Source organism: Chryseobacterium sp. ISL-6 (assembly GCF_018613715.1).
GTDB lineage: Bacteria > Bacteroidota > Bacteroidia > Flavobacteriales > Weeksellaceae > Chryseobacterium > Chryseobacterium paludis.
Genome location: NZ_JAGGPT010000013.1, coordinates 1 through 115,343, shown reverse-complemented (window position 1 = coordinate 115,343; position 115,343 = coordinate 1). Strand labels below are relative to the sequence as shown.

Here is a 115,343-nt window from a genome sequence, read left to right as displayed (position 1 = left end):
CAGGAAACTAATAACAATATAAAAGAAAACCTTGAAAACAGTTGTTATAAAGAATATAATCTGATAGATCACCAGAAAGGAGTTATTCAGAAAGTGTATAAAATAAATGAGAATATAGAAAAAGTGATAAAAAAATTAGGTTGCGAAGTTGATTTTCAATCTGATCATTTAGTGCTAACACTAATTTCTCAATAAAAAATATACAAAGCTTTATGGAAATTATCATGTATAGATTAAAATTTTCCATAATGTCTTTTTTACCGATAAACGTATAAAAGTGAATTATTTAATAATAATATAATATATCTTTTAATTTTTAACGGTATTTTTTTGTTGATATTCGATGCTTTTTATGATTTTTTCATAAAAGGCTCTTTCTGTGTGTAAATAATTCACTACATAAAATCACAAATTTTAAGTATTTTTTCACAAAAGCATAAGCTATCTTTCTATCTACATTTGCGGCAAATTCTAAAAATTAATAATTATTAATACAAGAAAACCGTTTTAAATTATGAAGAAATGTATCTTAGCTTCTTTTGCTCTATTAGGATTTGCAGCATTACAAGCTCAACAAAATGTAACACTCAATGTGAGATTGAAACCTATTCAAACTCTTGTGGTGAACAATGCTCAGAAAATCGTTAACCTTGACTATGTGACCAAGGATGACTATGTAAATGGAGTTTCTTCTGTGAATGCAGACCATTTAAGTATCTACAGTACCGGAGGATTTCAGGTAAAAGTAAAAAGTGCCAATGCAGCTTTACAAAATGGAGCTAAAAATATTCAGGCCAATACCGTACAGATCAAAGCAAGTGCAGGATCTGAAGCTGTAAATGGAGCGCAATATGCACAGAATATACAATTATCTGCCACTGAAACTACCTTGGTTACTTCTCCCAACGGAGGTGTAGATAAAAAAATCAGTATTGAGTATAAAGGTGCTGGAGCTAATGCTTACCTGGATAATTATATTGCTGGTCAGGCTCCTACAGTCTATACTACTGAATTAACGTATACTATTATTTCCCAATAAAATATTAAAATACTGTTAAAAAGATAAGGTGTTACAGGCTTTTGTTGCACTTTATCTTTTTCTGTCATATGAAGTATTTGTAATGAAAAAACTGTTTTTTCTCTCTTTATCCCTAACCTGTTGTTTACTTTCCCAAGGATATGCACAGACAGGAATTTCTGTTTCTCCACCCAGGCTGTATTTTGAATCAGATTTAGGCAATAGTAATACTCAAAAAATAACGGTTACCAATGTAAGTGCAAAAAATGCTCTGGATCTTGCTATAAGTTTAGGTGATTGGGAGTACGATGATAAAGGGGAAAATATGATGTACGGGGCAAACACACGTCCAATATCCTGTGCCGGCTGGGCATCTGTAAAAAAAGAAGATACTTACTTTACACTGGCTCCCGGAGAGAAAAAAGATATTGATGTTACCCTTACGGCTCCAACTACCCTGGTGGACAAGTTATCTGCTCATTCATCTGTTTTGTTTGTAAGTCAAATGAATCCCGTGGATGATGTAGACAATAAAGGAGCTAATATAAAAGTGAGTATACGCTCAGGAATCAAGCTTTTTCACAAATTACCTTTAGCAAAAAGTAAGAAAATTGAAATTCAGAATCTGGTGTATGAAAAATCTAAAAATATACTCGGTCTGTTTTTTGAAAATCAGGGAGATATTTGGGTAGATGGAAAGGTATATACAGATCTTGTCAATGTACAAAACGGAAAAAAAATCTCTGTTGATCCGATTGTCTTTTACACAATGCCCGGAAATAAAAGAGAAATGACTATTCAACTTCCGTCAGCACTTGAAAAAGGGAAGTATACTGCTTCTGTAATGATAGATTATGGAGATACTAACAATCTTGAATTAGGAGAATTAAGCTTCACCTATGAATAATAAAAAATTCCATTATCTGTTATTATTGATTTCCCTGAATTGTTTTTCGCAGGTTACGTACAGTTCCTGGGTCAATAGTTATTTACAGATCAATTCTTACAGTGGCAATACCAATCCTGATGCTTATACTTTTACTCTGGCAGGTAATGGTAAAATCAATATTCCCCATTGGAGATTATCTATGAGGTTGAAGCAGCCTATCACTTCCAATGATGGTAAGTATATGATGCCCGCTAACAAAATTTCTTTTCAGCCGGTCAACTCTTCGGGACAAGCTTATCCTGATCCGGTACCTACAATTCCTCAGATAGGAATGCCCCTTAATGTATTTCTTCAGGAAGGGCAAGAAGTCTTTTTGATTCCACAGTCGAATGCCTCATTAAACAATCAGCCTGCCCAGCCTAACGGTTATTATAACCTTCAGATAAAATACAGCTTGAATGTTATGGGTGGAGCTTATTTAGGTAACTATCCTTCATGGATCACTTTTATTGCACCTGTTCAATTTACGGCATACGATCAGTATAACAATATCATTGGCAAAATGGATCATAATTTCCAGTTTCAGATCGGTACCCTTTCCGGGAGTCCCACTGAAGTTCCGGAACTTTCTTTAAAGTTTTCCGCCAATGCAGTCAATGGTTCACTGGAATTTAAAAGTATAGAAGACTATATAAAAGGGGTTAGTGTTACGTATTCTAATGCCTTAATTGTAAGCAGTAATACCAATTATCAGATTAAACTAAAATCTCTTCAGGGTCAGTTTAATTCTCCAAAAGGAAATAGCATTCCTTTGGAAACCGTAAAAATGACCTTGTCTCCGGTATCAGATAATAAAGGAAATGTGTATCCTGTTTTATTAAGTGCTTCTCCACAACTTATTGCTACCGGAAGCTCTACTAAAGGCTCCAATGTTTATTACGATATCAAATATTCCACAAATGCGGGTGATGAAAGGTTTATTAATGCCAGAACGGAAGAATATTCGACTACACTTCAATACGAGATAATTCCTCAATAACCTATGCTGTACGATCTCTTCAAAAAAGTACTTTTTATTTTTTTGATATCTGCTTTTGTTTTTATCCCCGCGCAAAACAGCGCAGGGATCAGTTTGGATATCCGCAACGAATCCAGAGCAGATAAAGGAAATATTGTAGATCTTACTTTAGTTTTGAAAAATGAAGGGAACCATTCTTTTAAGGGAAAAATTGAAATTAATACACCATCCGGTTTCAGAAGTATTTCAGGAAACAAAATTGAAGTGGCTATGAATTCCGGTGACAATCTGTTTTTACCTGTAAAAATATTGGTGAATAACAATGCCGGTGCTGGAGAATCTCAAATTATTTTTAAGCTTACGGACTCACAAAATACGATCGTTGTACAAAAACAGATAGCTTATACGATCGCTGAAAACAATGCGATGCGGATATCCGCAGAAGTTCCTGTGGTTTACATGAACAACACTAACGATTCTATTGAAGTAAGAGCGAGAGTTTCCAATCTGGGGAATAAAAAACAGAATGTTAGTGTCGTTTTTAAAATTCCGGAAATTTCTCAGGGAAGTGTTTTCATAGAAAAAACGGGAAATATAGGGGTTCAAAAAGACTCTGTGTTTGTATTTCGCTTTTTGCCTTCTAAAATATTGATGCGGAGTTCCCAGTTTACAGTTAATATTGCAGGCTTCAGGGAACCGGATAAAGAAATATTCGGAAATGCATCGGTTTCAGTTCAGAATATATCTTCGACCCAGCGTTACCAGAATATACAATCTGATATGTTTTCAAATTTCACTACGAACAGCATCACCGCAAGTTACAGACATGTCGGTGAAAATCTTGATATGTACCAGTTAATGGGATCAGGGGGATTTAACCTTCCATCAGGATACATTTTTATCAGAGGGAATATCTACACGATGAATAACCAAAGTGATCCTATTATCAATAATACCTACATTTCTTATCACCAGGAAAATAATGAATTTACCTTGGGAAATATAAGTAAATTACTGGAACTTTCCCTATTTGGAAGGGGAGCAGAATATGCTTTTACGTCCTCAGATAAAAACAAGAAAATTGAAGTTGGTTTTATTGACCAAAGTTTTAGCCTGATAGAAAGAAATTCATTTTTAAAAAATGGTTATGGCTTTTATGCTAAAGGAATCCTTGGTGCACAGAACGCATCCCATAGTATTTCGGGAACCTATATTTTTAGGAATGATCCTTATGATAAAGCGAAGCATAATTTGTTGGGAACCGATATACAGTATGCCTTTGGTAAGGACTGGAAAATGAATTCCAAAATATACAGTGGGCTCAGCGTTTACGAAGGGATCAATGTGACAAAACCTTCATTAGCTTTGGAATCTCAATATTCAGGAATGATAAAAAAAGTAAATCTGAATGGGAATTATTTTTACAGTACAGATTATTATCCTGGAAACCGGAGGGGTATGCTCCAGATTCAACAAAACTTTTCCACGAATATTTTTAAAGATCACTATGTTTATGCTAATATAACCATAGCCAACTTTTCCCCTAAATTCTATTTTTACAATAATACTTTGAAGTCTGATAACATAAGATTGGATACCGGGATCAACTTTCCTAAAAAAGGTGATTTTGGGTTAGGTATCGGATATCAATATCAGGAAGAAAGTTCCAATACCTATAACAATTTTTTTAATGTACCCGGAAACCAAGAGTCAAAACAGCTGAAAGCACAAAGGCTTACAGAGTATATCACATGGTCTAGCCCCAATAAAAAGCATTCTTCTGTCATAGGAATAGAAACAGGGCTTGTTAATTACCCTAATATTATTCATCCTGAATATCAGATGAAAATCAGTGGGAATTATAATTATAAATGGCTGAATTTAAGTTGCATTTATCAGTATGGAAGTTATTTTCTTTCTGAATATGCTTTTTCAAAAATGGTAAATACAAATAATTCTTATGAAAAACTTTCCCTTTCTGCTTTCGTCAATAAGAGTTTTTTTAGTGAAAAAGTAAATTTAACTTCAGGAATCTCGTATACCAACGATGTCTTATACGGAAAATCACCTTCCGGTTTTATAAACCTTAAATATTCGAAAGAACGTTACGGCATCTATCTTAATTCTTCATGGTTTAATTATTCTTCAAACAGTTTCAATAATAATCTTCTGACAGTTGAAGTTGGTGTTAGTTTAAATTTTCAGACTACTGCGCTTGATCCAGGTAAAAAAGGGGAGATAAAAGCTTTTGTATATTATGATCATAACAATAACAACCTCTATGATGAAGGAGATAAAGAGGCAAAAGATTATTTGATTATGCTTAATAATACTTCCTTCAGGACGAATAAGGAAGGAAATATTGTTTACAAATCGATTCCATTTGGAAAATATACCTTAAAACAGATTATCCAACAAGGCTGGTATTATGATGAAGCAGAATTTGAAGTCAGTAAACACCATCACTTTTTAGAAATTCCGCTTCATCAAAACGGAACTTCCAGAGGAAAAGTAATCTACGAGTTTGACACAAAAACAGCAATGGAATTCAATCCTAAAATTGGAGGGATCATTTTTAATATTTACCGTAATGATCAGTTCTTACAGCGTGTTATTACCGATGACAATGGGGAATTTGTATCCTTTTTAGAATCGGGTAATTACAAAATGGAGCTTAATGTGAATTCATTACCTGTGAATACTTACTGTGAGCGTATAAGCTCGGATTTTAAAGTGGAAGTAGGAAAAATAATCAATCTTGAACCGTTTATTATTAAAGTAAAAGAGAAAAACATTCGCGTTAAGAAGTTGGTAACTAAATGTCTGTCAGAAAAGTGATTATTGCTCGAGAAAGTAATTGAGCTACAATATCAGCAGAAATTTTAAAATAATCTTTTACAAAATATTATCTTTGTCCATAGTAAACAGTTAAAATGATGAAAAAAATAATATTTCTGGTTTCTGCGGTTCTTATATTAAACTCTTGCGTGGTATCTACTGCGGCCAAAGTAGTAAAAGGAGCTGTAAATGTAAGCTATAAAGCAGTAAAGGGAACTGTAAATGGAATTAGCTGGGCAGTAAGCAAAGCAAAAGGGAAAATTGATGAAGACCGTATAGATGGTACCTGGAAGGTGGTAGGAGCTTACCGTGGTTCTTTTGAAGATTTTACAAAAGATCAGAATCCTGAAAGTTCATTTACTTCAGACTGTGTCGACAGTTTCGATCAGATTATTTTTAAAGCTAAAAGATCAAAATTTAAACCGGTACATTGCAGTTCTGATAAGGATGAGGATTGGGTAAAATATTCAATGGAGTTTGGAAAAAACCCTATAACAAAAGAAAAGGAAAACTATATAGAATATAATTCCAATAATTATCTTTCGGTTATTGATGTTAATAATAAAACAATGGTTCTGGAGGGAAATCTGATGCCTAAACTGGCATTTTCAGGGGCTAAATTATATCTTTTAGAAAAAGTAAAATAGAGCTCTGTCTGATATGAAAAATAGTGGTTTGTTATCTGCAAAAGGAATTTTTATTGCAGCTTTTCTTTCTTTAAATACAGTATTTTACGCTCAGAAAACAGAAGATATTTCAACGATTTCCGAAAAAACATTAACCAGTATTCTTGATAAAAACAGGGCGTACTATTCTCAGGGTAAAGTAGCTGATTATATTCCTGAATTGGGAAAAATGGATGCCAAAGCAATTGCGTTCTCAGTGGTTGATAAAAATGGTAAAGTACTTAATAGTGGTGATGTAAGCAAGAAATTTACCATGCAGAGTATTTCAAAGATCATTGCCTTAATGATTGCTGTGAATGAAAGAGGAGAAGCGAATGTTTTTGATAAAATAGGATACTTCGGATCTGAACAGCCTTTTAATCATTTTTCAAACCTTGAAACAACAGGTAAACCACTTAATCCAATGATGAATGCGGGAGCCATTCGGACGACTTCTTTAATTTCAGGAGAAGGCGAAAAGCCATTTCTTAAAGTGTTGGATTTGGTAAGATATATAACCAAAAATCAGGCAATTGATTACAGCAGATCTGTTTTTGAATCCGAAAAGTCTACTGGAAATCGTAACCGAGGTATGTTTTATCTGATGAAAAATAACGGATTGATTTCTGGAAATGAAGATCAGCTGGATAATTACTTCAAGCAGTGTTCCATTGAACTGACAGCTGAAGATCTTGCTAAAATAGGCTACTTCTTTGCTAATGAATGTACCAGGTTTGATGGAGATTCTAAATATAAAAATAAAGAAACCGCAAGATTGATAGAATCACAAATGCTTACTGCCGGAATGTATGAATTCAGCGGTGAATATTCCCGAACTGTGGGTCTCCCGAGTAAGTCTGGTGTTGGAGGTGGCATTACAGTAAGTGTTCCCGGTAAAATGGGGATTGGTGTTTTTAGTCCGGCTTTAGATCAACACGGAAATTCATTAGCGGGCTATCACATGATCCTAGACTTTGTGAAAGCATATGATTTAAGTATATTTTAAAAATATTTTAGCCAATAGGTGCTAGTTATGGGTTGTACCGATTTTATTTTTAATGCAAAGAAGAAGTTTGGTAACGCTTATTTAAGATCGCAAAGATTTTAAACACTAAGCTATTTTAAGCACCAGAATGCCGCATAAAAGATCACATCAGTTTATCAAAAATCTTTGAATTTTTATATCTACAAGCTTAATAAGCGAAGCCATCTTTGCTAGCTTAAATAAAACAGTAGAATCACAAAAACTTTGTGTTTAAAAAAGTCCTTTCTTTTAAAATATTGTTTTTCATTAGCCCGGGATTTTGATGTAAATCCAATTTACCTGTTTTCTATTTCAAGAATCTTTTTTCCGTCTTCTCCCAAGTAATGAATAATTAGTTTCTCATATATTTTTTGTCCTTCATCTACATTAGTAAATATGAGAATTCCCTTTCCGGAATTGGGCAGTAAAAAAGCAATGCATCGTGTACCGGGATCAGATCCGCTGTGCGATAAGGCATAGTTACCATTTCCTAAATCATACATTGCAAAGCCTAATCCGAAATAAAGATCGCCCTTTACTTTTACCTGTTTTTTGACCATTTCCTGAAAAATTTCAGGTTTCAGGCTTTTACCTTTCATCACACTAATCAGGAAATTTCCATAGTCTTCTACAGTAGTATGAAGGTCATCTGCAGCATTAGCTGTTTCCCTTTTTTCTGTTGGATAAGGCTGTCCTTCTTTATTATAGCCAATGGCGAATCTTGACTCATTGATATTTTGATCCCAAATGTAATTGGTGTCATTCATTTTGAGAGGTTGGAAAATCAATTCCTGAGCGAGTTGATCCAAAGATTTTTGAAATTTTTTTTCAAGTGCTTTTCTTAGGTATTCAAAGCCTTCTCCCGAATATTGACATTTTGTACCGGGATCAAACTGAAAATTCAGTTTTTTATCAGTGTTCATCCATCTCCAGTTTGGGAAACCTGTCTGGTGGCTCAGAATTATTCGGGTGGTCAGTTTTTTATGTCTTGGATCATTTGCAAGATCTGGATCTACCCAGTACTGATCAAGGGGTTCGTCCAGTTTCCATTTTCCCAGGCTTATCAGACGTAATGCAACCATTGCTGTTACTGGTTTGGTGAGTGAAGCTACATTAAAATAGGTGTTATTGGGTGCTGAAATACCTTTTTTTATCTCACCAAAGACCTTTACCTCTTTTAGTTTGCCGTCCTCAATAATACCTAATCCCAGAGTTGGAATTTTATTTTCTTTTAGCCAATTTTCGATGGACGGGTCATTACTAAAGATCATTTCATCATTATTTGTAGTTTTTTTCTCTGATTGTGCATAGATATTATTGATGGAAACAACTAATAATAAAAAGATGTATTGGATATACTTTGTCATTGCTAAATTTTTGACAAAGATTATATTTTTATATATTTTCGCTTTAAAAATGAGCCCGACAAAAACCCGACAAAGTCCTGACAGGAATTATATCATATTGAATTTCAGTTTATAGTAAAGTTTTTTATATCTGTCAATTTCTGCAGCATTTCTAAGAATAATAAATACATTGGAAAGAACTATTGCGATCATAATGATCAATGTAAACTGTCTCCCCAATTTTAAAAAGATTCCCAACATAAATACAATCGGAGCGAATACGGTCCATAGAATCTGAACAGAAATGATTTGTTTGGCGATACTGTTTCTTTGCTTCATGGTGAACATGAGTATCAGTGGAACCAATACATTAATTGGTGGTACTACAATAAACAGAAGTGATGAAAGGTTGATTATTTTTATCAGGGAATAATTGATGTCAGGTTGTTCTTCTTTTAATTCTGTATTTACATCATCTTTTTCAATGATGACCTCTGTATCCTGTAATAAATCTTCCCGTATCTCTAATGCTTTTGCCAGTGCTCTTAGTGTGTGTCCTTTTGGTTCGGTTCCGGACTCTATTCGCTGAATAGTACGTACAGAAATTCTTGATTTTTCTGATAACTCTTCCTGTGTCAGATTTTTATTTTCTCTAAGGGCCTTTAATTTAGACATAGCGCTGGTTATTCTACTGAGGTATTTTTTAGTTGATTTTCGAGGGCTAATTTACATTTTTTTCAATAGTAAAAACAGAATCAGCAGCACGGGAAAAATATAAATATAAAAATTGATTCACATGAATAAAATAAATGTAATTTTATTCAAATGATTCATATCAAACTTTTATTAATTATTTAATTATCATTTTTTTATGAATCTACACCAATCAATATTTTTATGGAAAGTACTTCAATCTCTAAACCCGAGACCAGAAAGAATGTTGCTCTTTATCTGGGCTTAACTTTACTTTTTTGTCTGCCTGTTTATTATATGTGCATCCGTACCGGAAAACTCGGCGGTGGAGCCGTATCTTATGCTACAATAGTTATGTGGTGTCCTGCTATAGCAGCATTGCTTACCTGTCGTTTAAGAGGAATTCCTATTTCCTCATTGGGTTGGAAGTGGGGACTTACGAAATATCAGCTCTTAGCTTATTGTATTCCCCTTTTATATGCTCTTGTTCCTTACCTGGTTATCTGGATCAGTGGAGCCGGTGGTTTTTATAATCATGAATTTGTAGCAGAAATAGGTAAAGGAATGGGATGGGACCTACCGGATGGGATGGTCATTGTCCTTTATGTTTTACTGATGAGCAGCTTTGGGATGGTTCGCTCTGTAGGTTCTGCTTTAGGTGAGGAAATTGGATGGCGTGGTTTTCTGACACCACAATTGGCTAAGATCAATTCATATACCGGTACCTCATTGTGGATGGGAGTGGTATGGTCTCTTTACCATTATCCACTTCTTCTTTTTTCAAACTACAATACAGGTGGTCCTAAATGGTTGGCCCTTACCAGTTTTACAGTAATGATCTTTGCCTGTTGTTTCATCTTTACATGGTTCCGGTTAAAGTCCGGAAGCCTCTGGACTGCAGCGATCCTTCATGCCAGTCATAATCTCTTTATACAGTCAATATTTACACCACTTACAGTAGATAAAGGGCATACGAATTATTATATGGATGAATTTGGTATAGCGGTACCTATTGCAACGGTCATCGTTGCCTATTATTTCTGGCGAAGAAGAAAAGAGTTGCCGGAACAAAGGAATGAAACCCCTGTATCACAAACCACCATTACGACTTAAGACCATCAAGGATTTTATCGGATTTTTCCTTAATCCATAATAAAAATAAACAGCGCTCTGTGATGGAGCGCTGTTTCTCATAGAAGGGTAAAAAGCATTATCTTCCTAGCAATCTATATATTGGTCCTCCTATTTTTCTTGCAAAATAGGTAAGTGATCCTCTTGTGCGTGTTGCTCCCATAATAGCATTTTGAAGGGCTAATTCAAACTCTTCATCAGTTATGGAATCTCTTCCAGCAGCTATGGTTGCTATATTTTTTGCAATAAGTTCATCAATGTCCGAATGTCCCTCCCTTAAAAATTGTGAATAGAATAATCCAAAAGGAGAAAGATGGGCCCGGGCATCATCTTGTCTCTGATTCCTTAGACCATTAATTTGTCTGAATGTGTCAAGATGCTGTTCGATATTGTTGCCTGCATTATTGTCCATACCGTGAATTCCACCTCCTGTCAAAAAAGCAGCACTGTTATCTGCAAGAAGAACATAACGCTTATACCGTTGGTAAAAATCATAAATGGTAGAGGGAATGATAGTTGCCGCTGCAGTACCACCAATGGTGGCAATCCATCCCCATAAGGATGTTGGCAAATAAGCAGTGGCTGTTTCTAAAAGTTGTTTGTAATTTGGCATATGGTTATATTTTTTAATAATGATCTGTAGTATAGGATCTAACTTTTTAAATGATAGACTTGTATCACAAATTTCAAATTAAAATTTTTGGTATTACACAGGGTAAACATCCATTTTTGGAAATTGGGGGTTTACCCTTATTTTAAAAATGAAAAAGAATATGAATCATTTTTTTGAAAGAAATTTAAACAAAAAAAGTGAGCCTATTGGCTCACCTTCAAAGTATAAATGATATAATTGAAAAGGATTTTTAATTCTAAAAGCTAAGACCTGGCCACTTGCTGAGAATAGCATCGGAAGGAGAGACAAAGGCCTGATCTCCGGAAACTGTTGACCCACCAAGTATGCCTACCAATAGAGAACCATTTGTTGTAAAGACAGCTGATCCGGAATCTCCTGAATTGGAAAAACGTCCTGATCTCCCTCTTACCATGGTCAGATTGGTGGCAATTACCTCTGTTCCATCAAAATTGTCAAGTCTTAGTGACGTTGTGATGCTTGTAATATCTCCTGTGGTAACTTCTGTAGTAATCCCACTTTTATAAACTTCTTCACCGATGATAGATGCGTTGATTACTGCAAACCCTCCAATCACATTTCCTATGCCATACACTTTTCCTATAGTAGCATTTCTAAACCATCCTTTTCTTGCAATGGCACAGTCTAGCCATGCGCTGATGGTTGATGAGCCTCTTTGAAAAGAAACATTTTCGTGATAATAGCTCTTTAAAGCAGCACAATCATGGCAGTAGTCTAAAGTGGTTTCCCATTTTGACTGTTGACATACATCGGCATCCAATTTTGTGGTAGTACCTACCAGTACATGGGCACAGGTCATCATATAAGGATTGTCATCATTCTTTTTATTGACCATTACCCCTAAAGTTCCATTACCTCTTATTTCTCTTCCACCATGCATGAGTGCACCATTGGCTGAAATGCTGATTCCTCCGATCAATGGATCGGTCTTCTCATTACGGGTAGCTTCGATGACGGGATTAGGTTCAGCTAAAGTATTAGGTTGAACATCAAGCTCAATAACATCTGTCGGATATCCTGAAATGGTGGCCGGAATCGGGTTCGATACTTTTGTTAGCGGAAGTTTCTTTTTTACACCAAAAGTATAGCTCAATTGATGGGTAAGTTCATCATTAACGGTTTTCAGGGAAACGCCAACAGAAGTTATTTCAGGTCTTTTGAAGTATTCCTCAATAAGGTCAGGTAGTTTTGCAGCCATTACATCATGTAATGCCAGCTCTTCGTTACTTAGTTTCATGATTTTGGTTTTTAATTGGGTTGGTTGATGGGATGATATGACCAGTATCAAAATTCGGAACAGCTTTTTTGATGCTGTCCCGAATTTTAATGATCTTCACTAAAAGTGAGTGTTAGTTCAGTTTGATCGTTCCTGATGAAGGAGCCCCACCACCTGATGGAGGCGGACCACCGGCTGAAGCCTGATCAGCTAACATACGGTATTGTGATGTTCCTTTTTCAGTGCTGATAGATCCTGAAACGGTATATAAATAAAGGTCTCCAGAAACAGAATAATCATTCGCAGAATTATTAACATAGAAGTCAATTTTTACTGATGACATGTTTTTTGCCTTTTCAAGGAATGCATTCATTAAAGTAGTGATCTGCGCTTCAGTAAGGCCTTTAGATTTCATTGAATCCTTTGTTTTTTCATAAGAAGCAGAAGCACCACCACCGCCAAAGAACCAGGTCCAAACGGATAGGTTGGCACTGGCCGATGTTTTCTCATATTCTTTAACTTCTTCTTGGTAAGATGCTTCCAGCATACCCAGTGCCAGGTTATTAAGATCTTTTACATCCTGACTTGATAAAGCAGATATCTGAAGCGTTGCTGTGATTCTTCCTTCAGTGTGTGCAGGAATGGTATAGGAAAGTCCTGTAAGCTGTCCCTGTCCTGATACTTCGATTGAATACGATTCTTTTGCTTCTCCTTTTAGATCTGAAACAATAGGTTCAAAAGGGTCGCTGAAACCCACTCCGGTTTTGATAATTTCAATAGTGTCCATGGTTTTGTTTTTTTGGTTAATTGTTATTCTTTTATGAAAAGGCTTTTTTGACTTGGCCTGTGTTTTACTCTGATTGAACAATTCAAAGTAACAAACAAAAAGAAGTGAATTTTAGAGTAGAAATAACCAAATAAGATGGTCCGTAGAAATACTTATGAATTATAATTATCTGAATATTAATTATTTGAATTTAATATTATGCTGCCGGGAATTTCCTTTTTGAATTCCAGTTCTGCTGCATACTGAAGGGTGATTTTTATAGACAGCATACCTCTGGAGACTGTTTTTCTATAGTTATATTATACTTGTAGTATAGGCATTTTTCAGAATTATATGATAAAAGGAAAGACGTAAAGTTGTAAAATTAATTTAAGGATTAATTTTTGTAGGTAAGGTCATTGATGAGCTTCTGAACTCCGAAGCATTGGTTCCGGAATACATTTTAAAAAACCGACTAAAATGAGCCGAGCTTTCAAATCCAAGTTCATAGGCAATTTCTTTTACCGATTTATCCGAATAATGGAGATAACGTTTCGCCTCTAAAATAATTCTGCTTTGTATTAATTTTGATGGAGCAGGTTGTTTTAGAATAGCAAAAATATTACTCAGTGTTTTTGGAGATTTATTGAGTGCAGCTGCATAGAAATTAACACCATGTTCATTCTTAAAGTTTCCCTCAAGAACCAACATGAATTTTCTTACAATATCCATTTTTTCATCAGGAAACTGCTGATAGCTCTCACATTGCTGTTTCGCGATACGTGTTGTTTTAATGATAAGCTGTTTAAGTAGTGTTCGCAGCATTTCTCCCTGAAAATTATCACTTGACTTCCATTCATCATGAAATAATTTTTCAAGCTGGATCATTGCCTTTTTCTCTACTGTACCCAGTTTAATAAACATTGGGTGCTGTATTCCATAAAATAGAAAACCAACGCATCCAACTTCCGTATCATGGTCTACAATGCAATAAAATTCGCGATTAAACTGCCATGCGATAAGTTGATCCGGATGTTCAAAAACAAAATGAAGACTGGCAACTAATGGTAATATAGAAGCTTCGGGCATGGTATACTCGATTTCATCTATGGTTACCGTTTTCGCTTCACCTTTATTGTACACAAAAGTATTTATCGGAACCGGTATGCCATTCCGTAATCCAATCCCTTTTAGATCCTCATTGTTTATATGCATGATAAAACGGGCGAGGGTTGATTTTTCTTCGTATTTCCGGATCATTTTTTTCCTTTGGTAAATTATTTAAACTGTCATACCGATGACTTAAAATTAACTATTTTTTTGCGATCGCCTGTTGTCCCAGTTCAATCAGATTTTTACCGTCTACATATCCTATCTGCTTTAATGCCATCTTACCATCTGGTTTAAAGAAAATCAAGGAAGGGTAGGAGTTGATCATCCATTCTTTAGCAAGCGGAATGCCTTCTCCTTTTTCCATATCTACGGTATAATTAATGAAGTTCTTATTAAAATATGCTGCAGCGGTTTTATCTTTAAAGGTTGTTGACTTTAATAATTTACAGGGACCACACCAACTCGTGTAGGCATCGACAAAGATATATTTGCCACTTTTCATTGCCTCAGCAGTTACTTCCTTCCAGCTGCTGTTTTTGAAACTGATTTCCTCTTTTTGTATCATGTTTTTAGCTGCTTTTTGTTGTGCCTGAACATGCAATGAAGTGAGCATCAGAAAGAATAATGAAGCAACTATGCCGGTTGTTTTTATTTGTCGTATTGGATTTTTCATCTGAATTAAATTTTTACAATTTATTAGGAGAAAATTGGACACTTTTTGAATGTCCAATTGTTAGGTATCTTTTATTAATAATCAGTTTCGTTTACTGAAGATTTACCTTTATTATATTTGAAATAGCAGGCAATGTGGTAAATGCATTTGGGTTTGGAACCTCTTGTATAGGTTTACTTTCCGTTAATGGCGTACCTGCTAAATTAAATTGAGTGATTCCGGCACCGGGAAACTGATTAAGTGCTGTTCCGTTATCGTATAGAGCGATTGAAGATGAAATATCTCCTTTCTGAGTTGCATCTATACCACTTCCTTTTGTTGCAAAAAACCAGTCATTGGAGAAACCATACATGGTGGCAATGGCAATTTTATCACCAGGTGTTACATTAAGCTGTTGGGAAACTTTACCTCCGGACTGGCCTGCAATTTTTGGTAGTAATACCGTAGAACCTGCTGCCGGAAGAACATAAACCTGTTTAACTCCCTGAACTTTCTTTAAATATTCCGCTAATATACTGGCATCTCCTTTTTGAGCCAGTTCTTTTAATCCCTGTCCTTTGTCATTTTCTCCGGTTTTATAAATCGGGTTATCGATTCCATTGTAAACGACCACTAATATTGGAGAAAGTGGAGTGAAAATTCCTGTTTGTCCTTTGATATAATTTCCCAGATCCATAGGGTCACCGGCTTCAGCAATTTTGGTTAAACCGTTAACAGAAGGACTTCCTTTTTTATAAAGAGGCGCTGGATTAAGAAGATTTCCACCTGCAATATATGAAATAGCCCATACTCCCGGACTGAAGGGGGTTGGATTGGAGGTATTACCCGATGTATTGGTAATGGTTATTGTAGGGATCGATTCTTAAAGACTTGAAAGAGTAATTGTTGTTGCCAATAATATAATCTGTTTTATTATCGATGCTGTTACTTTTTAAATGATCTAAGTTCTGACTGTCTTTATGGAGGATAAATTCGAGAAATGCTTTCTCAGCATTTTGTTTAAGTTTTATGGTATTGGCTTCTGTCTTAGGTGTTGAATTTATTTTACCAAGATCATAATTGATTAAAAAATCAACCTCTTTTCTGAATTTTTCCAGTTCCTTAACCTGGCCGAATGAATAGGAGCTCAGCAATAGCGCTCCAAGAAATAAAGACTTAAGTTTCATGTTTTAGTTTTTCAATAAGGTTCTAAATATATTAAAATTATGGAACTATTACTTTAAATAAAAAAGAAACCCGAAGGCTTCTCTTTATATTTTAATTGCTTAAAACAGGAATCAAATGTTCCCAATTCAGCTGTCTTGCATAGTCGAGTGCTGTTTTTCCGTTCTTGGCTTTTGCATTCTTATCAGCACCGGCTTCCAGTAAGATTTTTATTGAAGTTAAATTTCCAGCAATTGTTTCTCTGTGAAGAAGTGTAAATCCATTTTCGTCTGCATAATTCATCTCATCAGGATAATCTTTTAAAAACTGGACAAAATTTTCCTTGGAGTTTCTACTCATTGGATGTTCGATGAGGTTTTCGGGTTGTTCTTTCTGCCCATGAACGATTTCAATGTCGTTATAATCTCCAAAATCCAGTCCCCATGCTTTGTCATGTTCTTTTCTTTCTGAAACTGACATATCAGAACGCATCTTCTGAATGGTAAAACCACCATAAGCTTTTGGTAAAGGTTCTGCTGAAGATGAGAAAAGTTTGGAGAGACCTTTGGGTTTTGGGGTCATTGGGGTCATGGCAAAAAGCCAGTCACTGATTTCATTTAAAGGGACATCCACATAATCACCGACTTCTATATTGGTAAGGTCATTGGGTTGGTTGATCAAGATTCCTTTTACACGATCACCATCGAAATCAATTTCATTAAGCCACATATGTTCTACGATTGGCTCATCAGAATCTGGGTTTTCCTGAGAAAAAGCAGCTTTTACACAAGAAACATTAAGTCCCGGAATAATTCTGTTATACTCCCAGGATTGTTCTCTCCAGAAGTATTTAAAAGTTTCCTGAGCCTTTTTATAGGCTTCAATCATTTTCGGATCGCTTCCGTCTGCAAAAAAAACGGTACTGTTTTCCATTGTATCTAAAATATTTTGTGATTAAGGTTAAAAGAAAGAATCGGAATAAGTTGCTGAAAAGCATTACAAACACTTATAAAGCCGAACTATTTAATGGACTAAAATACGAAAAATAGTACTTGATGGTTTGGGATTTATGATAAAATTTTCTTAAAAAACGAGACTAGATGTAGTTTTATATTGAGCAATGTTAATAAATATTTGGCAAAGCTGGTGTAAGAAATTTTTAAAATACCTAAAATTGCACATTGAAATCTGAAGGTTAAATAAAAGGAGAAAAGTTAAATGGGAATAGTAAAGAAGTTGTTTTTTTTAATGTTGATTGGTGCTTCAAGTTTAATCTTATCACAGACTAAAGCGAAAGTAATAGGTGTCAAAGATGGAGACACTATTTTGGTTCTTGACCAAAATAATAATCAAACCACATTACGCCTTGCAGAAGTAGATTGTCCCGAGAAAGGACAGCCATTTGGAAAAAATGCCAAGCAGTTCACGAGTGATCTTGTTTATGGTAAACAAATCCAATATTACAAAACCAATTCTGACCGATATGGTAGAATAATAGCTAAAGTGTATTTTAATAATGACCAGTATCTCTCTGAAAAAATTATAAAAGAAGGTTTTGGATGGTGGTATTATCAATATTCTGATAACCAGAATTTAGGGGTATTAGAATCTAAAGCAAGATCTCTTAAATTAGGACTTTGGTCGGGTAGTGGAACTGTTTCACCTTGGGAATGGAGAAAAGCAAAAAGAGCAGCTTATCAAGAGAGAAAAGCAAAAGCTAAACTATCATCAATCTCGTTAAAGGAAATTTCAAAGTAAATTGACTGATTTCAATTTTAAGTTGTCTTACTAAAGAATGTTTTTTGAAGGTTAAACATCCTTTATAAAGTCTTCATACTCATAATAAAATCTTTCGAAACCATCCATTTTTTCAACAAAAAATTCGAAAATATCACTCCAGGTGTTTTTATTAAAGATGGAAACGTTATGTTTTTCGATCCAGATTTTACTGATCACTTTTCCGTTATCTAAAGTGAAATATTCATCTTTATTGAACTCGCCTACATAATCTTTAAGAATGTCCTCCAAAGACCATATCTTCTCATAATACGCGTTCCTAAAGATTTCATCCTTCATTTCAATATCCAGAGAAACTTCAGCTTTTTTATTATCTGCATTAAATTTAAATGCAAAGTCTTTCACTTTTGTATCATATAACATCCATTTTCTTGGAAACGACTTACCAAAAGCCGTCCAAAACTCCTTCTTTAGCTGCTGTGCTTCTTGTTTACTGAACATAAAACAAACTTAATGAATTATAAGGAAAAGTGCAAAAGTATAGATATTGAAATCGCAGGATAAGTAATTTAATCCATTTACCTAAATCGGGGGAGATAGTGTATAAATGATTAGAATTATGGGAGTAGAAGTCTTTATTAATGTAACTTAGTACAAGATACATAGTGTCGCTTGTGGTTAAGTAGAGCTTATTACACAATTGAAACTATTTTCTTAAATTTGCTGTAATGTTGTCAAAAAAATCTCAATATGCTTTTAAGGCACTTTCATATCTTGTAGAAAAAAGAAATGAAGGGCCTACGCTTATTTCCGAAATCGCAGAACATAAGAAAATTCCGCTGAAATTTTTGGAAAATATTCTGCTTGAACTAAAAAAATCAAGCATCCTTGATAGTAAGAAAGGAAAGGGTGGTGGATATTTCTTTAAAGAAAACCCTGCCAATGTGACGCTTGCTAAAATTATCCGTTTAGTGAACGGACCTATTGCTATGCTTCCCTGTGTAAGTTTAAATTTCTATGAAAAATGTGATGACTGCAATGAAGATCACTGTGGTCTACACGATGTACTTATCGAAGTTCGGGATGCCTCACTTAGGATCCTTGAAGAAAAAACATTAATGGATTTGATCGACTGATCTGATCCTTTTTTTTGAATTATTAGTCTACATTTTTGGTAGGATAATTATTTTGTTTGATATTTGCAAGACGCCAAATGAACAGACTATGATTCCAAAAAATGATGCAGATGCATTAAAAAAGCTTTCAGGAGAGGATAGTATAAAGATTGTCTCTAAATTGCCATATAGATTTATCTTTTCAGAATCCATGGACGGAAATTGGAACCTTATAAAATTAATGATTGTATAAGATGGTAATTTCAAGAAAAGTCCAGGTAAGGCTGAATGTGCTGCTGATTACTATTGCAGTATTGTTTATTGTAATTTTCTCAATGTATAATTTAGGATATCTAGACGAACTCCTGAATATCTTAGCCAAAGACAATTATATTTTTTACTGGATGCTTTTAGTAGGTGTTTTTGCAGAAATTGTAGCTGGATCTATGGGAATGGGTTATGGCGTAATATGTACAACAACACTGCTATTTCTGAATATTCCGCCCCATATTGTAAGTGCAAGTATTCATTCTGCGGAAAGCTTTACGACGGCTGCAGGAAGTATAAGTCATATCAAACTGAAAAATGTAAGTAAAAGTTTAGTTAAGAAATTAGCCATTCCTGCGGTAATAGGAGCGGTTATCGGTGCTTTGTCTCTGACTTATCTGGGCGAGTATTATTCTAAGATTACCAAAACCATCATTGCTTTTTATACTTTGTATCTTGGTATTCAAATTCTTTCCAATGCTTTTAAGCCCAAACAGAATAGAGCTTTAAAAAGGAAAACAAATCTTACGAGATTAGGCCTGATCGGAGGTTTTATTGATTCTTTTGCTGGTGGAGGATGGGGACCGCTAGTAACGGGGACTCTAATTAAAAATGCTTTTACACCAAGGTTTGCAGTAGGAAGTTCAACGGTTGCCAAATTCATTTTAACTATTACCGCAGCAGTTACCTTCTTTTTTACACTGGGAATTCAACACTGGAATATTATTCTGGGACTTTTAATGGGTGGGATTGTAACGGCTCCTTTTTCAGCGATGCTTACAGCGAAGCTGCCTGTAAAAAAGATGTTTTTGTTTATCGGAAGTTTAGTCATTGTGATGAGTTTAATTACTATTTATAAATCCATTTTCAAATAAACATCTGATTGTTGTGGAAAAATAAAGGCCTTAAAAATACATTCGGTTTTGAAAATATTTTACTTTTACACGATAATAAATAGAGTATGAATTTACATATCGTTGCGCTTTTTAAGTTTCATGAAAACTACTTAATGGAAGCGGTGGAATTATTTCAGAATTTAGTAAGGGAAACAAGAAAAGAAGAGGGCTGCCTGCAGTATGATCTTATTGAAGATAAGGATAATAAAGGAACCTTTTTTATGATTGAATTATGGGAAACGGTAGAACACCATAATAATCATGTAGGTCAGGATCACCTTCTAAATTTTCGTACCGATACTTCCAGGATGATGGAAAGTTCAACTGAGGTATATAAAGGATTTAAGATCTACTAAGAAACTTAATTTTAAAAGGCTGCTTACAGTGGTAGGCAGCCTTTTATTAGAAAAAATAGAAAGTATTAGAATTTAAAAGTTTTATTTTACAATTAACTTTTTGGTTTCGGTGTTTCCACCATAAGTTATTTTTACCAGATAAGTTCCGGAAGTAAGTGTTGATAAATTCAGGTCTTGCTTATAGAAACCGGTTTGATTGGTTAATTCAGCTTTGTAAACTTGCTTCCCTGAAAGATCATATACTTCAACATTTCCTTTGTTGTTTGCTTTTTCTTTTACATCAAACAAAATTGTTACTTTTTTATCAGATGCTGTAGGATTCGGATAAATTCCAAAAGAAGCTTTTGTGCCTACTTCTTTAATTCCTAAAGTAGAGGTAATGTTTTTGTATTTGAAGTACATATTACCTGAAGTGGCACCACCATTAGATGTAAAGTACATTCTGTAATAATCAGCCCCTTGTTTTACATAGTAGACAACATCATTATAAATTCCTGAGGTAGGTTTCCATGAATGACCAATTGCAGTAATATTACTGGAAAAAGCATTGGATGCAGGAATAGTAGATGTGGCAGTTGCCTGTGTTTCTGGTTTTACCTTTGCTACGGAAATTGTTGGACTTTGAATAGCTCCTGACATTCTGTACTTCATTGTTTGTGGGTTTCCCTGTGGGTCAACATAAGGATAATCAGTCCAATATCTTGTAAACATCAGATCCCAATTAGCCTTTGATGGTTCAAGGTTGGCTACTTTATCTCCTGTAGCGAAAGAAAAGTAATTAAAATAAGCATCATCCGTTCCATTGGCTATAGTTTTTGTTTGGGTAGCATCCCAAGATGTTCCATTCCATTTTGAATATTTAAAAGTATATCCACCAAAATAATCAGTAATCATGAATTTCACATACGTATTTGTGGTCACATATTTTAAAACGAAAACCACTTTTCCATCAATATGATGTGTTCCGCCATTATAATCACCCCATCCATACATTGCAGTTCCCTGTTCAAATGCCCCTTCCTGAAGAGAAGTAGTTTGGTCAGGATTATACAAAGGAGCCCCCCAGGAAGCAATATTGATAATATTGATATTATCCCAATCTGCAGGTACGGCAGAAGCCTGATATACTTCTACGTTTTGAGCATCATTGATTCTGGTTCCAAAACTCATGCTTGAATTTCTGAAAAAAGCAACATCCCAGGTGTCTGCTGGTTGTGATACAATATTATTGGCACTAAAATCAAAAAACACACGATTTTGGTAATTTGCTCCTGTTGTTAAATTAACCGTAGTATATCCATTTGCATCTGTTTGTGCCAATACTGTCTGTTGAACACCGAATGCAAACATTGAAGCCAAAAGTAGTTTTGTTCTCATCTCCTTAATTATTATTTAGAATTATTCTACAAAAGTATGCTTTTATTTTTAATGAGTCTAAATAAAAACATGATTTTTTTCTTGTTTGACCAATTAATCACACAATTTTATCTGTGTTGATCGATATTTAGAGATGCTTTTAAATGAAAAAAGGGCGGCTTTATAAAAGCCGCCCTTAATAAAAACGTAAGGTAATATCTAATAAATCTTACTTTTTAATAAATTTTGATTTCGTTACTGAACCTTCAGCGGTTTCAATAGCGATATAGTAAATACCAGTTTGAAGTTTACTGATATCAAATCTTTGGTTATTTAGTTTTCCTTCAGCTAATTTTTGTCCAGTCGCAGAATAAATCTGAATATTCTTCGGATCTTTTTTAGATACAAATTGTAAAGCGGTGTTTTCTGAGTTTACAGCAAACTTGATAGTGTTTGTTGATTTTACATTATTAGAAGTGCCAAGTGATCCTGCAGCAGTTAATACAACATTATCTAAACGTAATGCCTGGTGTACCATACTTGCAGAAAATTTAAATGCTATATACTGATAAGTTGAAGTAGGAACATTTACAGTTGTAGTTGTTGCTGTAGAGCTGCTTAATGCTATGGCATTTCCAATAGGAGTAAATGTTGACATATCTGTTGGACTTGCCACTAATCCAATTTGAAGAGTTCCAGTTCCTCCTGGTACACCTCCAATTCTTAACGTACTTACTGATAAAGTCTGACCAACGGTTGGTGCTACAATTTGTGGTGAAATTAAGTAAAACGGTACGTTTGGAGAAAATAGTGAATATGCCTGAATATATTTATCAGCTGTCCCTTCAACAGTTAAAATAGGGTCTGAAGCAGGATCCACAACATTAATTTTTGTAGTCCAGTTGTTTTGTGGTAATGACCCTGTACCTACAGTAGCAAACGAATCAAAGTTTTCATTGATAGATGCTAATTGAGCATTAGCTGTAATAGCGGAAAACATAAAAGCTCCAAAAAGTAGTTTTAGTTTCATAACATTATTTTTATTTAGAATTATTCGACAAAAGTAATAAATTATTTTTAACTGTTCTAAATAAAGCATTATATTTGTCGAAAATTTTGCGTCTATGAAGAAGAAGGTGCTTTCTATACTCTCATTATCCACTGTCTTGTGGATGAATGCACAGGAAAAAGATTCTCTAAATCAAAAACAGATAGAAGAAGTTGTCGTTACGGGACAATATAGACAACAATCAATTAATAAATCCATTTATAAAGTTGAAGTGATCAATGAACAACAGATTAAAAATATGGCGGCTACCAATGTTGCCGATGTTTTAAATCAAAGTTTGAACGTTCTGATTGTTTCTGATCGTAATTCAGGAAACTCAACAGCGAGTCTTATGGGACTTGGCGGAGAATATACTAAAGTTCTTATAGATAATATTCCTGTTGTGGGAGATATTGGTCTTGGGAATAATATAGATCTTACGAAATTGAACATTAATAATGTTGAACGTATTGAGATTGTAAGAGGATCAATGGGCGTAGACTATGGAAGTAATGCTGTTGCAGGCGTAATTAATATTATTACCAAGAAGAACAGTCAGAAAAAGTTGACTTTAAATGCTTCGGTACAGGAAGAAACTGTTGGTAAAGAGTATGACTGGTATAAAAAAGGAGAAGGAAGACATATCCAAACTTTAAATGTAGGATATAATATTGATGAGCATTGGTATGTTGGCGCTAATATAAATCGTAATGATTTTCAGGGATTCAAAGGGAGTCAGGAGGGGTATAAATACTTTGAACAAGATAAAAAAAGAGGCTATTTGTGGCAGCCAAAAGATGTTTTAAATGTTGATGGAATATTGAGATATAGTAAAAATAAGACTTCAATTTTCTACAAATTTGGTTTTTTAAATGAAAAATTAAATTACTATAATCCTACTGTTCAGGAATATTTTTATGATGTAGAAAATATGACATATGCCGGAGTAGATAGAGACTATAAAACGACACGATATCTAAATCAGCTTAATGTACAGACTAAATTGGGAAGCATAAATTATACAGGTGATTTCTCTTATCAAACACAGGATAGAAAATACAGAGATTACACTTATGATATTCCTAACAGAAAGCTGGCTAAAAGTAAAGACGAGTATCAATCTTATAATAAGTCAGATGTTTTTTATTCCAGAGGTGTATTTAGTAATTTTTTAGATAGTAAAAAAATTGATTTCCAATTAGGATATGAATTAGATCATACCTCAGGTTATGCTGGTAATATCGCAGGAGATTTTGGTGGTACGGATAACATCAAAAGAAAAATATTTAATTATGCTAATTTCATGTCTGTTGAATGGAATGCAACAGATTGGTTATCACTTCGTCCGGGCTATCGTTTAGCCTTAAGTGATAAGTTTAATACTTTACATAATTACTCTTTAACTGCAAGAGCAAAAATCACTGAAAATGACAATATTAGATTGGTGGTTGGTAGTGCAAACAGATTTCCAAATTTTGATGAACTATATACTTTTAGAGTAGATAGTAATCATGATATTCGTGGAAATGAAGATCTAATTCCGGAAGAAGGTATAACGGCCTCTTTAAATGCAGGAAAAAGAATAAAAACATCTTCTGGTTGGGATCTTAACTTGGGAGCAAGTGCAACTTATATGAAAGTAAAAGACAGAATAGAACTTGCTTTAATCAATCCACAACCACTAAAATATAAATACATCAATATAAACAATTTCCGTTCTTATATTTTTGAAGCTAATTTCCGGGCTCAAAAAGGACCGTTCTCGTTTGCTGCAAATGGAACTTATTATGGAATTTCAAAAGAATTAAGTGAAGGTGGTGTTACCTCACCAGATGATTTTTTTGGAACTTTTGAAGCTAATGTAGCTGCAAACTATACTGTACCAAAGTTTAATACGACTTTGTCCTTATTCTATAAATATACTGGAAAATCACAAATGTTTGTTTTAGTATCTCCAGATCTAAAAACATCTCATTACGAAATTGGAGAACGTGGAGATTTCAACATGATGAACTTTATTGTTACCCAACCTTTCTTTAAAAATCATTTTGAAGTGAGCTTAGGGGTTAAAAATATTTTTGATGTATCCTCTGTAAGAGATACCACTATACCTGGAAATGCTCATGAGTCAGCAGACCCAAATTCGAATCTTTTTTATGGCAGAAGTTACTTTGCAAGAGTAGGCTATAATTTTTAAAATTAAAAAAATGAAAAAATTACTATTGTATCTTTTAATAGGTGGATCGTTTATTTCACAATCTTGTATTAATGACAATGAAGATCCGGTACCATATACTGCTTCGCAAGGAGTAACCGTTGATGCACGTGTTGGTGGCCCAACGGAACCCAATCAAGTGTGGATCGATTTAAGTAATGTAGATCTTCAGGGCCAACCCAGCCAAGTACTTACGACCAGAACCGACTGGGATCTTGCATTTTATTCTGGATCTGAATTTAAAGTTGTATTAAATTCTTCAATTATTATGGCTGCTTCAAAAATTCCTAATGCCACAGATATTAATGCTGTTAATTCATTAAGTGTAGCGTCATTACAAGGCCTAGTACAAGTTGCAAATTTCAAACCGGAGAATACGATATATATTGATGATGTAAAAGGAGATTTTCCAAATGGTTATACTGCAATTGGAGAAGTAAAAGCAACTGAATCTGAAAACGGAATTTACCTTATTAATATGGGTAAAGAGGTTTATCAAGGAAGTGTTGCCGTAGGATCAGTAGCGAATGGTGGAGATGATAGAGGCTGGATGAAGTTCCAAGTGATAAGAGAAGGTGCTGCTTATAGAATAAAATATGGTGATCTAAATGCAACAGGTTCTCAGATTAAAACGGCAATAATCAATAAGAACGCTGCTTACAATTATAATTTTTTCAGTTTAAAGAATAATCAGGAAGTTTCAATTCAACCTGAGAAAAATAAATGGGATCTTTGTTTTACTGTATTTACGAATATAATTGAAGGAGCTGGAAGTTATGTATATGCAGATTTTGTAACAACAAATAATATGGGGAATGTTGGAGCTTATGAAGTGCATGTCTCTTCAGGATCTACAATTGAAGCATTTAATAACTTTGATATTTCAAAAGTGGATAATACAAAATTTGTTCATAATGATCAACGGGTAATCGGGTCAAATTGGAGAGAAGTAGGACCTTCAGGATATCAGGTAAAGGGTGATGTATTCTATGTAATTAAGGATGCCGCCGGAACTTATTATAAGTTAAGATTTACTAGACTTACGAGTGCAGAAGGTGTACGAGGAAATCCTAAATTCCAATACAAAGTTTTATAATAAATCAAATAATAGTATATCATGAAAAAAATAATTTTAGTGGCATCCGTACTTTTAGCGGTGTACTCTTGTAAAAAAGAAGGGGCTAAACAAGAAAACGGAACAGAAACGGTTTCATCCGAAACACCAAAAAGTAATAATAAAATTGTAACCTTAAACGGTGGAATTACAGAAATTGTAAGTGCTTTAGGGCATGAAAAAGAAATCGTAGGAACTGACGTTACAAGTACTTATCCGGAAACTTTGAAAGCGACAGCTAAAGATCTGGGACACGTAAGATCAATGACTATTGAGCCTATTATGGCTGTAAACCCGACATTGATATTAGCTTCTGATAAAGATATTAACCCTGAATTACTGGGGAAAATCAAATCTTCAGGAATAAAAGCTGAGGTTTTCAAACAGGAATATTCAGTTGAAGGAACTAAAAAATTAATCGAACAGGTTGCAAAAGCAATTGGAAATACAGATTATCAGAAATTAAATGATAAAATAGATGCTGATCTGAAGCAGGTACAGCCGATTGCTAAAAAACCTAAAGTATTGTTCATCTATGCGAGAGGAAATATGTTGATGGTTTCAGGTACAAAAACGCCAATGGATGCGTTGATCAATCTTGCTGGCGGACAAAATGCAGTAAGTGAATTTGAAGATTTCAAACCATTGACTCCGGAAGCAGTTGTAAAGGCTAACCCGGATGTACTGTTCTTCTTCTCATCAGGCTTACAAGGAGCAGGAGGAAATGAAGGTGCTCTTAAAATGCCGGGTGTTTCTCAGACGAATGCGGGTAAAAATAAGAAGATCATCGCTATGGATGGAGGCTTGGTATCAGGTTTCGGACCAAGATTAGGAGAGGCTGCAGTTGGATTAAACAAACTATTAATTGAAAGCACAAAGTAAATTATACTTTTATTTAACTTTAAGTACCATACTGCTTGTTATTATAGCAGTATGGTCACTTAATACTGGGGTTTATGATTTTAGCGGGGCTTCTCCGTATAAAATTTTATGGCAGGTAATAAAAGGAGATGAGGGTTTATCATTAAGTGATAAATATGTAGTATGGGATGTTCGTGCTGCAAGAATTATTATGGCCATTTTAATTGGCAGTATGCTGGCTGTTTCAGGAACGGGATTGCAGGGACTTTTTAAAAATCCATTGGCAACAGGGGATTTAATTGGATTGACTTCAGGGGCAACACTACTTGCTGCAATTGCTATTGTTTTAGGTGGATATTTCAAACAGTATCTTCCTGAAGTTGTACAATTTTCCTTAGTAGGTATTTCTGCTTTTATAGGAGCTTTTCTATCTATGATGTTGGTATACAGGATTTCTTCAAGCGGTGGAAAAACGAATGTGGTCATGATGCTGCTTACAGGGGTTGCTATCACTGCGATTGGTTTTTCAATCACTGGTTTTTTGATCTATATTTCAAAAGATGAACAGTTGAGAGATTTAACGTTCTGGAATTTAGGGAGTTTAGCTGCAGCAACCTGGACGAAAAATATTGTTTTAGTGACTGTTTTGATTATTTCTTATGTCATTTTGATACCGAAAGGAAAAGCGCTAAATGCGATGATGTTAGGTGAGAAAGATGCTCAGCATTTAGGAATTAATGTTGAAAAATTAAAAAAGCAGATCATTATCATTGTAGCATTGATGGTTGGAACCTCAGTGGCATTTTCAGGAACGATAGGTTTTGTGGGTCTTATTGTACCTTACATTTTAAGGCTTTTATTCAAATCGAATTACGCTTTTATCCTTCCTTTGTCTGCAGTTTGTGGAAGTATTCTGCTATTAACGGCTGATACTTTCAGCAGAAGCATTGTGCAGCCTTCAGAATTACCGATTGGTATTCTCACGGCACTAATGGGCGGACCTATTTTTATAGCTATTTTAATTAAATTTAAAAAATCACTGTAATGATAAAAGCACATCAAATCAGCTATAAACATAAAGAATTTCATATTCTGGATGGAGTAGATGTATCATTGGGATATGGTGAGTTTTTAGCTATTGTAGGACCAAATGGAGCTGGGAAATCAAGTTTACTTAGTGTTCTTGCAAATGAAGTAAAGTCTGGAAAACAAAAGGTTTTATTTAAAGATAAATCGATCAGTGAATGGAATGTAGGAGAATTATCCAAACATAAGGCTAAATTTTCTCAACATAACAGCAATGATATTCCTTTGGATGTAAAAGATGTTGTCATGATGGGAAGGTATCCTTATTTTGATGCACAGCCGAGAAAAGAAGATCTTGAAGCGATGAATAATATGATGTATGAAACGGATGTATATCATTTAAAAGACAGAGAATATAATACACTATCGGGAGGAGAAAAACAACGGGTACATCTTTCACGGGTATTGGCACAATTACAAAATGAGATCGCTCATAAATTACTGTTTTTGGATGAACCTCTGAATAACCTCGATGTTAAACATCAATATAAAGCGTTAGAAATTATAAAGAAATTCACTACAAAAGCAAACAGTGCCATCGTAGTTTTACATGATTTGAACTTAGCGGCTCAATATGCCGATAAAATATTATTAATGAAATCAGGACGTGTTTCAGCTTATGGGACGCCGGAAGAAGTTTTTACTGCTGAGAATATCAGCAATGCATATAACTTCCCATGTACCATTTGTGATCACCCCTTAACGAATAACCCAATGATCATTTTTGGATAACCATGGAAAAAGATGAACTAAAAATCCTCGCTCAAAATCTTGCCAACCCACAGGGAGAAAAAGGGATCGAGATTGGTGAAATGATGAATGCTACGAACATTAGCATGACTTCGGAAAGCATCAGAACATTACTGATAGAAGATGACGAATGCATTCTGGAAATTGGACACGGGAATGCGGGACACCTGAAAACTATATTGGATAAAGCAAAAAATATCCGCTATACAGGGATCGATATTTCTGAAACAATGCATAATGAAGCCAAAAAAATAAATAAGGAATTTGAAATACAGGCTGATTTTGTATTATATGAAGGAAAGAAACTTCCCTTTCAAGATAAAACATTTGACAAGATATTTACAGTCAATACCGTTTATTTTTGGGAAGAGCCTGTTGCATTTTTAAATGAAATTTACAGAGTCTTGAAAAGTAACGGAACATTTGTACTGACTTTTGGACAACGTGATTTCATGGAAAAGTTACCATTTACACAGTACAATTTTAACCTGTACAGTAACGAAGAAATGGAAGAGGTGGTTTCTAAAAGTCATTTTAAGAGAATGAAGATTTCGGAAAAAGAGGAAGAGATAGCAAGTAAAACAGGAAACGAAAAAATAACAAGAATTTATACAGTTTTAACCATAAAAAAATAAAATAAATAAAAATGAGCACATTAGTTAACGAACTGAAAGAAAAGTGGGACGCTCTAAAAGCAGAAAATCCACATTTAAGAATAAGAAATGCTGCTTTACAATTAGGTGTAAGCGAAGCTGATTTATTAGTAACTAATATCGGTGATGGGGTAACCATTCTAAAACCAGAATTTCAAAATATTTTAACTGAGGTTGAACAATTAGGTAAGGTAATGGCTCTTACCCGTAATGACGAGTGTGTTCATGAGAGAAAAGGGATTTACCTTAATGGAGACTTCAGCAGCCCTCATGCACAGCTTTTTGTAGGTGAAGATATCGATCTTAGAATCTTCCTTAACTCTTGGAAATTTGCTTTTGCAGTAGTAGAAGGAGATAAAAAAAGTCTTCAGTTCTTCGGAAAAGACGGATTGGCTCTTCATAAGATCTACCTTACAAAAGACAGTAATGCAGAAGCATTCGATACCATTGTTGAAAAGAATAAAGCTGAAGATCAGAATGAAGTTTTCACTTTCGAAGCAATTGCACCAAAACCAGCTGAAAAACCTGATTCTGAAATTGATGCTGAAGGTTTCAAAAAAGCATGGACTGAGCTAAAAGATACCCATGAGTTCTTCATGATGACAAGAAAATTTGGTGTTAGCAGAACGCAGGCTCTAAGATTAGCTCCCGAAGGATTTGCTAAAAAAATCGATAATGCTAAAGTAGTCAACATTCTTGAAGATGCTTCTGAAAAGAATGTTCCAATCATGGTTTTTGTAGGAAATAGAGGTATTATCCAAATCCATACTGGAAACATTAAAAAAACACTTTGGCACCAACAATGGTTCAATGTAATGGATCCTGATTTCAATTTACATTTGGACGTAACTAAAATTGATGAAGCATGGATCGTTAAAAAACCAACCGAAGACGGAGAAGTAACAGCTATTGAAGTTTTCAATAAAGAAGGAGACTTCATCGTTCAGTTCTTTGGAAAAAGAAAACCTGGAATTCCTGAACTACAAGAGTGGAAAGACCTTGTAGCAGAATTGGAAAAATAATAGTTAGATGATTTGATTTAGACCGTTTTGTTTTTTGTAATTCAAAGCGGTCTTTTTATTTTTACATGATAATAGGATAAATGCAAATTAGCCATTCACTGTTTCACAGTTTTACAAAAAACGGGAGCAATGGTGAAAATTAATCAGTGTTTAAAAATTTAAAAGAATAACAATGAAGAATATATTCATCGCAATATTAATGATGGGTTTTGGTTTTACAAATGCCCAAAATTTTAAAGCTTATCAATTTTATGATCAAAAAGGAAAGGAAATAGACACAGATAAATTAGTAAAAGAATTGGCTAATTACGATGTTATTTTCTTTGGTGAAAATCATAATAGCTCTATCAACCATTGGCTTCAATTGAAATTGACAGAAGCTTTGTATGAAAAGAAAAACGGAAAGATTACTTTAGGAGCTGAAATGTTTGAAAGAGATAATCAAGAGCAGTTGAATAATTATTTAAGCGGAAAATTCGATACCAAAACATTGAAGGATTCTGCCCGTTTATGGAATAATTATGCAACGGACTATAAACCGTTAGTTGATTTTGCAAAAGATAAAAAACTGAATTTCATTGGTACAAATATTCCTCGAAGATATGCTTCTCAAACTGCAAAAGAGGGGTTGGAGTCTTTAAATAAGCTTACGGCAAAAGAGAAAACTTATATTGCTCAATTGCCCATTAAAGTAACCCTGGATACACCTGGATATCCTGAAATGAAAAAAATGATGGGTGATCATGCGGAAGGAACAAAAGTAATGAACTTTATTTCAGCCCAGGCAACCAAGGATGCGACAATGGCGGAATCTATCCTGAAAAATATTCAGTCGGGAAAGACTTTTATTCATTACAACGGAAATTATCACAGTAAAGAATTTGGTGGAACGTATTGGTATATCAAACAAAAGAATCCCAATCTTAAAATGGCAGTGATCTCTGTTTTTGAATCTGAGAACCCAGAATTGAAAGTTCCGGAAAAAGAATATATCCCAACAGACTTTAATCTGATCATCCCAGCTGATATGACAAAGACTTTTTAATTCAATATCTGAGATATCTTGGTTATAATACAAGTATTTGACTATTTTAGGGAATCTGTAAAATGTAAAAAGTATTCATGTAAAATGATGTTGAAAGTCAACGTAGAAATTGTATACTTTTTGATAAAAAATAATATATTAGGATAATCTTGAATACATTTTACGTTAATACATCAATACAATTAAAAATGATAAAACTATCTTTTCTGTTACTTTGTTTCATGAGTTGGGCCCATGCTCAAAAATTGACATCGAATGAACTTTCAATTATCAACCAGGGTGATATTAGTTCGGCATTACCAATTTATCAGACTACAGATTCTAATCAGCATAAAATATTACTAAGTCTTTCTGCAGAAATTGACCCTGTTGATCCGAATACGGCTATATTAGTTAGTAGGATGAAGAAGTCTCTTTTGGCCACAGATGGAGGAGTAGGAATTGCAGCACCACAGGTTGGCATCAACAGGAAAATAATCTGGGTTGAACGTTTTGATAAGAAAGACAATCCATTGGAATATTTTATTAATCCCGTGATCCTTTGGAGATCTGATCTTCAGAATCTTGGACCTGAAGGGGATTTGTCTATTCCTGAATTCAGAGATCAGTTTTATAGAAGCAAGGTGATTCAGTTAGAATATGTCGACCTGAAAGGGCAGAAGTATTCAGAGATTGTGGAAGGTTTTACAGCAGTTATTTTCCAGCATGAAATAGACCACCTTTTTGGAATCTTAATTTCTGATAAAAAGGAAAAAGAAAAGAATAATTCTTATTTGAAAGTGGATGCTTTTCAAAAAGAGAAATAAACAAAAACGGTTATCCAAATTGGATAACCGTTTTTTTATTTTTCAATTTTACTTAAAATCTTGTTGATCGAATTTTTAAGTTCCAATAGATCTTCGGGCTGGACATTTATTTTTTTCAGGATCTTATCGGGAACGCCACACGCATTCTCCTTCAGTATTTTCCCTTTTTCCGTTAAAAATACCTGTACCACTCTTTCATCTTCTTTTTTACGGTTTCTGGAAATAAATCCTTTCGTTTCCAATCTTTTAAGTAGCGGTGTCAACGTACCACTATCAAGAAGCAACTTTTCACCAATATGGGTAACAGGAAGACCATCTTGCTCCCAAAGCACCATCATCACCAGATATTGAGGATAGGTAATGTCCAGTTCATCAAGAAATGGACGGTATAATCCGGTAATCTCCTTTGCAATAGCATATAGAGGAAAGCAAATCTGATTTTCGAGTTTTAGGTTTTCTGAATTTTCCATGATCTTTTAAATAAGCGTGAAAAGTTAGGATATATTATTTTTTAATGATGAATTCTTCCATCGGAACACGAACTTTCTTCATGGAAGATAACCAGTCTTTTTCTTCATCCCTGTATCCCAGGTATAAAAGGCTTACACTTTTTAAACCTAATTCTTTAAGTCCAAGGATCTCATCTACTACTTCATTACTGAAACCTTCTGCCGGTGTACTGTCTATTTTTAATTCTGCAGCCTGTGCTAAAGCCATACCTAAAGAAATATAGGTCTGACGGGCAGTATGAAGAAAATGTTGTTCCGGAGTTTGAGCCCCATAGATCTCTTTTAATTTATCCGTATAACTGTTGAAACGGCCTTTTGGTAAATCTCTTACTTCGGTATGGTAATCATAAACCTGATCTATTTTTTCGTTGGAATAATTATCCCATGCAGCAAATACCAGGACATGCGAAGAATCTCTCATCACCTCTGGATTTAATGCTCCCTTTACCATCTTCTCTTTTAATTCCTGATTTTCTACCACAACAATGCGGAAAGGCTGTAATCCTGATGAAGTGGGAGCCAATCTGGCTGCTTCTAAAATTGTATTTAAATCTTTTTCTGATACTTTTCTTGACGGATCATATGCTTTTACTGCATGTCTCCAGTTTAGATCTTCTATTAACGACATTTTTCTATTTTTTCTTTAATTAAAATATTTAATAGCTAATTTATGGTATTAAATAACGGGACAAAGTTACAAATAAATTGAATTGCACACAATATAATTTTAAGTAATGTATTTTAGATAAAATCAATAATTATGAAACTCCACAAGTTTCGGATTTCAAAAGACAGTCTGTATTCTAATCTTTGCTGTAGAATTTTAAACAAAATATCATGCAAAGATTTAAAGACAAATTCGCCTTAGTAACAGGCGGAACAAATGGAATGGGCTATGCAGTGGCTCAACAGTTTATTGACGAAGGTGGAAGAGCCATCATTACAGGAAGAAGTTTAGAAACAGTAGAGAAAGCGATAAACCAATTAGGTGAGAAAGCTTTTGGAATTGTTTCAGATGCCGGAGATATGAAAGATTTATTGAACCTGCAGGCTAATGTGAGAAAATACACCAATACCATTGATCTGCTTTTTGCCAATGCAGGTTATGGAAAATTTATGCCTATTGAAAATGTTAGTGAAAGTGATTTCGATGAGCTTTTCAATATGCTCGTAAAAGGACCTTTTTTCACGGTTCAACAAATACTGCCACTAATGAAAAATGGAAGTTCTGTTATTTTTAATACTTCTGTAGCTACTGAGATTTCAATGCCTAATTTCTCTATATATTCAGCTGCTAAATCTGCTGTACAGTCTTTCATTAAAACTTTTGCGACAGAATTAACGGAAAGAAGAATCCGAGTGAATGGAGTTAGCCCAGGGCATATTAAAACCAATATCTTCAATAACACAGGACTGAATAAAGAGCAGATTGAAGAAGCAGTCCAGAATATTATTCCAACTATACCCTTTAAAAGACAAGGTGAGCCATCAGAAATTGCAAATACCGTACTTTTCCTTGCTTCAGAAGAAGCTTCCTATATTCATGGAGCGGAAATAAAAGTAGATGCTGGGATTTCAGTGGTAGGATAAGTAACAAATAAAGGTTTTAGAAATTATTTAACATCATTAATCTGTTTAATAATGTTGGTTTTGTTTTCAATACCGATGCTAAATGGCTTTCCTTTCTTTAGACTTTGATTTAATTTATCCAAAAGAGATTTATAGGTAGATTCTTTTTTTGATAGATAAAAAACCTGTGGACTGATTCCAATAGATATACAAAGAAAATCTTCCGGTTTATCCGGATCTTCAGAAATTTGACTTATGGTAGCATTTTTATACCATGTTAAGTTTTGGGAACCTGAACTACCAGAGCAAGATGTTATCATAAATAAAAATAATATTAAGATCCATGTTTTCATAAAAGTGTGTTATTAAATAAAACTGCTCCTGCCAATTTATGCATAATAAAGACAGGAGCAGTTTAAATTGTTAGTATTAATTAGAATCCACAAGATGATACATCTGGAGCCGGTGAAGGAGAACATCCGGAAAGTGATGTAAATTTAGTCAGTACACAATTGGTATTGATTAAGTTGTTATCATACAGATAAGAATTACTTGGGCTTCTGTAATATACATTTCCAGCAGTATTAACGTAAGAAGAAACTGATGCCGATCCACAAGAAGTATTAATACATGCATTTCTCCATGCAGTATCTGTTACAGGTCCGCTTGAAAATAATGAAGGGTCAATAATTCTCTTTTCAGTTACTCCGGAAGCATTTTTATAGCTTACCAATATAGCTACGTGATAGCTCCATCCAACGCAACAAGTACCTGTAGAAGCTTTTAAGTTTCCATATACAAACTGCTTTTCACAGTCGTATCCATTGTTGATCAGAATTTGTCTCATTTTGTGAGCTCTTGCATAGCAACCATCAACAGGATATCTGAAAGTAATGCAAGGTGATGAAGCAGTAGAAGTACCACAAGACTGATTTTTAATCTGAGTAAATAAACTGTTTAATGTTGCCATATTTGGAATTACACTAGCTAATTTACTTTCTTGTCCTTTTGCTTCTTTTGTTAAAATAGATTTAAAATACCTTGTGTCTTCCAGGCTTACCGATTCTACTTTTGCTATTTCATTAGAATTAGGTTTAAGGAAAACATGTATTGGAGATTCATTTTTTATGGCCTGTCTGATCATACCAATATACTGTTCATTCTCTTTACTAGGCTTAATCTCGTAGAATTGTGCGGTAACAATAAATGAAACTTTTAGCATTCCATTTTCCTCGTCTATCCCTACCGGAACAGTCTTTCCGAAATCCTTCAGAAAAGCATTGTTTATACTCGATTTTTCTTGTGCGCTTGCTTCTTGATTACCATTGGAATCGGCACAGGCATTAAATGTCAGGATGGTCACAAAGGCCATCATTGATAAAAAAAAGTTTTTCATAGTAATTGTAATTTGGTTTTTAATAATGAGTTCTGATTTGTTTTTTGACTATTAATTTTTATTGTGATATACTTCACGTTTTGGTGAAAATAAAAGTAATAAAAAATTGAATACAAACAAGTTATTTTTATAAAAAATCAAGTTATTTACAATTTTTGCATTATTTTATGCATTAAAAACCAGTGTTTTGTCAAGTGGTAATAATGGCTTTACATTTTTTATTGACAGGGTAAAATATTTATGGAAAAGTTTTGATGTTCAATAAAATAATAAATTACACTAATGAAATGGGGTTGTTGTTTTGCGTTATCTCTTAACCAAATTACTTTGTAGTACAATATCTCTGATTAAAGTTTCAAAATAATAAAAGAGATCATTTTTTTCACTCATTTGGTTTTCCAATATAATGACACTTACATCAGAATCAGGAATGTAAACATTTAAAGATGCAAAACCATCTCCCAAACCGGTGTGTCCAAAATAATTGATTCCATGAGCTTTTACAATTCGGATGGCATAACCATAACCCATTTTACCCTTTCCAAATACATCGTGCTCCGACATCACCGATGTAGTGGTCATTGATTTATAAGATTTTGGGTTTAAAATTTTACCTTTATGAAGGAGGTTATTCCACAGTGCTAAGTCTTTGGCTGTTGTAACAACTCCATCTGCGGGTAAGTTTTCATCATTAATGAAAGAATTCTCAACAACTTTAAAATCAGTATCATTGCTCATATGCCCGGATACAAGCTTCCGTAGATTGGTCTTCGTATAACAAAATGTATCCTTCATTTTGAGCTCTGTGAACAGGTCATTAGCCAATTCAGCATATTTTTTATGGCTCATATTTTCAATGATTTTCCCTAAAAGAATATACGATAAGTTGCCATATTTGAAGTCACTGCCCGGTTTAAAAACCAAAGGTTTTTCAATATCTACAATTCCGTGGGTATGATTCAATAATTGGTGTACGGTAACAGAATCTGCCCAGGATTGAGTTAGAGAAGGAAGATATTTTTTTATAGGAGCCTGTAGATCTACTTTTCCCTTTTCAACTTCTTTCAATAATAAAACGGCAGTTACTTGTTTTGTATTTGACATGATTTCAAACTGGTCATCCATTTTTAAAGGAGTTCCCGTATTAATATTGGCAACACCAAATGCTTTGAAATATTTAATCTTATCATTTTTGGTGATCAAAACAACACCATTGAACTTTCTGGGACTTTTAATCTCAATTAAACTGTCAATCTTTTTTGTGTAATTATCTTTTTGTGCATACAAATAGGGATGGACAAAGAATAATAGCAGATAACAAAAGAGCTTAACTATTGATTTCATTTGGTGTTAAGTTTAGATTAAAAGTTGTGTAAGATCGATTGCAAAATAGTAAATCCAAAGCAAAACTTCTAGATTTTTTTAATCAAATAAAACCAAGCTTTTTTTAAATATAGTTTTTAAAATATTTGTCCACAGCTTCCTGATTGTATTGGTCTTCACCACGCCAGTATTCTACAAAAACCCAATCATTTTTTCCTCTGCTAGGTCTATCATATGAATTTGGTTTTAGTATTTCTATACAAGCCAGTATTTCAATTAATACTTTTCTTTCAGGTTTTGTTGATTTCAGGACATCTGCCAAATTCTTTTCTAACGCACTTGGATAGTCACCAGGTTGCGAATTTTCAATTGTATTTAAGATGGTTTTAAAAATAGAAACATCCTCATCGGTTGGTTGGGGAATTTGGGCCTGTTGTAATTGTTGTAAATCAAATAGGGTGTAGATTAAATCTCCATGTCGAACACCGCCCCATTTTATTCTTTCAAAATTCAGGACATTCAGGTCTTCATTTTTATATTCCTTATCACCAATAATACCATACTTTAGATCCCTACAAATACCACAAGTGTAACTTCTATGACTTACTTCTCCATTTTCATCATAGCTTTCTCCACTTACTACTTTAGTATATGAATGTGGAATTAATTGTTTGGCAATAAAATATGAAGCCAAGCCCGAACGCCAGTCCAAACGTCTGGTTGAAAGACTGCTTAAAAAAGCTTTTGAAATTTTATCAAATGAAATGGTTGGGAGAATTTTAAATATATCTTCTAAACATTTATCATGTGTTGTGGTTATTGGATCAAACATTAATCCCATTGATTTCGCATACTCAAAATCTGTGGAACTTATTTGCCTTTCTCCGTCTTCGATCCAGCCATTTTTCCAATATGTTTTAAACAATATATTTTTTGCTTTTTTATCCATTATCCATAGTTAAAGTCCTATCTAATATAAAAATATTTTGAATATTATTAGAATTATCTTAAACAGGAATCCAACGAAATTAATTGTAAAATAATAAATATATAATTAAAACATGGGACTTTGTTATTCCGTAGGAATCTAGACTTTAATATACAATTCTAAATTTAGATTCCTACGGAATGACAAAAATGAAATCAATTAATCATTCTTTAGAAACCAACACTTTCCCGATGTCTCTCAAATAAATTATTTTTAATTATTTTTCCATTTCTGAAAATATACTCAATGGAATCTCCTTTACTTTTTGAAATGGAATCACCAATTTTATACTCAAACTCTAAAATCTTTTTTCTTCCATTAGAATACTTTACGTATAAAAAATTATGTTCTTCTCTGTTATTGTAAATATCAACAACAGTTGAATGATTTTCTATAAGCAGAAGCTGTTTTTTTACATTTTCTTCACCATAGAAATATTCATATATAGCGATGAAACCTATAATAAGTCCAAAGAAAACGGCAAAAGAAATTTTAATTTTACTTTCTATTCCAGGTTCTAATTCAATATGATTATTTTCCACAGGTGTAGAAAAGGACTATCTATTTGTAAGCTGAGCTCCAAAAACATCCGCAAAATGCTTTGTGATCTTAGTTTTGATATCCTTCATTTCTTCAGGAGAAAGCTCTCTTTCAAGTTCTCTTTTTAAGGAAGTAACCTGTTTATCTTTTATGCCGCAAGGTATAATATACTCAAAATATCGCATATCGGTATTCACATTTAAAGCAAAGCCATGTAAGGTCACCCAACGAGAAGCTTTTACGCCCATTGCACAGATCTTTCTGGCATAAGGTTTCCCTGGATCCAGCCAAACGCCTGTTTCTCCTTGGGAACGCTCTCCTTTGAGACCATATTCTCCAATAGTTCTGATAATTACTTCTTCCAGATTCCTCATATACAAATGGATATCCGTAAAGAAGTTTTCAAGATCTAAAATAGGATAACCCACAACCTGTCCATATCCATGATAGGTAATATCTCCACCACGATTGACCTTTACAAAAGTAGCATCGATCTCCTTCAATTGATCAATACCGGCTAACATGTTTTCTTCATGTCCGCTTTTTCCCAAAGTATAAACATGAGGATGCTCTACTAAAAGTAAATGATTGGGAGTGATCATATGCTGTTCAGCAGGTAGGTCACGATTTTTTATTTTGGTGTCAATAATATCCTTCATCAGTTTTTCCTGATAATCCCATGAGGACTGATAATCCTTGATGCCTAAATCTTCAAAGTCTACTACTTTATTTTGATTTGTATTCATATGTTGATATCATACCATTTTTCGATATACAAATTTAGTGATTTTTAATTCTTTATTGAATTTATAAAATCTATGGCATTGATCTTCCAATCTTTATTTTGCAGTAATATATTCACGAAAGCAGTTCCTATAATTCCACCATCCGCTTTTTCGGTTACGTTTTCAAAATCTTCTTTAGATTTTATTCCAAAGCCAATCATCACCGGATTTTTAAGCGGAAGAGAGGCTATCCTGGAAAGATAGTCTTCATTTTTCAAAACAGCATTTTTATTTCCTGTTGTAGATGAGGAACTTACAGCATATAAAAATCCTGAACTTAGAGAATCTAAATATAAAATCCTTTCATCCGAAGTTTCAGGGGTGATTAAAAATGTAAAATTGAGATCATACTTCTTAAGGATTTGCTGATAGTTTTTCTCGAATTCAATAGGAGGAAGGTCGGGAATAATTAAGCCTGAAACTCCACTTTCCGAACATTCTTTGCAGAAATTTTCGAAACCAAAACTTAAAACAGGATTAATGTAACCCATTAAAATAATCGGAATTTTGATCTCATTTTTAATGGATTTCAGTTGTGAAAGTAGTTTTTCAATCGTCATGCCATTTTCCAGTGCCAGTTCATGGGCTTTCTGAATAACTGGCCCATCAGCGACAGGATCAGAATAAGGCATTCCGATTTCCATCATATCCGCTCCGGAATCCTGTATTAATTTTATAATATCAGCAGTATCTTCCAGTTGTGGAATCCCCGCCGTGAAGTATATGTTGAGTTTTTTCATAGAGTTAAATTGTATTGATGTATTCATGTATAATATATTGATGATATCTCCAGTGAATTATCATCTTAAATTAAAGAAGCATGATTTTCTTTGGCAACTTTCAAAATCATTTTACATAAATACTTTTTACAGATTAAAGATTAGCTAAGTACGTTTCCATATCCTTGTCACCACGTCCGCTTAAACAGATGACAACAATATCATTTTCATTGAATTTCTTTTTATCTAAAACTGCCAGAGCGTGAGAGCTTTCCAATGCAGGAATGATACCCTCTAGTTTGGTCAGTTCAAAAGCACATTTTAAGGCTTCATCATCATTGATGCTGAAAAATTCAGCACGCTTTTCTTTAAATAAATGAGCATGAAACGGTCCGATTCCCGGATAATCTAAACCTGCAGAAATAGAGTGGGGCTCAATTACCTGCCCGTCATTCGTCTGCATAACAAGACTTTTACTGCCGTGTAAAACACCTAAAGTTCCAAGAAAAGTAGTAGCAGCTGATTTCCCTGATTCTACGCCGAAACCACCTGCTTCTGCGGCAATAATTTTTACACTTTCTTCTTCTACAAAATGATAGAAAGTTCCTGCGGCATTGCTTCCACCACCCACACAGGCGATGACATAATCAGGGTTCTCTCTTCCGATCTGTTCCTTAAGCTGTTCCCTGATCTCTTTTGAAATAATACTTTGAAATCTGGCAACAAGATCAGGAAAAGGATGCGGTCCTACCACACTTCCAATCACATAGTGGGTGGTTACCGGGTGGTTGATCCAATCCCTTAAGGCTTCATTAACGGCATCTTTTAATGTCTTTGATCCTGAAGTTGCAGGAATCACTTCTGCACCCAACATTTTCATTCTTGCTACATTGGGAGCCTGTCTTTGAATATCTACTTCACCCATATAAACGATGCATTCCAACCCAAGCAAAGCACAGGCTGTAGCTGTGGCAACACCATGTTGTCCAGCACCGGTTTCAGCAATGATCCTGGTTTTTCCAAGACGTTTTGCCAATAGTACCTGACCAAGTGCATTGTTGATTTTGTGTGCTCCTGTGTGATTGAGATCTTCTCTTTTTAAATAAATGTTCGTATTGTATTTATTACTTAAATTCTTCGCAAAATAAAGTGGAGTAGCTCGTCCTACATAGTTTTTTAGTAAATCCTGATATTCTTTCTGAAATTCTTCAGATTCGATGATTTCAAGATAGTTTTTTTGGAGCTCTTCTACATTGGGGTAAAGCATTTCAGGAATGAAAGCCCCTCCGAATTCTCCATAATATCCATTCTTATCCGGGTTTTTATAATTCATTTTCTTTATTGTTATTGTATTAAATAATCGGGATCCGTTGAATCAAGCTGTTTGAGCAGGTTTTTATTTTCTTCAGATAAGTGAATAATTGAGATATCATTTTCTTTTCCCAAAGCTCTATGGGTCTTTTTATTTTAAAGTCTGCCAGCTATTCTGTCTTTTTAATATTATAAATCATTGTTTACATTATTGATAAATGACAGATTATGATCAAACTGTTGTCTGGTGATCTGCTTGTTCATATATAAAAATTTTATTTTACTCGCTATACTGATTAAAGTTTCCATATCAAGTTTTGAGTGATACATTTTAAATATCAGTTCCAGATTGTCCAGTAAATAATAAGAGTCTAATTTTTCATATGATAGGAAGATCTTAAAGTATATTTTCCCCAAATCATAGTTAACATTGGTTCTAACCGTGTTTTCCATAAGTTTGTCTGCGATCATCACCAGATGATATCCATCCCATAAATGAATGGTTTTAAAAAAATATTGAATGTCCAGTTCATCAAAATCTTTAATGATATCAATAAATTGGGATAATAAACCTCCCATTTCCCAGAAGTCCGTTGTACTATCATTTTCGGATATAAATTGATAAAGTTTTTTTACATTTTTATTATCAAACCTTGGTGGAAACAATACCTGATAAAACTGTTTTTTTAATGATTTTATATTCATAGGTTTGAGTTTAATAGGTTAGACTTAAATAAACGTACTTTTTCCAAATCCTTAATTCCTGGTGTGATCTCAAATTTTGAATTGATATCCAGAGCAAAAGGCCTTTGATTCAGGATTTTTACGTTATCAATATTTTCTTCTGAGATCCCTCCACTTAAGAAATAGGGGATTTTTATTTCCAATTCATTCAATAATGACCAGTCAAATTGCTTTCCTGTTCCTCCAAATGACTGACTGTCTGTATCAAACAAAATGTAGTCCACATCGAATTGTAAATGTTTAATTGTAGACTTCAGCTCTTCTATTGTGTTGGCTATTCTAAATACTTTTATAATCTTAGTAGCAGGGTTTAGCTTTTTTCTTAATTCCGAAATATAATGCAGGCTTTCGTCACCATGAAGCTGAATGAAATTCAGATCAGCCTGTTTCGCAATTTCTAATATAATATCTGGTTCCGCATTTACAAAAACACCTACTTTTCCCTCATGAATAATTTTCGAAATATCTTTTAAACTTAAACGATTAAGTGCATATCTGGGTGATTTTTTATAGAATATAAATCCAAGGAAGTCAATATTCATAGAAATTAATTCGTGAATTTGATCGAGTTCTGATAAACCGCAAACTTTTATATGTAAGTTGTTGTCTGTCATTATACAGCTACATTATCGATAAATTCCTCAAATGCCTTCGCAGGATTTTCATTCTTCATAAAATATTCACCCATCAAAAATCCATCAAAACCCTTTTCTTTCAAATAATGAAAATCTTCAATATGATAAATTCCACTTTCTGCAACAGATAAGACTTCCTTTGGTAGCTGATTTTTCAATTTAACAGAATGTTGTAGGTCAACTTTAAAATCTTTTAAATTCCTGTTATTTACTCCCACCAAATCAATGGCAGAGTGGTAGTGCTTCAGTTCTTCTTCAGTATGGATTTCCAGTAGAACCTCCAATCCGAGCTTATGAGATAAATCTGTGAATTCCAAAACCTGCGCAGGAGAAAGACAAGCAGCAATTAATAGGATTACATCAGCACCCATATTTTTCGCTTCATAGAACTGGTATTCGTCGATCATAAAGTCTTTTCTAAGAATAGGAACTGCAATATGATCCCGAACACTAAGGATATCTTCAAAACTCCCCCCAAAAAAATCGCTATCTGTCAGAATAGAAATTCCGCTTGCTCCAAAATTTTCATACGCAGAAACAACCTCTAAAGGAGAAACCTTGTTGTTGATAATTCCTTTTGATGGTGACTGTCTTTTAAATTCGGCAATAATTCCGCTTTTTTCTTTTAGCGACGTTTTTAAAGATTTGGTTTGTCTTCCAAAAAAAACAGAATCTTTTAATTCTTCAATGGAAATACTTGCCTTTGAAAAAGCAACCTCTTCCTTTTTTTTCGATATAATTTTATCTAATATGGTCATTTAATGTGTGTTTTTTTATGCTTTTATTTCAATCAAATCTTATCCATTGTTATTATTCCAGTAATAGTTCCATACTTCTCAAAGCTCTACCACTTTGTAAACTTTCCTGAGCCAATAAAAGGCAATCATCATAACTCCCGAATTTTTCGGTATGATAAAGCGCAATGGAAGCATTTGCCAAAACCACAGAGTTTTGTGATTCTGTTCCCTTACCTTCTAAAATGTTTCTGAAAATAGTTGCCGCTTCCTGAATTGTTTTACCTGCCTGTATGCTTTCTGGAGTTACCGGATCAAATCCAAGATCTTCCGCTGAATAAATATTCTCACCTTTTTTGGTAATAATTTTACTGTCATGGGTTAAGCTTATTTCATCATAACCATCCAGACCATGAACAAGAATAAACTCCTGGGAATCTTTTTGTAATAGATATTGATAAATCCTTGCAATCTCCAGATTATAAACTCCGATCACGGAAAATTTTGGTTTAGCAGGATTTACCAACGGACCTAATAAATTAAAAAATGTTCTTAACCCTAGCGATTTTCGTAATGCACCAACAGATTGAAGGGCAGGATGAAAGTAGGGAGCATGTAAAAAGCAGATATTGGCTTTTTCAAGATCACGGCTTAGCTTTTCAGAGTCATTATTCATTTGATAACCGAGCTCTTCTAAAACATTGGAAGAACCTGTAACTGCTGAAGCTCCATAATTTCCATGTTTAGTTACTTTTTGCCCGGCTCCGGCAATAACAAAACTTGCCAATGTTGAAATATTAATAGTGTTTTTCCCATCACCTCCGGTTCCAACAATATCTATAGCATCACTGGCATCTATATTTACAGGAACAGCCATTTGTAACAATGCTTCTCTAAAGCCTTCCAATTCTCTCAACGTAATATTACGCATAAGGAAAACACTAATAAAGGCAGTGACCTCCGTTGTGTTAAACTTATTTTGAGCAATTTCAATCATGATAGCCTTAGCTTCAGATTTTGATAAGGTATGATGATTAAACAAATATTGCAAAATTTCTTTCATTTGTGGTGTTTTTATGGTTGAGGCGCTTTCTAATGTTTTCAATGTAAAAGGAAGTTTTTAATGATTACTTCTCCATCAGGAGTTAAAATACTTTCAGGATGAAACTGTACACCATGTACATCATAGGTTTTATGCTGCAAGGCCATAATCATTCCATCTTTATCAACAGCTGTTATTTCCAGTTCTTCAGGAAATTGATCGGGATCTACAGCCCAACTGTGATATCTTCCTACCTCAAGTCCTGAAGATAAATTTTGAAAGAGTTTTGTTTTATCTTTTGTCAGTTCAGCTGTCGTGGCTACGCCATGAAAAATTTCAGAAAGATTAATTAGCTTTCCACCAAAAGCCTCGGCAATAGCTTGCTGCCCAAGGCAAACTCCCAGAATACTTTTTGTGGAGGCATATTTTCTGATTAAATCCAATAAAATCCCTGATTCTTCAGGAATTCCCGGACCGGGTGATAGAATGATTTTATCATATTTGTCAATATCTTCTAAACTGATTTCATCGTTTCTGAAGACATCTACTTTCTGATTTAGAATTTTTTCAATAATCTGTACAAGATTATAGGTAAAACTATCATAATTATCAAAAACTAAAACTTTAGCTGTTGATTGACCTTCTATATTTTTATTCATCTCTTTATTTATCATTATTGGTTAGCATTTATTGTACAAAATTTTAATATTAAAGTACAAACAACTAATAATTTAGTTTGTCAGCTTTTTCTACTGCCTTTTTTAATGCATTTAGTTTATTATTAACTTCCTGTAATTCACTTTCAGGGTTTGATTTGGCTACTAATCCTGCTCCTGCCTGATAAAATAACGTATTGTTTTTACTTAGAAAAGTTCTGATCATGATTGCCTGATTACAGGTTCCATTAAGTCCCACCATTCCAATGCAACCTCCGTAATAGCCACGGGAATCTTTTTCATATTTATTGATCAGCTGAAGAGCTTTGTGCTTGGGTGCACCACTTAGAGTTCCTTGTGGAAAGGTGGATGAAACAACCTCAAAAGGATTCGTATCTCTTGGTAATTCCGCCGTAACTTCACTTACCATATGGATAACGTGAGAAAAAAGCTGAATTTCTTTCAATTTGGTAACGGTAATATTTTTCCCCATTTTCCCAAGATCATTTCTTGCCAGATCCACCAACATGGTATGTTCTGCGTTTTCTTTAGGATCATTTTTTAATTCCTCAATAGACTGCAGATCGATATCAAAGTTTCCGGTTCTTTTGAATGTTCCGGCAATAGGGTGGATGATCGCTTTATGATCTTTAATAATTAACTGGCTTTCGGGACTGGATCCAAATAATTTATAGTCTCCATAATCGAAAAAGAATAAATAAGGAGAAGGATTGATATTTCTTAAAGCTCGATACACATTGAACTCATCACCCAGGAATTTTTGCTCAAACCTTCTGCTTAGTACCAATTGGAAAACGTCTCCTCGCATACAGTGTCTCTGAGCTGTTTTTACCAATTCAAGATATTCTTCATCAGTAATGTTTGAAGTTTCCGCCCCCGTTTTTTCGAAAGGATAGACTACTGAGCTTTTGTTCTTTATTAAATTTTCCAACGTATAAAGTTCAGATTTAACACCTTCAATTTGATTTTCAATAAAATGCATCTCATCATTGTAATGATTAATAGCAATGACATATTGGTATAGTCTGTATCTGACTAAAGGAATTTCAACCTCTTCACTTTGTGCTTTAAAATTGACATTCTCAAAAAACTGAACTGCTTCAAAACTGGTATATCCAAAAAGATTTTGTGCAGTTTCTTCAATAGGATCTGCTGTTTTCTCACAGTCGAAAACTGAAGAAAAATCATGCAGAATATCTGCTATCTTATGATCGATGATGAATTGTTTTACAGGTTCTGAATTGGGAAGCTTTATTTCAAACTCTTTTAGATTCTTTACCTCAATTCCAGCAATGGCATTTACTGCAATAAAAGAAAAATTATTATCGATATTTTTAGAATCTGAACTCTCCAAAAGAATGGTATCTCTAAATTTATCTCTGATTTGTAGATAGATATTCATTGGAGTCTGGAGATCCCCCAATGTTTTTTTCGAAACTGTTTTTACTTTTATTTTTTTGTTAAACATTTGCTGTTTTATTTTGTTGAGATTAAATAATAAAAAAAAGACTTCAACGGAATCCGTCAAAGTCTTTGTATTTTGTTTTATCTTATTTTCTGTAAGCGTAGCTTAACAGTTAGCAACATGATAACAACTTCAGACCCGACGAAGAGTTTGAATGCCACCACCAAAAATTATTGCTCGTATTAAACATGGCACAAATGTAGATAATTTTTTATTATCAAAAACTAAAAAAAATGAAAATTAAAAAAACTTAAGATAAAATTAACTATTTCAATTGTTTTAAATTATTCTTCAATTCTTCTAATTTTATGCTGTAATTTTCATCGTTATATACCTGTAAATAAGCCTCTAAAGTGGAAATGTATTCTTGTATAAATTCCTTATTGGTCGGATCTGCTTCATATTTAATTTTTGCAGTATTAATGGGAGCCTGCATTTCATATTGACGTAAGTTTTTACCTTCCTCAGATTCATTGTAAAGAATGACTATATTTTTCTCATAACCCGGAATGTATTTTACAGGAAAAGTCTTGTTTACTTGTGGGATACGAATGGCATTTTCAATAGGGTATATGGATGCTGAGGTGGTTGAAAAATTCGTAGTCACATATTTTCCATCCTGTTTCTTTACAATGGCTTCATAATCATGGATATACTGATCATTTAAAGTAGAATTTGTTTCAACATCTGAAGTGATTATTGCTGTGCTTTCAATGCCGTATTTATTTAAAAACCATGCATTTAAAAACTGTCCTGCGAACCCATTTGCAATTGATAAAGGAATAATAGGAAGCAGCATCCACCATTTTTTAGTAATAAATGACAGAAAACAGAAAAAAATAATAAGAAGTATCACAGTATAAAAACCATGATGGCTTGTGAAAAACAGAATTTTAGAAATAAAGATCATGGTTTAAAATTAAAATTTTTATTTAAATATGCGACCATTTAATGATTATATTCCAGATAAATTATTATTAAAAGGGATATTTATCATCAGTTTAAAAATTTATTTTTTATACTTTTGCTTAAATTTTATAGAAAAAATAATGAAAAAAGTATTAGCACTTGCATTTATCGGAGGTTTATTAGTTGTAAACTGCAAAAAAGCCCCAGATCATTCATTACAAGACAGCAACACAATGCTTGAAGAACCTGAAGCAACGACTGTTGTAGATTCTACAAAAGCTAAACCTGCTACCGCTGCTGCACCTGTTGCTGCAACACCAGCACCAGCTGCTAAAACAGACTCTACTGCGAAAAAATAATGAAGAAATTATTTTTGACAGGATGCATTGGATTTTTAATTCTTTCCTGTTCCAAAAAAGAAAATACACCTGTTGACGCTTCCTCTTCAGAAACATCTGTTGTTTCGGAACCTGCAAAAACTAATCTTTCGGGAAGTCAGATTATTGAAACATTAGATTGTACAGGGTGTCATACGGTAAATGAAAGAATGATAGGACCTTCTTATCAGGAAATAGCAGATAAGTATTCTGAAAAAGATATTGAAATGCTGGCTTCCAAAATTATAGAAGGCGGAAGTGGAGCTTGGGGAAGTGTACCCATGCAGCCCCATCCTCAGGTATCTAAAGAAGATGCTAAAAAAATGGTAGAATATATTTTAAGTCAGAAAAAATAAAATATGACTACTGAAAAATCCAGTCTGCACACAAGAAATTTACATCGCAATCCCTATGATTTTGATCAACTTATTTCTTGTGTGCCAGAACTGAAACAGTATGTTTTCATTAATGCTTATCAAACGGTAACCATTAATTTCAGCCTTCCAAAGGCGGTTAAACTGCTTAATAAAGCTTTATTGCTGCACTTTTATAATATTAAGAATTGGGACATTCCTGAGGTTAATCTATGTCCACCCATTCCAGGACGAGCTGATTATGTACATTATATTGCAGATTTATTATCCGAACAGCAAAGTGAAATTCCAAGCGGAATTTCGATATCTGGTTTAGATGTGGGAGTGGGGGCAAACTTAGTTTATCCCTTAATTGCCCATAGATCTTATGGATGGAAAATGTTGGGTACAGATATCAATAAAGATTCTTTGGAAAATGCCCAACGTATTTTAGACCATAATCCCGATTTGTCATTTGCTATTCAATTAAAACAACAGTTGAAACCCAATAATATATTCAAGAACATTATTGGTGTTGGAGATCGGTTTACATTTTCGATGTGTAATCCTCCTTTTCATGATTCAGAAGAATCTGCACTAAAAGGAAATGTCAGGAAAACTAAAAATCTTAACAGGTCAAAAGTGCAGAAACCCTTGCTTAATTTTGGTGGACAACAATCAGAATTGTGGTGCGAAGGTGGTGAACTGGCTTTCATTACAAATATGATCAATGAAAGTGCATTATACGGGTCTCAAATCCTCTGGTTTACCTGTTTAGTTTCTAAAAAGGATAATTTACATAAGCTAACCAGACTCTTAAAAAAAGTCAAAGTAGCAGATTTTAAAACCGTTGATATGGCTCAGGGACAAAAGATAAGTAGAATACTGGCTTGGACGTTTATTCCTCAACAGGACCGAAAAGATTGGTTCTTGTAAAATAGCTTTCTCTTTAACTGCATTTTTACAGAAATAAATTATATTTCTGGTAAAAGTCATTGACAGTCAACTCAAAAATGCCTAAATTTGTAGGCTTTTAGAAAAATAAGAAATGCAATTATCAGAACAAGAAATCATTAGAAGAGAAAAGCTTAATAAGCTTGTTGAAATGGGAATCAATGCGTTCCCTGCAGAAGAATACAAAATTACAGATACAACAGAATCTATAAAACAGGATTTTTCTGAAAGTAAACAGGTGAAGATTGCTGGCAGATTGATGTCCCGAAGAATTCAAGGGAAGGCTTCTTTTGCTGAATTGCAGGATTCTACAGGTAAAATTCAGGTGTATTTCAACAGAGATGAAATTTGTACGGGAGAAGATAAAACCTTATATAATGAAGTTTATAAGCATCTTTTAGATATCGGAGATATTATCGGTATTGAAGGTGATCTTTTTACCACGCAGGTAGGAGAGAAGACGGTATTGGTAAAGAACTTTACGCTTCTTACTAAATCTCTACGTCCTCTTCCACAAGCGAAGACGGATGAGAATGGCGTAATACATGATGCGTTTAACGACCCTGAATTAAGATACAGACAACGTTATGTAGATTTAACAGTAAATCCTCATATTAAAGAGATCTTTGTAAAGAGAACAAAACTGTTCAATGCCATGAGGACTTTCTTTAATGATGCTGGATACTTTGAAGTGGAAACACCTATTCTTCAGTCGATTCCGGGAGGAGCTGCTGCAAAGCCTTTTATTACGCATCACAATGCCTTAGATATTCCTTTATATTTAAGAATTGCCAACGAACTATATCTTAAAAGATTGATCGTGGGTGGATTTGATGGGGTATATGAGTTTTCTAAAAACTTCAGAAATGAAGGGATGGACAGAACACATAATCCAGAGTTTACAGCGATGGAAATCTATGTAGCCTACAAAGATTATAACTGGATGATGGATTTCACAGAGAAATTATTGGAATTCTGTGCTGGTCAGGTGAACGGAAATGCAGAATCTACTTTTGGAGAACATACCATTAATTGGAAAGCTCCTTATCCAAGAGTTTCTATGACCGAAGCGATCCAAAAATATACAGGTTTTGATATTACAGGAAAGACTGAGCAGGAATTGTTTGTTTTTGCTAAATCTATCGGAATCGATGTAAATGAAACAATGGGTAAAGGAAAATTAATTGATGAGATCTTTGGTGAGAAGTGTGAAGGAAACTTTATTCAGCCAACTTTCATTACAGATTATCCTATTGAAATGTCTCCATTAACGAAGAAACACAGAAGCAAGGAAGGCTTAACGGAGCGTTTTGAACTAATGGTTTGTGGAAAAGAAATTGCGAACGCATATTCTGAGTTAAATGACCCAATCGATCAGAGAGAACGTTTCGAAGCACAAATGACTTTATCAGAAAGAGGTGACGATGAAGCGATGTTTATCGACCAGGACTTCTTAAGAGCTTTGGAATACGGTATGCCGCCAACTTCAGGATTAGGAATTGGGATGGACAGATTGATCATGTTCTTAACGGATAATGCATCAATTCAGGAAGTATTATTCTTCCCTCAGATGAGACCGGAAAAAACAGTTCCTCAAATTGAATTAGGTGAAGATGAAAAGGTGATCCTTGAGATCTTAAACTCTCAGGAGGAACCATTCTCTTTAGCTGAAGTTAAAGAAAGAAGCCAGCTATCTGGAAAAAAATGGGATAAAGCATCTAAGACTTTAACCAAAAATAATTTAGTAAAAGTAGAGAAGATTGAGGATCAGGTTCTGATGAAACTGGTTTAAAAACTTTACAATAATATATTAAATCCTGAACAATGCTTCAGGATTTTTTTTGTGCTATAAACTATAAGTTGATATTTCACGTTATTTAGAAAACTCAATTTCGATGAAACTCTTTGTTTTATTTTTTTTGTTTTTATGTGTTGAAATTCATTCCCAAATGATCCAATCTATATATTTTGCTCACGGTTCGTATGAGCTTGATAAACAATCTGAAAAGAAATTAGATAGTTTGGCTCAGCTAAAGAATAATTTAAAATTCAGGATTTTTGGAAACTGTGATTCTGTAGGAAGTATCAATTATAATAGGATATTATCTGAAAATCGAGCCAATACAGTTAGTAAATATCTAAAAACGAAAATTACGGATAACATAAAATTGGAAAATATTGTCGGTCTGGGTGAAGAAAAACAGATTAATGATAACAGTTCAGAAGAGTTGCGTGGAAAGAATAGAAGAGTAGATATTTTTATTGATAGAGAATTTGCTGAAGGAGAAAAGATTTCAGGCAAAACTTTCCCAAGTTTTTTGGGCTTGAAAGTTTCTGAAATGAAGGTTCAGAATACTTATTCGCTTCCCAATGTCAATTTTATAGGAGGCAGACATATCTGGCTTTCCTCAGGTAACGAAACACTTTTCCAATTATTTAAGATATTGAGGGATAATCCAGCAATGGAGGTTGAATTGCAAGGACATATTTGTTGTGACTATGATAATTTTGATGGTGAAGATCTTGATTTGAATACTTTTAATCTTTCGTATACAAGAGCCAGCGCTATAAAAGAATTTCTTCAAAAGCAAGGAATAGAATCCAGTCGGATAAAAGCAAGTGGACAAGGGCATCTTGATCCAGTCGTTTATCCCGAGCAAACGGAAGTTGACAGAACCAAGAATAGGAGAGTTGTAATCGTTTTGCTTAAAAAATAATTTTCTATTTTCTCAGTTTACTAAATGAGAACATCAGATAAAACAAAAACGGCAGAATAAATAATGAACCGAGCATTAATGCCCAGGCTAGTGCTGAGATTGTTTTTGGTGCGGCTACATGTTCTAATAAAGAAAGATGTTGTCCATTGCCTAATAAAATAATATCAGGATTATGCTGATAGGTTGCTGCAATTAAAATCATAATTACCTGAAATCCAGCTAAAGCACGTACAGGAAGTAGTTTGCGTCGTTTCATAGCACGGAATATCAATCCTAAAGCAACAGTAGCAAAAGCAATAGACATAATTCCCAGAGGTTTTGAGAAGACCCACTTTACTAAAGGAATTCCAGAAAGATAAGCGGAAAGAAATACCAATGCTCCTGTAATAACCACAAATAGCATTGTTTGTTTAGATTTTCTGATCATCAAACTTAATTCTAATCTGTCTGTTGTTTCTCTTAACGAAAATATAGACGCCAGATAGGCGCAAAGTGATACTGTAAACAAACCTACAGCAACGCCAAACCAATTAAGCCAACTGAAAATATATAAGTCTAAAAAGGTGGTCGCATCAGGATTTATAGACTGAGAAACGGTAGCAGCAGCAATTAATCCCAAGAAAAAAGGAGTTAAAAGGCTTGCGTAATAAAAGATCTGTGTATATAAAAACTGCCAGTCATCCTTTACTGCATCATAATGTCTGAAAGTAAAAGCTGTACCTCTTGCAATAATTCCTACCAGCATAAGAACCAAAGGAATATGCAAATAGGTGGACATGGTTGTATAAATTTCAGGAAAGCCTACAAATAAGATAACAATTGCGATGATCAGCCACATATGATTAGCCTCCCATACAGGAGCAATAGATTCATACATGATTTCCTTAGTTTTATGGCGTGATTTTTTATTGGTAAACAATTCTACAATTCCAGCGCCGAAATCTGCTCCTCCTAAGATTACATAAAGGCAAATTGAAAGCCAGAGAAAGCCAATAACAACATAGATCATGATTTCGTATTTTTAGAATTAAACTGAGTATCTGTAGGGTCGTAAAGTTTCGGTACCATTTGGATCTGTCTTTTTAAAAGAAAAATTAAGATCAATGATAAGGAAACGAAAATTGCTGTGAAAAAATAGAATGAATACTGGATTCCCGGCATTGGAGTTACAGCATCAACGGTTCGCATGATCCCATAGATGATCCAGGGTTGCCTACCGACTTCAGTAACTGTCCATCCTGCTTCTAAAGCAATATAACCGAAAGGAGTAGCAATGAGAAAAGTCTTAAGAAACCAATTTTTACTCAGCCATTCTTTTTTGAAAAATAGGGAATAAACATAAAGGATACCAATACATATCATAACAACACCAAAAAAGATCATGATCTGAAAAGAATAATGTACAACAGCAACTGGTGGCCACTCATCTCTAGGAAAATCATTTAATCCTTTTACTTCAGCATTGAAATCATTGCTTACCAGAAAACTTAATACTTTTGGGATCTTTAAAGCATATTTTATTTCGCCCTTCTTTTCATCAGGGATACCACCAATTACAAATGCAGCTCCTTTTTCTGTCTCAAAATGTGCTTCCATTGCAGCCAATTTAATAGGTTGTCTTTTCGCTACAGATTTAGCGGCAATATCACCACTTAAAGGAGCGCCAAAAGCACCGATCAAGGCGAAACCGGCAGCAATTTTAAATGCTTTGGTATGGAACTCTACATTTCTCTTTCTCATGATTAAAAAAGCATGTACACCCGCAACGGCGAATCCGGTAGCACAAAAAGCAGCAACTGTCATATGAAGTGCCTGCGGAAACCAGGCTTCGTTGAACATGGCTTTTATAGGGTCTATATTTAAATATTGTCCGTTGATATAATCAAAACCTGCCGGAGAGTTCATCCATGCGTTAGCGGCCACAACTAAAATTCCAGAAGCCAAACCACTTAAACCTACTAAAAAGCCACAAAACCAATGAAACCATTTATTGAATTTATCCCATCCATATAGAAAAAATCCAATAGCTATTGCTTCAATAAAAAATGCCGTTCCTTCGAGGGAAAAAGGCATTCCGAAAATGGGTCCTGCATGTTTCATAAATTGTGGCCACAGAAGTCCTAACTCAAAAGAAAGCATAGTTCCGGAAACAGCACCAGTCGCAAATAAAATAGCTACCCCTTTACTCCAGGCTTTAGTGAGACCTTTGTAGACTTCATTTTTGGTCTTAAGGTATTTCCAGTGGGCAAAAGCCATTAAAAAAGGCATCACCATACCCACGCATGAGAAAATAATGTGGAAGCCAAGGGACATGGCCATTTGGGCACGAGCGGCAATGAAATCGTCCATAATATCAATTTTTGAGTAAATAAATTTAAGCATTAATTATAGAAGAGCATATGATTTAAAACAGTTGATATTGTTGAAATACGTGATAACTTTGTTATTTTTAAGAAAAAAAGAGCCTTCTTTACCATTGAAAGCTCTGTCTTTTTTGACATATTTTAACTTTCATATTTCGAAAAAAATCACGATATTTGTAGGTCATTGCGCTTAGCAAGATTTAATAATTTTATATGAGTCAGAAACAATATACAGCTAGTAGTATTCAGGCATTGGAAGGAATGGAACACGTTCGTATGCGTCCTTCAATGTACATTGGTGATGTAGGAGTAAGAGGTCTTCATCATTTGGTTTATGAAGTAGTAGATAACTCTATTGACGAGGCGTTGGCAGGATACTGTGACACCATCTTGGTTACCATCCACAAAGGAGAGAGTATTTCTGTAAAAGATAATGGTAGAGGTATTCCCATAGATTTACATGAAAAAGAACAAAAATCCGCTTTAGAGGTTGTAATGACCAAAATTGGGGCAGGAGGGAAATTTGATAAAGATTCTTATAAAGTATCCGGAGGACTTCACGGAGTAGGTGTTTCTTGTGTAAATGCGCTTTCAACTTTGTTAGTAGCTACGGTAAGCCTTAACGGTAAAATATACCAACAAAAATATTCAGAAGGAAAGGCACTTGCCGATGTTGCTGAAATTGGAGTTACGACAGAAAGAGGAACAGAAGTTTTCTTTCAGCCGGATAGTACAATTTTCCAGGAACTTGTTTATAATTATGATACCCTTGCTACAAGATTAAGAGAACTTTCTTTTCTTAATAGAGGAATTACAATAACTCTTATAGATGAAAGGAACCCTAATGAAGATGGTTCATTTCCTGCAGAAGTTTTCCATTCTGAAGGAGGATTGAGAGAATTTGTTGAATTTATCGATGGAAGCCGTGAGGCTATCATGGAGCACGTAATTTTCATGGAAGGAGAGCGAGACAGTATCCCTGTGGAAGTGGCAATGCGTTATAATACATCATTTAATGAGAATTTACATTCTTATGTTAATAATATCAATACCCATGAAGGAGGGACTCACTTAGCAGGTTTCAGACGTGCTTTGACGAGAACTTTGAAGAAATATGCTGATGATCTGGGTATTCCTCAAAAAGAAAAAGTTGAAATTACTGGTGATGACTTCCGTGAAGGTTTAACGGCTATTATTTCAGTAAAAGTAATGGAGCCTCAGTTTGAAGGACAGACAAAAACTAAATTAGGGAATTCTGAAGTTTCTGGAGCTGTTGATAAGATTGTAGGGGAAATGTTGACCAACTTTTTGGAAGAAAATCCTAATGAGGCGAAAATTATTGTTCAGAAAGTAGTTTTAGCTGCAAAAGCTAGACAGGCAGCCAAAAAAGCTCGTGAAATGGTTCAGAGAAAATCACCTATGGGTGGATCTGGACTTCCAGGTAAACTATCTGACTGTTCATCAAAAAGTCCCGAAGAATCTGAACTTTTCTTAGTAGAGGGAGATTCCGCAGGTGGAACTGCAAAACAGGGTAGAGACAGACATTTCCAGGCTATTTTACCATTGAGAGGTAAAATCCTTAACGTGGAGAAGTCCATGCTCCATAAGGTATATGATAATGAGGAGATTAAAAATATTTATACGGCCCTTGGAGTTTCTGTAGGAACAGAAGAAGATAGTAAGGCGTTAAATATGGCTAAATTAAGATATCATAAAGTAGTTATTATGACCGATGCCGATATCGATGGTTCTCACATTTCTACTTTAATTCTGACCTTCTTTTTCCGTTTTATGAAGGAGCTTATTGAGAATGGGTATGTATATATTGCGCAACCTCCTTTGTATCTACTAAAGAAAGGAAACAAAAAAGTATATGCTTATAACGAAAAAGAGCGTGAAGAATTTACTTTAGATATGTCTCCGGATGGAAAAGGTGTTGAGGTACAACGTTACAAGGGTCTTGGGGAAATGAATCCTGAACAGCTTTGGGAAACAACTCTAAACCCTGAACACAGAATTCTTAAGCAGGTAACGATTGATAATGCAGTGGAAGCTGACAGTGTTTTCTCAATGTTGATGGGAGATGAGGTTCCACCAAGAAGAGAATTTATCGAGAAAAATGCGAAATATGCTAAGATTGATGTATAATTAATTTTTAAAATATAAGAACAAAAAAAAGACTTCAGAAATGAGGTCTTTTTTTTGTGCATGAAATTTAATTTTAACATTTGTTAAGATTTCGTTACTTTTGCTAAATTTTTGTAACCAATGATGAAAATCCTGACCGTAGGAGCTGTGTGTATAGCTTCATTGTATAATTCACAGAACTATCCAGTAAATACAATTCCTGAAAATTTAAAAAAGAACGCAAGTGTCGTCATAAGAAAAGAAAGTACAGTTGTTGAGATTAATAAAATAGATGATATTGTTTATAAAAAATCATCGACGATTACCGTCTTAAACAAAGATGCTATTAATTATTCTATACCTAAAATTATGTATGAAAAGGGGGATAGTGTATCTGATGTAAAGGTTATTTTATATGATGAAAAAGGAAATAAAATAAAAAATTATTCAAAAAGTGACTTTGTAGATATAGCAGCAAATCCCCAAGGAACTTTTTATTCAGACAGTCGAATGTTGATTCTTCCACTTACCTCTCCACAATTTCCATATACCGTGGAATTTAGTTATCAGCTAAGAGATGAAAATACAGTTTTTATTCCGGACTATATACCGTTTTACGAGTATAATGTATCTCTGGAAGAAAGTGACTATAGTATTATAAATAAATCAGGAATTAATCTTCGTTCAAAAATTTATGAATCATTATTTAATTATGCTTCCGTAAATGTAAAGGCTGAAGGCACTAATAATAAAGACTATACCTACCGGAATATTCCAGCTATGAACAATGAGGAGTCAGTGCCAAATCCACAACGTATACTACCTAAAGTAAGTTTTTCACTGGACAAATTTAACCTAGAGGGAAAACAGGGAAGTATCTCATCTTGGAAAGATTTCGGGATATGGTATTATCAGAATTTACTTACTCCTGTATCAGTTTCCACTCCGCAGATTAAGACCGAGATAGCTTCCTTGAATTTATCTGGAACTACAGAAGAGAAGGTGAAAAAAGTATATCAATACATGCAAAATAAGACCAGATATATTTTTGTTGCTTTAGGAATTGGTGGTTGGCAGCCAATGCTTCCTGATGAGGTTCAAAGAAAAGGATATGGAGATTGTAAAGGTCTTACCAATTATATGAAAACACTTTTAGATGAAGCTGGAATTAAATCATATTATTCTATAATTAATTCAAATTCCTCACCAATTAGCTTTGATAAAGATTTTCCAAAAATGGCAGGGAATCATGTCATTTTAGTTATTCCGACTGAAAAAGGGAATATCTGGTTAGAAAATACGTCACAGCAAATGGCTTTTAATCATTTGAGTTTTAGTACAACTGATAGAAATGCACTTACTGTAAAACCGGATGGAATTGAAATTATGCAAACTCCTAGCTATCCTGCGGAAGAGAATAAGGAAAAGCAGATTTTAAATATCCAATTGAATACAGACAAAACAATTACAGGAACAGGAAAGTTTTCTTATAAAGGAACTCAATATGATTTTAATTTAATATACATGTTACTTTCTGAGAAAGAGAAAATAGAGGCAATGAAGAAAAGATTTTCCACATTGGATTTTGAAAATGTAGAGATGAAAGATTATCATAATGACAGAAGTTTGGCTATGATAGATTTTGATATGAACTTTAAAGCTACAAATTACCTAAAACCTGTTGGAAATAGTTATATTTTCAGAGCTGTACCTATCTTTAAAGATGGTTATTTTTATGAAGATCTTGATAGACAATTACCATTTGAAAATAAATTTTCTTATCAAGATGAGTATGAAATTATATATGAACTGCCATTAAATTTTCATATTGAAGAGATACCACAAAATGGTAGTGTAACATCTGAATTCGGCAGTTACAAAATTTCTTTTGAAAAACAAGATAATAAGTTAGTTGTAAAAAGATTTATCCAAATAAATAAGGGAATTTATTCTAAACAAAAATATAGTGATTATATAAGCTTTAGAAAGAAAATACTTAATGCTGATAATTCAAAAATCTTAATGTCTAAAAAATCTTAAGCTTAACAACTATTCAATTTAAAATTATGAAATCGATTAATAAACTAAGTTTACTTCTTGTTTTTTTTGTAAATATATATTTTTCACAGAATCATGCATTTCTCTCATATCCTAAATTTGATGAATCTGATTTAAAGAAATCAAATTCATCAATAGAGAAAAATGCTCCAGCTGAAATACTTTATAATAGCATTAGTTATAAAATATCAGATAATCTTAAAATTGAAAAGAGGTATTTTTCTAAAATAAAAATTTATGATAAAAAGAATTCAGAAGAATGGCTAAACATTGAAATTCCAATAACAAAGGAGGAAGATCTTTCTGATTTTGAAGTGAATATTTACAACTATTCAAATAATAAAGTTGAAAAAACAACAATAAACAAAAAAGATCAATTAAAAGAAAATCTTGTTAAAGGGCTAAAAATTTACAAATTAGCTATTCCCAATGTTCTTGATGGATCTGTTATCGAATATCACTATAAATTACAAACAAATAATGGAACTAATTTAACATATTATCTGCAATATAATATTCCTGTAGTTTATGAAGAATATAATCTTGAATATCCAGATTCTATGACGTATTTATTTAATAATACAGGTATTTATATAAAACCTGTTCACGAAGTTTCTGTCATGGAAGATCATCTTGGAGTAGCATATAAAGTTTATAGGTATGGATATAAAGAGATGAAATCAACCCAAAGTGAACTTTTTCTAAAGGATAGTGGAAGATATAGAGCTAAGATTAAACCTGAATTAAAAAAATATTCAACAAAATATTTTACATATGATTCTGCTGAAAATTGGGATAAGGTAGCAAATAGGCTTTATAATAATGATGATTTTGGGGGATTTTTAAAAGGTAATAGCAAGGATATCATACCTGAAAATATTAAAACATTTTACGACCCACTTGAAAGAGCTAATAAAATTTTTGAATTTGTTAAGACTAATTATAAGTGGAATAAAGAATATGGATTTATTGCAAGTCAAAATTTAAGACAGGTTGTAAAAACTAAATCTGGAAACGCAGCAGATATTAATTTATTATTAATTGCACTTTTTAGAAATGCTGGATTAGATGCCAACCCCTTATTAATTTCTACAATTGATAACGGAATTTTAAACATTCTTTCCCCAAACCTTAATGATATAAATTTTGTATTAGCATCAGTTAAAATAAATGAACAAACTTATTTTTATGATGCTACATCATTCAATTCAAAGGTTAATATTTTACCCGAAAGAGATTGGAATGATTTCGGAGTACTATTGGAGAGAGATAAAGGAACTCATTTATCATTTTCTAATACAAATATTAGTAAAAAGAATTTAATAATTAAAGCTAATATAGATACAGAACATTCTGAAATTAATGGAACTTTTTCAAAAAAAGAAAGTGGCTTATATGCTATAAAATCTTATGATGAGTATGACATTAATAAAGATAAATATAATCAATCTTTTAAAACCGAGCTTGGGATGAGTTTAAGAGATGTAGAATCAAAATTATATGATAATGGTGATTTTGAATCTCAAATGAAGTTTACAAGCAACTCTTCAATGGATATTGTTGGAAATAAAATTATATTAAATCCTCTTTTATTTCTTAACACAGGAAATGAATTATTTGATCAAAAAGAGGAAAGGAAAAATCAGATAGACTTTATTTCAGCCTTTACTAGAGAAAAGAGAGTAGAAATAAATATCCCGGATGGATATAAAGTTTCTGATATCCCAAAACCACGAAAAATTACAACAGATGATAAAGAAATCTCTTACTTGTATAACATGGAGGTGCTTAATAATAAACTTATAGTAACATCTAAAGTTGATGTTTTAAGTCAAAATTATCCCAAAGAATATTATCCGTTTTTTAAACAAGTGTGGAAAATTATTTCTGAAAGTGAAAGTCAGGTAATAAGTCTAATTAAAAATTGATAACATAAAAGACTTCAGAAATGAAGTCTTTTTTTGTGCGTGAAATTTAATTTTAACATTTATTAAGATTTCGTTACTTTTGCTAAATTTTTGTAACCAATGATGAAAATCCTGACCGTAGGAGCTGTGTGTATAGCTTCTGTTTACTACTCTCAGAATTACCCTGTGTCGGCAATTCCTGAAAATCTGAAGAAAGATGCTAATGTTGTTATTCGAAAAGATTATACAACTGTTCAAATTGAGAAAATTGATGAGATCAAATATCAGATCAATACTGTGACTACTGTTTTAAATAAAGATGGTGATTCTAAAGCACAAGCTTATATTCCTTATGAAAAAGGAGATCACATTTCAGATGTTAAAGTAATCGTTTATGATGAGTCGGGTAAAAAAGTAAAAACATATTCAAAATCAGATTTTGGAGATTTTGCAAATAATTCCCAGGGAGTATTTTATTCTGATAGTCGATATTTAGCATTACCCTATACTCCAACACAATATCCGTATACTATTGAATTTTCTTATCAGATAACGAATGAAAATACCATTTTCATTCCTGACTTCGTTCCATTTACCAATACCAATACTTCAGTAGAAGACAGTCAGTTTAAAATAATAAATAATTCAGGTATTGAACTTCGTACAAAAACATATCCATCTCCATATAATTATGCATCTGTTACAGAGAGTGGGAGTGGAACAGGGAAAATGTATTCTTATATGAATGTTCCCGCTATCGATGATGCTTTTATGCTTCCCAAACCAATCAAAATATTACCTAAAGTGAGCTTTTCATTAGCAAAATTCAATCTTGAGGGAAAACAAGGGAGTCTAAGTAACTGGAAAGATTTTGGTATATGGTATTATCAGAATTTAATAACTCCTGTTTCAGTTTCCACACCACAAATTAAAGCTGAAATTGCATCATTAAATTTATCAGGAACCACAGAAGAAAAAGTAAAAAAGATATATCAGTATATGCAGAGTAAGACTAGATATATTTTTGTGGGACTAGGAATTGGAGGATGGCTGCCTATGATGCCAGATGAGGTGCAGAGAAAAGGATATGGTGATTGCAAGGGGCTTACAAATTATATGAAAACGCTTTTGGATGTAGCCGGAATACCTTCCTATTATTCAGTAATTAACTCAAGTTCTTCACAAGTATCTTTTGACCCTGATTTTCCTACCATGGGAGGAAATCATGCTATTCTTATGGTTCCAACGGATAAAGGGAATATTTGGTTAGAGAATACTTCTCAACAGATGGCTTTTAATCATTTAAGTTATAATACAACAGATCGTAATGTGCTTTCCATTAAAAAAGAGGGAATAGAACTTATAAATACTCCTGTTTATTCAGCTGAAAAAAATAAGGAAAAGCAAACGTTAAAGATTATACTTAACGAAGATAATAGTATTACCGGATTAGGGCAGTTTGCCTTTACGGGTAATCAATACGATTATGCTTTGAGGTACGGTTCATTGTCTCCAAAAGAAAAAAATGAGGCTATAAAAAACCAATTGGGTCTTTTACATTTTGAAAAACTTGAAATGAAAGATTTTATTAACGATAGGGAAAATGCAGTGGCACAATACAGTCTTGATTTTAAAGCAAATAATTATTCTAAAAATGCTGGAAATAGTATGGTTTTCAGGGCTGTTCCTATTTTTTCAGACAATAATTATAAAGCTGATGAAAAGAGGGAATTGCCTTTCGAAATAATGCAGTCTTTTGAAGATGATTACCAGATCAGTTTTGAAATTCCTAAAAATTATAAAATAGAAGAAGTTCCAGCCGATATAAAATTACCCTCCGAGTTTGGAACGTATCAACTAAACTTTGTAAAAAACGGAGAAGCACTAACGGTAACAAGAACCATTAGAGTAAACAAAGGAATGTATCCAAAGGAGAAATATAATGACTATATCAAATTCAGAAAAAAAACAGTAAACATGGATAATTCTAAAATTTTAATTACTAAGATATAAACATGAAAAAAATATTATTAATCGCTTTTACATCAATAAATATTATTTTTATTGATGCTCAAAAACAGGAGTTTCTTAATGCACCCAAATTCAACGATGCGGATTTATCGAAACAAAAATCATTACTTGATGAAAATGCACCTGCAGAGATCTTATATAAGTCTTTACACTTTTATATTGATTCGAATAATGGAACTCTTCAGAAAAAAGCTTTTTACAGAGTAAAGATTTATGATAAAGACAAAGCTGAAGATTGGCTAAGTCTTGAAATTCCTCTTTATCAGAATGGTAGTGACCGGGAAACGGTGTCTAAGATTAAAGCTTTTACTTACAATTTAGAGAATGGGAAAGCTTTGGCTATGAAAGTTGATAAGAGCTCAAAATATAAGAGTAAAGAGAATAAATATACAGAGGTAACTAAATTTGCATTTCCCAATGTTAAGAATGGTTCGGTTATAGAATATGAATATGAGGTTACATCTCCATTTACATATGCAATTCCACAAATATTAATTGAATCGGATACTCCTTCATTATACACAGAATATGTATTGGATAGTCCTGCTAATGTATCCTATAATGTAAATTACACAGGTTCTCTAAATCCTAAATACAGACAGGTTGAAGAAAAGATGTTGTACGGTACAAATTACAGAACCTATAGATTTGGATATGAAAATCTTAAAGGTTTTAAGACGGAAAAGTTTATAAAAAACGATAGAAATTACAGAACTAAAATTAGTGCAGAGTTACATTCTACGAATTTTAGAGAGCTGAAACTATACTCTTCATCGTGGGATAAGATCAAAGACAGATTGTATGAAAATGAAGATTTTGGAGATGAACTAAAAAGAACAAAACTGGCCAAAGAAAATATGCCTGCCGGAATTCTAGATTTACATTCAGAGAGTGAAAAAGCTGATGCCATTTTTAAGTATGTTCAAAAGACATTTACGTGGAACAAATATTCTGGGGTAAGAACAGAAGATGGGATAAAAAAATTATTGGAAACAAAAACAGGAAATGCAGCTGAAATTAACCTTTTTTTAGTAATGATGCTTAGAGAGGCTGGATTAAAAGCTGATCCACTATTGATTTCTACAGTAGGTAATGGAATGATCAATCTTGCATCTCCCAATGTTTCGAATTTAAATTTTGTTATTGCAACCGTTAAATTGGGGGATAATTTTCATTTATATGATGCTACTTCAAAGCAGTCTTCTATTGATATGTTGCCTCCAAGAGATTGGAATGGTCTTGGAATTTTACTTTCTAAAGATAAGGTACAGCAAATATCCATGACTAATGCAAAGCCTAGTTTTTCTTATCTTACTGCTGTTGCGAAAATGAATGAAGATGGAGGTATTAGTGGAACCTATTCTGATAAAGATACAGGAAGTTATGCAATGTCTGCAAAAGAAAGTTATGATGATAATATGGAGAAGTATAAAAAGCAGTATAAAGACAACTTTTCCATAGATTTTACCAATATAGACTCTAAAGTGCTTGAAAATGGAGATTTTGAAAGTACAATGAACTTTACATCTGAAAACTTAATTGATAGGATAGGTAAGAAAATGATCATGAATCCAATGCTATTCCTAAATAAAAATTCTAATGAGTTTGATCAGACAGAAGAAAGAAAATATCCGATAGATTTTATTTCAGGATATACAAAAGCTAAGAAAGTGATTTTTGAAATTCCTGAAGGTTATGTGATTGAAGAAATGCCGAAAAATAAAAAAATTGTAACAGATGACAAAGAAATTGAGTATAGTTATATGGCTGAGCAAAAAGGGAATAAGTTAGAAGTAACGTCAACGACAAAGGTTCTTAGTCCGGATTATCCCAAAGAATATTATCCTGCATTTAAACAAATATGGGGGGTTGCTTCAAAAAGCGAGAACCAGGTTATAAGTTTAATTAAAAAATAACTAAAAAGCTTCTAGTATATAGAAGCTTTTTTCTATATTTGACCAAACCAATAAAAAATAATAATATGTTAACTCTTTTACAAACAGATCCTTATGATGGGATGGATTCTGCTGCTGCGGCCGGAATTGGAATCGGAATGATGATTTTCTATTTAATCATATATCTTTTTTATGGATATTGTATGTATAAAATATTCCAGAAAGCAGGACGTGAGGACGCTTGGGCTGCTTTTATTCCGATTTATAATATAATTGTTCTTCTTGGTATTGTTAAAAAACCAACTTGGTGGATTATCTTATTTTTTATACCATTTGTTAACCTATTTGCCTCTTGGATGGTTAATGATGGGCTTGCAAAAGGATTTAGCAAAGAAACACCATTGTATACTATTCTTTTATTCTTCTTAGGTTTTATCTTTATTCCGGTATTGGCTTTTAATGATGATAAATTTGATAGCCAGAAAGTACCAGCTAGTTAAGAAAAAAAATGAAAATAATTATAAAACCATTCATCTTTTGAATGGTTTTTGTATTCATATGAAAAATTTAAAATATGAAAAACATTATTGCTGCTTTAGCGCTATCTTCTTTCTTTGTTTTTTCAGCATGTAAAAAGACAGATCCAAAAGATGCCGGGCAAACCCAAACGGAGACACAAGAGCCTCAAAAATTTATTGTAGACTCTGTGAAAGTAAATGATTCCACGAAGATCAGTGATTCTCTCTCTGTTCAATATTCTTCTAAATTCCTTGTTTTTCCAACAATTAAGGATAAAAAGCTTTTAGACAGTATTTATTTTGGTAACAAAGGCATTAATGATTTTTCAAAAGAGGGGCTTCAGAACCTTTTGCAAAAAGAAAAAAATGAATATTTTGCTTCTATAAAAAAGGATAGTAAAGATTTAGCATCTCTACCTTTCAACCAGGATTGGAATTCAGATTTTACGATGACTTTGAAATCCAACAATAATGATTTTATGCATATCGAATATTTGTCGAGCTCTTATGAAGGTGGGGCACATGGTAATTATAATTATGCTGAAAGAGTTTTTGACCTAAAGAATAATAAAAAAGTTGAGCTTAAGGATATTACCTCAATGCCTAAAAATAAAATGGAAGGTATTTTAATGAAGAATATCAATAAACTTAACAGTGGAACTACAGACGCTGATGGAGAAGTGAAAAATTCAGATATGCTTTTAGTTGAAGTGATCCCGGCATCTGATAACTTCTATTTTGATGATAAAAATTTATATTTCCACTACAGCCCATATGAAATTGCAGCTTATGCAGCGGGAGATATCGTTATTCCTGTCTCATGGGAGGATTTAAAAGGAACTTTAAATCCAATATTTAAAGAAAGAATGAAAATTAAATAAGAATAATGCTTCCAAATCAGGAAGCATTTTTTATTTTTGCTCCAATGGAAAAAGTAGCTTTTATCATCAACCCGTTTTCTGCAAAAAAAAATTATCAGCCATTTCTTAATGAACTGAAGAAAAAGGTTGAAAATCCTCTTTATTATATCTCTGAATCCATTCAGGGGACTGATGATTTTATTCAGCAATATTTCAATGAAATAGATATTTTTGTTGCGATAGGAGGTGATGGAACTATTTCTACTGTAGCTAGGCAGCTAATCAATACAGATAAAATTTTGGCAATTTTCCCTGCAGGTTCAGGGAATGGTTTTTCCAACGAAACCCAGTTTAGCAAGAATTTGGATGAGCTGTTGGAAAAGATAAAAACCAAGAAATCTAGGAAAATTGATACTTTCACAGTAAATGATAAACTTTCCATTAATGTATCAGGGACAGGGTTTGATGGAAAAGTGGTGAAAGAATTTGAAAAAACAGATCGTGGTTTCAAAAATTATATTAAGGTTTCACTTAAAACATTCTTTAATTATAAACCGATTAAAGTGAAGTTTACGGATGAAAAATATCAAGAGTATAATGGCAGATATTTAATGTTGAATATTGCAAATACCCGACAGTTTGGTAATAACGCATATATTGCTCCGAATGCGAGTAAAAGTGATGGGTTAGTTGATATGGTTTTGGTTAAAAAGTTTCCATTAACTTATTCCGCATTATTTGCTTACAGGATGTTTACCAAAAAATTGAAAGATGATGATTATGTGACTTATCTTCCGGTTTCAGAAATTGAATTTAAGGTCAATACCAAAAACTGGCATTTGGATGGTGAATTCAACAAGATAAAGTCTCCCATTCATGTTAAAGTTCTTCCTGCCAGCCTCACCATTCTGATTTAAAATCCCCCAATTCAAATAAGAAAAAATTCTTTTGATAACTTTGAATGCTTTATACTAAACTTCTAGTTTTTTTTCCATCTCTTGTGGATGATTTAAAGAATATTTCAGCTGATCTTTGTCTAATTGCTTTTCCCAGTTGGCTACGACTACGGTAGCAACTGAATTACCAATAACATTGGTTAGAGCTCTACATTCGCTCATAAATTTATCAATTCCAAGGATCAGGGTCATTCCTGCGATCGGAATTTCAGGAACAACAGCTAATGTTGCAGCCAAAGTAACAAAACCTGCTCCAGTAACTCCAGCAGCACCTTTAGAGCTTAACATAGCAACAAGTAATAGCATTAATTGTTTCTCAAGGGGTAAATGAATATTGAGTGCCTGTGCGATAAATAATGAAGCCAGGGTCATATAGATATTTGTGCCATCAAGGTTGAAAGAATAGCCTGTAGGTACTACCAATCCTACAATTGCTTTTGAGCAACCTGCCTTCTCGAGTTTTTCCATAATTCCCGGAAGGGCAGATTCTGAAGAGCTGGTCCCTAATACCAAAAGGAGCTCTTCTTTAAGATAATACATTAGTTTAAAAATGCTAAAACCATTGTACCACGCCACTGCACCCAATACCAGGACAACAAATAAAATTGAAGTGATATAGAATGTACCCACTAAAAATATGAGATTTAAAACAGAGTGAAGTCCGTATTTTCCAATCGTAAAAGCCATTGCCCCAAAAGCTCCGATAGGGGCTAGCTTCATAAGCATATGAACTATTTTGAAAATAGGAGTTGAAAGATCTTGTAGGAAATTTGTTATTTTCTGGCTTTTCTCTTTTGTAAGAACAAGAGCTACTCCCATTAAAATGGCAACAAGCAGAACCTGAAGAATATTCTCACCAACCAATGGACTGAACAATGTTTCAGGAATAATATTCATCATAAACCCGGTAAGTGTAGTGTCGTGGGCTTTCTGCTGATATTGTGAAACATCTCCCGAAAGAGTGGCGGGGTCGATATTTAAACCAGAACCAGGTTGTAAAATGTTTCCAACGATAAGACCGATGATCAAGGCTAAAGTTGAAAATGTAAAAAAATAGATCATTGCTTTTACAGCAATTCTACCAACTTTTTTAAGATCAGTCATATGAGCAATTCCCAATGTCAGAGTAATAAAGATCACTGGGGCAATAATCATTTTTACAAGTTTAATAAAACCATCACCTAATGGTTTCATTTTTTCTCCTAATTCAGGATAAAACCTGCCTAAAAGTATACCTGCAATGATGGCTATAATTACTTGGAAATAAAGCTGCTGATAAAATTGTTTTGCTTTCAATGGAGATGTATTACATTATTAAAGGATGAAAAATAAGAAAAAAATGTTACGATTTGTGATAGATATCATAAAAAATACTCTTTTTTCCTTAATCCATCCTTTTGTATTTTTGTTGAAGGTGCTTATTAATAAATAGAAAAATTATTCTGTGGCAACAGAATCGTCTCCACGTCCATCTGCAACAGCGTGAATATTTCCATTGTTATCAATGACGATCATTTCTGTCTTTCCTATCTGTTTTATTTTTTCGATAACATAGTTTTTTGCTTTCAAATCATTAATGGTAGACTCTGGAAAATCATTTTCTACCGTTACGGTCTCTGGAAGCCACTGATGGTGAAATTTAGGAGCATTTACAGAGATATTAGCATTTAATTTAAAATCCACCACATCCACAATAGACTGATAAACTGATGTAGCGATCGTTGTTCCACCAGGTGTTCCAACTACCATAAAAGGTTTTCCGTTTTTTAATAAAATGGTTGGTGTCATTGAAGAAAGCATTCTTTTATTTGGCTGAATAGAATTCGCTTCACCACCTACAGCTCCAAACATATTTGGAACACCAGGTTTAATTGAGAAATCATCCATCTCGTTATTTAGAAAGAATCCTGCACCAGAAACAAAAACCTTACTTCCATAATATCCATTAAGGGTTGTAGTAACGGATGCTGCATTTCCATCTTTGTCAATGACTGAAATATGAGTGGTTTCTGTAGATTCTTTAGGTTGTTTAATGATCTTTCCTACTTCAGAACTTGGAGTTGCCTTTGAGAAACTAAAGCTTTTCCACCTGTTTCTTAGGTAGCCATCAGAAATCAGATAGTTTGTTTTATCAGCTATAAAATCAGGATCACCCATATATTCTGCTCTGTCTGCATAAGCCCGTCTTTCAGCTTCCACCATGATCTGTACCGCAGGCGTAGAGTTAAGCTGATATTTTTCCAGATTTTCATAACTGGCCATTCTAAGCATTTGAGCTAGAAGAATCCCCCCACTTGATGGCAGCGGCATAGAAACGACATTGTTTCCCTTATAGTCGAACTCCAAGGCTTTTCTTTCTGCTACTTTATAATTTTTTAAATCTTCAGAAGTAATTATACCATTTCCTTTTTTCATCTCGGAAACAATTAGGTCAGCTGTTTTTCCTTCATAAAAACCTTTGGCTCCCAATTTTTGGATGAGTTTTAAAGTTTCTGCAAGCTCTTTCTGAACCAGTAAATCCCCAGCTTTCCATGGGGTGTTTTTTACAAAAATAAAGGTTGATTTATTATTTTTTTTAAAACTTTCTTGATGAGTGTTCAGCATATCTGCTTCTTTTTCTGTAATAGCAAATCCTTTTTCTGCTAGATCAATAGCTGGCTGGATAATTTTATCCATAGGAAGTTTACAGTATTTTAAAGTAGCAAAAAATCCTGCAATGCTTCCGGGAATACCTACTGCTAATCTGCCGTTTTGAGAAAGATCTGTATTCGCCTTTCCTGTTTTGTCGATATACATGTCCTTTGATGCATTTTTAGGAGCTGTTTCACGATAATCTATAGTGAATTTTTCACCATTATTTTTTACACCTACTAAAAAACCACCACCACCGATATTTCCGGCTTGAGGGTATACAACGGCTAGCGCATATTGTGTGGCGACAATAGCATCATAAGCATTTCCACCCAGCTTCATCACTTTTGCGCCCGCTTCACTGGCTAAAGGATGTGCAGAAACCACAACTCCCTTATTTTTTACTTTAACTTCTTTTACGATGTTGAAATCGGTAAACTGACTCCAATAAAAATTTGTACTTAGAATTATTGCTGCGAATAATAACTTCTTCATATCATTTTGTTTTTCCTTGAAGCAAAATTATATATTTTTTAACAAAACTTTCCTTTTCTAACCCATAACTATTAAGTGAAAATAGGGATTTAGTTAAATTTGTTTCATTTGTACAGAAATATGGATAATGTTATATTTTGTTTATTATTTGTTAGGTTTAAATAATTATAATTTAATAAAATTGACTTTTAATTGTGTTTAAATTGTTTTTTAAAGATAATTCATTACTTTTGGAAAAAAAGCAATATGATTAAAAATTACCAAAAAGCTATTTCCTTAGGCTCATTATTTTTAGTTTCCATGTATGCGCAGGCGCAAACAGATTCTACAAAAACAAAAAATATAGAAGAGATCAAAATTACATTAGGATCCCGGAATAAAGCGAGGGTAGCGACAGATACTCCTGTGCCTGTTGATGTTATCAATATTGGCTCACAATCTGTTATGACTCCGCAGATGGATCTTAATCAAATTCTTAATTACGCCGCTCCTTCATTTACATCAAATTCCACGACAGTTGCCGATGGAACTGACCATATAGATCCCGCACAATTAAGAGGGTTAGGACCAGATCAAGTACTGGTTCTATTGAACGGCAAAAGAAGACATACTTCATCTTTAGTTAATGTAAATGGTTCGCCCGGTAGAGGTTCTGTGGGAACAGATCTAAATGCATTACCAGCTTTTGCAATAGAACGTTTGGAAGTATTAAGAGATGGTGCTTCAGCTCAATATGGTTCTGATGCTATTGCGGGTGTTATTAATGTGATCATGAAAAAAAACACCAATGCATTAAGTGCTGCGATTACGGCTGGAGGTTTTAATAGTAATGGCTCAAATGATCATACTGGAGGTTGGGATGGAGGTAAATATCAGGTAGACCTTAATTATGGTACTGGACTAGGGAAAAATGGATTCATCAACTTCACGGCAAGTTTAATGAAAAGAGACGAGACGAGAAGAGCTAATACGGCAACAGGTAATATTTTTAATGCATATAATGCTATTGAACGAAGAGCATCAGAAAATGGAGTTAATATTTCTTCTCTTTTTGGTAATATAGGAAATACACCTAATCAGCAACAAATCGTTGATTACATTCATCAATACGCCCAGGCGTGAGCTATTTTAATCCTTCTTTTCAGTCACAGATTCAAAACACAAATGATATTGCTGGGTTGCAGGATCTTTTGCGTACAGACTTTACAGAAAATGAATTGACCTACAGAGGGCTGACAAGAAATGATTTTAATATGAGGGTTGGACAGTCCAGGTTGACATCGGGACAATTTTTCATGAACTCTCAATTTGATTTATCTTCCTCTATACAGGGCTACGCTTTTGGTGGAATTTCTTACAGAAGTGGTAACGCTGGTGGATTTTTCCGTAGACCGAATGAGGGCAGGGCTTCTACTTCCATTTATCCCAATGGTTTCTTGCCTGAAATTGCTTCTGATGTAATTGATCTTTCTTTCGCTGCTGGTTTTAAAGGAAAAATAGGAAATATAAATTATGATATAAGCAATACTTTTGGACGTAATACATTTGATTACACCATAAAAAATACAGCTAATGCTTCGATGCCTTATCCAAGTAAAACAGAATTTAATGCCGGAGGCTTAAATTTTTCACAGAATACCATTAATGCAGACTTTGATACAAAAGTTGACTGGCTTCAAGGATTTAATATTGCTTTTGGTGGTGAGGCTAGGTTTGAAAGGTATAAAATTACAAGCGGAGAGCAGGATTCGTGGGCATTATATGATATTAACGGCAATGTTCAAAATGCTTCAACTCCTGACAATTTAAAACCAACTGATTTTTTGGGAGCAGTACGACCAGGAGGAGCACAGGTTTTTCCGGGATTCAGGCCTGCAAATAGTTTAAACAAGGGAAGAAGTTCCATTGCCGGATATCTGGATACTGAACTTGATATTACGGATAAATGGCTTGTGAGTGGTGCAGTAAGGTTTGAAAATTATTCAGATTTTGGGTCTACATTTAATTATAAAATAGCTACACGATATAAGCTTACTGATCAGATTAATGTTAGGGCTGCGCATTCCACTGGATTTCGTGCTCCATCTTTGCAGCAGATTTATTATAATGCAACATCTACACAGTTTGTAGGTGGGACGGCTTTTGAAGTAGGAACCTTTTCTAATGATTCTCAAATAGCAAAGAATCTGGGGATTCCTCAATTAAAACAGGAAGAATCTGTAAGCTATTCTGCAGGTTTTACAGCTAAAATACCTACGGCTAACCTTACGCTTACGGTAGATGGATATTATATTAAAATTAAAAACAGGGTGGTTCTTACCGATCAGTTTTTGAGACCCAATGGAACTTATCCAGGTGGAAGTTTTCTATATGATCTTCAGGTTGAATTTGATAAAGCCAATGCCAATGCAGCAACATTCTTTGCCAATGCTATTGACACCCAAACAAAAGGCTTGGAGGGTGTAGTTTCACATAGAGCTAAATTCTCTCCAAAAGTTTCATTGAACTCTGACTTGGCAGTAACTGTTTCTAAAACAAATAGGGTAGGGAATATTCACGGTTCAGATCTTTTAATCAATGCAGGACAGATCAATCGTTATTATTCTGAAACAAGTCGTATATATATTGAAGAAGCGGTTCCAAGATTTAAGGCTTCACTTAATAATGCCTTGGAAATCAATAGATTTAGCGTTTTTCTAAGAAATGTTTATTTCGGAAAAGTGACTGATCCAAATACGATGGACGTTAATGGGGATGGTAAAATTGGTTATGAAATGATCAATGGGAGTGTTGTTGAGACAGAGCATCCGGTGTGGGGTGCAAAAATAATAACTGATCTTTCAGTAGGATATAAGTTCAATAAAAGTTTTATTTTGACGATTGGTGCAAATAACCTGTTTGATATCTATCCGGATAAAAATTATGGGCCAACAGCTGTTCAAAGGGCTTCTATGAATACTTCGGGAAATATAGAATATAAGCCAGCTACTATTGATCTCTCTAATCAGAATCAGTTTGTGTATTCAAGAAATGTATCACAGTTCGGGATGAACGGCAGGTTTCTTTTTACAAGGCTTAATTTAAATTTTTAAGAAATCTTATAAATGTTCTAAAGGTGTGTTTTTACACACCTTTTTTTACTATGGTAAGCATGATTTTTTTACTTTTGTAAAGTTCAAAATCTAAAAGATATAAAAATGGAATCCTATACGGAAAAAATACTGATTACAGGTGCTTTAGGTCAGATCGGCACCGAACTTACCAACAGACTTGTTGAAATCCACGGAGCTGAAAATGTTGTAGCATCTGGATTAGACAGATGGCAGAAAGGAATTACTTCTGCCGGATACTATGAGAGAATGGATGTTACCAATACTCAATTGGTAAGACAGGTTATCAAGGATTATGACATTACTACAGTTTATCACTTGGCGTCTTTACTATCCGGAACCTCAGAAAAACAACCGGTTTTTGCATGGAAACTGAATCTTGAGCCTCTACTTCATTTTTGTGAAATGGCAAAAGAAGGATTGCTTAAAAAGATCTTCTGGCCAAGTTCAATTGCTGTTTTTGGTAAAGGAATTCCTAAAGAAAATGTAGAGCAGGATGTTGTTTTGAATCCAACTACTGTATATGGTATTTCTAAAATGGCGGGTGAAAAATGGTGTGAATATTATTTCGATAAGTATGGGGTAGATGTAAGAAGTATTCGTTATCCTGGATTAATTTCATGGAAGACCCCAGCTGGAGGTGGAACCACTGATTATGCAGTGGAGATTTTTTATGAAGCGATCGAGCAAGGAAAATATACAAGTTTCATTTCCGAAAATACAGGAATGCCTATGTTGTATATGGATGATGCCATCAATGCAACTTTGAAACTAATGGATGCTCCAAAAGAAAGTTTAACAGTTCGTTCTTCTTATAATTTAGGAGGGATGTCTTTTACTCCAAAAGAATTGGCAGAAGAAATCAAGAAAGAAATTCCAGAATTTACAATCGATTACAAGCCAGATTTCAGACAACAAATTGCAGACTCTTGGCCAGCTTCAATTGATGATTCAATTGCAAAAAAGGACTGGGGACTTACTTATGATTTTGGAATTTCTGAGATGACAAAAGATATGATCAAGAATCTTAAAGTGAAATTAGATAAAAATTAATTACTTTAAGTTTAGCTTTAATTAAAAGTGTTTTTAACGTCTCATTTTTAATTGTTTATAAATTTTATATAAAATTAACTTTAAATGATATTATTGACTTTTAACATCGTAGATATTGAAGCAGAAGCCAAAAATGGAGTTCAGATTTCCAATGATGACAGGTTAAAAATAACAAATGACAATACAAAAGCTATTCTTAGAATTTTAGATATTCACGATACCAAAGCAACATTTTTTGTTGAAATTTCTATCATTGAAAAACTTCAAAATCTTATAAAAGCAATTTCAGGCCGCGGGCATGAAATTGCTTTTTATAATAAAAACTCTACCCTTCACGAAATTGAAAAATTGAAGAAATATATCCAGGAATGTTTTGGAAAACAGATCCGGGGAATTCGTCAAAAAGAGGTGAAGCTCCCCCAGGAGAATTTGAAATTATTGGAGTTCAATTATGTTTCAAATATTGATAATGCAAATATTCTTTTTCCTTTAAAACGATTAAAAAGAGACACTGAAATTTCAGAAGAAGACGGATTAAGTATTATTCCTGAAAGTATATCTCCGTACAGTCAATTGCCATACAATGATTTTGTATTTCAAATATTGCCAATGAAGTATTATCAGAATATGGTCTTTGAAACCTTGAAGAATGATGACTTTGTTCTGATCTATTTAAATTCGTGGCAGTTCACCGATTTTAAAACCTATCCTTTTGAGATTCCATTTTACAGGAAATTCTTTTCAGGAAAAAAAATGGAGGACAAATTAAATGCCCTCCTTACCTGGATTAATGAGAAGGAGCTTGCTACTTCCCGTATGAAAGATTATATTTTTTAATCCTATTCTTCATTTTTACAGATTACTAATAAATCTGTAGAGTATTGCATATCTTTTTTAAAGAGAATATCTTTAAAGGAATATTCTGATAAAAAATAGTTTTTAGCAGTACTTGGTACAGAGTTTTTCTGATTGTTGGATTTTGATTTTTTTATAAAATCGAATAATTTTTTTTGAAGTTTTAAAAGGAAAACTCTTAAGAAATAAGGATAAAAAAACAGAGTTGACGGCAACGTGATTGTTCTTTGTTTTTTTGTTCGTTTAATCTCCTCCAAAACCAAGTCCGACTCAGAACCTATTTTTAAAATTTCTACTTTTTTAAAATGTTTTAAAAGCATTTTTTGCAAACTTTCAGGAGTGTATTCTTTGAGATGGAAGATATTCCAGGGCTGTTGTATATATCTAAAAAGTCTGTGCTTTTTATCCGGAGTTGAAATAATCAGAATGCCACCAGGATTCAACATCTTTTTTAAATGGGCAGTATATTCACGATCGTTGGGAACGTGCTCTATAACTTGAAAAGATGTTATGACATCAAATTTTTCATTTTCCAATTCAGAAATTGTCATAAAGCGTAAATTAGAAGCGCTATATTCTTTTTTTGCATACTCAATAGCTTCATCACTTATATCAGCGCCAATAATGCTTTCTGTGTTCTCTGATAGCATATGAGTACCATAACCTGAACCACATCCGTAGTCCAAAACCTTTTTGTTTTTTACAAAGTTTCTGGCATATTCATAAGTAGCAATATGCATCAAATGAAGATATAATTCAGATTTGTTGTTGAAATTTTCATTTAAAATATGCCTTTCTCCAGTGTCTTTCATACTTATAATATTTTGATTTCTACTAAAATATACAATTTAAGACAACTCAAAAAGAGTGATCTCCGGTAATACACCCACTCTTCCAGGGTATCCTAAAACTCCGAATCCTCTGTTTACATAAAGAAACTTACCTTCACTTTCATAAATATCAGCCCATTTCGGATAACGATACTGAACAGGTGACCATTTTATGTTTTTTAAGTCCAATCCGAACTGCATACCATGAGTATGTCCTGATAAAGTCAGTTGGACGTTTCCGGGGTGTTGTTTTACGACGTAATCAAAATGAGTAGGGTCATGGCTCATTAATATTTTTGCTGCTGATTCAGGGACGCTTTCGAGTGCTTTGTCCAAATCTCCAAATTGTGGAAATGGTTTTAATCCCCAGTTATCAACTCCTAAAATATAGAGTTTTTCACCATTCTTTTCGATGACTCTATGTTCATTTCTCAACATATCGAACCCTGCTTGTTTTTCGTAATCGATAAGTGTGTCAAGATTCTTTTTCTTGGCATCCAAAGAAGACCATGTTACATAATCTCCGTAATCGTGATTTCCAAGTACTGCCAATTTACCATCTTTAGACTTGATTTTTGAAAACAAAGGAATGAAAGGCAGGAATTCTTCCGAAACATTATTTACCATATCTCCGGTAAACAAAACCAGATCTGGGTTCTGTTCATTGATCAGTTCGATGGCGTGTTCCAGTTTACTTGGGTCGGCAAAACTTCCACTATGAACATCTGAAATCTGTATAATTTTGTACCCTTTAAAGCTATTCGGAAGATTGGTGAGTTTTACTTTTACCTTTCTTACTTTATGGCGATATTTTCCAAAAGTAATTCCATCAATAAAAAGTGCGGATAGTACTCCGCCTAACCCCAGTCCCATTAAACTTAGAAACTTCCTTCTTTCAGGAAAAAAATTCTCCGCCGGATTTCTAAAACCTAAAATATAGGTTCCTGTTCTGAAAATATCATCGATCAATAAAAACATGACAATGAAAATTTTTGGGAGAATGAAAATCAGAAAAAGAGACATCATCCATTGGATTCTAATAGAACTTCGATCTGATTTCTGAAAATGAGTGATCTCATAAGCGAAAATTCCATAAATAGCTAGTGATAACACGCAGTAGCCGATTTTTACCCAGGAATTGTCTGTTAATGTTCTTATTGCCTGGTAAATATATACTTCCAGGAATAGAAAAATAGCGGCAATAATTAAAAAATTTTTTTGCATAATCAGATTTAAAAAAAGCACAAAAGAAAAATTCCCTTTGTGCTTTTTAATATTTTAAATTATTTATTCTTAAGGAAATTTATAAACGATCGCATTGATGTTCATTCCGGCACCTACCGAAGTCATAACAATGTTCCCTTTATCTTTAAACGATTGACCATCCATTTTTCCTTTAATTATTAAATTAAACATGGTAGGAATAGTTGCTACAGAAGAATTTCCAAATTCCTGAATCGTCATAGGAGATATAGAATGATCATAATCTTTAACGTCATAAAGCTTATGGAGTCTTTCTATCATTGCATAATCCATTTTTGCATTAGCCTGGTGGATAAGTATTTTATCAATGTCCTCAATAGAAAGTCCTGCGTCATCAATAGTCTCTTTAATTGCTGCAGGTACATTTTTTAAAGCGTATTCATAGATCTTTCTTCCCTGCATTCTTACAAAAAGACGTTTTTGGTCTGCGTCTTTATTGATAGATGGGCCATTTTCCAGGTAACATAATTCAGGACCATTATCACAGATCGTATTGTGTGCTATAATTCCTACATTCTCTTCATCTGTTGCTTTTACAACTACTGCACCAGCACCATCAGCAAAGATCATTCTGTTTCTATCATGCGGATCAGTAACACGGCTTAAAGTCTCAGCTCCAATAACAAGAATCGTTTTGGCAGATTGAGCTTTGATCAGATTATTAGCGAGGATCATTGCTTCAACCCACCCCGGACAACCAAAAATCATGTCATAAGTAATACACTTTCTATTTTGTATTCCCAATTTATTTTTTACTCTTGCAGCCATATTAGGCATGAAGTTTACATAGCCATCCACTGTAACTTCCCCGAAATTACTTGCGTAAATAATATAATCTAAATCTTCAGCATCTATTTTTGCATCCTCAATAGCAGCTTTAGCTGCTTCATATCCAATTTTTGAGTTGGACAGATCCTCTTCAATAAACCTTCGGTTTTCTATTTCAGTAATTTCTACAAACTTTGCAATAACTTCTTCAGCAGGCTTTTCTATCTTCTCACCTTCATCTGTATAGAACTCAGAATTCATGAAAAAGTCTCTACCTATAATTCTATTAGGAATATAAGATCCAGAACCTATAATGATCGTATTCGGCATTCGCTTAAATGATTTTTTAAAAACGCAAAGTTAATAATTAATCTTAATAAGAAAGAATTAAAAATATTATTAAATTTGCAAAAATTGTACTTTACAGTCTATGAAAAATAATCCATCCTTAAAAGGCTTAGCTATTGCCGTTGTGGCGTTTATAATTGCCTTTGGGATTTATTTCCTTTTTTTAGCTAAGAAAAATTATTACTTAGTGGATAACCCAACTCCTAATACTTATTACTATAGAATTAATAATGGTTCTGAAGGTATTATTTCAGCAGGGCAGTCGGTACCCGTCGATTTAAATCAAGGAAAAAATTCTATTAAAGTTTTCGACCAAAACAAAAAAATACTTTACGATTCTGCTTTCCAGGTAAATAAGATTCGTGGGCTTTTAAACATCGCTCATCAGGATTATTATATTAACCGACAATATTATGGATACAATCTTAAAAAAGATTCATTACTTTTGGAGCTTAATAAAACCGTAATAGACGGAAAAGAATATTTTGGCGGAGCTAAACATTTCAATAAGCTTTTTACAGATGACTTTTATTATAATGTAGATGAGGATTATGATAAATTAATCAAGAATATTGATAAAGTGGAATCCCGTTCAAAAATCTTCAGAAAACAAGATTACCTTAATTACTATAAAGAATATTACAAGTTTTGACAAAAGATATCAACCAAGTAACCCCCTACAATTCTGAGGCTACAAAAAAAAGCCAGGTAGAGGATATGTTCGACAATATTGCACCCAAATATGACCTTTTAAATCGTGTTTTATCAATGAAAATTGATATCATATGGAGAAATAAATTGGTAAAATGGATGAAAAGTGATAACCCCCAAGAAGTGCTGGATGTGGCTACAGGAACGGGAGATCTGGCAATCACAATTGAAAAAGGAACCAGTGCAAAAGTAATTGGTTTAGATTTATCGCAACAAATGTTAAATGTTGGCGTTATTAAAATAAAAAAACTTAATTTAGACGGCAAAATTTCCATGCAGAAAGGGGATGCAGAAAATTTACCTTTCGAGGACAATAGATTTGATTCTGTTTCCGTTGCATTTGGAGTAAGGAATTTTGAAAATCTTACAAAAGGTTTATCAGAGTTGAGAAGAGTAGTTAAAGATAACAAGAGTGTTTTTATACTTGAGTTTTCAAAGGTTGAGGGGTTTTTGGGACCATTTTATATGTTTTATTTTAAAAATATATTACCTGCAATAGGCAAGTTGGTTTCTAAAGATAATAGGGCATATACATACCTTCCGGATTCTGTAAATGCTTTTCCTTTCGGGGAAAAGATGAGACAAATTCTTTTAGATACAGGATTTAAAAAAGTTGAATATAAAAAACTAAGTTTAGGTATAGCCACAATTTATAAAGCAACAAAGTAACCTATGAATAAATTTTTATTAAAAGTACTGGTTTTAGCCTCAGTAAATATTGCAATCTTTGCAGATGCGCAATTTAGAACTCGAAACAGAATGGATAAGTTGGAAGAGTTTGATCAACAAATCTTTAGTTGGGGTTTTTATCTGAATGGTAATTTACTAGACTACCGTATAGTACTTAACCCAAGATACGGTATGAATGGGAATCATAATCTTGTTTCATCTAAAAGTAGCACAAGCTTCGGAGCCGGACTGATCGGAAAATGGAGATTGAATGACTATTTGGATCTAAGAGTTGAACCAGGCTTACAATTTGCTCAAAGGGAACTAACTTTTAATACACAATCGAATGATCAGTATGCAGCTGGTACATTAACAAATCCTCCTTTTACTCCGATTCTTTTACACGAAAAGGATAGAGTAAGAGAAGTGAAATCAACTTTAGTGGATATTCCGGTAATGTTGGAACTTCATGGGCAGAGATGGTATAATTCAAGACCATATGTTGCTGCAGGGGTAAACTATATCGTTAACCTGCAGTCCAATTCTGACTCTACTGATGACAATTTGCAACAGGTCTTCAGATCCACAACGCATAACTTTGCATGGTCTGCGGAAATGGGAATTCAGTTTTATTTCAATAAATTTAAGCTGACTCCAGCGATCAGAGGAACATTCATTATGAATAACGAAATAGTTTCGGATAATGCGAATACGCCTCCTTATTGGTCTGCTGCAGTATCTACTTTACAAACCAGAGCAATCATGTTTGTACTGAAATTTGAATAGAAAATTTACTCTAAATAGATATAGGAGATGCAAAAGCATCTCCTTTTTTGTGCATGATATCAAAATATAGAGACATTTATTTTTGTTAATGTCATTATTTTTATATTTTTGCTAACAGTTAGAATATATAAAACCTGAAATGCTTCAAGATTTAGAAAATAATTTTTCAGAGCTGGAAAAAAAGATTTTGAATTTACATAAAAACTATCAGAATCTCAGTGAGAAATTTACGGAATTGAATACAGAGCATGATGAATTGAAGAAGAGATATGATGAGGAAAGAAAGAAAAGTCAGGTATTAGCAGAAGAACAAAAAAAGATAAAACTTTATTCAGCAATATCAGGAAATCCTGAACACAATAGATTAATGAAAAACCATATCAACCGATTGGTAAAAGAAATTGACTTTTGTATTGCTCAGCTTCAAAACAGTGGATTATAATGGAGGTAAGAAGAATAACCATAAACATTGCGGGAAGAGTATATCCGCTGAACGTACCAGCCGCCGAGGAAGAAACTTTGCGTAAAGTAGGGAAGCAGATTGAAAGTATGATTAAAGATTTTGAACAAAACTTCGATGTTAGAGATAAACAGGATGCTTTGGCAATGTGTGCCCTGAAATTGGGAACTAATGCAGAGGTTGTATCTCTTAACTACGAAAAGAATATAAATTCAACCAACGAAAGATTAGCGAAAATTAATCTGACGCTGAATGAAATTGGGAAATAGATTTTTTTTCCTGAAACAACTGCCTACAATAATTCTAACACATTAAAGGTAAACTCAACGCTAAACAATTACCGAACAAATGTCCATCGAATGGCGTGCCGGTTCTCCGGATTACAGACAGTGGAAATCAGTTCAAATCGTGTTGATTAGGAGTTTACTCTATATCACTGGATTATTGTAGGCTTTTTTATTTTAAATATTAAAGACAATTAAAACTCAATATATATGACAACAGCCATTATAGTCGGCGTTATTTGCTTGGTGATTGGTGCAGTAATAGGGATTCTTTTCTCTAAAAGCTCACTCAATGCTAAGGGAAAATTTATTATAGATGATGCAAAGAAAAATGCTGAAAACCTTATAGAAAAAGCTAACGTACAAGCCGAATCCATAAAAAAAGAAAAGAACCTTCAAGCTAAAGAAAAATTCCTTGAATTGAAATCTCAACATGATGCTGATATTCAGGTTCGTGAAAAGAAGATCCAAGAGGTTGAAAAGAGAACAAAAGATAAAGAAAATAAGCTGAATGATGAGCTTAGTAAGACTGGAAAGCTTGAAAAGGATCTGGATAAACAGATTGCAGATTATGCTAAGAAAATTGAGATCTTAGATAAGAAACAACAAGAGTTAGATTCTGTAACTTCTAAAAAAGTTGAGATTCTTGAAAAGATATCAAATTATACTGCTGAGGAAGCTAAAGCTGAATTGGTAGAATCAATGAAAGCAGAAGCTAAGACCAGAGCTCAGGCGCATGTTCAGAGTATCATGGAAGAGGCTCAGTTAAATGCTAAAGGAGAGGCGAGAAAGATCGTTATTCAGACGATCCAGAGAATTGGAACAGAACAGGCCATTGAAAACTCTGTATCTGTATTCAATATTGAATCTGACGAAGTAAAAGGCAGAATTATCGGTAGAGAGGGTAGAAATATCCGTGCATTGGAAGCGGTAACAGGAGTGGAAATTATTGTAGATGATACCCCGGAAGCTATTCTACTTTCATGTTTCGATCCTGTAAGAAGAGAGATCGCAAGATTATCTCTTCACAGATTAGTTACGGACGGAAGAATTCACCCTGCGAGAATTGAAGAAGTTGTAGAAAAGACAAGAAAACAGATTGAAGAGGAAATTATTGAAGTTGGAAAAAGAACAATTATAGACCTAGGAATTCATGGATTACACCCTGAATTGATTAAAATCGTAGGTAGAATGAAATACCGTTCTTCTTATGGACAGAACCTATTACAGCACTCCAGAGAAGTAGCAAACATAGCTGCAACAATGGCCGCTGAATTAGGATTAAATGTAAAATTAGCTAAGAGAGCAGGTCTTTTACACGATATTGGTAAAGTTCCTGAACAGGAATCTGAACTTCCACATGCTTTATTAGGAATGCAGTGGGCTGAGAAATACGGTGAAAACCCAGAAGTAATCAATGCGATTGGAGCTCACCACGACGAAGTTGAAATGACCTCTTTATTATCACCGATTATTCAGGTCGCCGATGCTATCTCAGGAGCAAGACCAGGAGCGAGACGTCAGGTATTGGAATCTTATATTCAAAGACTGAAAGATCTTGAATCTGCAGCATTAAGTTTTGAAGGTGTATCCAGTGCTTATGCTATTCAGGCAGGGAGAGAGCTAAGAGTAATGGTTGAAAGTGGAAAAGTAAATGATGAGATCGCTTCTCAGTTATCTTACGACATTTCTGAAAAGATCCAGAACGAATTAACATATCCCGGACAGGTAAAAGTAACAGTAATCAGAGAGACGAGAGCTGTGAATATTGCCAGATAATAATTTAATAAAGATATTCTATAAAAACCTTTCAAGAAATTGAAAGGTTTTTTATTTTTATCAAAATTTAAAAATGCAAGAACTATCCATGTCTTCAAAACTGAAGTACATTTTCTCTATTCCGGTAATTATTTCTGCCTTAGGCTATTTTGTAGATATTTATGACCTCCTTTTATTTGGTATTGTAAGAATTCCCAGTTTAAAAGCTTTGGGTCTAAATCCCGATGTTGATGGTACCTTTATTCTAAATTGTCAGATGATAGGTTTGCTGATTGGTGGTGTTTTCTGGGGTATTTTTGGAGATAAAAAAGGAAGACTTTCCGTATTATTCGGTTCTATTCTTGTTTATTCTTTGGCGAATATAGCCTGCGGGTTCTTGCCATACTTTCCAAAAGAACATTTGGTATATCAATATGCAGGATTAAGATTCATTGCAGGTATTGGACTGGCTGGAGAGCTGGGAGCTGGAATTACACTGGTTTCTGAGAGCCTTCCTAAAAGCCTGAGAGCAATTGGAACATCTGTTGTTGCTGGCTTCGGATTAATGGGAGCTGTAGTTGCACAACTAACTGTGGAGCTGGCAGGAAGCTGGAATATTTCTTATATCATTGGTGGTGTTTTAGGTATTATGCTCTTATTTTTAAGGATAAGTGTCTCCGAATCTGGTATTTATAAAAACATTGAACATAAAACGACCGTTTCAAAGGGAAACTTTCTTTCTTTTTTTACCAATAAAGATCGTTTTATACGTTATATTAAGTGTATTGCTGTTGGTCTTCCAACATGGTATTGCATTGGTATTCTTGCTGTTTTAGCCAATCAGTTTGCACCTGAGATGGGGATAAAAGAAATAAACCCAGGAAAAGCAATTATGTGGGGTTATGTTGGGATCTCAATAGGCGATCTGATGAGTGGATTTATTTCACACCTCTTGAAATCAAGAAAAATGGCCATTTTTTATATGCTTGCTTTCACTTTAGTTGGGGTGGTAATAATGCTTTTTGGAAATACAAATACAGAAACCAAGTATTACATTTTCTGTGTATGGCTGGGATTGGGAACAGGATATTGGGCTATGTTTGTAACCCTGGCTGCAGAACAGTTCGGAACCAATATCCGAAATACAGCGACCACTACGGTTCCTAATATGGTAAGAGGATTGGTACCTGTAATGATCTTAGCATTTGATCTCCTTAAACATAATTTCACAGTGATCATAAGTGCTGCCATTGTAGGACTGGTCGTTTTTGGGCTTGCATTTTATTCTGCGATCACTATTTCCGAAACACATAATAAAGACCTTGAATTTACCGAATAATATGAGGTGTTTAATATTTTATTGCATTGATTTTTATATAGTTAATTTAATAACTATTAGAATATAAATTAATTATGAATTTTTTCATAAAACTATGCCTTGAATATTAATTATTTGTTTAAATTTGAAATCACTAAACTATATTGTTCAATCTCAAAATCAAATCACATGTCAAACAACATTTTTAAAAACGCTAAGAAATTAAACAAAGGAGAGCTTAAAAACATCGTAGGTGGTATAGGTAATCCAGATCTTTCTTTATGTGGATGCAGCTGCTCAGGATCTGTAACCGGTCCAAAATACTGCATTCAGTATATTGCTTGTCCACAAGTATATACTTGTGATCAATCAGCGATCTAAGAACTATTTCAATAAGAAATAAACATTTCCACATTTAATATGCAAAAGCCCTTTGGTTATCCAGAGAGCTTTTGTTCTTTTTAATGAATAATATATAATAAGCTTCCAATACTTATTGTAATCCATAACAGTATAGCTACAGCTAGTGGTTTTAAACCTATTGTTTTTAATGTCTGTAGTGAAAGGGTAGAGCCAATTAGGAATAGTGTTAAATTTAGTCCGGATTTTGAAATGGATGTTATTATCGAGCTGAAGTTTTCAAAAAATGGAATGTAAGTATTTAATAATATTGCCAGAATAAAGTACGCGATAAACCATGGAATCTTAATTTTTGATTCTTTATTTTTAAAAATAAACATAGTGATTATAGAAACAGGAATAATCCACAAGGCACGAGCCAGTTTTACAGTCGTTGCTATTTTTAATGCCTCATTTCCGAATTTACTGGCTGCTCCTACTACAGAACTGGTATCATGAATGCCTATTGCGCACCACAATCCAAATTGTTCCTGAGATAGGTGTAAAGTGTTTCCAATAGCAGGATAAACAAATAAAGCGATTGAATTTAAAGTGAAAACGATGGCCAATGCTAAGGAGATTTGCTTAGTACTAGGTTTAATAATAGGAGAGGTAGCTGCTATAGCACTTCCCCCACAAATTGCAGTTCCCACTGAAAGTAAATAGGTTAATTGCTTTTCAAGTTTAAAGACTCTTCCTAAAAAGTATCCTAAAATCATTACCGTTGAAATACTGATAACAGTTAATATCAATCCTGTTTTTCCAGCTTGTAATGCTTCATTAAGTTTCAATCCAAAGCCTAAACCTACAATTGATATCTGAAGCAGCAAATGGATATATTGATGAAGATACTTTTCAAACGGATTGCCTAAAAACACCGCCAGTATAAACCCTAATGCTAAAGCAATTGGTGATGAAACCCATGGAATGAGGGTAGCAATTGCTAATCCAATAAAAATTATTTTTTTTGTGCTCTCATTTTGAATGAAACCGATCGTGTTGTAAAGTTTTGAATTCATGCTTCAAAATTCTACAATTTATAATTACAAAGTAAATCGTATTTTGTTATATTGGATAACTTTTAGTTATAACTGATGAATTTTAAAAAGAGTTTTATGAGTTCAGATTGATCTCCTTTTGGAAGGATGTAATGAAAATTTCTTTCGATACTGAAATTTTTAATATCAATGATGCTTAACGTATTGTTTTTCAATTCATTCAAAACAGTACTGATGGATAAAAAAGCCATGCAGTCTGAATGTAATAAATAGTTTTTAATACTTTCACTATTTCCTAATTGCATGATTACATTAAGATTTTCAATATCAATTCCTTTTTCCTTTATGCGGTTTTGAATAAACTCCTGTGTTCCTGAACCCTGTTCCCGGAAAATTAAATCTATAGTATATAGATTCTTTAGATTCAAAGTTTTGTTTACCAGTGGATGATTGGCTTTTGCCACAAGTACAATCTCATCTGCTTTAAAGATTTCATAATTAAAATAAGCAGATTGAGATTCCCCTTCTATGATACCCAGATCTATTTTGCCGTCTTTTAAAAGTGTTGATATAACTTCTGTATTATAAATTAACAGTTCAATTTTTATATCCCGATAATAAGAATGAAATTTGGCGAGGATCTCAGGAAGAATATATTGGGCAACTGTTGTGCTCGCCCCGATTATTAATTTTCCTTTATGTTCTGAGTTCAGTTGATGAATTTCAAACTCGAGATCTCTGTAAATATTCCGAATTTTTTCTGCATATTCATAAAGTACGATTCCACTGCGCGTTAGTTGAATAGAAGTACCTTTTCTGTCAAATAATTTAGTATTAAGTTGATTTTCTATTTCTTTAATATGTTTTGTGACTGCTGGTTGTGAGATATTCAACTCCTCAGACGCTCTTGTAAAGCTCAGCCTTGAAGCAACTGTATAGAAAACCTTGAGTCTGTAATCAAACATTGTAAAGTGCAAATTTAGAATACACAAACTTACTTAAATTGATCATAAGAATTTTAATTAAAGATCAGAAAAGCTTTTGTCCTGATCACTCTCATATCTGCTATTCTTAGATTGTCCAATTCTTTGTTTGAGGTAGATACTATTTCGCCCGGATAATAAATAAGAAACGATACATGAAATTGCGATATAGATTCCGGACTCAGCTCCAAACAATTCTATACCCATAAGCATACAGGCTAAAGGAGTATTCGTGGCGCCAGCAAAGACGGCTACAAACCCCATTCCCGCTAAAAGACCTACAGGAAGCGGTATAAATAATGATAAAGCACTTCCCAGAGTAGCGCCAATAAAGAATAAAGGTGTTACTTCACCACCTTTAAACCCGGCGGCTAGAGTGATGATGGTAAAAATCATTTTTAAAGCAAAATCATAAACCGGAAGTTGAGTATTAAATGATTCAACTATGGTAGGAATCCCTAAACCGATATATTTTGTGGTTCCAATTGCAAATACGGCAATAGCAACAATACTGCCACCTACGATAGGACGAAATGGAGGATATTTAATGTTTGATTTAAAAATAGTTCCGATCCAATGAATCATTTTACTAAACGTTGCAGCACAAATTCCAAAAGCGATTCCCGCCAGAATACTATAGAGAATAGGCGAAAGTTCAAGTTTGGGAATAAGGTCAATATGATAGTGCGTATGTTTAGCCTGCCAGAGATTTGTGACCCAGTCTGCAAAAATAGCAGAAGTAAAAGCCGGAAAGATGGCATTATAGCGTATTCTTCCTATTAAAAAAACTTCCAAACCAAATAATGCTCCGGCTAAAGGAGTTCCAAAAACAGAACCGAAACCAGCAGCAATGGCAGAAATAATTAAGATCCTTCTTTCAGTTTTATCTAATCTAAAAGGTTTGCTGAGCTGATCTGCGATTGCCCCGGCCATTTGTATTGCCGTTCCTTCCCGACCAGCTGAACCTCCGAAAAAATGAGTGACTATTGTTCCAAGGTATACAAAAGGAGCCATTTTGAAAGGAATGGTTTCTTTGGGATCATGAATAGTGTCAATCAGTAAATTATTACCTGCTTCAACATTCTGTCCAAAGTAATGATATAGTAAGCCTATTAAAAATCCTGCAACAGGCAGAAAAGCAATGATCCAAATATGATTTTCCCGAAAATCTGTAGCCCATTCCAACGACTTTAGAAAACCTGCAGATGCACTTCCCGCAGCAGCTCCGATAATAATACTGATGCAAAGCCATTTTAATATATAAAGAATTGCAGGAAATTTCCTAAAGAAAAACCTTGAGTGAAATCGTACTTTTCTGTTTACTGTTCGTGAATTTTTAGACATAATAATCCTGATTAATTACGGTTGATAATCTATTAATCAGGCGTCATCAGCTTTTGTAAAGCGGTTGGGTAAGGAAGAACACCATTTCCTTTTCGGTTACAAAGATAGAATTTAATATTAATTTTTGTAGTGCATCGCCTTATTAATCTCAATCGGATTATTGTATTTTTTTATGACCTCCTGCATACTTTTGGTCTGCGTGTTGAGCTCATCTACGGTGTGAATTTCTTTTCCATTGATGTTGATATTCAGATTAGTATTGGTTTTACTGAAATTCGTTCTTTCAAATGCAAAAGGGTCATTGTAAAACTCCAACATTAGTTTCTGTTTTTGCTTCTCATTAATAGGGATCGCTTTGTTTCCGAAATTGGATTCCAGAAAATCTTCGGTTGGGAATATTCCGGTAAGTTTCTCGCTCTTTACAAGGTGATAGATAAAATTTTTATTTGAATCTGATAATTCAAAAATTAAGCCCGGCAATCCACGAAATTTGAAAGGTCCCTCATTAAACGGAATATCTTTGCAAAACCATGCGATCCAGTTTCTTCCTCCAAAATTTGTGGTCGCTTTCTGTAAAGTATAATTCTCAACCTTTTTGATTTCATCAGATATATTCCAGTTAATCTTGTCGGTAGTTTTAAATGAGTAGTAGCCAGCTTTTATATTAATGAAGTTTTCATTATCAAAAGAATTAGTTTTTCTCTTGACAACCTGTCCGGACATATCAGTATGACTGGAATTCATTCCAAATTTTTTATTTAAGGAATCTGTAGTCATCAGGTTTTGCCCATAAAATTTAACTTCTTTGGGGGTAATATCCAGAATCATATTTAGCTTTTCATAGCCCGTTTCCGTAGAATCCATTTTATACTGGAGTTCATAAATAAAGCGATGAGTCTGAGACTGCAAGAAAACGATAACAAGTACCGCAAATAATGTTAGAATATTTTTCATGATAGGGGCAGGATGTTTTATTATATATAATTATTACATATCGTTTTTCATGTATCTTATCATCACATTCTCAACTTCATTCATATGAATCGCATACCTCGGAGCTTGAATTTTGTTACAAAAAAGGTTTCATCTCATCTTCAATCTGAGTTCTAAGATCCATTAATCGTTTAGCATACTGCTCTTGTTGCTTTTCAGTTTCAGTTTCAGGAATCCATTTTCTGACAGGCAATTTTTTACCATTTTCATCAACAGCAACAAAAACAATAATACAATGTGTTTTTTTATCAAAAGTTGGCTGTTTAAGATTTCTTGAAAATACATTAATAGAAATATGCATACTCGAAGAACCCGTATAAATTACCTGGGCCTCTACTTTTACAATTTCTCCGATCTTAATAGGTTCATAAAAACGAATTCCACCCACATAAACAGTTACCGAATAATTTCCACTCCATGTTGTAGCACAAGCATAGCCTGCCTGATCGATCCATTTCATCACGCTTCCTCCGTGAACATTTCCTCCATAATTAACATCTGACGGTTCCGAGATAAATTGAAACGTAATAGGCTTGTTCTCCATTTTTATAAAATTTGAATAAAGATATTTAATAATTTTCAAAGTCCTGGATTAAATCATAATTTTGAAGAATCAAAGCTTACAAGAAGCTTTTTAGGACAATTAAAAATCATAGTAAAAGATGAAAAAAGTATTCCATCTAAATACCTGCGATACCTGCAGAAAAATATTAGCACAGTTTGATCTCTCAGGTTGGGAGCTTAGAGAAATTAAAAAAGAACCAATTACGGAAGTAGAATTGGCTGAGATGTATAAAAAGACAAAATCTTATGAAGCGTTGTTCAGCAAAAAATCTACTCAAATAAAATTAAGGGAATTAGATGTAAAATCTTTACAGGAAAATGACTTCAAAAATTTATTATTGGATCATTACACATTTCTAAAACGTCCAGTTTTTATTACTGATACAGAAATTTTTGTAGGGAATGATAAGACCAATGTTGAGAATCTTAAAGAGTTTTTTAAGGCTAACTGATTGAAATCATTTGACTTATAAAATTAAAATTGTATTCACGAATTTTAATAAAAACTTAAAATTACAGTTGATTGCAAATTTAATTTCTGATTTTAAATATTTTAGACTATAAATAAATATAAACTAAATAATATCCAGTAAGATCTACTGGATATTTGCTTTTCTATAGAAATTTAATCAAAATTTCGAATTTTATTTTTTTTGTATGTTCGCAATGATGAAAAAATAATTCCCTTCTTAATTCTTTTAAGGCTATAAAGTCTGTATTAAGTATTTTTTTTCATCAATAATTATAAAAACACAAATAAAAATAAAGTTATGATGGAAAAAGAATTTAATCCTGTAATTAAAGCTGTACAAAGCTTAAGAAAGCTTAGTGTAGATATTAGATTGAGCAACCAGGAAATAAAGGACAGTAATGATGAAGCAACAAAGCAGATTTCTGAAGCCGGAAAATTAATAGTTGCTAGTAATGATAGTATTGTCATTAATTTATGGATCAATGAAAAAGCGAAATTGTTAGAAAACACTTCTATACTGCTGGGTATCCTTCAAAGTCTCGAAGATAAATTTAAAAATAAAGATTGCTCGAATCTGTTGGAAATCTGGCAGACTCATGATCATTATAGGGAAATTGTAATCAATACTTTAGAAGAATTACAAAAGATTGGGAATGTAATTTTTATCAAAGAAAATCTTCAAAAATGGGAAGATATATGGCAGATTATTTCAGCTAACGTTGGGCGTATTTTGTCAATAGCAGAGACTTATAAGCTGAAGCTTGCGATGATGGAAGCTTTAAAACCTGAAGAAATTGATATGTTGACGAATGATATTCTCAAGCATATTCCTTGGAATTATTCTGATGATGAGGCTTACAAATATGAGAAAGAATACTTAGAAGCTTATAATGAACTGAAAGAATCTCAATCGAAGAAAAAGAGTTTATGGGATAAAGTACTTGATGTTTTAGCAGGTGGAGTAGAAGAAACTCCAGCGCACAGGGTACAGATGAGAAGATGGATGGAAGGTGCTCCCGCATAATTAATTCTTTGAACTTTCGAAATAAACGATTTTGTTTTATAAGCCTTTATTTCAGTTATTTAGCATTAATATTTTTGTAGTGAATATAAATGGTATAGGTGAAAACTCTATATTTGTTAATACCAAAAAAATATTATCATGATTACAAATGTTCAAAAAATCAAAAGCTTAAGCAGAGCAGACTTGAGACAAATTAGTGGTGGTGTAAGACCTCCGGTCCCAAATTGTGACTTCTTATGTGGCGGTGGAGGCGGAGTGGTCTCTAACACACCTGGAGTTGGGGATGTATGTACTCCAGATAGAAGACTCTGCTGTATATGTAGATAATTTAGAAAGAGATTATATTGTTTACAGTCTCTTTTCTTTTTAATTCTAGCTAATAGAAAAGTAAACCTTTTTAGCAAAATTTGTTCACTGATCTGCGGTACAGTGGAAGCAGCCTGTATTACTTTGTAATGCTGAGCAGGGATATAATGATCCAACATTAAAAATAAAACACCGTAGAAACAATTCTACGGTGTTTTTATTTAAAATATTATTTTAATTATACAAAAGGAGCTTTCACCACTTTTGCAGGAATATTCTTGTTTCTAACCTGAATAAAGATCTCGGAACCTAATTTAAAGTGTGGTTTAGCAACATAAGCTAATCCCAACCCAATTTTTTTCATTGGAGATTGTGTTCCGGATGTTACTTTTCCAATAACATTTCCTTCGGCATCTACCACAGGGTAATCATGTCTTGGTACCCCTTTGTCCTGAAGTTCAAAGGCTACTAATTTTCTGGTAACCCCATCCTCTTTTTGTTTTGCAAAAGTATCTTTAGAAATAAAATCCTTATCAAACTTTGTGATCCATCCTAAGCCAGCTTCAATAGGAGAAGTAGTATCATCGATATCATTTCCATACAGACAGAATCCTTTTTCAAGTCTTAAAGTATCTCTGGCAGCTAATCCACAAGGGATGATTCCTTCTGCTTCTCCAGCTTTGATTATTGCATCCCAAAGTGTTACAGCATTTTCATTTTTGAAATAAATTTCAAATCCTCCGCTTCCAGTGTAACCTGTATTCGAAATAATAACGTCATTTATTCCTGCTATAGATCCTACAGTGAAATTGTAATAAGGAATCTCAGATAGGTTTACATCAGTTAACTTTTGAAGAATTGCTGTAGCATTAGGACCTTGGATTGCTAAAAGAGACATATCATCAGAAGCATTGGTCATTTTAGCACCAAAAGTGTTGTATTTTGAAATATGATTCCAGTCTTTATCTATGTTTGAAGCGTTTACAACCACGAAATATTTTTCATCGTCCATTTGATAAACGATAAGATCATCTACAATTCCACCATCTTCATTAGGAAGACAAGAATATTGAGCTTTTCCTTTTTCCAAAGCATCTACATTGTTTGTCGTAACGAATTGTAAAAGCTCTTTAGAACCAGGTCCTTCAATAAAAAATTGTCCCATGTGAGAAACATCGAATATTCCCGCTTTTTCTCTTACTGCAAAATGTTCTTCCGTAACTCCGGAATATTGTACAGGCATTTCGAAGCCTGCGAAAGGTACTATTTTCGCTCCTAAAGAAACGTGTTTGTCGTACAAGGCTGTTTTCTTCATATTTATTTCTATTACTTTATTTTAAAACTATTGAAAGTCTCGTTGAAAAGGTTCATATAATTACCGTTCCAATATTTTTGTCCACAATTTATGGATATAAGAAACAGGTTTTTGTCCTTTTGAAAAACTTTGGTGATCCAGAACAATTTATCATGTTCATCAAAATACTCATAAAGGTATTCAGTATATCCTTTCTTACCTTTGCTGGCTTTTATTTTACTTTCTTCGTCCTTGGATTTATAAAGAGCAAGGATGAATTTTTTTGTTTCTTCCTTTGGAATATTAAGATCGTGATACTCTGAAATAGTGATGGCTCCGATCTCATTGGTTGGAAAAACATTTACAATGCCCTCGTCATTGGTTGATTTCCATCCTTCGGGAACATTAATTGAATAGTTGGCACTTTCATAAGTGTTTGCTTTCTGAGCAAATGAAAGGCATCCAAGCATACATGTAATTACTACTATCAGGTTCTTTTTCATCTAAAAATGATGTTTATATTCTTCCAGAATGATCTTAAACCATTCTGTGAAATTTGTTGGATTTTCGAGGATCTCCTTGTCCAGGTCATTCATGGAAATATACCTTACCTCGTCAACTTCTTCTTTATTTAAATTAAAATCAGCACCATAATTTCCTACAAATACATGATCTAATTCATGCTCCCATAGCCCACCACCAACATCAGCTTTATAAATAAAGTTGAATTTTTCTGAAAGCTCAGTTTCTATTCCTAATTCTTCTTTTACTCTACGTTTTGCACCTTCCAAATAGCTTTCACCATTTCTTGGATGTGAGCATACGGCATTGGTCCATTGGTTAGGAGAATGATATTTTTTAGAAGCTCTTTTTTGCAAAAGCATCTCTCCTTTATCATTAAATAAAAATACTGAAAAAGCACGGTGTAGCAAGCCGTTAACGTGAGCCTGCTGTTTTTCCATCAAACCTAAAACATCGTCGTCGTGATTTACTAAGACTACCAATTCTTCCATTCCTACAAATGTAAGTTTAATAAATGTATTTTGGAAATTTTTGGTAAAACATCATATAAGAGTGAACTACAAAGAGAAATAGTGAAATTTAAGAACTCATTGAACGTACTGCTACTTTTCCTCTTTTCTTAATGCAGATGAAGAGAGTCCAAAATGCTTTTTTAAAGTTTTATTTAAATGGCTCCCATCTGTAAAACCTAAACTCCAAGCAATCTCCTGCAAAGGATTTTGGGTGTATTTTATCCTGTTAACTGCTATCTGCAGCCTTGTTTTCTGAATATATTCCTTTAGTGATTCATCAGATTTCCTTCGAAAATACTCACTGAAATATTTATTGGAAATATTAAATTTTTCAGAAAGATAGGCAATGGATAATTGATCTTCATTGATGATATTTTGATTGATATGTTGAATGATCTCTGAAAATTTATGATCACCTTTTTCTTTTTCGCTGATTAATTTTGAACTTATTATTGTTAGTATGGATGAAAGTGAATTGGCTACCAGTGTTTCTGAATATTCTGAAGCCTGATCCTTTTCATTAGCAATTATTTCAAACAATCTTTTTACCTGATCTCTTTCTTTGATATTGTTAAAAGGAAGTCCCAGACTGAAGTTATAAAATCCGATAATATAGTTTAGTTTGCTATACCACAGGGAATAATTGATCTTCGTGTTTTTAAGATTTTTAAAATAATGTTCTGTAAACCGAATAAATAAAAACTTTGTGGGTTCAATAATCTCATATGCGTGACACTCTGAATAGGGTAGAAGAAAAAAATCATTCGGCTTGTAATCCTGGGTTTTATATTCAATACTTTGTATTCCTTTTCCATCAAGTATAAATACCAATTCAAAGAAACTATTTTTACGAAAACGATCTTTCCATTCTGATAATTCTATTATTTCTATCTCAATAAGCTCTCGTATATGGTCCATCTCAACATTGATTAGATCGTACAAAAGTAAATCTTTTATTTGTACTCAATGTTCTCTTTTTTATACCCTTTCAAAGGCAGGAATCTCTATAATTTTGTAAAAAAAAGATGGATTATAAAAGTATTGCAAAGCAAACGGTAGGGCATTTATATAAGGCTCATTCAAGTATTAGAAATTCTGAAATTGATAATCAGCTTATTGCATTGGCTGAACTAAGAATATCTCAATTAAATGGATGTGCTTATTGTTGTAGTTTCCATTCTGCTGAATTGAGAGAAATGGGAATTGAACAATCTTTAATTGATAAAATACCAGGATATAAACATTCCATATCATTCAATGATAAACAACTCTTAGTCTTAAGATGGGCAGATGCCGTAACGGGTTTAACAGAAGACATTGATCCCTTACTAAGAGAATTAAAGTCAAAATTTTCTGAGAAAGAAATTGTAGAACTTACCTCCAGTATTTCTTTGATGAACGCTTTGAACCGTTTAAGAATTAGTTTAGGAGAAAAATTCTAGATGATATTAATTGTTTGCATAATTCCCGGAAATAACTTTAAAATTGAGGTTATTTCCGGGAATTGAATTGAGCCATAACAGAAAAATTTCAATCAAAATTATGAAATCAGTAGTAATATTGTTTATTTTATTCATTGAATAGCGATTATAATGGTTTAAATTCAATATAAATCAAGTTTAACAATAGTCTTCACCGTAAAAATTGTAACTTTGTAATTCAAATTTTTATGATGGAGCTAGAATATATCGAACACATAAGTCCAATACTTAAGGACGGAGTAAAAAACTATTTAATAGATATTGATGGAACAATTACAGACGATGTTCCTAACGAAGAACCTGAAAGAATGGTTACTTGTGAGCCTTATCCAGATGCTTTGGAAACGGTAAACAAGTGGTATGATGAAGGACATCAGATCTGTTTCTTTACTTCACGTACTGAAAATTTAAAACAAATTACAATAGATTGGCTGGATAAACACGGATTTAAATATCATAGTGTTTTATGTGGAAAGCCGAGAGGTGGCAATTATCACTGGATCGATAACCACTTGGTGCGAGCTACAAGATATAAAGGGAAGTTTACAGATTTGGTAGAAAAGCAAGTGACCATTGAAGTTTTCAAAGAAGATTAAAAAATATAATTCAAAGATTTAAAGATTAAACGAAAAAGTAATACACTTGATTTTTTAATTTTTAAATCTTTTCACTTTAAATATAAACTGTATTTATGAAAGTTTTAGCAAATGACGGTCTGGATCAATCTGGAATTGATGCATTAACTGAAAAGGGGTTTGAAGTAATCACAGCGAAAGTTCCACAGGAGTTTTTGGTAGATTATATTAATGAACATAAGATCCGCACTTTACTGGTTCGTAGTGCAACTCAGGTAAGGAAAGATATTATCGATAACTGCCCATCTATTGAAATTATTGGTAGAGGAGGTGTTGGTATGGATAATATTGATGTAGATTATGCAAGAGAGAAAGGGATTCATGTGATTAATACACCTTCTGCTTCATCAGAATCAGTTGCTGAATTAGTATTTGCACATTTGTTTTCTGGAGCAAGATTTTTACAGGATTCCAACAGAAAAATGCCTTTAGTAGGTGATACCGAATTTGCAGGCCTTAAGAAAGCATATGCGGAGGGAATTGAACTAAGAGGAAAAACGATTGGAATCGTTGGTATGGGACGAATCGGACAGGAAGTTGCAAGAATTGCTTTAGGTCTTGGGATGAGGGTAATTGCGGCTGATAATAACGTGGGACGCGCCAGTATTAAAGTAAAATTCTATAATAACCAGTTCATCAATGTAGATATTGAAACTGAACCTTTGCAAGAGGTTTTAAAGCACTCAGATTTTATTACATTACACGTTCCTGCTCAAAAAGAAGGGTATATGATAGGAAAGAATGAGTTTGAAATCATGAAAGATGGAGTAGCGATTGTTAACTGTTCCAGAGGTGGAGTAATTGATGAAGCAGCTTTAATCGAAGCATTGAATTCAGGAAAAGTGAAATTTGCCGGATTAGACGTTTTCATTAATGAACCGACGCCTTCTAAAGAAATCCTTAACCATGCAAAAATCTCTTTAACTCCACACACGGGAGCATCAACATTAGAAGCTCAGGATAGAATTGGTCTTTCCTTAGCAGAACAAATTTCAAGTATACTACAGATTCACTAATTTATTTAGGAATTATTAAAATAAAAAGAAACACCTCAATTGAGGTGTTTTTCTATTATATGTTATTTTTATTTTTTAGCAAATCTCTGATTTCCATTAATAATTTTTGATCATCAGTGGGTCCCGCAGGAGCAGGTTCTTCCTTTGGTTTTGATATTTTGTTAATTCCTTTAATCATCATAAATAAAACCAAGGCAATACATAAAAAGTTAATGACTGCAGCTAAAAAGTTACCATAAGTAACACCATTCCAGGCCAATGTTTTGATATTGTCAGCACCTGCAGCTTTCATAGCTGGATTAAGTAAAAGAGGTGTAATTACATCTTCTACAAATGATGAAACAATTTTTCCAAAAGCTGCACCAATAATCACCCCTACTGCAAGATCAATGACATTGCCTTTGACTGCAAATTCTTTAAATTCTTTTACAAATCCCATAATTTATTTTTTTAAAGTTGTGTATAACACAAATATAAATAAAATTGTTATTTTTTTCGCTTTTGTGGGATATTTATTTATATTCTTTTTAAATAAAATGAATGTAGGATAATGACCTTTACATTATTAAAAAATATTATAAATTAGTCGCATACTAATATGAAATGAAAATATTTACGAAGGAGCAAATAAGGGAGTGTGACCAATTTACAATACTGAATGATCACATTTCATCTATAAAATTAATGGAGCGTGCCGCCCAATCATGTGCACACTGGATATCAGAACACTGTAAAAGTCATAAAAAGTTTGTGATCTTCTGTGGAAACGGAAATAATGGTGGAGATGGGTTTGCTATAGCAAGATTACTGCATACTGAAGGCTTTGATGTAGATGTGTTTGTGAGCAATCCAAAATCAAAATTTTCTGATGATGCCCAGGTTAATTTTGAAAGATTAGAAGGGGTGTCAGGAATTTCAGTTAAGAAATTTGACGAAGTTGATCAATACAGTTTCGATCATGAAACTCTTATCATTGATGCTCTTTTTGGAACCGGTTTATCTAGAGTTCTCGACAGTGAATTTAAAGATCTTATTGATTATTTAAATACAATTAATACCGTTAAAATCTCTATTGATGTCCCTTCCGGATTATTTGCTGATGGAATTTCTGATGATAACTCTTCTGTTTTTAAGGCGGATTACACATTGAGCTTTCAATTCTGGAAGAAGAGTTTTCTACATCCCGAAAGTGGAAAGTTTACAGGAAAAGTTGAAGTTTTAAATATTGACTTAAATAAAGATTATATCACGACCGCAGAAACTTCTGATTTTGTCATTGATGATGACCTAATCAAAGGGGTCTTTAAACCTAGGCTTGAGTTCTCTCATAAAGGGACCTACGGAAAAGTAACTATTGTTGCCGGAAGTTATGGAAAAATGGGAGCCGCAGTACTTTCAACAACAGCTGCTTTGAAAACAGGTGCTGGACTTACTTTTAGTCTTGCTCCGGACTGTGGATACAATATTTTGCAGACTTCATGCCCCGAAGCAATGTTTATAAAAGGAGGGGATCAATATATTGATAATTTTGAGATTGATGAAAATTCATTTTGTGGTATAGGTCCTGGTATAGGTACAGGTGAAGAAACTCAAAAAAGCTTTTTACAATTTCTAAAAGAACATTCTAAGCCGTTGGTTTTAGACGCAGATGCCTTGAATATTATTTCAGAAAATAAAAAGAACTTAAAGCTTATTCCGCAAAATACAATTATCACACCTCATCCGAAAGAATTTGAAAGACTATTTGGAGCTACTGAAAATTCTTTTGAAAGGTTGGAATTGGCTCGCAAGAAAGCGAATGAATTTCACATTTATATTGTTTTGAAAGATCATAACGCCCAAATAATTACTCCGGAAGGAAATGTATATTACAATATTACCGGAAATGCAGGTTTAGCTAAGGGCGGAAGTGGTGATGTTCTGACAGGAGTTCTAACGTCCTTATTGGCACAAGGATATTCTGAGGAAGAAGCTGCTATTTTTGGGGTATGGTTACATGGAAAGGCTGCCGATTATGCGGCTGAAAAATATTCTAAAGAATCAATGCTTCCAACTGACCTTATCAATGAATTTGGTAATGTGTTTGAGAGGATTAATAAGAAAATTGCTCGTAAATTATAGGTTATAGTATTCTATTGATTTGAGTTGATCTACAAAAAAAGCCACAATTTAATTGTGGCTTTATATATTATTGGAAAATAATTTTATTCTGGTTTAGCATTTTGCTCCGGAGTAATTTTAAATTTCTTAGAGATGATCATGATCACAACTCCTGCAATCATAAATGGAATAGAAAGTACCTGTCCCGTATTTAAACCTCCAATCTGGATAAATTCGTCTCCCTGAGGCTCTTTTAAAAATTCTACAAAGAATCTGACAGCCCAAAGAATGATAAAGAACAATCCGAATAACCATCCTTGTTGGTATTTTTTATCTGTTTTCTTATACAGAACCCATAATAAGATGAACAGGCAAACGTAACCAAATGCTTCAAATAGCTGTGTAGGATAACGCGGAACTGTAATACCATATTCACTGCTTTGTTGTGGGAAAAGTAAAGCAAATGGTGAGTTAGGATCAACAGGCTTGCCTACGATCTCTGAATTGAAAAAGTTACCCATTCTTACAAAGGCACCCCCTAAAGCAACCACAATACCTATTCTGTCATATACCCAAAATGGATTCTTTTTGATAATTTTAAATGAATAATAAAGTGTAGTAAAGATCAATGCAATAGTTGCACCATGACTTGCCAATCCTGAAAAACCCGTGAATTTCAAGCCATTTTTAGTGCTAATTGGTAAAAATACACTCCAGAAATCTTCTTTAAATAATTCCGGCTGATAGAAAATAACGTGCCCTAATCTTGCACCCAGAATAGTTCCTATTAAAGTCCATGTAAAAAGAGGTTCTAAATATTTTATATTAACATTATCAATTTTGAAGATTCTTGCCATTATAATATAGCCAAGTCCAAAAGCAAAAATGAACATCAGACTATAGAAATGAAGTGTAATCGGACCTAACTGAATTCCATTTGAAGGATCCCATATTTTAAAAGGAGTTTTCAGCTCAACTTGATCAGCAGCTGTAATTGGTTTGCTTGATTTTACAGCATATTTTAAAGTTTCTATATTTTCCTTAGTGATAGCAGTATTTATCAGCTTGAAGTGTTTATCAAAAAATTGATAATTAGCATTCTTATATTTGATCAGAATTAGAGAGCTGGAATCATAATAAGCAGGCTCAAAGTTTGATTTATTCAGAATTACCAGAACATTATTGCTAATCGGCTGATCAACAAAAGAGCTTAAATTCACTACTTCAGTTGTTGAATAGATTTTTACGGGAATTTCGGTAGAATTCACTTTTAAAGTTCCGTCTGATAGACCTCCCGGGTATTCCTGTGCAAAAAGACATTGGGTAATGAATGCAAATGCGACAAGGTAAATTCTGAAAAAAATATTACTCATTTCTATTTTTTTGATAGTTTATATTGAATTTTTTATTTCTTTGGGGGAACAGGATCATATCCACTTCCTCCCCAAGGATGACATTTTGAAATTCTTTTTATACCTAACCAGAAACCTTTAAAAATACCATGAACCTGCAATGATTCCACCATATAATGTGAGCATGTGGGTTCATAACGGCAGTTTTTAGGAAGTAAGGGCGAGATAAACCATTGGTAAAATTTAATTAAAATTACCAAAGGAAAAGTAATGATTTTATTGATTGTTAATTTCAAAACAATGCAAAAATAGGGTAAAAAAATGAAAATTAGTTTAAATTTGTTAGAAGTTTCAGGCTTTTAAAACTGAAACATTCAAACAAAAATTGTAAAGTATCTTGAATCAAAATATTCCATTAGCTGAAAAATTAAGACCTAAAACTTTAAATGAAGTTCTAGGGCAGGAGCATCTTACCGGAGATAAGGGAACGATAAAAAAAATGATCGAGAATGATGCTTTGAATTCTCTTATTTTGTGGGGACCGCCGGGAACAGGAAAAACAACATTAGCTGAGATAATTTCTGAAAAATCAGGTCGGAAATTTTATAAACTTTCCGCTGTTTCATCAGGTGTAAAGGATGTTAGGGATGTGATAGATGAAGCTAAAAAACAGAATCTGTTTTCTGGAAAATCTCCTATTTTATTTATTGATGAAATTCACCGATTTAATAAATCGCAACAGGATTCTTTGTTGCATGCTGTAGAAAAAGGATGGATTGTATTAATTGGTGCTACTACAGAAAACCCCAGTTTCGAAGTAGTTTCTGCTTTACTTTCAAGAAGTCAGGTCTATATTTTAAAGGCTCTGAGTTATGAAAAATTGGAAGAGCTTGTTGATATTGCATCAGAAAGATACAATGAGGAAGAGAAAACCGAATTTAAGATATTAGAAAAAGAAGCATTTATCCAGTATTCCGGAGGTGATGCAAGAAAGCTTATAAATTCTGTAGAACTGGTTTTAGGTCAGTATAAAAACTCTGAAACGAAAGAAATTCTGAATGAAGATGTTCTTGCTGTTCTGCAGGAGACTATGGCTCTGTATGATAAAAATGGAGAGCAGCATTATGATATTATTTCTGCTTTTATAAAATCTATGCGTGGTGGAGATCCTAATGGAGCAGTATATTGGTTAGCAAGAATGATTGCGGGGGGTGAGGATATTAAATTTATTGCCAGAAGAATGTTAATTCTTGCTGCTGAAGATATTGGTCTGGCCAATCCGAATGCATTGGTGATTGCCAATAATTGTTTTCAGGCAGTAAATGTAATTGGTAATCCGGAATCGAGGATTATTTTGAGTGAGACAGCGGTATATCTAGCCGTTTCGCCTAAAAGTAATTCCACTTATATGGCTATTAATGAAGCGCTAGCTTTGGTTAAAAAAACAGGAAACCTTCCTGTGCCTCTACATCTTAGAAATGCACCTACGAAACTTATGAAAGATCTCGATTATGGTAAAGATTATAAATATGCCCATTCTTATGAAGGAAGCTTTGTAGAGCAGGATTTTCTTCCGGAAGAAATCAAAGACATGAAGTTATATGAACCCGGAAATAACGCCACAGAAAAAAAGATTCATGAAGAGCTTAAGAAAAAATGGAATGATAAATACTAAAAATAAAAGGATACTTGGGTGAGTATCCTTTTTAATTATATTTTAAAATCAGTTCTTATTTTTTAGTAGTTGTAACGAACAATGATTTTTTACCATTATAGTCCTTTACTTCAACTTTTGCTAAAATATCACCAAAGACACGTGTATCCATATTAGTGAATTCATACCCTTCAATCATTACAGGAGTTTCTTTTGGTAGATTGTTTAAAGTGTTAAGCTCTCCAAGCGTTAATCTATCCAGATTTTCATAACCTTTTTTAATCTTAACTTCTGCTAATCCATTTTCTGCGATATAGCCGAATTTTTTAAGATTCTGTGGTAAGTTAGCTGGAGTTTTGTAAAGATTCATACTTTGAACGAAATCTTTTTTAGTATTGAACATATCTACTGTTCCAACAATATCATTTGCCACAGCAAATTTAGTAGCAGGGTTCTTCTGACCAAATAGACAAGCCGAAGAGAATAGTAAGAAAGAATAGAGAATTTTTTTCATAATCTATAGAATAAGGTAACTATTAAAAACTTGTTAAATATAAGTATTTTTAATAAAATCTGAAAAGGAAATTGGTGTAAATTAAAAATTATGTATAAATAATGAATTTTATTACGATTCTAAATTTTCACTTTCATCGGTTTCTTCCTTTTTATCAACAAGATTTTTAATCATATTTTTTAATCTCTGGAACATAAATGAACTTAGTAATAAAATGACTCCTAATAAGATAAATGCAATGATCCTGGAGATATTGTCCATCTGCCATACGTCATATGCATAGAGTTTTACTACCATGATACCTATCAGAACAAACCCAATTCTACTAAATTCGGAATTGTCTTTTTTTAGTCCAACATAAATAAAGATACTTGCGAGAATAGCCCAGATGATCGGTAAATATAAAATACTAAAGTGTTTTTGAAGTTCATAAAGTTTTGAAAAATCTACCGCATTTCCTAAGATATATAGGTGATAAAGTTCACAACTGATAACGATAACCAAAGCACATGCCGCCAACCAATATGCAATTTTTGTTCTTAAAAAATCTAAAGTTGGGAAGCGTTTCCAATACAGATAAATAAAAGGAATCAGATATAAGAGGTAAATGCCATAAAAGGTAATTGACGACTCTTTTAATAGAATGGAGATAATCAGTTCTGAACCACATGATGAAACATGAATAACGGTAAGTACTAAGAAAATATATATTAACCCTGTATCAAACAGCTTGTTTATTTCCAGCTTCTTACTTAATAATAATAGAATAATGATGTAATACAGACTTAATAATAATCCTAAACTGGCTATTATTACAAAAGGTCTTTCAGATACTTGATAAATCAGCTCAAATAGCAATGCAAAGTAAATAATAGCATAGCTTAATAATTTGAATACATTTTCGAAGAAGTTGTTTTCAGACGAATCTTTTCCTGGTAATTTTTTTAGTAAAACTAAATTAGCAAGTGTTGTGATAATGGTAATAAAGCTTGTAAGAAAAACAGGGTTGAAAAATAAAGTAAGATTTTTTAAAGTGAAATATTGTGACCATGTAATGATCTGAGCGATTATAACCAATGGAAAAAGGATATAAAAGAATATTTTGAAAATATTGAGTTTTATTTTTTTCCATACGAAAAGAAGTAGTGTAGCCTCAATTGCCCAAATACTGGTAATTAAATGAGTTTTAAATTGTAAAGCGACGGCAATTGTGATAAGACTTACTGTGATTCCGGCAAAAACTGAATAATGACTTCCAAAGTTATTCTTTGTGTATTCTTTAAATAATAAGAAACCATTAATAACAGCAAAAATAAGAGGGAAAATTATTACAGGTTCATATCCGAGCTTATTAAAAATATAGATCAGACTTAATGTACTAAAGAAATTTACCAGTACCAGCAATACAATATCAAGAGAAGAAAGAATATTTTTCTTTATATAATTCAGTAATGCAAATGCATAGAAGATCACATAACTGATAAGGTAGAAATAAACGCTAAGTATTTCAGGCTTTTCTACAATCCAGTATAATAAATAAAGATGAGTGAAAAAGAAAGCGATTCCGCCAACACTTTTCCAGTGTTTTAAGAATGTAATGATCAGCATTCCAATATTTAAAACAGAGATGTACGTGAATAAAAACAAATAGTTGCTCTGACCCGTACTTATCATTAATGGAGCTAAAAACCCTCCGAATAATGAGAAAATAATAAGGACTTCACTTTTATAATAATAAGAAAGAATAATGGAGAGTAAGGTAATACAGCATGTGATTATAAAAGCTGTATTTTGAGCAAACAAATGATACTCCCGGAATGCTATGGTAGTCGTAAAATATAAGATCGCAATGCCACCACCTAGAATAATGGATGAAAAGATGGTGTAGTTTTTTCTTAAAAAATGACCAGTAATAATGATGACAGAACCTATAGAAAATCCAATACCAGCTCTTGCAATTTCGCCGATCCAGTTTTTATCAATTGCATATTTTACAAAATAACCTATTCCGAGAACAAGAGTGAAAATTCCTATAATAGCTAAGATATTTTGTTTGAAAAAAATGAAAATAGGTTCAAGCCAGTCTTTTTGGTTATCTGTTGGAAAAACTTCGGATTGAACAGTTTTTTCTTCGTTTGAAAGTAATTGCGGTTCCTGTTGGATTTCCGAAGATGCAGCTATTTGTGGAGAAAGTTGTTGTTCTTCTTTTGTATAAGTTTTTGTTTCAGTATTGCTATTCTTCTCCAGATCTGAAATCCTGTCTTCAAGTTTCCGTATTTTATTATTCAGTTGGTTGTAAATAACTATAACCAATACAATACACATAATAATTAGGAAATTTTCTGCCATACTTTCATTTGTTTAATCAAATATAGATAAATGTTTGGTATGATTGGTTATAAACAATTAATCCATCATATCTGCATATGATGGATTAAAGGTGTATAGTGATTAAATTAAATAAAAGTCTTAATTAGACACTTTGTAAATGTAGAATGAAGCAACACTTGATCCTAATAAACCTACGTCAAGAACTGATGATCCAACAAGTCCGAATGAAATTTTATCTCCGGTTTGTAAAGAATACAGTGAGTTCAAGCTAGATTCTGAAATTGTTAAGCTTAATAAAATTAAGTTGGCACCACTGAACGCACGGCTATCTATTGTTGTAGCTACACCTGCTCTTGTTCTTACGATCCCTACTCCAGGAGAGTTTGCTAATATCGAAGCCTGTAATCCGGTACCGTAACGGAATGTAAACCCAATTGCATAAACCCCATCTGATGGAATTGTATACGTGTTGTCAGTATCCGAGAATAATGCAGCACTACCAACTGTTCTCTCAGCGGTAAGGAAATTTACAGCTCTGAATCCACTAGGAAATAATCCTAAGCTTAATAAACTGATCCCAGCTGTTTTCTTTGCTGCATAAAGAGTTGTGTTAGTACTAGAAGCAGCTGCTATTAGTGCAGGATTTGCCTGGGTAACTTCAGAAGTTGCCGTATTGTACACTAATACGTCAAACCCGGTCATAGTCGTAGTTGTCGGAACCGTTCTTACTTTCACGTCTCCGTTTACGTCTAGGGTAGCTGCTGGTGTTGTTGTGTTGATTCCTACCTGTGAAAATGCCTGAACTGCTATCAAAGATAGAATTAGAGTGGAAATTTTAGTTTTCATGTTATAAAAGTTTAAATTGTTATGGTTGACTCTAGTTAGTTTTGTTGTTATACAGCAAAAATTATGCCTGCGTGTTATATATTATATAATATTAATCTATCGTTTGTCAAAAATTTTTAACAATTTATAAATTATATTTAAGATATTATTACGTATTTATACTATGAGTGTTTATACTTAAATTATTTTTGGATTAAAGATAATGAAATAATTCTAATAAATCCCTTTTAGTTGAATAATTTTTTGTTAACATAAAAAAAAAGCTGTCACATTTTGTGACAACTTTTGCTTAAAATAGTGACATTAATGCATCATAATGCCATTATTACATGATTTTATTAAAGTGTGAAATTAGCTTTCCAAAAGAAACTCCTTGTAATTGCCTAAAAAGTCAACTGTTGCTTGTATGGATTCCAGCTCTAGTATTGCATTTTCATGCAAAATTGGTTGCCATTCTCCTGCTACATTGATGTAGAAAAAATAATTTCCAAGTCCGGTTTTTAAAGTTCTTGATTCAATTTTACTGAGGTTCATTTTTCGCCATGCAAATACAGAGAGTACCTGATGTAAACCTCCTGCATGATCTTCCGGAAGGGTAACTAAGAGTCCGGACTTTTCTCCCAGAATCTCAAGGTTTTCATTTTTATAAAAATGTCCTTCTTTAGAAATAACAATGAAGCGGGTATGATTCTGTTCGAAATCCTGGATATTTCGGTTGATGATCTTTAAACCATAAAGATTAGCCGCAAACTGATTGGCAACAGCCGCAATCTTATTTTCTGGATTTTCGGAAACATATTTAGCCGCCGCCGCAGTGGAAGAAAAGTCTTGCCTTGGGACGTTTTTATAATGAGTATCTAAAAAGTGAAAACTTTGTGCTAAAGCCTGTGGATGAGAATAAATCCTCTCAATATCTTCAATATTGTTATCAGGATGAATCATTAAATGGTGGGCTATAGGCATTACAGCCTCAGCTTCAATTTTTATAGACGGAGTTTTATATAAATAATCCAATGTCATAGAAACTGTACCTTCTATGGAGTTTTCCAAAGGAACTACAGCTTTATCAACATCTCCGTTTTCTACTGCAGTAAAACAGTCTAAAATATTAGCCTGTGGTAAAAGATCTTCGTTTGGAAAAAGCTGTGTAGTTGCAAGCTGAGTAAAGCTCGCGTGTGGACCTAGAAATGCAATCTTCATGTATCTATTTGATTAAAATCTAAAATTAATGTTTAGCAAAGGAAAGAAATTATTTATTTTAATAAAGAATCTCATGCCTAATTATGCAACATATTATCATTCTGTTTTCCAGTTTTCTTCAATAAGCTTTAGAAGATAATCTGGGCATTTGATGATTTTATTGGTCTTTGAATCTAAAAAAAACAGAGTAGTGGAGGCTTCCGTGATTTTTATACCCTCTTCATTATAGATTTCATAATCAAATTCTATTCTTACTCCAGGTATTTTTTTTATATATGTATGAATTTCTAATTTTTGATCATACAAAGCTGGTTTTAAATACTTAATTTTATAATCAGAAACTGGTAACCAAATTCCTTGATTTTCAATTTCATCATATGATATTCCTATGGCTCGAAATAGCTCAACTCGGCCAATTTCGAAATACGCTGCATAGTTGCCGTAGTATACATATTTCATTGGGTCTGTTTCGGCGTAACGTACTCGTATTGAGTGTTTTGTATGTATCATTTTGGGTCTCAAATTATACATACAAATATATTTTTAAATAATCAATACCTGCAATATTTTTTTTTGAAAATAAAAAATTAGACCTTTGTCTTCCTTCTAAACACAGTACTAACTAAAGAATTAATCGGGGCATAAATATGGATGAAAATTTAATGATGATATGGCAGAAGTGCCTTCAGTTTATGCGTGACAATCTTAACGCAGCTGAAGATAATTCTGATTTGAAAAAACTTGAAAAGTCTTTCGACTTACTGTTTGATAAAGTGCAGCCAATCTCTTTGGTTGACAACAATCTTACATTAATGGTGCCGAGTGATTTTTACAAGGAATATATAGAAGATAATTACCTATCTTTACTTTCTGCTGCCCTGAAGAAAAATATAGGAAAAGGAGTTAAATTATGGTATTCAGTAATGGAAAATAAGCCTAATGGTTTAGAAAAACCCGTTACAATGAACATGAAAGGAAAGAGTGTTCCTACTCCGAAAATGCAGGAAACAATGCCGCAGGGTTTTTCATCCAATATTGTTAATCCTTTTGTAGTACCCGGAATTAAAAAAGTAAATATAGATTCTAATCTGAAATCAGATTTTTCTTTTGATAATTACGTAGAAGGAGAGAGTAATAAATTTGCAGCTACAGTAGCAAGATCTATTGCAAAAAGACCTGGAGCAACAGCTTTTAATCCATTATTTTTATATGGTGGATATGGGGTAGGGAAAACCCACTTAGGACAAGCAGTAGGTTTGGAAGTTAAAAGCCAGTTTCCGGATAAAGTAGTACTTTATCTGTCTTCTGAAAAATTTATTCAGCAGTTTATATCGGCAGCTAAAGCTCATAAACAAACTGAATTTGCAAACTTTTACCAAATGGTAGATGTTTTAATTATCGATGATATTCAGTTTCTTTCTGGGAAATCAGCTACTCAAGATAGTTTCTTCCATATTTTTGATTATTTACATCAAAATGGAAAGCAGATCATTCTGACTTCTGATAAGGCACCTGTAGATATTATGGATATTCAGGATAGAATTGTTTCCCGCTTTAAATGGGGACTTTCAGCAGAGATCAAATCTCCGGATCTTGATACCAGAAGAAAAATTATTGTTGATAAATTAAGCAGAGACGGAATTGTTCTTACAGAAGATATGCTTGATTTCTTAGCTGCAGAAGCTAAAACCAATGTAAGAGAACTTATTGGAGTAATCAACTCAGTAATTGCCTATTCCACAATATATAAATCTGATCTAAGTCTAGAATTATTAAAAGATACGATCAACAAGATTGCTGCTAATCAGAAAAAAATCATCAATATTCCTTATATTCAGGAGATTGTATGCGATTATTTTGGTATTAAAAGAGAGCAGCTACTTTCTAAGACAAGAAAAAGAGAAATTGCTCTTCCAAGACAGTTAGCTATGTATTTTGCTAAAGAATTTACGAATGCCACATTTACTAAAATTGGTGAAGAGATGGGAGGCAAAGATCATTCAACTGTAATGTATGCGTGCGAAACAATAAAAGATGTTTCAAAGATCGATAAAGAAGTGAAAAAATACGTAAAGGAACTTACTGAAAGAATAAAGCATTAAATAATTTAATTTGATATAAAGAAAAATGAAGGATAGAATTATTCTTCATTTTTTGTTTAATTTTGTTTCTTACGTTACTACTCATAAACAGATACATTTATTCACATGAAAATATTGATGGTATGCTTAGGGAATATATGCAGAAGCCCTTTGGCAGAAGGAATTATGAAGACAAAACTTCCGGACAGCTTTTTTGTAGATTCCGTTGGGACTATTTCAATGCATGAAGGGGAGCACCCGGATAAGCGGGCAATAAAAACAGCTTCGAATCACGGAATTGATATTTCAAAACAAAGGTCGAGACCCATTTCAAATGCTGATTTTGAAAAATTTGATAAAATCTATTGCATGGATATTGATATTTATGGAGATGTTATTTCTAAAGCTAAAAATGAGGAGCAGAGACAGAAAATATTTTTATTTTTAGAAGCGGCTGGAAATCATAAAGATGCAGAAGTGCCCGATCCATATTGGGGTGATATGAATGATTTTGAAGATGTATACCAGCTTTTGGATCAAGCCTGTAATATGATAAGTAAGCAAATTTTAAGTTAATATGAAATATATTTTTCTACTATTTATTTTAAGTTCCAGTATATTCTTTGCTCAAACTAAAGATGAGGTTGCCATTCGAAAAGTGATGAATGATTTTATGGAATGCATCAAAAACAGAAATGAAGAAAAGTTTCTTTCCCTATTTCAGGAACCAGTACTTTGGACTGGAATATATACGGACAGAACTCAAGCAAAACGTCTGGAGAAAAATCCTCAGGCTGAAGCTTATTTCTCTGATAATTATAAGACTTTTATTGCTGGATTTAAAGATGATAAATCAGAAGAGAAATTTGATCATATTAAAATTATTGAAGATGGATCAATCGCTTCGGCAAACTTTGACTATAGTTTCTGGTATGATGGAAAAATGAGCAATTGGGGAAAAGAGATCTGGACACTGATGAAGATCAAAGGTATCTGGAAAATTACTTCAGTTTCATTTTCCATGGACTTAACAAAATATTACCCACAACCTTCACTAAAAGAAAGAACCCAAAAATAATATAATGCTTTTTTTACTTCCTGCCTATTTATCAGAAAATACACCGCTTAGTCATTTTTCACCTGTGATGAATGATTATATCATGCAGACCGATTACTTTTTTGTGGAAAATGAAAAGACTGCCCGAAAAGTTATTAAGTTTTTCGCTCCCGATAAAAAGCAGTCAGATCTGAAACTGTTTTTACTGGATAAATATACTCAGAATGCAGATATAAAAGATGCTCAGGAATTGATGCTTAAAGGTCAGGATTTTGGACTGCTTTCCGAAGCTGGACTCCCTTGTATCGCTGACCCTGGAAACCTTGTTGTAAAATGGTGTCATGAGAAAAATATTAGGGTATTACCTATTTCTGGACCATCTTCTATTATTTTGGCTTTAATTTCCAGTGGGTTTAACGGTCAGGAGTTTTCCTTTAATGGATATCTTCCAATTGAAAAAGGAGAAAAAAAGAAACAGATCCTGCATTTAGAAAGTCTTGTACAGAAAACAGGTTACTCTCAAATTTTTATGGAAACACCATATCGGAATAATCCTCTTTTTGAAGATCTGTGCAAATTTTTATCTCCTCATACAAAACTCTGTATTGCAGCTAATATTAATGATCCGGAGCATGAGTTCATTCTGACAAAAACGATCAAGGAATGGCAAAAATTAAAACCGGAACTTCATAAAATTCCCGCTGTATTTGTTTTAGGAAAATAGTTGTCATTGCGAGCCGAAAGGCGAATAAATCTCATGAGAAACTTTACGGTTGTTCTTCTGTTAAATAGACAAGAGAATTATTTAACATGCATTAACGCACCCTTTGCATTATTGTTGTTTGACCTAGCATAACTTTAAAAAATTAAATTATGTCAGACAAGAAATTAGCAGGAATCTGGATAGATACTGAAAAAGCCATCGTAGTGAAAAACCATGATGCACAAAATGCCTTTAAATTTTTTCTTTGTAATCCCGTAAAAGCTGAGAAACAGCATGGGAACTCCAGTGAGAATGCTGGTAATAATGCTGAAAAAACCAATAGAGTAAAGTTTTTCAAAGAAGTTGAGCATTTATTGACCAATTCTCAGGAGGTCTATATTACAGGACCTGGAATTGTTCAGGAGGAGCTAAAACATTATCTGCATGATACGGCTCAATTCAGAGATCTGAAAATTACCTTAGATACCTCACAACAGATGTCAGATGAAAAAGTATTGGAAACTGTAAAAGATTATTTCAATGCCTAGACCTTTTAATCAATAAAAATCCGAATATGAATTTCATATTCGGATTTTGTTTATTTTTTTCTCCTTCCTTTCCATTTTCTCCACAAGAATATAATTAAAGGGATCGTTAAAAAGAATGGCCAAAATGAGATTAGACCTAATATGAAACTTATAAAACTATTCCATCCTTGAGTAATAGAATCTCCAAAACGACTTCCAAATCCTATTTGTGATGTAGTTGAGCTTCTTACCTTCTCTTTATACAGACTTAAGTTTAATGTGCTGTAATTTACCCGGTCATCGATAAAACGAAGTTTTCCTTCTGCAACATCTATTTCATCCTCTAAACCACGAATTTTTTCCTGAATCTCAAGCATATCTTTTGTAGTAGATGCACCCTTAAGCAGATCACGGTATTTTTCAAGATAAATTTTCTTATTTGCTAATTTTATGGAAACATCTGTATACTCTTCAGTGACATCTTCCGATGAAATATTTTTTGATAATACTGAACCCATACCACTCGAAAGAGAATTGATGAGGGCATCAAAACTTTTATGTGGAAGACGTATGGTAAGGTCTAAATTCTCGTCTACGTCTGAGTTTCTAAAGTTTTCAGTCTGAATATAGGCTTTGTTTTTCTTTAAGATTTCATTCACCTGACCCTGAGATTTTTTAATGTCTCCAACCTGAATGCGCATATCTCCATTTTTAATAATTTTCTTAGAAATAGTATCTGATCTTTTGGAAGAGTTTTCTCTTTTTTGTTCTTGAGAGGGTGGAGGTGGAGGTTCATTTTCAGAAGGAATGTTTTTATCTTCCTGTAAGACTTCCATCAGGTCAGCTTTGGCCTCATGTTGGACAACACCATCAGATTTACTGCAATGTATAAGTAGTAGGCAAAATAAAGGAAGGATAAGGTTTTTCATTAGTAAGTTTTTATGTATCCTATCAAAAACTATGCTTGAAAATTACAGATTGACTTAATTTTTTAAATAAAAATTTGGATTAAAGATTAATGCTTATAAAATTGATATTTGAACTGGTCAGGGTTATTAAGATTCAAATTATTTCTTATTTTTATTCAATGAAAAAAAGTCTTTTAGTATTTATATGTGCTCCATTTTTCTTGTATGCCCAAGAGATTCCAAAGTTAACGGATGATATCGCATTAAAACTCGCGGATAAACCGCTTCACTGTATCAATCAGGAATATCCCAATAAAACAGCACACATCATTAACAATGAAACGGAGGTACCTTTAAGTCCAAAAAATCTACATCCAAGTTTTTATGGCTGTTTCGATTGGCATAGCTCTGTTCATGGGCATTGGATGTTGGTAAGGTTACTAAAGACAAAACCCAATCTATCGAACGCAAAAGAAATCGAAAAGATCCTTGATGGTTCTTTTCAAAAAGAAAATTTACAGTCTGAAGCTGATTACTTTACAAAATATCAATTGACAACTACTTTTGAAAGAACATATGGTTGGGGGTGGTTACTGAAATTAGATGAAGAGTTGATGACCTGGAATCACCCAAAAGCTAAGATCTGGCACGAAAATCTAAAACCTTTAACTGATCAGATCCTAAAATCCTGGAAAACCTTTCTGCCAAAACAAACCTATCCTAACCGTACTGGTGTTCATCCAAACACTGCCTTTGCAATGGCTTTTGCCATAGATTGGGCAAGAGCAAGTAAAGATAAAGATTTTGAAAATCAACTTTTAGAAAAAGCCAGATATTTCTATTTAGCTGATGAGAAGACACCTGCCTATCTGGAGCCTGATGGCTCGGATTTCTTTTCTCCAAGTCTTGAAATTGCTGATCTGATGAGACGTGTTCTGCCACAAAAGGAATTTGTAAAATGGTTAAATAATTTCTACGAAAAAAGAAGCCTTGAGAATGTTGAAAAGATTCCTGTTGTCAGTGATTTAACCGATTATCAAACGATTCATTTAGTGGGGTTATCTTTTTCAAAAGCATGGTGTATGAAAGGAATAGCAAAAGCACTTCCCGATGGTAATCCTTTAAAAAAGGACTTTGCTAAAACAGCGGATAAATTCTTAGCCAATGGATTGCCTTTGTTATTTCAGGGGAATTATGGTGGCGATCACTGGCTTGCAAGCTTTGCAGTATATGCACTAGAAGATTAATATTTTATTCCTGTTTTTTTTAAAATAAACGTCAAAAGCCAGATAGGACCCATTAAAAGGAATTGAAGATCTTTTACGAATGAAGGTTTTTTGCCTTCTATTTTATGTCCTAAAAAACGTAAAATCCATGTGATGATAAATATTGAAAGATAAATGATCCATGAGCTTTTCCAAAAATGAATATTGACAGTGTATACCAAATGTTCCATCAGTATCATTATAATAAGCATAATAAAGCTGATCAGTAAAGATAATCTCAGGTAAAATACAGTAACCAGAACTACAGCAATGATGCTTATAATACTGATACAGCCAAAGTAAGGAGAGCACATATGTGGTGATGGAATAAGAGAAACAAAACCTAATATAGTCCAGAAAATTAAAGGAACACACATCCAATGGATCAATTTATTGGTTTTGTTTTTATGGCTCTTACAATATTCTGCGAAGAAAAGATCTATCTTTCTCATGATGTGGATTTGGATCATACTAAATTAATAAAATTTTGCAACCGTCCAAGAGATTGAATAAATTTGCTATATGTCTGCATTAGAAAAATTTGGTGTTGAAATTTTTACACAACATAATATTTTTGAAAGAATTTCTGCCGAAAAGCCTTTTCGTCCGGATAATCCTGCATTTATTTTTATAAAAAGTGGAACAATAAAACTTCGCCAGCATTTTAGTGATTTAGAGCTTACTCCGAATATGTTCATGGTGACAGATCCACAAACTGTTTATGAAATGGTATCAGTAAGTGAAAATTTTCAATCCAGAATGGTTTCCTACAAAAGAGAATTCATTTCTGCTCTGTCATTAAAGTTTAATCGCTTAATTGCCTATCGCTACTTTAGACAACAAATGAACAAAGGGGTTCCTTTTTAGGAAGATGAAATGGAAATGGTATGGAAAAGCGTAAACTTCCTTAAATATATACTCGATTCTGATACTGAAATGATGTACAAAAAGGAAATTGTAGAGCATCTGTTCTCTGTTTTTTGCTATCAGATGGCGGGAATTATTTCTAAGGAGGACAGCAATTCTATGGGGCAAATGTCAAGACAGGAAGAGATTGTTTTTGTTTTTTTAAATGATCTTGCAGAAAATCATCAACAAGATAGAAGTGTGGAGTTTTATGCCGAACGACAGTCGATTACAACCAGACATCTTTCATCAGTCGTGAAGTCGATTACCGGAAAGTCTGCAAGTCAGATAATCGCACTGATAGTACTTAATGAAGCTAAAGTTCTTTTGAATTCCTCTAAAAGGCCGGTTTCAGAGATTTCAAGTATTCTTGGATTTAGTGATCAATACTCATTTTCCCATTTTTTTAAAAAACATTTAGAAGTAAGTCCCAGCCAATACAGGAATCAGTTTGAAAGCTAAATCCTACATTTGAACATCTTTTTCCAAAAATCAAGCATTTGTTTGATTTACTTACCACCGTAACTTTGCCTTTGTAAAACAAGGTAAAATGATAAATAATGTAAAAACAGCACTATCAATTCTGATAGCGATATTTCCTACGCTGTTTTTTTCACAGCAGGTGAAACAGATGACAGCAAATGAAGTTGCTGAACTGGCACTTCAGAATCATCAGCAATTAAAAGTTTCGGCTCACAATATAAATATTGCGAAGCAGCAGACTGATATTACAAAACTTCAAAAGCTACCTAATATTACAGCTTCTACAAGTCAGTTTTATTTAGGTGATGCGGTTGCAATTGATAAAGATTTTTCCAACTCAACCAATATTCCGATGCCTCATTACGGTAGCTCATACGCTGTACAGGCTACTCAATTGATATTTAAAGGCGGTTTGGTGAATAAGTCTATAGAGTTGGCCGGACTTCGTGAGCAACTTTCTGAATTAGATTTAGAGAAAAATAAGCAGGATGTTAAACTTTTAGTGATATCCAATTATCTCGATGTTTATAAGATCCGTAATTGTAAATCGTCAGCAAAAA

118 protein-coding genes, 1 pseudogene and 1 riboswitch (1 of these 120 running past the window's edge) are annotated in these 115,343 nt (G+C 33.5%); of the genes and pseudogenes, 63 read left to right on the top strand and 56 right to left on the bottom strand.

Annotated elements, in window-relative coordinates; all coding sequences use genetic code 11:
- The 7 genes from J7E44_RS22150 to glsA form a co-directional block, all read left to right on the top strand.
- Window positions 1-195 carry the end of a hypothetical protein gene (locus J7E44_RS22150; protein WP_214833894.1) on the top strand. It extends 213 nt beyond the left edge of the window, so 195 of the gene's 408 nt are visible here — the last part of the coding sequence; its start codon lies beyond the left edge, outside the window; it ends in the stop codon at window positions 193-195.
- Window positions 196-514: 319 nt separating this feature from the next.
- Window positions 515-1,039, top strand: a complete 525-nt coding sequence (locus J7E44_RS22145) for a hypothetical protein (protein ID WP_214833891.1) — start codon at window positions 515-517, stop codon at window positions 1,037-1,039.
- 82 nt (window positions 1,040-1,121) lie between these two features.
- Window positions 1,122-1,925 (top strand): fimbrial biogenesis chaperone, encoded by an 804-nt coding sequence (locus J7E44_RS22140; RefSeq protein ID WP_214833889.1) that lies wholly within the window; start codon window positions 1,122-1,124, stop codon window positions 1,923-1,925.
- Entirely contained in the window at window positions 1,918-2,946 is a 1,029-nt protein-coding gene (locus tag J7E44_RS22135) for a hypothetical protein (protein ID WP_214833886.1), read from the top strand. Before J7E44_RS22140 ends, J7E44_RS22135 begins: the two co-directional genes overlap by 8 nt.
- 3 nt (window positions 2,947-2,949) lie before the next feature.
- Window positions 2,950-5,763, top strand: coding sequence for a COG1470 family protein (locus J7E44_RS22130; protein ID WP_214833884.1), 2,814 nt, complete (start codon window positions 2,950-2,952; stop codon window positions 5,761-5,763).
- A 95-nt stretch (window positions 5,764-5,858) separates the two neighbouring features.
- Window positions 5,859-6,410, top strand: a complete 552-nt coding sequence (locus J7E44_RS22125) for a hypothetical protein (RefSeq protein ID WP_251040656.1) — start codon at window positions 5,859-5,861, stop codon at window positions 6,408-6,410.
- Window positions 6,411-6,423: 13 nt separating this feature from the next.
- Complete coding sequence (gene glsA, locus J7E44_RS22120; protein ID WP_214833881.1) at window positions 6,424-7,434, top strand: glutaminase A; 1,011 nt, start codon at window positions 6,424-6,426, stop codon at window positions 7,432-7,434.
- A 314-nt stretch (window positions 7,435-7,748) separates the two neighbouring features.
- Here glsA and J7E44_RS22115 read toward each other — a convergent pair whose 3' ends face one another.
- Complete coding sequence (locus tag J7E44_RS22115) at window positions 7,749-8,819, bottom strand: serine hydrolase domain-containing protein (protein ID WP_214833878.1); 1,071 nt, start codon at window positions 8,817-8,819, stop codon at window positions 7,749-7,751.
- Window positions 8,820-8,906: 87 nt separating this feature from the next.
- Window positions 8,907-9,473, bottom strand: coding sequence for a helix-turn-helix domain-containing protein (locus tag J7E44_RS22110; RefSeq protein WP_214833875.1), 567 nt, complete (start codon window positions 9,471-9,473; stop codon window positions 8,907-8,909).
- 222 nt (window positions 9,474-9,695) lie between these two features.
- Here J7E44_RS22110 and J7E44_RS22105 point away from each other — a divergent pair, with 222 nt between their 5' ends.
- Window positions 9,696-10,604 (top strand): CPBP family intramembrane glutamic endopeptidase, encoded by a 909-nt coding sequence (locus J7E44_RS22105; RefSeq protein WP_214833872.1) that lies wholly within the window; start codon window positions 9,696-9,698, stop codon window positions 10,602-10,604.
- Between the two features lie 97 nt (window positions 10,605-10,701).
- Here the strand turns inward: J7E44_RS22105 and J7E44_RS22100 are convergent, their stop codons facing one another.
- The 8 genes from J7E44_RS22100 to J7E44_RS22065 form a co-directional block, all read right to left on the bottom strand.
- The gene (locus tag J7E44_RS22100) at window positions 10,702-11,235 is read right to left on the bottom strand and encodes a hypothetical protein (RefSeq protein WP_214833869.1); all 534 of its coding nucleotides are present in this window, start codon (window positions 11,233-11,235) and stop codon (window positions 10,702-10,704) included.
- A 256-nt stretch (window positions 11,236-11,491) separates the two neighbouring features.
- Complete coding sequence (locus J7E44_RS22095; RefSeq protein ID WP_214833866.1) at window positions 11,492-12,511, bottom strand: chymotrypsin family serine protease; 1,020 nt, start codon at window positions 12,509-12,511, stop codon at window positions 11,492-11,494.
- 112 nt (window positions 12,512-12,623) lie between these two features.
- On the bottom strand, window positions 12,624-13,277 hold the full coding sequence (locus tag J7E44_RS22090; RefSeq protein ID WP_214833863.1) for a hypothetical protein: 654 nt from the start codon (window positions 13,275-13,277) through the stop codon (window positions 12,624-12,626).
- Window positions 13,278-13,646: 369 nt separating this feature from the next.
- Window positions 13,647-14,516 (bottom strand): helix-turn-helix transcriptional regulator, encoded by an 870-nt coding sequence (locus J7E44_RS22085; protein ID WP_214833860.1) that lies wholly within the window; start codon window positions 14,514-14,516, stop codon window positions 13,647-13,649.
- A gap of 52 nt (window positions 14,517-14,568) precedes the next feature.
- The gene (locus J7E44_RS22080; protein WP_214833857.1) at window positions 14,569-15,042 is read right to left on the bottom strand and encodes a thioredoxin family protein; all 474 of its coding nucleotides are present in this window, start codon (window positions 15,040-15,042) and stop codon (window positions 14,569-14,571) included.
- A gap of 91 nt (window positions 15,043-15,133) precedes the next feature.
- Window positions 15,134-15,718, bottom strand: a complete 585-nt coding sequence (locus tag J7E44_RS22075) for a spondin domain-containing protein (protein WP_214833854.1) — start codon at window positions 15,716-15,718, stop codon at window positions 15,134-15,136.
- 145 nt (window positions 15,719-15,863) lie between these two features.
- Window positions 15,864-16,208: a hypothetical protein gene (locus J7E44_RS22070; protein ID WP_214833851.1), complete on the bottom strand. Its 345-nt coding sequence runs from the start codon at window positions 16,206-16,208 to the stop codon at window positions 15,864-15,866.
- 91 nt (window positions 16,209-16,299) lie between these two features.
- Entirely contained in the window at window positions 16,300-17,118 is an 819-nt protein-coding gene (locus J7E44_RS22065) for a DUF2314 domain-containing protein (protein WP_214833848.1), read from the bottom strand.
- Window positions 17,119-17,403: 285 nt separating this feature from the next.
- On the opposite strand from J7E44_RS22065, the gene J7E44_RS22060 reads away from it, so the two are divergent.
- A complete protein-coding gene (locus J7E44_RS22060) occupies window positions 17,404-17,943 on the top strand; it encodes a thermonuclease family protein (protein ID WP_214833845.1) in 540 nt (179 codons plus the stop codon).
- A gap of 51 nt (window positions 17,944-17,994) precedes the next feature.
- Here J7E44_RS22060 and J7E44_RS22055 read toward each other — a convergent pair whose 3' ends face one another.
- The gene (locus J7E44_RS22055) at window positions 17,995-18,423 is read right to left on the bottom strand and encodes a DUF4268 domain-containing protein (RefSeq protein ID WP_214833842.1); all 429 of its coding nucleotides are present in this window, start codon (window positions 18,421-18,423) and stop codon (window positions 17,995-17,997) included.
- A gap of 227 nt (window positions 18,424-18,650) precedes the next feature.
- Here J7E44_RS22055 and J7E44_RS22050 point away from each other — a divergent pair, with 227 nt between their 5' ends.
- The 4 genes from J7E44_RS22050 to J7E44_RS22035 all read left to right on the top strand — a co-directional run bounded on the left by J7E44_RS22050 (window position 18,651) and on the right by J7E44_RS22035 (window position 20,556).
- The gene (locus J7E44_RS22050; RefSeq protein WP_214833839.1) at window positions 18,651-19,058 is read left to right on the top strand and encodes an RrF2 family transcriptional regulator; all 408 of its coding nucleotides are present in this window, start codon (window positions 18,651-18,653) and stop codon (window positions 19,056-19,058) included.
- Window positions 19,059-19,146: 88 nt separating this feature from the next.
- Window positions 19,147-19,290: a hypothetical protein gene (locus J7E44_RS22045; RefSeq protein WP_214833837.1), complete on the top strand. Its 144-nt coding sequence runs from the start codon at window positions 19,147-19,149 to the stop codon at window positions 19,288-19,290.
- A 1-nt stretch (window position 19,291) separates the two neighbouring features.
- A complete protein-coding gene (locus J7E44_RS22040; protein WP_214833834.1) occupies window positions 19,292-20,179 on the top strand; it encodes a sulfite exporter TauE/SafE family protein in 888 nt (295 codons plus the stop codon).
- A gap of 86 nt (window positions 20,180-20,265) precedes the next feature.
- Complete coding sequence (locus J7E44_RS22035) at window positions 20,266-20,556, top strand: putative quinol monooxygenase (RefSeq protein WP_214833831.1); 291 nt, start codon at window positions 20,266-20,268, stop codon at window positions 20,554-20,556.
- An 81-nt stretch (window positions 20,557-20,637) separates the two neighbouring features.
- Here the strand turns inward: J7E44_RS22035 and J7E44_RS22030 are convergent, their stop codons facing one another.
- Together J7E44_RS22030 and J7E44_RS22025 are read right to left on the bottom strand one after the other, a co-directional pair.
- Window positions 20,638-21,933 carry a T9SS type A sorting domain-containing protein gene (locus J7E44_RS22030; protein ID WP_214833828.1) on the bottom strand — a complete coding sequence of 432 codons (1,296 nt, stop codon included), beginning with the start codon at window positions 21,931-21,933 and terminating at the stop codon, window positions 20,638-20,640.
- 208 nt (window positions 21,934-22,141) lie between these two features.
- Window positions 22,142-22,942: a T9SS type A sorting domain-containing protein gene (locus J7E44_RS22025; RefSeq protein ID WP_214833825.1), complete on the bottom strand. Its 801-nt coding sequence runs from the start codon at window positions 22,940-22,942 to the stop codon at window positions 22,142-22,144.
- A 94-nt stretch (window positions 22,943-23,036) separates the two neighbouring features.
- Between J7E44_RS22025 and J7E44_RS22020 the strand changes: the two genes are divergently transcribed.
- The 9 genes from J7E44_RS22020 (at window position 23,037) to J7E44_RS21980 (ending at window position 32,512) form a co-directional block, all read left to right on the top strand.
- A complete protein-coding gene (locus tag J7E44_RS22020) occupies window positions 23,037-25,157 on the top strand; it encodes a TonB-dependent receptor plug domain-containing protein (protein WP_214833822.1) in 2,121 nt (706 codons plus the stop codon).
- A 10-nt stretch (window positions 25,158-25,167) separates the two neighbouring features.
- Window positions 25,168-26,271, top strand: coding sequence for an HmuY family protein (locus tag J7E44_RS22015; protein WP_214833820.1), 1,104 nt, complete (start codon window positions 25,168-25,170; stop codon window positions 26,269-26,271).
- Window positions 26,272-26,292: 21 nt separating this feature from the next.
- Window positions 26,293-27,171, top strand: coding sequence for a heme/hemin ABC transporter substrate-binding protein (locus tag J7E44_RS22010; protein WP_214833817.1), 879 nt, complete (start codon window positions 26,293-26,295; stop codon window positions 27,169-27,171).
- Window positions 27,155-28,195 carry a FecCD family ABC transporter permease gene (locus J7E44_RS22005; RefSeq protein WP_214833814.1) on the top strand — a complete coding sequence of 347 codons (1,041 nt, stop codon included), beginning with the start codon at window positions 27,155-27,157 and terminating at the stop codon, window positions 28,193-28,195. Before J7E44_RS22010 ends, J7E44_RS22005 begins: the two co-directional genes overlap by 17 nt.
- Window positions 28,195-28,968, top strand: a complete 774-nt coding sequence (locus J7E44_RS22000) for a heme ABC transporter ATP-binding protein (protein ID WP_214833811.1) — start codon at window positions 28,195-28,197, stop codon at window positions 28,966-28,968. Before J7E44_RS22005 ends, J7E44_RS22000 begins: the two co-directional genes overlap by 1 nt.
- A gap of 2 nt (window positions 28,969-28,970) precedes the next feature.
- Window positions 28,971-29,621, top strand: coding sequence for a class I SAM-dependent methyltransferase (locus tag J7E44_RS21995; RefSeq protein ID WP_214833808.1), 651 nt, complete (start codon window positions 28,971-28,973; stop codon window positions 29,619-29,621).
- Between the two features lie 11 nt (window positions 29,622-29,632).
- Entirely contained in the window at window positions 29,633-30,661 is a 1,029-nt protein-coding gene (locus J7E44_RS21990) for a hemin-degrading factor (RefSeq protein WP_214833805.1), read from the top strand.
- Between the two features lie 172 nt (window positions 30,662-30,833).
- Complete coding sequence (locus tag J7E44_RS21985) at window positions 30,834-31,706, top strand: ChaN family lipoprotein (RefSeq protein WP_214833802.1); 873 nt, start codon at window positions 30,834-30,836, stop codon at window positions 31,704-31,706.
- A gap of 188 nt (window positions 31,707-31,894) precedes the next feature.
- Window positions 31,895-32,512: a peptide deformylase gene (locus J7E44_RS21980; protein WP_214833799.1), complete on the top strand. Its 618-nt coding sequence runs from the start codon at window positions 31,895-31,897 to the stop codon at window positions 32,510-32,512.
- 35 nt (window positions 32,513-32,547) lie between these two features.
- Here J7E44_RS21980 and J7E44_RS21975 read toward each other — a convergent pair whose 3' ends face one another.
- Together J7E44_RS21975 and J7E44_RS21970 are read right to left on the bottom strand one after the other, a co-directional pair.
- Window positions 32,548-32,982 carry a MarR family winged helix-turn-helix transcriptional regulator gene (locus tag J7E44_RS21975; RefSeq protein ID WP_214833796.1) on the bottom strand — a complete coding sequence of 145 codons (435 nt, stop codon included), beginning with the start codon at window positions 32,980-32,982 and terminating at the stop codon, window positions 32,548-32,550.
- 34 nt (window positions 32,983-33,016) lie between these two features.
- Complete coding sequence (locus J7E44_RS21970; RefSeq protein ID WP_214833793.1) at window positions 33,017-33,649, bottom strand: NAD(P)H-dependent oxidoreductase; 633 nt, start codon at window positions 33,647-33,649, stop codon at window positions 33,017-33,019.
- Window positions 33,650-33,858: 209 nt separating this feature from the next.
- On the opposite strand from J7E44_RS21970, the gene J7E44_RS21965 reads away from it, so the two are divergent.
- Complete coding sequence (locus tag J7E44_RS21965) at window positions 33,859-34,611, top strand: SDR family oxidoreductase (RefSeq protein ID WP_214833790.1); 753 nt, start codon at window positions 33,859-33,861, stop codon at window positions 34,609-34,611.
- Window positions 34,612-34,634: 23 nt separating this feature from the next.
- On the opposite strand, the gene J7E44_RS21960 is transcribed toward J7E44_RS21965, so the two are convergent.
- From J7E44_RS21960 to J7E44_RS21890, 15 genes are all read right to left on the bottom strand, one after another.
- On the bottom strand, window positions 34,635-34,943 hold the full coding sequence (locus tag J7E44_RS21960; RefSeq protein WP_214833788.1) for a hypothetical protein: 309 nt from the start codon (window positions 34,941-34,943) through the stop codon (window positions 34,635-34,637).
- A gap of 80 nt (window positions 34,944-35,023) precedes the next feature.
- Window positions 35,024-35,986, bottom strand: a complete 963-nt coding sequence (locus J7E44_RS21955; protein WP_214833785.1) for a protein-glutamine glutaminase — start codon at window positions 35,984-35,986, stop codon at window positions 35,024-35,026.
- A gap of 306 nt (window positions 35,987-36,292) precedes the next feature.
- Complete coding sequence (locus tag J7E44_RS21950) at window positions 36,293-37,330, bottom strand: serine hydrolase domain-containing protein (protein WP_214833782.1); 1,038 nt, start codon at window positions 37,328-37,330, stop codon at window positions 36,293-36,295.
- 103 nt (window positions 37,331-37,433) lie between these two features.
- Window positions 37,434-38,258, bottom strand: coding sequence for a hypothetical protein (locus J7E44_RS21945; protein WP_251040655.1), 825 nt, complete (start codon window positions 38,256-38,258; stop codon window positions 37,434-37,436).
- Between the two features lie 209 nt (window positions 38,259-38,467).
- Complete coding sequence (locus J7E44_RS21940) at window positions 38,468-38,839, bottom strand: hypothetical protein (protein WP_214833779.1); 372 nt, start codon at window positions 38,837-38,839, stop codon at window positions 38,468-38,470.
- Between the two features lie 15 nt (window positions 38,840-38,854).
- Window positions 38,855-39,583 (bottom strand): lipoyl(octanoyl) transferase LipB, encoded by a 729-nt coding sequence (gene lipB / locus J7E44_RS21935; RefSeq protein WP_214833777.1) that lies wholly within the window; start codon window positions 39,581-39,583, stop codon window positions 38,855-38,857.
- Between the two features lie 44 nt (window positions 39,584-39,627).
- The gene (gene trpA / locus J7E44_RS21930; protein WP_214833774.1) at window positions 39,628-40,362 is read right to left on the bottom strand and encodes a tryptophan synthase subunit alpha; all 735 of its coding nucleotides are present in this window, start codon (window positions 40,360-40,362) and stop codon (window positions 39,628-39,630) included.
- A gap of 133 nt (window positions 40,363-40,495) precedes the next feature.
- A complete protein-coding gene (gene trpB / locus J7E44_RS21925; protein ID WP_214833771.1) occupies window positions 40,496-41,674 on the bottom strand; it encodes a tryptophan synthase subunit beta in 1,179 nt (392 codons plus the stop codon).
- Between the two features lie 167 nt (window positions 41,675-41,841).
- Window positions 41,842-42,357, bottom strand: coding sequence for a hypothetical protein (locus J7E44_RS21920; protein WP_214833768.1), 516 nt, complete (start codon window positions 42,355-42,357; stop codon window positions 41,842-41,844).
- Window positions 42,354-43,010 carry a phosphoribosylanthranilate isomerase gene (locus tag J7E44_RS21915; RefSeq protein ID WP_214833765.1) on the bottom strand — a complete coding sequence of 219 codons (657 nt, stop codon included), beginning with the start codon at window positions 43,008-43,010 and terminating at the stop codon, window positions 42,354-42,356. The genes J7E44_RS21920 and J7E44_RS21915 overlap by 4 nt, the downstream gene beginning before the upstream one ends.
- Window positions 43,010-43,789, bottom strand: coding sequence for an indole-3-glycerol phosphate synthase TrpC (trpC, locus tag J7E44_RS21910; RefSeq protein WP_214833762.1), 780 nt, complete (start codon window positions 43,787-43,789; stop codon window positions 43,010-43,012). The genes J7E44_RS21915 and trpC overlap by 1 nt, the downstream gene beginning before the upstream one ends.
- A 52-nt stretch (window positions 43,790-43,841) precedes the next feature.
- Window positions 43,842-44,828: an anthranilate phosphoribosyltransferase gene (trpD, locus tag J7E44_RS21905; protein ID WP_214833759.1), complete on the bottom strand. Its 987-nt coding sequence runs from the start codon at window positions 44,826-44,828 to the stop codon at window positions 43,842-43,844.
- A gap of 38 nt (window positions 44,829-44,866) precedes the next feature.
- Window positions 44,867-45,481 carry an anthranilate synthase component II gene (locus J7E44_RS21900; protein ID WP_251040654.1) on the bottom strand — a complete coding sequence of 205 codons (615 nt, stop codon included), beginning with the start codon at window positions 45,479-45,481 and terminating at the stop codon, window positions 44,867-44,869.
- 49 nt (window positions 45,482-45,530) lie between these two features.
- Entirely contained in the window at window positions 45,531-46,952 is a 1,422-nt protein-coding gene (locus tag J7E44_RS21895; protein WP_214833756.1) for an anthranilate synthase component I family protein, read from the bottom strand.
- Window positions 46,953-47,214: 262 nt separating this feature from the next.
- Complete coding sequence (locus tag J7E44_RS21890) at window positions 47,215-47,748, bottom strand: hypothetical protein (protein WP_251040653.1); 534 nt, start codon at window positions 47,746-47,748, stop codon at window positions 47,215-47,217.
- A gap of 250 nt (window positions 47,749-47,998) precedes the next feature.
- Here J7E44_RS21890 and J7E44_RS21885 point away from each other — a divergent pair, with 250 nt between their 5' ends.
- The 5 genes from J7E44_RS21885 (at window position 47,999) to J7E44_RS21865 (ending at window position 52,259) form a co-directional block, all read left to right on the top strand.
- Window positions 47,999-48,217, top strand: a complete 219-nt coding sequence (locus J7E44_RS21885) for a hypothetical protein (RefSeq protein WP_214833750.1) — start codon at window positions 47,999-48,001, stop codon at window positions 48,215-48,217.
- The gene (locus J7E44_RS21880) at window positions 48,217-48,591 is read left to right on the top strand and encodes a c-type cytochrome (protein ID WP_214833747.1); all 375 of its coding nucleotides are present in this window, start codon (window positions 48,217-48,219) and stop codon (window positions 48,589-48,591) included. The genes J7E44_RS21885 and J7E44_RS21880 overlap by 1 nt, the downstream gene beginning before the upstream one ends.
- 3 nt (window positions 48,592-48,594) lie before the next feature.
- Window positions 48,595-49,524, top strand: a complete 930-nt coding sequence (rlmF, locus tag J7E44_RS21875) for a 23S rRNA (adenine(1618)-N(6))-methyltransferase RlmF (RefSeq protein WP_214833744.1) — start codon at window positions 48,595-48,597, stop codon at window positions 49,522-49,524.
- 112 nt (window positions 49,525-49,636) lie between these two features.
- On the top strand, window positions 49,637-51,334 hold the full coding sequence (lysS, locus tag J7E44_RS21870) for a lysine--tRNA ligase (RefSeq protein ID WP_214833740.1): 1,698 nt from the start codon (window positions 49,637-49,639) through the stop codon (window positions 51,332-51,334).
- Window positions 51,335-51,491: 157 nt separating this feature from the next.
- Window positions 51,492-52,259 (top strand): OmpA family protein, encoded by a 768-nt coding sequence (locus J7E44_RS21865; RefSeq protein WP_214833737.1) that lies wholly within the window; start codon window positions 51,492-51,494, stop codon window positions 52,257-52,259.
- 4 nt (window positions 52,260-52,263) lie between these two features.
- On the opposite strand, the gene J7E44_RS21860 is transcribed toward J7E44_RS21865, so the two are convergent.
- Window positions 52,264-53,268: a cytochrome d ubiquinol oxidase subunit II gene (locus tag J7E44_RS21860; RefSeq protein WP_214833734.1), complete on the bottom strand. Its 1,005-nt coding sequence runs from the start codon at window positions 53,266-53,268 to the stop codon at window positions 52,264-52,266.
- Window positions 53,265-54,608, bottom strand: coding sequence for a cytochrome ubiquinol oxidase subunit I (locus J7E44_RS21855; RefSeq protein ID WP_214833731.1), 1,344 nt, complete (start codon window positions 54,606-54,608; stop codon window positions 53,265-53,267). The genes J7E44_RS21860 and J7E44_RS21855 overlap by 4 nt, the downstream gene beginning before the upstream one ends.
- A 227-nt stretch (window positions 54,609-54,835) precedes the next feature.
- Here J7E44_RS21855 and gyrB point away from each other — a divergent pair, with 227 nt between their 5' ends.
- From gyrB to J7E44_RS21815, 8 genes are all read left to right on the top strand, one after another.
- Complete coding sequence (gene gyrB, locus J7E44_RS21850) at window positions 54,836-56,770, top strand: DNA topoisomerase (ATP-hydrolyzing) subunit B (protein WP_214833728.1); 1,935 nt, start codon at window positions 54,836-54,838, stop codon at window positions 56,768-56,770.
- A gap of 120 nt (window positions 56,771-56,890) precedes the next feature.
- Entirely contained in the window at window positions 56,891-58,789 is a 1,899-nt protein-coding gene (locus tag J7E44_RS21845) for a DUF3858 domain-containing protein (protein ID WP_214833726.1), read from the top strand.
- A 26-nt stretch (window positions 58,790-58,815) separates the two neighbouring features.
- On the top strand, window positions 58,816-60,735 hold the full coding sequence (locus tag J7E44_RS21840; protein WP_214833723.1) for a transglutaminase family protein: 1,920 nt from the start codon (window positions 58,816-58,818) through the stop codon (window positions 60,733-60,735).
- 99 nt (window positions 60,736-60,834) lie between these two features.
- Window positions 60,835-62,727 (top strand): DUF3858 domain-containing protein, encoded by a 1,893-nt coding sequence (locus J7E44_RS21835; protein WP_214833720.1) that lies wholly within the window; start codon window positions 60,835-60,837, stop codon window positions 62,725-62,727.
- A gap of 2 nt (window positions 62,728-62,729) precedes the next feature.
- Window positions 62,730-64,661: a DUF3858 domain-containing protein gene (locus tag J7E44_RS21830; RefSeq protein ID WP_214833717.1), complete on the top strand. Its 1,932-nt coding sequence runs from the start codon at window positions 62,730-62,732 to the stop codon at window positions 64,659-64,661.
- A 65-nt stretch (window positions 64,662-64,726) separates the two neighbouring features.
- Window positions 64,727-65,140 carry a DUF5684 domain-containing protein gene (locus J7E44_RS21825; protein WP_214833714.1) on the top strand — a complete coding sequence of 138 codons (414 nt, stop codon included), beginning with the start codon at window positions 64,727-64,729 and terminating at the stop codon, window positions 65,138-65,140.
- A gap of 74 nt (window positions 65,141-65,214) precedes the next feature.
- On the top strand, window positions 65,215-66,039 hold the full coding sequence (locus tag J7E44_RS21820) for a DUF3298 and DUF4163 domain-containing protein (protein ID WP_214833711.1): 825 nt from the start codon (window positions 65,215-65,217) through the stop codon (window positions 66,037-66,039).
- 44 nt (window positions 66,040-66,083) lie between these two features.
- Window positions 66,084-66,935 carry a diacylglycerol/lipid kinase family protein gene (locus J7E44_RS21815; protein ID WP_214834029.1) on the top strand — a complete coding sequence of 284 codons (852 nt, stop codon included), beginning with the start codon at window positions 66,084-66,086 and terminating at the stop codon, window positions 66,933-66,935.
- A gap of 54 nt (window positions 66,936-66,989) precedes the next feature.
- Here the strand turns inward: J7E44_RS21815 and J7E44_RS21810 are convergent, their stop codons facing one another.
- Both J7E44_RS21810 and ggt read right to left on the bottom strand, forming a co-directional pair.
- Window positions 66,990-68,270, bottom strand: a complete 1,281-nt coding sequence (locus J7E44_RS21810; protein WP_214833708.1) for a dicarboxylate/amino acid:cation symporter — start codon at window positions 68,268-68,270, stop codon at window positions 66,990-66,992.
- Between the two features lie 141 nt (window positions 68,271-68,411).
- Entirely contained in the window at window positions 68,412-70,100 is a 1,689-nt protein-coding gene (gene ggt, locus J7E44_RS21805; RefSeq protein ID WP_214833706.1) for a gamma-glutamyltransferase, read from the bottom strand.
- 246 nt (window positions 70,101-70,346) lie between these two features.
- Between ggt and J7E44_RS21800 the strand changes: the two are divergent.
- The 3 genes and pseudogenes from J7E44_RS21800 (at window position 70,347) to J7E44_RS21790 (ending at window position 75,100) form a co-directional block, all read left to right on the top strand.
- Window positions 70,347-73,192, top strand: a pseudogene (locus J7E44_RS21800) (TonB-dependent receptor plug domain-containing protein).
- A 105-nt stretch (window positions 73,193-73,297) separates the two neighbouring features.
- Window positions 73,298-74,263 (top strand): NAD-dependent epimerase/dehydratase family protein, encoded by a 966-nt coding sequence (locus J7E44_RS21795; protein WP_214833703.1) that lies wholly within the window; start codon window positions 73,298-73,300, stop codon window positions 74,261-74,263.
- An 84-nt stretch (window positions 74,264-74,347) separates the two neighbouring features.
- Complete coding sequence (locus J7E44_RS21790; RefSeq protein ID WP_214833700.1) at window positions 74,348-75,100, top strand: polysaccharide deacetylase family protein; 753 nt, start codon at window positions 74,348-74,350, stop codon at window positions 75,098-75,100.
- A gap of 2 nt (window positions 75,101-75,102) precedes the next feature.
- On the opposite strand, the gene J7E44_RS21785 is transcribed toward J7E44_RS21790, so the two are convergent.
- From J7E44_RS21785 to J7E44_RS21775, 3 genes are all read right to left on the bottom strand, one after another.
- Window positions 75,103-75,930, bottom strand: coding sequence for a class I SAM-dependent methyltransferase (locus J7E44_RS21785; protein WP_214833697.1), 828 nt, complete (start codon window positions 75,928-75,930; stop codon window positions 75,103-75,105).
- 36 nt (window positions 75,931-75,966) lie between these two features.
- Window positions 75,967-77,172 (bottom strand): metallophosphoesterase, encoded by a 1,206-nt coding sequence (locus tag J7E44_RS21780; protein WP_214833694.1) that lies wholly within the window; start codon window positions 77,170-77,172, stop codon window positions 75,967-75,969.
- 69 nt (window positions 77,173-77,241) lie between these two features.
- The gene (locus tag J7E44_RS21775) at window positions 77,242-78,309 is read right to left on the bottom strand and encodes a 3-oxoacyl-ACP synthase III family protein (RefSeq protein ID WP_214833691.1); all 1,068 of its coding nucleotides are present in this window, start codon (window positions 78,307-78,309) and stop codon (window positions 77,242-77,244) included.
- Window positions 78,310-78,409: 100 nt separating this feature from the next.
- On the opposite strand from J7E44_RS21775, the gene J7E44_RS21770 reads away from it, so the two are divergent.
- The 8 genes from J7E44_RS21770 to J7E44_RS21735 all read left to right on the top strand — a co-directional run bounded on the left by J7E44_RS21770 (window position 78,410) and on the right by J7E44_RS21735 (window position 84,694).
- Window positions 78,410-78,979, top strand: a complete 570-nt coding sequence (locus J7E44_RS21770; RefSeq protein ID WP_214833688.1) for a hypothetical protein — start codon at window positions 78,410-78,412, stop codon at window positions 78,977-78,979.
- Window positions 78,976-79,707: a bifunctional demethylmenaquinone methyltransferase/2-methoxy-6-polyprenyl-1,4-benzoquinol methylase UbiE gene (ubiE, locus tag J7E44_RS21765; protein WP_089029696.1), complete on the top strand. Its 732-nt coding sequence runs from the start codon at window positions 78,976-78,978 to the stop codon at window positions 79,705-79,707. Before J7E44_RS21770 ends, ubiE begins: the two co-directional genes overlap by 4 nt.
- 3 nt (window positions 79,708-79,710) lie before the next feature.
- Window positions 79,711-80,493 carry a type IX secretion/gliding motility protein PorT/SprT gene (porT, locus tag J7E44_RS21760; protein ID WP_214833685.1) on the top strand — a complete coding sequence of 261 codons (783 nt, stop codon included), beginning with the start codon at window positions 79,711-79,713 and terminating at the stop codon, window positions 80,491-80,493.
- A 139-nt stretch (window positions 80,494-80,632) separates the two neighbouring features.
- Window positions 80,633-80,935, top strand: a complete 303-nt coding sequence (locus J7E44_RS21755) for a V-type ATPase subunit a family protein (protein WP_214833682.1) — start codon at window positions 80,633-80,635, stop codon at window positions 80,933-80,935.
- Window positions 80,935-81,222 (top strand): cell division protein ZapA, encoded by a 288-nt coding sequence (locus J7E44_RS21750; RefSeq protein WP_089029699.1) that lies wholly within the window; start codon window positions 80,935-80,937, stop codon window positions 81,220-81,222. Before J7E44_RS21755 ends, J7E44_RS21750 begins: the two co-directional genes overlap by 1 nt.
- Before the next feature lie 225 nt (window positions 81,223-81,447).
- Entirely contained in the window at window positions 81,448-83,016 is a 1,569-nt protein-coding gene (gene rny / locus J7E44_RS21745; protein WP_214833679.1) for a ribonuclease Y, read from the top strand.
- 73 nt (window positions 83,017-83,089) lie between these two features.
- The gene (locus tag J7E44_RS21740; RefSeq protein ID WP_214833677.1) at window positions 83,090-84,334 is read left to right on the top strand and encodes an MFS transporter; all 1,245 of its coding nucleotides are present in this window, start codon (window positions 83,090-83,092) and stop codon (window positions 84,332-84,334) included.
- A 168-nt stretch (window positions 84,335-84,502) separates the two neighbouring features.
- Entirely contained in the window at window positions 84,503-84,694 is a 192-nt protein-coding gene (locus J7E44_RS21735; RefSeq protein WP_214833674.1) for a hypothetical protein, read from the top strand.
- Window positions 84,695-84,774: 80 nt separating this feature from the next.
- Here J7E44_RS21735 and J7E44_RS21730 read toward each other — a convergent pair whose 3' ends face one another.
- The 5 genes from J7E44_RS21730 to J7E44_RS21710 all read right to left on the bottom strand — a co-directional run bounded on the left by J7E44_RS21730 (window position 84,775) and on the right by J7E44_RS21710 (window position 89,574).
- Window positions 84,775-85,731, bottom strand: a complete 957-nt coding sequence (locus J7E44_RS21730; RefSeq protein ID WP_214833671.1) for a YeiH family protein — start codon at window positions 85,729-85,731, stop codon at window positions 84,775-84,777.
- Between the two features lie 62 nt (window positions 85,732-85,793).
- A complete protein-coding gene (locus tag J7E44_RS21725) occupies window positions 85,794-86,675 on the bottom strand; it encodes a LysR family transcriptional regulator (protein ID WP_214833668.1) in 882 nt (293 codons plus the stop codon).
- Window positions 86,676-86,732: 57 nt separating this feature from the next.
- The gene (locus J7E44_RS21720; protein ID WP_214833666.1) at window positions 86,733-88,037 is read right to left on the bottom strand and encodes a voltage-gated chloride channel family protein; all 1,305 of its coding nucleotides are present in this window, start codon (window positions 88,035-88,037) and stop codon (window positions 86,733-86,735) included.
- 30 nt (window positions 88,038-88,067) lie between these two features.
- Window positions 88,068-88,135: riboswitch (Fluoride riboswitch) on the bottom strand.
- Between the two features lie 19 nt (window positions 88,136-88,154).
- Window positions 88,155-88,991: a GLPGLI family protein gene (locus J7E44_RS21715; protein WP_214833663.1), complete on the bottom strand. Its 837-nt coding sequence runs from the start codon at window positions 88,989-88,991 to the stop codon at window positions 88,155-88,157.
- A gap of 115 nt (window positions 88,992-89,106) precedes the next feature.
- On the bottom strand, window positions 89,107-89,574 hold the full coding sequence (locus tag J7E44_RS21710) for an acyl-CoA thioesterase (protein ID WP_214833660.1): 468 nt from the start codon (window positions 89,572-89,574) through the stop codon (window positions 89,107-89,109).
- Window positions 89,575-89,692: 118 nt separating this feature from the next.
- Here J7E44_RS21710 and J7E44_RS21705 point away from each other — a divergent pair, with 118 nt between their 5' ends.
- Entirely contained in the window at window positions 89,693-90,046 is a 354-nt protein-coding gene (locus J7E44_RS21705; RefSeq protein ID WP_214833657.1) for an arsenate reductase family protein, read from the top strand.
- 318 nt (window positions 90,047-90,364) lie between these two features.
- A complete protein-coding gene (locus tag J7E44_RS21700; protein WP_214833654.1) occupies window positions 90,365-91,090 on the top strand; it encodes a hypothetical protein in 726 nt (241 codons plus the stop codon).
- Between the two features lie 544 nt (window positions 91,091-91,634).
- Here the strand turns inward: J7E44_RS21700 and gcvT are convergent.
- The 4 genes from gcvT to J7E44_RS21680 form a co-directional block, all read right to left on the bottom strand.
- Complete coding sequence (gcvT, locus tag J7E44_RS21695; RefSeq protein ID WP_214833650.1) at window positions 91,635-92,711, bottom strand: glycine cleavage system aminomethyltransferase GcvT; 1,077 nt, start codon at window positions 92,709-92,711, stop codon at window positions 91,635-91,637.
- Window positions 92,712-92,722: 11 nt separating this feature from the next.
- A complete protein-coding gene (locus J7E44_RS21690; RefSeq protein WP_214833647.1) occupies window positions 92,723-93,193 on the bottom strand; it encodes a hypothetical protein in 471 nt (156 codons plus the stop codon).
- Window positions 93,194-93,703 (bottom strand): isopentenyl-diphosphate Delta-isomerase, encoded by a 510-nt coding sequence (gene idi / locus J7E44_RS21685; protein WP_214833644.1) that lies wholly within the window; start codon window positions 93,701-93,703, stop codon window positions 93,194-93,196. It abuts the gene before it with no gap.
- A gap of 111 nt (window positions 93,704-93,814) precedes the next feature.
- Window positions 93,815-94,642 (bottom strand): AraC family transcriptional regulator, encoded by an 828-nt coding sequence (locus J7E44_RS21680; protein ID WP_214833641.1) that lies wholly within the window; start codon window positions 94,640-94,642, stop codon window positions 93,815-93,817.
- Window positions 94,643-94,749: 107 nt separating this feature from the next.
- Between J7E44_RS21680 and J7E44_RS21675 the strand changes: the two genes are divergently transcribed.
- The 3 genes from J7E44_RS21675 to J7E44_RS21665 all read left to right on the top strand — a co-directional run bounded on the left by J7E44_RS21675 (window position 94,750) and on the right by J7E44_RS21665 (window position 96,856).
- On the top strand, window positions 94,750-95,166 hold the full coding sequence (locus J7E44_RS21675; RefSeq protein ID WP_214833639.1) for a carboxymuconolactone decarboxylase family protein: 417 nt from the start codon (window positions 94,750-94,752) through the stop codon (window positions 95,164-95,166).
- A 230-nt stretch (window positions 95,167-95,396) separates the two neighbouring features.
- Window positions 95,397-95,801, top strand: a complete 405-nt coding sequence (locus J7E44_RS21670) for an LNS2 domain-containing protein (RefSeq protein ID WP_214834026.1) — start codon at window positions 95,397-95,399, stop codon at window positions 95,799-95,801.
- Between the two features lie 95 nt (window positions 95,802-95,896).
- Window positions 95,897-96,856 (top strand): D-2-hydroxyacid dehydrogenase, encoded by a 960-nt coding sequence (locus J7E44_RS21665; RefSeq protein WP_214833636.1) that lies wholly within the window; start codon window positions 95,897-95,899, stop codon window positions 96,854-96,856.
- Window positions 96,857-96,911: 55 nt separating this feature from the next.
- Here J7E44_RS21665 and mscL read toward each other — a convergent pair whose 3' ends face one another.
- Entirely contained in the window at window positions 96,912-97,295 is a 384-nt protein-coding gene (gene mscL / locus J7E44_RS21660) for a large conductance mechanosensitive channel protein MscL (RefSeq protein ID WP_214833633.1), read from the bottom strand.
- A 164-nt stretch (window positions 97,296-97,459) separates the two neighbouring features.
- Here mscL and J7E44_RS21655 point away from each other — a divergent pair, with 164 nt between their 5' ends.
- A complete protein-coding gene (locus tag J7E44_RS21655; protein WP_214833630.1) occupies window positions 97,460-98,977 on the top strand; it encodes an NAD(P)H-hydrate dehydratase in 1,518 nt (505 codons plus the stop codon).
- A gap of 83 nt (window positions 98,978-99,060) precedes the next feature.
- Here the strand turns inward: J7E44_RS21655 and lgt are convergent, their stop codons facing one another.
- Window positions 99,061-99,927 (bottom strand): prolipoprotein diacylglyceryl transferase, encoded by an 867-nt coding sequence (lgt, locus tag J7E44_RS24020; RefSeq protein WP_285439801.1) that lies wholly within the window; start codon window positions 99,925-99,927, stop codon window positions 99,061-99,063.
- A gap of 434 nt (window positions 99,928-100,361) precedes the next feature.
- A complete protein-coding gene (gene yidD / locus J7E44_RS21645; protein WP_214833626.1) occupies window positions 100,362-100,604 on the bottom strand; it encodes a membrane protein insertion efficiency factor YidD in 243 nt (80 codons plus the stop codon).
- A gap of 101 nt (window positions 100,605-100,705) precedes the next feature.
- Here yidD and J7E44_RS21640 point away from each other — a divergent pair, with 101 nt between their 5' ends.
- Window positions 100,706-101,983 (top strand): replication-associated recombination protein A, encoded by a 1,278-nt coding sequence (locus J7E44_RS21640; RefSeq protein ID WP_214833624.1) that lies wholly within the window; start codon window positions 100,706-100,708, stop codon window positions 101,981-101,983.
- Between the two features lie 55 nt (window positions 101,984-102,038).
- Here J7E44_RS21640 and J7E44_RS21635 read toward each other — a convergent pair whose 3' ends face one another.
- The 5 genes from J7E44_RS21635 to J7E44_RS21615 all read right to left on the bottom strand — a co-directional run bounded on the left by J7E44_RS21635 (window position 102,039) and on the right by J7E44_RS21615 (window position 107,363).
- Entirely contained in the window at window positions 102,039-102,476 is a 438-nt protein-coding gene (locus J7E44_RS21635) for a hypothetical protein (RefSeq protein ID WP_214833621.1), read from the bottom strand.
- Window positions 102,477-102,587: 111 nt separating this feature from the next.
- Window positions 102,588-104,825 carry a DUF2339 domain-containing protein gene (locus J7E44_RS21630; protein ID WP_214833618.1) on the bottom strand — a complete coding sequence of 746 codons (2,238 nt, stop codon included), beginning with the start codon at window positions 104,823-104,825 and terminating at the stop codon, window positions 102,588-102,590.
- A gap of 120 nt (window positions 104,826-104,945) precedes the next feature.
- The gene (locus J7E44_RS21625) at window positions 104,946-105,653 is read right to left on the bottom strand and encodes a hypothetical protein (protein ID WP_214833615.1); all 708 of its coding nucleotides are present in this window, start codon (window positions 105,651-105,653) and stop codon (window positions 104,946-104,948) included.
- Window positions 105,654-106,004: 351 nt separating this feature from the next.
- Window positions 106,005-106,853 carry a prephenate dehydratase gene (pheA, locus tag J7E44_RS21620; RefSeq protein ID WP_214833612.1) on the bottom strand — a complete coding sequence of 283 codons (849 nt, stop codon included), beginning with the start codon at window positions 106,851-106,853 and terminating at the stop codon, window positions 106,005-106,007.
- A 96-nt stretch (window positions 106,854-106,949) separates the two neighbouring features.
- Window positions 106,950-107,363: an acyl-CoA thioesterase gene (locus J7E44_RS21615; protein WP_214833610.1), complete on the bottom strand. Its 414-nt coding sequence runs from the start codon at window positions 107,361-107,363 to the stop codon at window positions 106,950-106,952.
- 137 nt (window positions 107,364-107,500) lie between these two features.
- Between J7E44_RS21615 and dnaA the strand changes: the two genes are divergently transcribed.
- The 5 genes from dnaA (at window position 107,501) to J7E44_RS21590 (ending at window position 111,242) form a co-directional block, all read left to right on the top strand.
- The gene (gene dnaA, locus J7E44_RS21610; RefSeq protein WP_214833607.1) at window positions 107,501-108,955 is read left to right on the top strand and encodes a chromosomal replication initiator protein DnaA; all 1,455 of its coding nucleotides are present in this window, start codon (window positions 107,501-107,503) and stop codon (window positions 108,953-108,955) included.
- Window positions 108,956-109,060: 105 nt separating this feature from the next.
- Window positions 109,061-109,510, top strand: coding sequence for a low molecular weight protein-tyrosine-phosphatase (locus J7E44_RS21605; RefSeq protein WP_214833604.1), 450 nt, complete (start codon window positions 109,061-109,063; stop codon window positions 109,508-109,510).
- A gap of 1 nt (window position 109,511) precedes the next feature.
- Entirely contained in the window at window positions 109,512-110,012 is a 501-nt protein-coding gene (locus J7E44_RS21600; RefSeq protein ID WP_214833601.1) for a Cif family virulence factor, read from the top strand.
- A gap of 4 nt (window positions 110,013-110,016) precedes the next feature.
- On the top strand, window positions 110,017-110,715 hold the full coding sequence (locus J7E44_RS21595; protein WP_214833598.1) for an SAM-dependent methyltransferase: 699 nt from the start codon (window positions 110,017-110,019) through the stop codon (window positions 110,713-110,715).
- A 149-nt stretch (window positions 110,716-110,864) separates the two neighbouring features.
- The gene (locus tag J7E44_RS21590; RefSeq protein ID WP_214833596.1) at window positions 110,865-111,242 is read left to right on the top strand and encodes a hypothetical protein; all 378 of its coding nucleotides are present in this window, start codon (window positions 110,865-110,867) and stop codon (window positions 111,240-111,242) included.
- A 50-nt stretch (window positions 111,243-111,292) separates the two neighbouring features.
- On the opposite strand, the gene J7E44_RS21585 is transcribed toward J7E44_RS21590, so the two are convergent.
- A complete protein-coding gene (locus J7E44_RS21585) occupies window positions 111,293-112,150 on the bottom strand; it encodes a DUF4349 domain-containing protein (RefSeq protein WP_214833593.1) in 858 nt (285 codons plus the stop codon).
- A 158-nt stretch (window positions 112,151-112,308) separates the two neighbouring features.
- Here J7E44_RS21585 and J7E44_RS21580 point away from each other — a divergent pair, with 158 nt between their 5' ends.
- Window positions 112,309-113,376: a DUF2891 domain-containing protein gene (locus J7E44_RS21580; protein WP_214833590.1), complete on the top strand. Its 1,068-nt coding sequence runs from the start codon at window positions 112,309-112,311 to the stop codon at window positions 113,374-113,376.
- Here the strand turns inward: J7E44_RS21580 and J7E44_RS21575 are convergent.
- Window positions 113,373-113,846 carry an Mpo1 family 2-hydroxy fatty acid dioxygenase gene (locus tag J7E44_RS21575; RefSeq protein ID WP_214833587.1) on the bottom strand — a complete coding sequence of 158 codons (474 nt, stop codon included), beginning with the start codon at window positions 113,844-113,846 and terminating at the stop codon, window positions 113,373-113,375. The genes J7E44_RS21580 and J7E44_RS21575 overlap by 4 nt on opposite strands.
- A 70-nt stretch (window positions 113,847-113,916) precedes the next feature.
- Here J7E44_RS21575 and J7E44_RS24015 point away from each other — a divergent pair, with 70 nt between their 5' ends.
- The 3 genes from J7E44_RS24015 to J7E44_RS21565 form a co-directional block, all read left to right on the top strand.
- Complete coding sequence (locus J7E44_RS24015; RefSeq protein WP_251040652.1) at window positions 113,917-114,261, top strand: hypothetical protein; 345 nt, start codon at window positions 113,917-113,919, stop codon at window positions 114,259-114,261.
- Between the two features lie 15 nt (window positions 114,262-114,276).
- A complete protein-coding gene (locus J7E44_RS24010; RefSeq protein WP_251040651.1) occupies window positions 114,277-114,762 on the top strand; it encodes a helix-turn-helix domain-containing protein in 486 nt (161 codons plus the stop codon).
- A gap of 88 nt (window positions 114,763-114,850) precedes the next feature.
- Window positions 114,851-115,343 (top strand): TolC family protein (locus J7E44_RS21565; RefSeq protein WP_214833584.1); only part of this gene is annotated, 493 nt, incomplete at its 3' end.

What these genes read in the sequence shown, in the direction of transcription:
- trpD (WP_214833759.1), bottom strand. Translation starts at nt 44,828, where the DNA reads ATGAAAGAAATTTTGCAATATTTGTTTAATCATCATACCTTATCAAAA.
- J7E44_RS21945 (WP_251040655.1), bottom strand. Translation starts at nt 38,258, where the DNA reads ATGGATAAAAAAGCAAAAAATATATTGTTTAAAACATATTGGAAAAAT.
- trpC (WP_214833762.1), bottom strand. Translation starts at nt 43,789, where the DNA reads ATGACCATATTAGATAAAATTATATCGAAAAAAAAGGAAGAGGTTGCT.
- J7E44_RS21670 (WP_214834026.1), top strand. Translation starts at nt 95,397, where the DNA reads ATGGAGCTAGAATATATCGAACACATAAGTCCAATACTTAAGGACGGA.
- J7E44_RS22125 (WP_251040656.1), top strand. Translation starts at nt 5,859, where the DNA reads ATGATGAAAAAAATAATATTTCTGGTTTCTGCGGTTCTTATATTAAAC.
- J7E44_RS21690 (WP_214833647.1), bottom strand. Translation starts at nt 93,193, where the DNA reads ATGAAAAAGAACCTGATAGTAGTAATTACATGTATGCTTGGATGCCTT.
- J7E44_RS21885 (WP_214833750.1), top strand. Translation starts at nt 47,999, where the DNA reads ATGAAAAAAGTATTAGCACTTGCATTTATCGGAGGTTTATTAGTTGTA.
- trpA (WP_214833774.1), bottom strand. Translation starts at nt 40,362, where the DNA reads ATGAAAAAACTCAACATATACTTCACGGCGGGGATTCCACAACTGGAA.
- J7E44_RS21770 (WP_214833688.1), top strand. Translation starts at nt 78,410, where the DNA reads ATGAAAAATAATCCATCCTTAAAAGGCTTAGCTATTGCCGTTGTGGCG.
- mscL (WP_214833633.1), bottom strand. Translation starts at nt 97,295, where the DNA reads ATGGGATTTGTAAAAGAATTTAAAGAATTTGCAGTCAAAGGCAATGTC.
- J7E44_RS21895 (WP_214833756.1), bottom strand. Translation starts at nt 46,952, where the DNA reads ATGTTTAACAAAAAAATAAAAGTAAAAACAGTTTCGAAAAAAACATTG.
- gcvT (WP_214833650.1), bottom strand. Translation starts at nt 92,711, where the DNA reads ATGAAGAAAACAGCCTTGTACGACAAACACGTTTCTTTAGGAGCGAAA.
- idi (WP_214833644.1), bottom strand. Translation starts at nt 93,703, where the DNA reads ATGGAAGAATTGGTAGTCTTAGTAAATCACGACGACGATGTTTTAGGT.
- J7E44_RS22070 (WP_214833851.1), bottom strand. Translation starts at nt 16,208, where the DNA reads ATGAAACTTAAGTCTTTATTTCTTGGAGCGCTATTGCTGAGCTCCTAT.
- J7E44_RS21700 (WP_214833654.1), top strand. Translation starts at nt 90,365, where the DNA reads ATGATGGAAAAAGAATTTAATCCTGTAATTAAAGCTGTACAAAGCTTA.
- J7E44_RS22040 (WP_214833834.1), top strand. Translation starts at nt 19,292, where the DNA reads ATGGTAATTTCAAGAAAAGTCCAGGTAAGGCTGAATGTGCTGCTGATT.
- J7E44_RS21880 (WP_214833747.1), top strand. Translation starts at nt 48,217, where the DNA reads ATGAAGAAATTATTTTTGACAGGATGCATTGGATTTTTAATTCTTTCC.
- J7E44_RS21585 (WP_214833593.1), bottom strand. Translation starts at nt 112,150, where the DNA reads ATGAAAAACCTTATCCTTCCTTTATTTTGCCTACTACTTATACATTGC.
- J7E44_RS22085 (WP_214833860.1), bottom strand. Translation starts at nt 14,516, where the DNA reads ATGATCCGGAAATACGAAGAAAAATCAACCCTCGCCCGTTTTATCATG.
- J7E44_RS21625 (WP_214833615.1), bottom strand. Translation starts at nt 105,653, where the DNA reads ATGAAAACTAAAATTTCCACTCTAATTCTATCTTTGATAGCAGTTCAG.
- J7E44_RS21950 (WP_214833782.1), bottom strand. Translation starts at nt 37,330, where the DNA reads ATGAAATCAATAGTTAAGCTCTTTTGTTATCTGCTATTATTCTTTGTC.
- J7E44_RS21790 (WP_214833700.1), top strand. Translation starts at nt 74,348, where the DNA reads ATGATATTATTGACTTTTAACATCGTAGATATTGAAGCAGAAGCCAAA.
- J7E44_RS21835 (WP_214833720.1), top strand. Translation starts at nt 60,835, where the DNA reads ATGATGAAAATCCTGACCGTAGGAGCTGTGTGTATAGCTTCTGTTTAC.
- J7E44_RS21855 (WP_214833731.1), bottom strand. Translation starts at nt 54,608, where the DNA reads ATGGACGATTTCATTGCCGCTCGTGCCCAAATGGCCATGTCCCTTGGC.
- gyrB (WP_214833728.1), top strand. Translation starts at nt 54,836, where the DNA reads ATGAGTCAGAAACAATATACAGCTAGTAGTATTCAGGCATTGGAAGGA.
- trpB (WP_214833771.1), bottom strand. Translation starts at nt 41,674, where the DNA reads ATGAATTATAAAAACCCGGATAAGAATGGATATTATGGAGAATTCGGA.
- J7E44_RS22075 (WP_214833854.1), bottom strand. Translation starts at nt 15,718, where the DNA reads ATGGATCTGGGAAATTATATCAAAGGACAAACAGGAATTTTCACTCCA.
- J7E44_RS21845 (WP_214833726.1), top strand. Translation starts at nt 56,891, where the DNA reads ATGATGAAAATCCTGACCGTAGGAGCTGTGTGTATAGCTTCATTGTAT.
- J7E44_RS21820 (WP_214833711.1), top strand. Translation starts at nt 65,215, where the DNA reads ATGAAAAACATTATTGCTGCTTTAGCGCTATCTTCTTTCTTTGTTTTT.
- J7E44_RS21635 (WP_214833621.1), bottom strand. Translation starts at nt 102,476, where the DNA reads ATGAAAAAAATTCTCTATTCTTTCTTACTATTCTCTTCGGCTTGTCTA.
- J7E44_RS21680 (WP_214833641.1), bottom strand. Translation starts at nt 94,642, where the DNA reads ATGGACCATATACGAGAGCTTATTGAGATAGAAATAATAGAATTATCA.
- J7E44_RS24010 (WP_251040651.1), top strand. Translation starts at nt 114,277, where the DNA reads ATGGTATGGAAAAGCGTAAACTTCCTTAAATATATACTCGATTCTGAT.
- J7E44_RS21985 (WP_214833802.1), top strand. Translation starts at nt 30,834, where the DNA reads ATGAAGAATATATTCATCGCAATATTAATGATGGGTTTTGGTTTTACA.
- J7E44_RS21630 (WP_214833618.1), bottom strand. Translation starts at nt 104,825, where the DNA reads ATGGCAGAAAATTTCCTAATTATTATGTGTATTGTATTGGTTATAGTT.
- J7E44_RS22080 (WP_214833857.1), bottom strand. Translation starts at nt 15,042, where the DNA reads ATGAAAAATCCAATACGACAAATAAAAACAACCGGCATAGTTGCTTCA.
- J7E44_RS21915 (WP_214833765.1), bottom strand. Translation starts at nt 43,010, where the DNA reads ATGACAGACAACAACTTACATATAAAAGTTTGCGGTTTATCAGAACTC.
- ggt (WP_214833706.1), bottom strand. Translation starts at nt 70,100, where the DNA reads ATGAAGAAGTTATTATTCGCAGCAATAATTCTAAGTACAAATTTTTAT.
- J7E44_RS22100 (WP_214833869.1), bottom strand. Translation starts at nt 11,235, where the DNA reads ATGCCAAATTACAAACAACTTTTAGAAACAGCCACTGCTTATTTGCCA.
- J7E44_RS22035 (WP_214833831.1), top strand. Translation starts at nt 20,266, where the DNA reads ATGAATTTACATATCGTTGCGCTTTTTAAGTTTCATGAAAACTACTTA.
- J7E44_RS21605 (WP_214833604.1), top strand. Translation starts at nt 109,061, where the DNA reads ATGAAAATATTGATGGTATGCTTAGGGAATATATGCAGAAGCCCTTTG.
- pheA (WP_214833612.1), bottom strand. Translation starts at nt 106,853, where the DNA reads ATGAAGATTGCATTTCTAGGTCCACACGCGAGCTTTACTCAGCTTGCA.
- J7E44_RS22145 (WP_214833891.1), top strand. Translation starts at nt 515, where the DNA reads ATGAAGAAATGTATCTTAGCTTCTTTTGCTCTATTAGGATTTGCAGCA.
- J7E44_RS21975 (WP_214833796.1), bottom strand. Translation starts at nt 32,982, where the DNA reads ATGGAAAATTCAGAAAACCTAAAACTCGAAAATCAGATTTGCTTTCCT.
- J7E44_RS21840 (WP_214833723.1), top strand. Translation starts at nt 58,816, where the DNA reads ATGAAATCGATTAATAAACTAAGTTTACTTCTTGTTTTTTTTGTAAAT.
- lysS (WP_214833740.1), top strand. Translation starts at nt 49,637, where the DNA reads ATGCAATTATCAGAACAAGAAATCATTAGAAGAGAAAAGCTTAATAAG.
- J7E44_RS21735 (WP_214833674.1), top strand. Translation starts at nt 84,503, where the DNA reads ATGTCAAACAACATTTTTAAAAACGCTAAGAAATTAAACAAAGGAGAG.
- J7E44_RS22055 (WP_214833842.1), bottom strand. Translation starts at nt 18,423, where the DNA reads ATGTTCAGTAAACAAGAAGCACAGCAGCTAAAGAAGGAGTTTTGGACG.
- J7E44_RS21595 (WP_214833598.1), top strand. Translation starts at nt 110,017, where the DNA reads ATGCTTTTTTTACTTCCTGCCTATTTATCAGAAAATACACCGCTTAGT.
- J7E44_RS21715 (WP_214833663.1), bottom strand. Translation starts at nt 88,991, where the DNA reads ATGAAAAATATTCTAACATTATTTGCGGTACTTGTTATCGTTTTCTTG.
- J7E44_RS21900 (WP_251040654.1), bottom strand. Translation starts at nt 45,481, where the DNA reads ATGATAAATAAAGAGATGAATAAAAATATAGAAGGTCAATCAACAGCT.
- J7E44_RS21675 (WP_214833639.1), top strand. Translation starts at nt 94,750, where the DNA reads ATGGATTATAAAAGTATTGCAAAGCAAACGGTAGGGCATTTATATAAG.
- J7E44_RS22025 (WP_214833825.1), bottom strand. Translation starts at nt 22,942, where the DNA reads ATGAAACTAAAACTACTTTTTGGAGCTTTTATGTTTTCCGCTATTACA.
- J7E44_RS21815 (WP_214834029.1), top strand. Translation starts at nt 66,084, where the DNA reads ATGGAAAAAGTAGCTTTTATCATCAACCCGTTTTCTGCAAAAAAAAAT.
- J7E44_RS21980 (WP_214833799.1), top strand. Translation starts at nt 31,895, where the DNA reads ATGATAAAACTATCTTTTCTGTTACTTTGTTTCATGAGTTGGGCCCAT.
- J7E44_RS21665 (WP_214833636.1), top strand. Translation starts at nt 95,897, where the DNA reads ATGAAAGTTTTAGCAAATGACGGTCTGGATCAATCTGGAATTGATGCA.
- J7E44_RS22010 (WP_214833817.1), top strand. Translation starts at nt 26,293, where the DNA reads ATGAAAAAAATAATTTTAGTGGCATCCGTACTTTTAGCGGTGTACTCT.
- J7E44_RS21615 (WP_214833610.1), bottom strand. Translation starts at nt 107,363, where the DNA reads ATGATACATACAAAACACTCAATACGAGTACGTTACGCCGAAACAGAC.
- J7E44_RS22015 (WP_214833820.1), top strand. Translation starts at nt 25,168, where the DNA reads ATGAAAAAATTACTATTGTATCTTTTAATAGGTGGATCGTTTATTTCA.
- J7E44_RS21730 (WP_214833671.1), bottom strand. Translation starts at nt 85,731, where the DNA reads ATGAATTCAAAACTTTACAACACGATCGGTTTCATTCAAAATGAGAGC.
- J7E44_RS21960 (WP_214833788.1), bottom strand. Translation starts at nt 34,943, where the DNA reads ATGAAAACATGGATCTTAATATTATTTTTATTTATGATAACATCTTGC.
- J7E44_RS21795 (WP_214833703.1), top strand. Translation starts at nt 73,298, where the DNA reads ATGGAATCCTATACGGAAAAAATACTGATTACAGGTGCTTTAGGTCAG.
- J7E44_RS21775 (WP_214833691.1), bottom strand. Translation starts at nt 78,309, where the DNA reads ATGCCGAATACGATCATTATAGGTTCTGGATCTTATATTCCTAATAGA.
- J7E44_RS22090 (WP_214833863.1), bottom strand. Translation starts at nt 13,277, where the DNA reads ATGGACACTATTGAAATTATCAAAACCGGAGTGGGTTTCAGCGACCCT.
- glsA (WP_214833881.1), top strand. Translation starts at nt 6,424, where the DNA reads ATGAAAAATAGTGGTTTGTTATCTGCAAAAGGAATTTTTATTGCAGCT.
- J7E44_RS21725 (WP_214833668.1), bottom strand. Translation starts at nt 86,675, where the DNA reads ATGTTTGATTACAGACTCAAGGTTTTCTATACAGTTGCTTCAAGGCTG.
- J7E44_RS21575 (WP_214833587.1), bottom strand. Translation starts at nt 113,846, where the DNA reads ATGAGAAAGATAGATCTTTTCTTCGCAGAATATTGTAAGAGCCATAAA.
- J7E44_RS21750 (WP_089029699.1), top strand. Translation starts at nt 80,935, where the DNA reads ATGGAGGTAAGAAGAATAACCATAAACATTGCGGGAAGAGTATATCCG.
- J7E44_RS24015 (WP_251040652.1), top strand. Translation starts at nt 113,917, where the DNA reads ATGTCTGCATTAGAAAAATTTGGTGTTGAAATTTTTACACAACATAAT.
- J7E44_RS21955 (WP_214833785.1), bottom strand. Translation starts at nt 35,986, where the DNA reads ATGAAAAACTTTTTTTTATCAATGATGGCCTTTGTGACCATCCTGACA.
- J7E44_RS22115 (WP_214833878.1), bottom strand. Translation starts at nt 8,819, where the DNA reads ATGACAAAGTATATCCAATACATCTTTTTATTATTAGTTGTTTCCATC.
- lipB (WP_214833777.1), bottom strand. Translation starts at nt 39,583, where the DNA reads ATGAATACAAATCAAAATAAAGTAGTAGACTTTGAAGATTTAGGCATC.
- J7E44_RS22000 (WP_214833811.1), top strand. Translation starts at nt 28,195, where the DNA reads ATGATAAAAGCACATCAAATCAGCTATAAACATAAAGAATTTCATATT.
- J7E44_RS21920 (WP_214833768.1), bottom strand. Translation starts at nt 42,357, where the DNA reads ATGAATATAAAATCATTAAAAAAACAGTTTTATCAGGTATTGTTTCCA.
- J7E44_RS22020 (WP_214833822.1), top strand. Translation starts at nt 23,037, where the DNA reads ATGAAGAAGAAGGTGCTTTCTATACTCTCATTATCCACTGTCTTGTGG.
- J7E44_RS22130 (WP_214833884.1), top strand. Translation starts at nt 2,950, where the DNA reads ATGCTGTACGATCTCTTCAAAAAAGTACTTTTTATTTTTTTGATATCT.
- J7E44_RS21710 (WP_214833660.1), bottom strand. Translation starts at nt 89,574, where the DNA reads ATGGAGAACAAGCCTATTACGTTTCAATTTATCTCGGAACCGTCAGAT.
- J7E44_RS21865 (WP_214833737.1), top strand. Translation starts at nt 51,492, where the DNA reads ATGATCCAATCTATATATTTTGCTCACGGTTCGTATGAGCTTGATAAA.
- J7E44_RS22135 (WP_214833886.1), top strand. Translation starts at nt 1,918, where the DNA reads ATGAATAATAAAAAATTCCATTATCTGTTATTATTGATTTCCCTGAAT.
- J7E44_RS21755 (WP_214833682.1), top strand. Translation starts at nt 80,633, where the DNA reads ATGCTTCAAGATTTAGAAAATAATTTTTCAGAGCTGGAAAAAAAGATT.
- J7E44_RS21995 (WP_214833808.1), top strand. Translation starts at nt 28,971, where the DNA reads ATGGAAAAAGATGAACTAAAAATCCTCGCTCAAAATCTTGCCAACCCA.
- J7E44_RS22110 (WP_214833875.1), bottom strand. Translation starts at nt 9,473, where the DNA reads ATGTCTAAATTAAAGGCCCTTAGAGAAAATAAAAATCTGACACAGGAA.
- J7E44_RS22140 (WP_214833889.1), top strand. Translation starts at nt 1,122, where the DNA reads ATGAAAAAACTGTTTTTTCTCTCTTTATCCCTAACCTGTTGTTTACTT.
- J7E44_RS21705 (WP_214833657.1), top strand. Translation starts at nt 89,693, where the DNA reads ATGAAAAAAGTATTCCATCTAAATACCTGCGATACCTGCAGAAAAATA.
- rlmF (WP_214833744.1), top strand. Translation starts at nt 48,595, where the DNA reads ATGACTACTGAAAAATCCAGTCTGCACACAAGAAATTTACATCGCAAT.
- J7E44_RS21720 (WP_214833666.1), bottom strand. Translation starts at nt 88,037, where the DNA reads ATGTCTAAAAATTCACGAACAGTAAACAGAAAAGTACGATTTCACTCA.
- J7E44_RS22030 (WP_214833828.1), bottom strand. Translation starts at nt 21,933, where the DNA reads ATGAGAACAAAACTACTTTTGGCTTCAATGTTTGCATTCGGTGTTCAA.
- porT (WP_214833685.1), top strand. Translation starts at nt 79,711, where the DNA reads ATGAATAAATTTTTATTAAAAGTACTGGTTTTAGCCTCAGTAAATATT.
- J7E44_RS21825 (WP_214833714.1), top strand. Translation starts at nt 64,727, where the DNA reads ATGTTAACTCTTTTACAAACAGATCCTTATGATGGGATGGATTCTGCT.
- J7E44_RS21785 (WP_214833697.1), bottom strand. Translation starts at nt 75,930, where the DNA reads ATGAAAGACACTGGAGAAAGGCATATTTTAAATGAAAATTTCAACAAC.
- J7E44_RS22095 (WP_214833866.1), bottom strand. Translation starts at nt 12,511, where the DNA reads ATGAAACTAAGTAACGAAGAGCTGGCATTACATGATGTAATGGCTGCA.
- J7E44_RS21590 (WP_214833596.1), top strand. Translation starts at nt 110,865, where the DNA reads ATGTCAGACAAGAAATTAGCAGGAATCTGGATAGATACTGAAAAAGCC.
- J7E44_RS21965 (WP_214833790.1), top strand. Translation starts at nt 33,859, where the DNA reads ATGCAAAGATTTAAAGACAAATTCGCCTTAGTAACAGGCGGAACAAAT.
- J7E44_RS22050 (WP_214833839.1), top strand. Translation starts at nt 18,651, where the DNA reads ATGTTGTCAAAAAAATCTCAATATGCTTTTAAGGCACTTTCATATCTT.
- J7E44_RS21860 (WP_214833734.1), bottom strand. Translation starts at nt 53,268, where the DNA reads ATGATCTATGTTGTTATTGGCTTTCTCTGGCTTTCAATTTGCCTTTAT.
- J7E44_RS21600 (WP_214833601.1), top strand. Translation starts at nt 109,512, where the DNA reads ATGAAATATATTTTTCTACTATTTATTTTAAGTTCCAGTATATTCTTT.
- J7E44_RS21780 (WP_214833694.1), bottom strand. Translation starts at nt 77,172, where the DNA reads ATGCAAAAAAATTTTTTAATTATTGCCGCTATTTTTCTATTCCTGGAA.
- J7E44_RS21890 (WP_251040653.1), bottom strand. Translation starts at nt 47,748, where the DNA reads ATGCTGCTTCCTATTATTCCTTTATCAATTGCAAATGGGTTCGCAGGA.
- J7E44_RS22045 (WP_214833837.1), top strand. Translation starts at nt 19,147, where the DNA reads ATGATTCCAAAAAATGATGCAGATGCATTAAAAAAGCTTTCAGGAGAG.
- dnaA (WP_214833607.1), top strand. Translation starts at nt 107,501, where the DNA reads ATGGATGAAAATTTAATGATGATATGGCAGAAGTGCCTTCAGTTTATG.
- J7E44_RS22065 (WP_214833848.1), bottom strand. Translation starts at nt 17,118, where the DNA reads ATGGAAAACAGTACCGTTTTTTTTGCAGACGGAAGCGATCCGAAAATG.
- J7E44_RS22105 (WP_214833872.1), top strand. Translation starts at nt 9,696, where the DNA reads ATGGAAAGTACTTCAATCTCTAAACCCGAGACCAGAAAGAATGTTGCT.
- J7E44_RS21970 (WP_214833793.1), bottom strand. Translation starts at nt 33,649, where the DNA reads ATGTCGTTAATAGAAGATCTAAACTGGAGACATGCAGTAAAAGCATAT.
- J7E44_RS21830 (WP_214833717.1), top strand. Translation starts at nt 62,730, where the DNA reads ATGAAAAAAATATTATTAATCGCTTTTACATCAATAAATATTATTTTT.
- J7E44_RS21580 (WP_214833590.1), top strand. Translation starts at nt 112,309, where the DNA reads ATGAAAAAAAGTCTTTTAGTATTTATATGTGCTCCATTTTTCTTGTAT.
- J7E44_RS21740 (WP_214833677.1), top strand. Translation starts at nt 83,090, where the DNA reads ATGCAAGAACTATCCATGTCTTCAAAACTGAAGTACATTTTCTCTATT.
- J7E44_RS22060 (WP_214833845.1), top strand. Translation starts at nt 17,404, where the DNA reads ATGGGAATAGTAAAGAAGTTGTTTTTTTTAATGTTGATTGGTGCTTCA.
- J7E44_RS21990 (WP_214833805.1), top strand. Translation starts at nt 29,633, where the DNA reads ATGAGCACATTAGTTAACGAACTGAAAGAAAAGTGGGACGCTCTAAAA.
- J7E44_RS21655 (WP_214833630.1), top strand. Translation starts at nt 97,460, where the DNA reads ATGAAAATATTTACGAAGGAGCAAATAAGGGAGTGTGACCAATTTACA.
- rny (WP_214833679.1), top strand. Translation starts at nt 81,448, where the DNA reads ATGACAACAGCCATTATAGTCGGCGTTATTTGCTTGGTGATTGGTGCA.